This window comes from Actinorectispora metalli, assembly GCF_056323685.1.
Map to the genome: position 1 here is coordinate 1542273 of NZ_JBREYE010000001.1, position 113606 is coordinate 1655878.

110 protein-coding genes, 1 tRNA gene, 2 pseudogenes and 2 riboswitches (1 of these 115 only partly in view) are annotated in these 113606 nt (G+C 68.7%); of the genes and pseudogenes, 51 read left to right on the top strand and 62 right to left on the bottom strand.

Annotation, left to right across the window (positions count from 1 at the left end; translation table 11 throughout):
• Positions 1-39 precede the first annotated feature (39 nt).
• Positions 40-273 (top strand): antitoxin, encoded by a 234-nt coding sequence (locus ACU6XJ_RS07040; protein ID WP_476307837.1) that lies wholly within the window; start codon positions 40-42, stop codon positions 271-273.
• A gap of 52 nt (positions 274-325) precedes the next feature.
• Here the strand turns inward: ACU6XJ_RS07040 and ACU6XJ_RS07045 are convergent, their stop codons facing one another.
• Entirely contained in the window at positions 326-826 is a 501-nt protein-coding gene (locus ACU6XJ_RS07045; protein ID WP_476307840.1) for a MogA/MoaB family molybdenum cofactor biosynthesis protein, read from the bottom strand.
• A gap of 131 nt (positions 827-957) precedes the next feature.
• Between ACU6XJ_RS07045 and ACU6XJ_RS07050 the strand changes: the two genes are divergently transcribed.
• Together ACU6XJ_RS07050 and ACU6XJ_RS07055 are read left to right on the top strand one after the other, a co-directional pair.
• Positions 958-1176 carry a hypervirulence associated TUDOR domain-containing protein gene (locus ACU6XJ_RS07050; RefSeq protein ID WP_476307843.1) on the top strand — a complete coding sequence of 73 codons (219 nt, stop codon included), beginning with the start codon at positions 958-960 and terminating at the stop codon, positions 1174-1176.
• Positions 1173-1499, top strand: a complete 327-nt coding sequence (locus ACU6XJ_RS07055) for a DUF3140 domain-containing protein (RefSeq protein WP_476307846.1) — start codon at positions 1173-1175, stop codon at positions 1497-1499. Before ACU6XJ_RS07050 ends, ACU6XJ_RS07055 begins: the two co-directional genes overlap by 4 nt.
• Before the next feature lie 569 nt (positions 1500-2068).
• On the opposite strand, the gene ACU6XJ_RS07060 is transcribed toward ACU6XJ_RS07055, so the two are convergent.
• The 12 genes from ACU6XJ_RS07060 to mrf form a co-directional block, all read right to left on the bottom strand.
• Complete coding sequence (locus ACU6XJ_RS07060; RefSeq protein WP_476307849.1) at positions 2069-3091, bottom strand: sensor histidine kinase; 1023 nt, start codon at positions 3089-3091, stop codon at positions 2069-2071.
• On the bottom strand, positions 3088-3780 hold the full coding sequence (locus ACU6XJ_RS07065) for a response regulator transcription factor (RefSeq protein WP_476307851.1): 693 nt from the start codon (positions 3778-3780) through the stop codon (positions 3088-3090). The genes ACU6XJ_RS07060 and ACU6XJ_RS07065 overlap by 4 nt, the downstream gene beginning before the upstream one ends.
• Before the next feature lie 452 nt (positions 3781-4232).
• Positions 4233-5612 (bottom strand): S1C family serine protease, encoded by a 1380-nt coding sequence (locus ACU6XJ_RS07070; protein WP_476307853.1) that lies wholly within the window; start codon positions 5610-5612, stop codon positions 4233-4235.
• Between the two features lie 66 nt (positions 5613-5678).
• Positions 5679-6767, bottom strand: a complete 1089-nt coding sequence (galT, locus tag ACU6XJ_RS07075) for a galactose-1-phosphate uridylyltransferase (protein ID WP_476307855.1) — start codon at positions 6765-6767, stop codon at positions 5679-5681.
• A 14-nt stretch (positions 6768-6781) separates the two neighbouring features.
• Complete coding sequence (locus ACU6XJ_RS07080; RefSeq protein WP_476307856.1) at positions 6782-8185, bottom strand: HAMP domain-containing sensor histidine kinase; 1404 nt, start codon at positions 8183-8185, stop codon at positions 6782-6784.
• Complete coding sequence (locus tag ACU6XJ_RS07085; RefSeq protein WP_476307858.1) at positions 8186-8875, bottom strand: response regulator transcription factor; 690 nt, start codon at positions 8873-8875, stop codon at positions 8186-8188.
• Positions 8876-8944: 69 nt separating this feature from the next.
• Positions 8945-9550: a trimeric intracellular cation channel family protein gene (locus tag ACU6XJ_RS07090; protein ID WP_476307860.1), complete on the bottom strand. Its 606-nt coding sequence runs from the start codon at positions 9548-9550 to the stop codon at positions 8945-8947.
• Between the two features lie 86 nt (positions 9551-9636).
• On the bottom strand, positions 9637-10782 hold the full coding sequence (locus ACU6XJ_RS07095; RefSeq protein WP_476307861.1) for a GNAT family N-acetyltransferase: 1146 nt from the start codon (positions 10780-10782) through the stop codon (positions 9637-9639).
• 82 nt (positions 10783-10864) lie between these two features.
• Complete coding sequence (locus ACU6XJ_RS07100) at positions 10865-11731, bottom strand: 3-hydroxyacyl-CoA dehydrogenase family protein (protein ID WP_476307863.1); 867 nt, start codon at positions 11729-11731, stop codon at positions 10865-10867.
• 46 nt (positions 11732-11777) lie between these two features.
• Positions 11778-11945, bottom strand: a complete 168-nt coding sequence (gene rpmF / locus ACU6XJ_RS07105; RefSeq protein ID WP_476307865.1) for a 50S ribosomal protein L32 — start codon at positions 11943-11945, stop codon at positions 11778-11780.
• Positions 11945-12217, bottom strand: a complete 273-nt coding sequence (locus ACU6XJ_RS07110) for a type B 50S ribosomal protein L31 (protein WP_476307866.1) — start codon at positions 12215-12217, stop codon at positions 11945-11947. Before ACU6XJ_RS07110 ends, rpmF begins: the two co-directional genes overlap by 1 nt.
• Positions 12214-13437: a ribosome hibernation factor-recruiting GTPase MRF gene (gene mrf / locus ACU6XJ_RS07115; RefSeq protein ID WP_476307868.1), complete on the bottom strand. Its 1224-nt coding sequence runs from the start codon at positions 13435-13437 to the stop codon at positions 12214-12216. Before mrf ends, ACU6XJ_RS07110 begins: the two co-directional genes overlap by 4 nt.
• 101 nt (positions 13438-13538) lie before the next feature.
• Here mrf and rpmB point away from each other — a divergent pair, with 101 nt between their 5' ends.
• Genes rpmB through rpsR form a run of 4 tightly spaced genes read left to right on the top strand, consistent with a single transcriptional unit; the run spans position 13539 to position 14498 of the window.
• Positions 13539-13775: a 50S ribosomal protein L28 gene (gene rpmB / locus ACU6XJ_RS07120; RefSeq protein ID WP_476307870.1), complete on the top strand. Its 237-nt coding sequence runs from the start codon at positions 13539-13541 to the stop codon at positions 13773-13775.
• Complete coding sequence (rpmG, locus tag ACU6XJ_RS07125; RefSeq protein ID WP_476307873.1) at positions 13775-13939, top strand: 50S ribosomal protein L33; 165 nt, start codon at positions 13775-13777, stop codon at positions 13937-13939. The genes rpmB and rpmG overlap by 1 nt, the downstream gene beginning before the upstream one ends.
• Positions 13939-14244 (top strand): 30S ribosomal protein S14, encoded by a 306-nt coding sequence (gene rpsN, locus ACU6XJ_RS07130; RefSeq protein WP_476307874.1) that lies wholly within the window; start codon positions 13939-13941, stop codon positions 14242-14244. The genes rpmG and rpsN overlap by 1 nt, the downstream gene beginning before the upstream one ends.
• Positions 14245-14258: 14 nt before the next feature.
• Complete coding sequence (gene rpsR, locus ACU6XJ_RS07135) at positions 14259-14498, top strand: 30S ribosomal protein S18 (RefSeq protein WP_476307875.1); 240 nt, start codon at positions 14259-14261, stop codon at positions 14496-14498.
• Here the strand turns inward: rpsR and ACU6XJ_RS07140 are convergent.
• Complete coding sequence (locus tag ACU6XJ_RS07140; protein ID WP_476307877.1) at positions 14443-14856, bottom strand: hypothetical protein; 414 nt, start codon at positions 14854-14856, stop codon at positions 14443-14445. The genes rpsR and ACU6XJ_RS07140 overlap by 56 nt on opposite strands.
• Positions 14857-15024: 168 nt before the next feature.
• Here ACU6XJ_RS07140 and bluB point away from each other — a divergent pair, with 168 nt between their 5' ends.
• Together bluB and ACU6XJ_RS07150 are read left to right on the top strand one after the other, a co-directional pair.
• On the top strand, positions 15025-15726 hold the full coding sequence (gene bluB / locus ACU6XJ_RS07145; RefSeq protein ID WP_476307878.1) for a 5,6-dimethylbenzimidazole synthase: 702 nt from the start codon (positions 15025-15027) through the stop codon (positions 15724-15726).
• Between the two features lie 141 nt (positions 15727-15867).
• Positions 15868-17400: a diguanylate cyclase gene (locus ACU6XJ_RS07150; protein ID WP_476307880.1), complete on the top strand. Its 1533-nt coding sequence runs from the start codon at positions 15868-15870 to the stop codon at positions 17398-17400.
• A gap of 239 nt (positions 17401-17639) precedes the next feature.
• On the opposite strand, the gene ACU6XJ_RS07155 is transcribed toward ACU6XJ_RS07150, so the two are convergent.
• Complete coding sequence (locus tag ACU6XJ_RS07155) at positions 17640-17783, bottom strand: hypothetical protein (protein ID WP_476307882.1); 144 nt, start codon at positions 17781-17783, stop codon at positions 17640-17642.
• 321 nt (positions 17784-18104) lie between these two features.
• Here ACU6XJ_RS07155 and ACU6XJ_RS07160 point away from each other — a divergent pair, with 321 nt between their 5' ends.
• Entirely contained in the window at positions 18105-20921 is a 2817-nt protein-coding gene (locus ACU6XJ_RS07160; RefSeq protein ID WP_476307883.1) for an ATP-binding protein, read from the top strand.
• A gap of 74 nt (positions 20922-20995) precedes the next feature.
• Here the strand turns inward: ACU6XJ_RS07160 and ACU6XJ_RS07165 are convergent, their stop codons facing one another.
• A complete protein-coding gene (locus ACU6XJ_RS07165) occupies positions 20996-21610 on the bottom strand; it encodes a DUF6328 family protein (protein ID WP_476307885.1) in 615 nt (204 codons plus the stop codon).
• A gap of 266 nt (positions 21611-21876) precedes the next feature.
• On the opposite strand from ACU6XJ_RS07165, the gene ACU6XJ_RS07170 reads away from it, so the two are divergent.
• The 3 genes from ACU6XJ_RS07170 to ACU6XJ_RS07180 all read left to right on the top strand — a co-directional run bounded on the left by ACU6XJ_RS07170 (position 21877) and on the right by ACU6XJ_RS07180 (position 24767).
• Positions 21877-23133 (top strand): alpha/beta hydrolase, encoded by a 1257-nt coding sequence (locus ACU6XJ_RS07170; protein WP_476307886.1) that lies wholly within the window; start codon positions 21877-21879, stop codon positions 23131-23133.
• A gap of 99 nt (positions 23134-23232) precedes the next feature.
• Positions 23233-23649, top strand: coding sequence for an acyl-CoA thioesterase (locus tag ACU6XJ_RS07175; RefSeq protein ID WP_476307888.1), 417 nt, complete (start codon positions 23233-23235; stop codon positions 23647-23649).
• A complete protein-coding gene (locus ACU6XJ_RS07180) occupies positions 23646-24767 on the top strand; it encodes a zinc-binding dehydrogenase (protein ID WP_476307890.1) in 1122 nt (373 codons plus the stop codon). Before ACU6XJ_RS07175 ends, ACU6XJ_RS07180 begins: the two co-directional genes overlap by 4 nt.
• A gap of 84 nt (positions 24768-24851) precedes the next feature.
• Here the strand turns inward: ACU6XJ_RS07180 and ACU6XJ_RS07185 are convergent, their stop codons facing one another.
• From ACU6XJ_RS07185 to ACU6XJ_RS07215, 7 genes are all read right to left on the bottom strand, one after another.
• A complete protein-coding gene (locus tag ACU6XJ_RS07185) occupies positions 24852-25028 on the bottom strand; it encodes a hypothetical protein (RefSeq protein ID WP_476307891.1) in 177 nt (58 codons plus the stop codon).
• Positions 25025-26047: a non-homologous end joining protein Ku gene (gene ku / locus ACU6XJ_RS07190; protein WP_476307893.1), complete on the bottom strand. Its 1023-nt coding sequence runs from the start codon at positions 26045-26047 to the stop codon at positions 25025-25027. Before ku ends, ACU6XJ_RS07185 begins: the two co-directional genes overlap by 4 nt.
• Before the next feature lie 60 nt (positions 26048-26107).
• The gene (locus ACU6XJ_RS07195) at positions 26108-27034 is read right to left on the bottom strand and encodes a hypothetical protein (RefSeq protein WP_476307894.1); all 927 of its coding nucleotides are present in this window, start codon (positions 27032-27034) and stop codon (positions 26108-26110) included.
• Positions 27035-27187: 153 nt separating this feature from the next.
• Positions 27188-28195 (bottom strand): ribonucleotide-diphosphate reductase subunit beta, encoded by a 1008-nt coding sequence (locus ACU6XJ_RS07200; protein ID WP_476307896.1) that lies wholly within the window; start codon positions 28193-28195, stop codon positions 27188-27190.
• Complete coding sequence (locus tag ACU6XJ_RS07205; RefSeq protein WP_476307898.1) at positions 28192-30504, bottom strand: ribonucleoside-diphosphate reductase subunit alpha; 2313 nt, start codon at positions 30502-30504, stop codon at positions 28192-28194. The genes ACU6XJ_RS07200 and ACU6XJ_RS07205 overlap by 4 nt, the downstream gene beginning before the upstream one ends.
• 121 nt (positions 30505-30625) lie before the next feature.
• A riboswitch (cobalamin riboswitch) is annotated at positions 30626-30864 on the bottom strand.
• A gap of 67 nt (positions 30865-30931) precedes the next feature.
• Complete coding sequence (locus tag ACU6XJ_RS07210) at positions 30932-31717, bottom strand: SGNH/GDSL hydrolase family protein (protein ID WP_476307899.1); 786 nt, start codon at positions 31715-31717, stop codon at positions 30932-30934.
• 90 nt (positions 31718-31807) lie between these two features.
• Positions 31808-32446, bottom strand: coding sequence for an NAD-dependent epimerase/dehydratase family protein (locus ACU6XJ_RS07215; RefSeq protein ID WP_476307900.1), 639 nt, complete (start codon positions 32444-32446; stop codon positions 31808-31810).
• A gap of 171 nt (positions 32447-32617) precedes the next feature.
• Between ACU6XJ_RS07215 and ACU6XJ_RS07220 the strand changes: the two genes are divergently transcribed.
• Positions 32618-33379 (top strand): alkaline phosphatase D family protein, encoded by a 762-nt coding sequence (locus tag ACU6XJ_RS07220; protein ID WP_476307902.1) that lies wholly within the window; start codon positions 32618-32620, stop codon positions 33377-33379.
• A gap of 854 nt (positions 33380-34233) precedes the next feature.
• Here ACU6XJ_RS07220 and ACU6XJ_RS07225 read toward each other — a convergent pair.
• The 6 genes from ACU6XJ_RS07225 to ACU6XJ_RS07250 all read right to left on the bottom strand — a co-directional run bounded on the left by ACU6XJ_RS07225 (position 34234) and on the right by ACU6XJ_RS07250 (position 37790).
• Positions 34234-34686: an Imm1 family immunity protein gene (locus ACU6XJ_RS07225; RefSeq protein WP_476307903.1), complete on the bottom strand. Its 453-nt coding sequence runs from the start codon at positions 34684-34686 to the stop codon at positions 34234-34236.
• Complete coding sequence (locus ACU6XJ_RS07230) at positions 34683-35045, bottom strand: DddA-like double-stranded DNA deaminase toxin (RefSeq protein ID WP_476307904.1); 363 nt, start codon at positions 35043-35045, stop codon at positions 34683-34685. Before ACU6XJ_RS07230 ends, ACU6XJ_RS07225 begins: the two co-directional genes overlap by 4 nt.
• Positions 35046-35208: 163 nt before the next feature.
• Positions 35209-35475, bottom strand: coding sequence for a hypothetical protein (locus tag ACU6XJ_RS07235; RefSeq protein ID WP_476307906.1), 267 nt, complete (start codon positions 35473-35475; stop codon positions 35209-35211).
• A 158-nt stretch (positions 35476-35633) separates the two neighbouring features.
• On the bottom strand, positions 35634-36551 hold the full coding sequence (locus ACU6XJ_RS07240) for a hypothetical protein (protein WP_476307907.1): 918 nt from the start codon (positions 36549-36551) through the stop codon (positions 35634-35636).
• Positions 36552-36605: 54 nt separating this feature from the next.
• A complete protein-coding gene (locus ACU6XJ_RS07245; protein ID WP_476313835.1) occupies positions 36606-36977 on the bottom strand; it encodes an Imm1 family immunity protein in 372 nt (123 codons plus the stop codon).
• 324 nt (positions 36978-37301) lie between these two features.
• Positions 37302-37790 carry a hypothetical protein gene (locus ACU6XJ_RS07250; RefSeq protein ID WP_476307909.1) on the bottom strand — a complete coding sequence of 163 codons (489 nt, stop codon included), beginning with the start codon at positions 37788-37790 and terminating at the stop codon, positions 37302-37304.
• A 656-nt stretch (positions 37791-38446) separates the two neighbouring features.
• On the opposite strand from ACU6XJ_RS07250, the gene ACU6XJ_RS07255 reads away from it, so the two are divergent.
• Positions 38447-39718: a hypothetical protein gene (locus ACU6XJ_RS07255; RefSeq protein ID WP_476307911.1), complete on the top strand. Its 1272-nt coding sequence runs from the start codon at positions 38447-38449 to the stop codon at positions 39716-39718.
• Here the strand turns inward: ACU6XJ_RS07255 and ACU6XJ_RS07260 are convergent.
• Complete coding sequence (locus tag ACU6XJ_RS07260; RefSeq protein WP_476307912.1) at positions 39677-40588, bottom strand: phosphotransferase enzyme family protein; 912 nt, start codon at positions 40586-40588, stop codon at positions 39677-39679. The genes ACU6XJ_RS07255 and ACU6XJ_RS07260 overlap by 42 nt on opposite strands.
• Before the next feature lie 396 nt (positions 40589-40984).
• Between ACU6XJ_RS07260 and ACU6XJ_RS07265 the strand changes: the two genes are divergently transcribed.
• From ACU6XJ_RS07265 to ACU6XJ_RS07275, 3 genes are read left to right on the top strand one after another with little or no spacing between them, the layout of a single operon-like run.
• The gene (locus ACU6XJ_RS07265) at positions 40985-41212 is read left to right on the top strand and encodes a hypothetical protein (RefSeq protein ID WP_476307914.1); all 228 of its coding nucleotides are present in this window, start codon (positions 40985-40987) and stop codon (positions 41210-41212) included.
• Positions 41209-41979, top strand: coding sequence for an ABC transporter permease (locus tag ACU6XJ_RS07270; RefSeq protein WP_476307915.1), 771 nt, complete (start codon positions 41209-41211; stop codon positions 41977-41979). The genes ACU6XJ_RS07265 and ACU6XJ_RS07270 overlap by 4 nt, the downstream gene beginning before the upstream one ends.
• Positions 41976-44186, top strand: a complete 2211-nt coding sequence (locus ACU6XJ_RS07275) for a P-loop NTPase family protein (RefSeq protein ID WP_476307917.1) — start codon at positions 41976-41978, stop codon at positions 44184-44186. The genes ACU6XJ_RS07270 and ACU6XJ_RS07275 overlap by 4 nt, the downstream gene beginning before the upstream one ends.
• A 984-nt stretch (positions 44187-45170) precedes the next feature.
• On the opposite strand, the gene ACU6XJ_RS07280 is transcribed toward ACU6XJ_RS07275, so the two are convergent.
• A complete protein-coding gene (locus tag ACU6XJ_RS07280; protein ID WP_476307918.1) occupies positions 45171-46796 on the bottom strand; it encodes a recombinase family protein in 1626 nt (541 codons plus the stop codon).
• Positions 46797-46868: 72 nt separating this feature from the next.
• Between ACU6XJ_RS07280 and ACU6XJ_RS07285 the strand changes: the two are divergent.
• Positions 46869-47678 (top strand): annotated as a pseudogene (locus ACU6XJ_RS07285) (alkaline phosphatase D family protein); the annotation flags it as partial.
• Between the two features lie 55 nt (positions 47679-47733).
• On the opposite strand, the gene ACU6XJ_RS07290 reads toward ACU6XJ_RS07285, so the two are convergent.
• A complete protein-coding gene (locus ACU6XJ_RS07290) occupies positions 47734-49332 on the bottom strand; it encodes a S8 family serine peptidase (protein WP_476307920.1) in 1599 nt (532 codons plus the stop codon).
• A gap of 283 nt (positions 49333-49615) precedes the next feature.
• Here ACU6XJ_RS07290 and ACU6XJ_RS07295 point away from each other — a divergent pair, with 283 nt between their 5' ends.
• Complete coding sequence (locus ACU6XJ_RS07295; RefSeq protein WP_476307922.1) at positions 49616-52477, top strand: ATP-binding protein; 2862 nt, start codon at positions 49616-49618, stop codon at positions 52475-52477.
• A gap of 84 nt (positions 52478-52561) precedes the next feature.
• Here ACU6XJ_RS07295 and ACU6XJ_RS07300 read toward each other — a convergent pair whose 3' ends face one another.
• The 5 genes from ACU6XJ_RS07300 to ACU6XJ_RS07320 all read right to left on the bottom strand — a co-directional run bounded on the left by ACU6XJ_RS07300 (position 52562) and on the right by ACU6XJ_RS07320 (position 56984).
• Positions 52562-53338, bottom strand: coding sequence for an Fpg/Nei family DNA glycosylase (locus tag ACU6XJ_RS07300; protein ID WP_476307923.1), 777 nt, complete (start codon positions 53336-53338; stop codon positions 52562-52564).
• Between the two features lie 74 nt (positions 53339-53412).
• On the bottom strand, positions 53413-54540 hold the full coding sequence (locus tag ACU6XJ_RS07305) for a S1 family peptidase (protein ID WP_476307925.1): 1128 nt from the start codon (positions 54538-54540) through the stop codon (positions 53413-53415).
• Between the two features lie 226 nt (positions 54541-54766).
• A complete protein-coding gene (locus ACU6XJ_RS07310; RefSeq protein ID WP_476307926.1) occupies positions 54767-55204 on the bottom strand; it encodes an ester cyclase in 438 nt (145 codons plus the stop codon).
• 191 nt (positions 55205-55395) lie between these two features.
• A complete protein-coding gene (locus ACU6XJ_RS07315) occupies positions 55396-55980 on the bottom strand; it encodes a TIGR03086 family metal-binding protein (RefSeq protein WP_476307927.1) in 585 nt (194 codons plus the stop codon).
• 11 nt (positions 55981-55991) lie between these two features.
• Positions 55992-56984 carry a sigma-70 family RNA polymerase sigma factor gene (locus ACU6XJ_RS07320; RefSeq protein ID WP_476307929.1) on the bottom strand — a complete coding sequence of 331 codons (993 nt, stop codon included), beginning with the start codon at positions 56982-56984 and terminating at the stop codon, positions 55992-55994.
• A 405-nt stretch (positions 56985-57389) separates the two neighbouring features.
• Between ACU6XJ_RS07320 and ACU6XJ_RS07325 the strand changes: the two genes are divergently transcribed.
• The 9 genes from ACU6XJ_RS07325 to ACU6XJ_RS07365 all read left to right on the top strand — a co-directional run bounded on the left by ACU6XJ_RS07325 (position 57390) and on the right by ACU6XJ_RS07365 (position 66038).
• Entirely contained in the window at positions 57390-57824 is a 435-nt protein-coding gene (locus ACU6XJ_RS07325; protein WP_476307931.1) for a snapalysin family zinc-dependent metalloprotease, read from the top strand.
• A gap of 151 nt (positions 57825-57975) precedes the next feature.
• Positions 57976-58647 (top strand): TetR/AcrR family transcriptional regulator, encoded by a 672-nt coding sequence (locus ACU6XJ_RS07330; protein ID WP_476307933.1) that lies wholly within the window; start codon positions 57976-57978, stop codon positions 58645-58647.
• 107 nt (positions 58648-58754) lie between these two features.
• Complete coding sequence (locus ACU6XJ_RS07335) at positions 58755-59162, top strand: VOC family protein (protein WP_476307934.1); 408 nt, start codon at positions 58755-58757, stop codon at positions 59160-59162.
• Between the two features lie 32 nt (positions 59163-59194).
• Positions 59195-59277, top strand: a riboswitch (S-adenosyl-L-homocysteine riboswitch).
• A 14-nt stretch (positions 59278-59291) separates the two neighbouring features.
• Entirely contained in the window at positions 59292-62897 is a 3606-nt protein-coding gene (gene metH / locus ACU6XJ_RS07340; protein ID WP_476307935.1) for a methionine synthase, read from the top strand.
• Between the two features lie 54 nt (positions 62898-62951).
• Entirely contained in the window at positions 62952-63752 is an 801-nt protein-coding gene (locus ACU6XJ_RS07345) for a S1 family peptidase (protein ID WP_476307937.1), read from the top strand.
• A 137-nt stretch (positions 63753-63889) separates the two neighbouring features.
• Positions 63890-64045 (top strand): hypothetical protein, encoded by a 156-nt coding sequence (locus ACU6XJ_RS07350; RefSeq protein WP_476307939.1) that lies wholly within the window; start codon positions 63890-63892, stop codon positions 64043-64045.
• Positions 64046-64054: 9 nt separating this feature from the next.
• Positions 64055-64813 (top strand): DUF6338 family protein, encoded by a 759-nt coding sequence (locus ACU6XJ_RS07355; protein ID WP_476307940.1) that lies wholly within the window; start codon positions 64055-64057, stop codon positions 64811-64813.
• A gap of 8 nt (positions 64814-64821) precedes the next feature.
• Complete coding sequence (amrS, locus tag ACU6XJ_RS07360; RefSeq protein WP_476307942.1) at positions 64822-65829, top strand: AmmeMemoRadiSam system radical SAM enzyme; 1008 nt, start codon at positions 64822-64824, stop codon at positions 65827-65829.
• On the top strand, positions 65829-66038 hold the full coding sequence (locus ACU6XJ_RS07365; RefSeq protein WP_476307943.1) for a radical SAM-modified peptide, FtsH ternary system-associated: 210 nt from the start codon (positions 65829-65831) through the stop codon (positions 66036-66038). Before amrS ends, ACU6XJ_RS07365 begins: the two co-directional genes overlap by 1 nt.
• Here ACU6XJ_RS07365 and ACU6XJ_RS07370 read toward each other — a convergent pair whose 3' ends face one another.
• From ACU6XJ_RS07370 to ACU6XJ_RS07430, 13 genes are read right to left on the bottom strand one after another with little or no spacing between them, the layout of a single operon-like run.
• Positions 66039-69170, bottom strand: a complete 3132-nt coding sequence (locus ACU6XJ_RS07370; RefSeq protein WP_476307945.1) for a WD40 repeat domain-containing protein — start codon at positions 69168-69170, stop codon at positions 66039-66041. It lies immediately after the preceding gene.
• Positions 69167-70717 (bottom strand): hypothetical protein, encoded by a 1551-nt coding sequence (locus ACU6XJ_RS07375; protein WP_476307946.1) that lies wholly within the window; start codon positions 70715-70717, stop codon positions 69167-69169. The genes ACU6XJ_RS07370 and ACU6XJ_RS07375 overlap by 4 nt, the downstream gene beginning before the upstream one ends.
• Complete coding sequence (locus ACU6XJ_RS07380) at positions 70717-71424, bottom strand: hypothetical protein (protein WP_476307948.1); 708 nt, start codon at positions 71422-71424, stop codon at positions 70717-70719. Before ACU6XJ_RS07380 ends, ACU6XJ_RS07375 begins: the two co-directional genes overlap by 1 nt.
• A complete protein-coding gene (locus ACU6XJ_RS07385; protein ID WP_476307950.1) occupies positions 71421-71690 on the bottom strand; it encodes a hypothetical protein in 270 nt (89 codons plus the stop codon). The genes ACU6XJ_RS07380 and ACU6XJ_RS07385 overlap by 4 nt, the downstream gene beginning before the upstream one ends.
• Before the next feature lies 1 nt (position 71691).
• On the bottom strand, positions 71692-72486 hold the full coding sequence (locus tag ACU6XJ_RS07390; protein ID WP_476307951.1) for a hypothetical protein: 795 nt from the start codon (positions 72484-72486) through the stop codon (positions 71692-71694).
• 10 nt (positions 72487-72496) lie between these two features.
• Positions 72497-73699, bottom strand: a complete 1203-nt coding sequence (locus tag ACU6XJ_RS07395) for an AAA family ATPase (RefSeq protein WP_476307952.1) — start codon at positions 73697-73699, stop codon at positions 72497-72499.
• Positions 73696-75528, bottom strand: a complete 1833-nt coding sequence (locus tag ACU6XJ_RS07400; protein WP_476307953.1) for an ATP-binding protein — start codon at positions 75526-75528, stop codon at positions 73696-73698. Before ACU6XJ_RS07400 ends, ACU6XJ_RS07395 begins: the two co-directional genes overlap by 4 nt.
• Entirely contained in the window at positions 75525-76292 is a 768-nt protein-coding gene (locus ACU6XJ_RS07405) for a hypothetical protein (RefSeq protein WP_476307954.1), read from the bottom strand. The genes ACU6XJ_RS07400 and ACU6XJ_RS07405 overlap by 4 nt, the downstream gene beginning before the upstream one ends.
• Entirely contained in the window at positions 76279-77355 is a 1077-nt protein-coding gene (locus tag ACU6XJ_RS07410) for a JAB N-terminal domain-containing protein (RefSeq protein WP_476307955.1), read from the bottom strand. Before ACU6XJ_RS07410 ends, ACU6XJ_RS07405 begins: the two co-directional genes overlap by 14 nt.
• The gene (locus ACU6XJ_RS07415) at positions 77342-78817 is read right to left on the bottom strand and encodes an effector-associated domain EAD1-containing protein (protein WP_476307956.1); all 1476 of its coding nucleotides are present in this window, start codon (positions 78815-78817) and stop codon (positions 77342-77344) included. Before ACU6XJ_RS07415 ends, ACU6XJ_RS07410 begins: the two co-directional genes overlap by 14 nt.
• Complete coding sequence (locus ACU6XJ_RS07420) at positions 78814-79833, bottom strand: ThiF family adenylyltransferase (RefSeq protein ID WP_476307958.1); 1020 nt, start codon at positions 79831-79833, stop codon at positions 78814-78816. Before ACU6XJ_RS07420 ends, ACU6XJ_RS07415 begins: the two co-directional genes overlap by 4 nt.
• Entirely contained in the window at positions 79830-80450 is a 621-nt protein-coding gene (locus ACU6XJ_RS07425) for a hypothetical protein (RefSeq protein WP_476307960.1), read from the bottom strand. Before ACU6XJ_RS07425 ends, ACU6XJ_RS07420 begins: the two co-directional genes overlap by 4 nt.
• On the bottom strand, positions 80447-81301 hold the full coding sequence (locus tag ACU6XJ_RS07430; protein WP_476307962.1) for a CHAT domain-containing protein: 855 nt from the start codon (positions 81299-81301) through the stop codon (positions 80447-80449). The genes ACU6XJ_RS07425 and ACU6XJ_RS07430 overlap by 4 nt, the downstream gene beginning before the upstream one ends.
• Positions 81302-81494: 193 nt before the next feature.
• Here ACU6XJ_RS07430 and ACU6XJ_RS07435 point away from each other — a divergent pair, with 193 nt between their 5' ends.
• The 7 genes from ACU6XJ_RS07435 (at position 81495) to ACU6XJ_RS07465 (ending at position 89071) form a co-directional block, all read left to right on the top strand.
• Positions 81495-82478: a protein kinase family protein gene (locus ACU6XJ_RS07435; protein WP_476307963.1), complete on the top strand. Its 984-nt coding sequence runs from the start codon at positions 81495-81497 to the stop codon at positions 82476-82478.
• Between the two features lie 4 nt (positions 82479-82482).
• Positions 82483-83565 (top strand): TRAFAC clade GTPase domain-containing protein, encoded by a 1083-nt coding sequence (locus ACU6XJ_RS07440; RefSeq protein WP_476307965.1) that lies wholly within the window; start codon positions 82483-82485, stop codon positions 83563-83565.
• A 1-nt stretch (position 83566) separates the two neighbouring features.
• On the top strand, positions 83567-85339 hold the full coding sequence (locus ACU6XJ_RS07445; RefSeq protein WP_476307967.1) for a hypothetical protein: 1773 nt from the start codon (positions 83567-83569) through the stop codon (positions 85337-85339).
• Between the two features lie 16 nt (positions 85340-85355).
• Positions 85356-86447 (top strand): hypothetical protein, encoded by a 1092-nt coding sequence (locus ACU6XJ_RS07450; RefSeq protein WP_476307969.1) that lies wholly within the window; start codon positions 85356-85358, stop codon positions 86445-86447.
• The gene (locus tag ACU6XJ_RS07455) at positions 86447-86971 is read left to right on the top strand and encodes a hypothetical protein (protein WP_476307971.1); all 525 of its coding nucleotides are present in this window, start codon (positions 86447-86449) and stop codon (positions 86969-86971) included. The genes ACU6XJ_RS07450 and ACU6XJ_RS07455 overlap by 1 nt, the downstream gene beginning before the upstream one ends.
• A gap of 149 nt (positions 86972-87120) precedes the next feature.
• Positions 87121-87193, top strand: a tRNA-Arg gene (locus ACU6XJ_RS07460).
• Between the two features lie 537 nt (positions 87194-87730).
• Positions 87731-89071, top strand: a complete 1341-nt coding sequence (locus tag ACU6XJ_RS07465; RefSeq protein ID WP_476313837.1) for an FAD-dependent oxidoreductase — start codon at positions 87731-87733, stop codon at positions 89069-89071.
• A gap of 403 nt (positions 89072-89474) precedes the next feature.
• Here ACU6XJ_RS07465 and ACU6XJ_RS07470 read toward each other — a convergent pair whose 3' ends face one another.
• Entirely contained in the window at positions 89475-90848 is a 1374-nt protein-coding gene (locus tag ACU6XJ_RS07470; RefSeq protein WP_476307973.1) for a lyase family protein, read from the bottom strand.
• Between the two features lie 363 nt (positions 90849-91211).
• Here ACU6XJ_RS07470 and ACU6XJ_RS07475 point away from each other — a divergent pair, with 363 nt between their 5' ends.
• Entirely contained in the window at positions 91212-91748 is a 537-nt protein-coding gene (locus ACU6XJ_RS07475) for a DUF4232 domain-containing protein (protein ID WP_476307974.1), read from the top strand.
• Positions 91749-91804: 56 nt separating this feature from the next.
• Here the strand turns inward: ACU6XJ_RS07475 and ACU6XJ_RS07480 are convergent, their stop codons facing one another.
• The 7 genes and pseudogenes from ACU6XJ_RS07480 to ACU6XJ_RS07510 all read right to left on the bottom strand — a co-directional run bounded on the left by ACU6XJ_RS07480 (position 91805) and on the right by ACU6XJ_RS07510 (position 97449).
• Positions 91805-92281 carry an SRPBCC family protein gene (locus ACU6XJ_RS07480; protein ID WP_476307976.1) on the bottom strand — a complete coding sequence of 159 codons (477 nt, stop codon included), beginning with the start codon at positions 92279-92281 and terminating at the stop codon, positions 91805-91807.
• 76 nt (positions 92282-92357) lie between these two features.
• Positions 92358-92978 carry a hypothetical protein gene (locus ACU6XJ_RS07485; RefSeq protein ID WP_476307978.1) on the bottom strand — a complete coding sequence of 207 codons (621 nt, stop codon included), beginning with the start codon at positions 92976-92978 and terminating at the stop codon, positions 92358-92360.
• Positions 92979-93392: 414 nt separating this feature from the next.
• Positions 93393-93812, bottom strand: coding sequence for a hypothetical protein (locus tag ACU6XJ_RS07490; protein ID WP_476314111.1), 420 nt, complete (start codon positions 93810-93812; stop codon positions 93393-93395).
• A gap of 148 nt (positions 93813-93960) precedes the next feature.
• A pseudogene (locus ACU6XJ_RS07495) lies at positions 93961-94296 on the bottom strand (hypothetical protein); the annotation flags it as partial.
• Between the two features lie 302 nt (positions 94297-94598).
• On the bottom strand, positions 94599-95126 hold the full coding sequence (locus ACU6XJ_RS07500; RefSeq protein WP_476307980.1) for a hypothetical protein: 528 nt from the start codon (positions 95124-95126) through the stop codon (positions 94599-94601).
• Positions 95127-95657: 531 nt separating this feature from the next.
• Complete coding sequence (locus ACU6XJ_RS07505; protein ID WP_476307982.1) at positions 95658-96407, bottom strand: hypothetical protein; 750 nt, start codon at positions 96405-96407, stop codon at positions 95658-95660.
• A gap of 109 nt (positions 96408-96516) precedes the next feature.
• Positions 96517-97449, bottom strand: a complete 933-nt coding sequence (locus tag ACU6XJ_RS07510) for a LysR substrate-binding domain-containing protein (protein ID WP_476307983.1) — start codon at positions 97447-97449, stop codon at positions 96517-96519.
• 148 nt (positions 97450-97597) lie between these two features.
• On the opposite strand from ACU6XJ_RS07510, the gene ACU6XJ_RS07515 reads away from it, so the two are divergent.
• From ACU6XJ_RS07515 to ACU6XJ_RS07525, 3 genes are all read left to right on the top strand, one after another.
• Positions 97598-98152, top strand: a complete 555-nt coding sequence (locus ACU6XJ_RS07515) for a peroxiredoxin (protein ID WP_476307985.1) — start codon at positions 97598-97600, stop codon at positions 98150-98152.
• Positions 98153-98165: 13 nt separating this feature from the next.
• The gene (gene ahpD / locus ACU6XJ_RS07520; protein ID WP_476307986.1) at positions 98166-98708 is read left to right on the top strand and encodes an alkylhydroperoxidase, AhpD family; all 543 of its coding nucleotides are present in this window, start codon (positions 98166-98168) and stop codon (positions 98706-98708) included.
• An 86-nt stretch (positions 98709-98794) separates the two neighbouring features.
• Entirely contained in the window at positions 98795-99709 is a 915-nt protein-coding gene (locus ACU6XJ_RS07525) for a hypothetical protein (protein ID WP_476307988.1), read from the top strand.
• A gap of 233 nt (positions 99710-99942) precedes the next feature.
• Here ACU6XJ_RS07525 and ACU6XJ_RS07530 read toward each other — a convergent pair whose 3' ends face one another.
• The 3 genes from ACU6XJ_RS07530 to ACU6XJ_RS07540 all read right to left on the bottom strand — a co-directional run bounded on the left by ACU6XJ_RS07530 (position 99943) and on the right by ACU6XJ_RS07540 (position 102872).
• A complete protein-coding gene (locus ACU6XJ_RS07530) occupies positions 99943-100212 on the bottom strand; it encodes a hypothetical protein (RefSeq protein WP_476307990.1) in 270 nt (89 codons plus the stop codon).
• Entirely contained in the window at positions 100212-101009 is a 798-nt protein-coding gene (locus ACU6XJ_RS07535; protein WP_476307992.1) for a hypothetical protein, read from the bottom strand. The genes ACU6XJ_RS07530 and ACU6XJ_RS07535 overlap by 1 nt, the downstream gene beginning before the upstream one ends.
• A gap of 111 nt (positions 101010-101120) precedes the next feature.
• Positions 101121-102872 (bottom strand): M14 family zinc carboxypeptidase, encoded by a 1752-nt coding sequence (locus ACU6XJ_RS07540; protein ID WP_476307994.1) that lies wholly within the window; start codon positions 102870-102872, stop codon positions 101121-101123.
• A 317-nt stretch (positions 102873-103189) separates the two neighbouring features.
• On the opposite strand from ACU6XJ_RS07540, the gene ACU6XJ_RS07545 reads away from it, so the two are divergent.
• The 5 genes from ACU6XJ_RS07545 to ACU6XJ_RS07565 all read left to right on the top strand — a co-directional run bounded on the left by ACU6XJ_RS07545 (position 103190) and on the right by ACU6XJ_RS07565 (position 107741).
• Entirely contained in the window at positions 103190-103450 is a 261-nt protein-coding gene (locus ACU6XJ_RS07545; RefSeq protein WP_476307996.1) for a hypothetical protein, read from the top strand.
• Between the two features lie 26 nt (positions 103451-103476).
• On the top strand, positions 103477-103728 hold the full coding sequence (locus ACU6XJ_RS07550) for a hypothetical protein (protein ID WP_476307997.1): 252 nt from the start codon (positions 103477-103479) through the stop codon (positions 103726-103728).
• A 168-nt stretch (positions 103729-103896) separates the two neighbouring features.
• The gene (locus ACU6XJ_RS07555) at positions 103897-106590 is read left to right on the top strand and encodes an FtsK/SpoIIIE domain-containing protein (RefSeq protein ID WP_476307999.1); all 2694 of its coding nucleotides are present in this window, start codon (positions 103897-103899) and stop codon (positions 106588-106590) included.
• Positions 106587-106958 carry a hypothetical protein gene (locus ACU6XJ_RS07560; protein WP_476308000.1) on the top strand — a complete coding sequence of 124 codons (372 nt, stop codon included), beginning with the start codon at positions 106587-106589 and terminating at the stop codon, positions 106956-106958. Before ACU6XJ_RS07555 ends, ACU6XJ_RS07560 begins: the two co-directional genes overlap by 4 nt.
• Before the next feature lie 93 nt (positions 106959-107051).
• Positions 107052-107741: a GNAT family N-acetyltransferase gene (locus ACU6XJ_RS07565; protein ID WP_476308002.1), complete on the top strand. Its 690-nt coding sequence runs from the start codon at positions 107052-107054 to the stop codon at positions 107739-107741.
• A 152-nt stretch (positions 107742-107893) separates the two neighbouring features.
• Here the strand turns inward: ACU6XJ_RS07565 and ACU6XJ_RS07570 are convergent, their stop codons facing one another.
• Positions 107894-109540, bottom strand: a complete 1647-nt coding sequence (locus tag ACU6XJ_RS07570) for an FAD-binding oxidoreductase (RefSeq protein WP_476308004.1) — start codon at positions 109538-109540, stop codon at positions 107894-107896.
• Between the two features lie 37 nt (positions 109541-109577).
• Here ACU6XJ_RS07570 and ACU6XJ_RS07575 point away from each other — a divergent pair, with 37 nt between their 5' ends.
• The 6 genes from ACU6XJ_RS07575 to ACU6XJ_RS07600 form a co-directional block, all read left to right on the top strand.
• On the top strand, positions 109578-110198 hold the full coding sequence (locus tag ACU6XJ_RS07575; RefSeq protein ID WP_476308006.1) for a TetR/AcrR family transcriptional regulator: 621 nt from the start codon (positions 109578-109580) through the stop codon (positions 110196-110198).
• Positions 110195-111781: a glycerol-3-phosphate dehydrogenase/oxidase gene (locus ACU6XJ_RS07580; protein ID WP_476308008.1), complete on the top strand. Its 1587-nt coding sequence runs from the start codon at positions 110195-110197 to the stop codon at positions 111779-111781. Before ACU6XJ_RS07575 ends, ACU6XJ_RS07580 begins: the two co-directional genes overlap by 4 nt.
• 126 nt (positions 111782-111907) lie before the next feature.
• The gene (locus ACU6XJ_RS07585; RefSeq protein ID WP_476308010.1) at positions 111908-112177 is read left to right on the top strand and encodes a helix-turn-helix transcriptional regulator; all 270 of its coding nucleotides are present in this window, start codon (positions 111908-111910) and stop codon (positions 112175-112177) included.
• Complete coding sequence (locus ACU6XJ_RS07590; protein WP_476308011.1) at positions 112174-112692, top strand: hypothetical protein; 519 nt, start codon at positions 112174-112176, stop codon at positions 112690-112692. Before ACU6XJ_RS07585 ends, ACU6XJ_RS07590 begins: the two co-directional genes overlap by 4 nt.
• Position 112693: 1 nt before the next feature.
• The gene (locus ACU6XJ_RS07595) at positions 112694-113593 is read left to right on the top strand and encodes an ABC transporter ATP-binding protein (protein WP_476308013.1); all 900 of its coding nucleotides are present in this window, start codon (positions 112694-112696) and stop codon (positions 113591-113593) included.
• Positions 113590-113606, top strand: partial view of an ABC transporter permease gene (locus tag ACU6XJ_RS07600; protein ID WP_476308015.1) — the 5' portion only. Its footprint extends 1132 nt past the window's final position; only the first 17 of its 1149 coding nucleotides appear in the window; its start codon is at positions 113590-113592; its stop codon lies off the right edge, out of view. The genes ACU6XJ_RS07595 and ACU6XJ_RS07600 overlap by 4 nt, the downstream gene beginning before the upstream one ends.

A 113606-nucleotide genomic window follows, 5' to 3' on the forward strand; every position in this document is an offset into this window, starting at 1 on the left:
CCAACCCCGTGAAATCGGCAGACGAGAGGCAGGCAGACGATGAGCAGCTTCTTGGACACGGCCAAGGGACTCGTTGACCAGGCCAAGAAGAGGGCAACGCCCCTTGCCGAAAAGGTGGCGCCGTTCGCCGAGAAGGCAGGCGACCTGGCGGCCAAGGGCATCGACGTGGCCGCGACCGGAGTCGACAAGGCCACCGGCGGCAAGTTCCACGACCGGATCGAGAGCGTGAGCTCGAAGGTGGAGGGCGTCCTCAGCTCGGACAAGAGGAAGTGACCTGAGGTTCAGCGACCGGAACTCTGCGGAGTGCCGGTCGCTGAACGCTGTCTCAGGCCTCTTCGAGGCCGGAAAGCTGCTCGATGATGTGCCCGACCAGCGGGCCAAGGGTGGCCATGCCGTCGCGCACCGCGGAGCGGGACGAGGACAGGTTCACCACCAGCGTGCTGCCCGAGACACCCGCGACCCCGCGGGAGATGCCCGCGTCCACCGCGCCCGCGGCGAGACCGGAGGCCCGCAGGGCCTCGGCGATGCCCGGCACGGGTCGATCCAGCACCCCGACGGTGGCGTCGGGCGTGCAGTCCCGCGGCGAGACGCCGGTGCCGCCGACCGTCACGACAAGGTCGACCCCGCCGATGACGGCGGTGTTGAGCGCGCTGCGGATCTCCACGATCTCGCCTGCGACGGCGACCGTGCCGTCCACGATGAAGCCTGCTTCCTCCAGCAACTCGGTCACCAGTGGACCGGTGCCGTCCTCATGTTCACCCTGCGCCACTCGGTCGTCGACGATGACCACCAGGGCGCGTCCGAGGCGCTGCGCGCTGCGTTCCATACCGATCACCGTAGCCAAAGACACCGACACTTGGCTTACCTGGCGGGCCCTGCTCAGCAAGTTTTCAGGCTGCGGCCCGTCGTGCGCCGTGCGGCCATCCGGGTGACCCTGGATCGCGGAGGTGAGCGAAAGTGTCCGATAAGGAGCTTCGCCGCGGCGACAAGGTGAGTTGGTCCAGTCACGGCCAGGATGTGCCGGGCAAGGTGGAGAAGAAGATCACGGAGGATACCGAGGATTCGGGGCGGACGGTGCGGGCCGATAAGGACAACCCGCAGTACCGGGTCCGCAGCGACAAGTCGGGCCGCACCGCCGTACACAAGCCGGAGTCGCTGCACCGGAGGGACTCGTGACCGACGAGGACCAGGTACGCCGCGACTTCGGAGAGGCCGTGAACCTGACCGCCCGCGAGTTGGCGGATTGGCTGGACACCGAGGAGTCGAAGTCCGTAGGCGACACCGACGGTGCTGCCGAGTCGACCGGCCACCGTTCCGGTCGCCGAATCGTGGAGATCCTCCACAAGAAGCGCGACGACCTCAGCGCCTCCGACTACGACCACATGCGCAAGGTCGTCGGCTACGTGCACCGACACCTCGCCCAACGGCCCGACGGCGACATCACCGCAACAAAGTGGCGCTACTCCCTCATGAACTGGGGCCACGACCCCAAAAAGTAACGCCCCCACCAAAATCCAACGCTCTGACCTGCACCAACATAGCCCCCGCCCGCCCGGGGGGCGACCCCTCGGTCAGCCTATCGACCATCCCGTCCGGCGAAAAACGGATTGGTCGTGCCTGTGGATAACCGCCGAGGGTGTGGATAACACGCTGGGAAAGTTGTGCGTGTGGCGTGCTGGTTTTGACAGTGGGTGGTAGAGGCGGGCCATGCCGAAAGGATGGTGGACCGTCCGGATGTGACCCGGACGCGGGGCGCGATCGCGCGGGCACGAGGGCACGAGGGCGCGATCGCGGGCATGAGGGCGCGAAGGCGCGAGAGCGAGGGCAGGAGGGTGCAAGTGCGCAAGAGCGCAGGGCGAGGCGAGGGGCGCGAAGGCGAGGGCCAGGGCGAGAGAGAGAGAGAAGGGCCTGCAGGCGCGCGGACGCCAGAGCGCGCTGGCACGAGGGCGCGAGAGCGAAGTACGCAAGGCGCACGGACAAGACGGCGTAAGGGTGCGATCGGGAGAGGCGCCGAGTTGGGTGGTACCGCAATCACGAGCTTGGGTTGCGCTGAGATGGGCGAGTGGGGTTAGTCCGCGGCTAGGGGGAGGCGGACTTCGAAGCGGCAGCCGGGGCCGTGGTTGGTGGCGGTGAGGCGGCCGCGGTGGGCTTCGACCAGGCCCTTGGCGATGGCCAGGCCGAGGCCTGCGCCTGCTGGTTGGGTGTCGGGGGCGGTGGGGGTGCGGGACGGGGTGCCGCGGTAGGCGACCTCGAAGACTCGGGGTAGGTCGTGGTCGGGGATGCCGCCGCAGGCGTCGTCGACGGCGAGCCAGGCTTCGGAGCCGTCGGTGCCCGCGTGGACGACAACGGCGCCGTCGGGCGGTGTGTGGCGGATGGCGTTGGAGAGCAGGTTGCGGACCACTCGGGCCAGTTCGGTGTCGCTGCCCAGCACCAGGGGCCAGTCGGTGGAGCGGGTGGACAGGTGGACGCCCTTCGTGCGGGCCACCGGGCCCTGGGCGGCGACGGCGTCGCTGACCAGTTCGCCCAGGGCCACCTCGTGGAGGTGGAGTTGGAGGGCGCCCGCGGTGATGCGGGACAGCTCGAAGAGGTCGTCGACCATGGCGGACAGGCGTTCGGTCTCGTGGCGGATGCGGGCCGCGTAGAGGCACACCTCGTCGGGGGTGGACACCACGCCGTCGGCCAAGGCCTCGGACATGGCGCGGATGCCTGCCAGCGGGGTGCGCAGGTCGTGGCTGATCCAGGCGACCAGCTCGCGGCGGGAGGCTTCGGCGGCGCGTTCGCGTTCTCGGGCGTCGCGTTCCCAGACGCTGCGGCGGCCGAGGGCTCTGCCCAGTAGTACCGCGATGGGCACGGTCACGGCCGCGACCACGCCGCTGACCAGTAGGACGGTGCGGAGCATGGGGCTGAACATGAAGCCGCTGATGCCGATCACCGCGACCTCGGTGGCCACCAGCGGGATGAGCACCACCACCGTCATCGCGGTGGTCAGTGACGATCGGCGCAAACGGTAGAGCAGGAGGGCGCCGACCAGGGCGATCGGGAGGGTGAAGCCGATCGCATAGGGGGCGATGTGGACCAGGTCGGTGATCACGCGGGGTCCCAGCGGTAGCCGACGCCCCAGACGGTGGCGATGCGGACGGGGCGGGCGGGCTGGTCCTCGATCTTCTCGCGCAGGCGTCGCACGTGGACGGTCACTGTGGACTGGTCGCCGAAGTCCCAGCCCCACACCTTGGTGAGGAGTTCCTCGCGGCCGAAGGCGACGCCGGGGTGGCGCATCAGGAAGGCCAGGAGGTCGAATTCGCGACTGGTGAGTGAGAGTTCCGCGCCGCGCAGCAGCGCTCGGCGGGCGGCGAGGTCGATGCGGAGTTCGCCGTCGGTGACCTCCATGCCCACCGGGTCGGCGGGGGCGGAACGGGAGCGACGGAGCACCGAGGAGACCCGCAGGGCCAATTCGCGGGGGCTGAAGGGCTTGGTCACGTAGTCGTCGGCGCCGTGCTCGAGGCCGGCTATGCGGTTTTGCTCCTCCCCCAACGCGGTGAGCATCACCACCGGGACCTCGCTGTACTGCCGCAGCCTGCGACACACCTCGAGGCCGTCGATGCCGGGCAGCATCAGGTCCAGCACCACGATGTCGGGCTGGTGCTCGCCGAACAGGCGCAGCGCCGTCTCGCCGTCACCGGCGACGCGCACTTGGTGGCCTGCCAGTTCCAGGTACCGCTGCACCACATCGCGCACCGTCAGGTCGTCGTCGACGACCAGCACCTCGCCTGGAGTGTCCACAGGGGAAACGGTAGCGGCGGGGGCGCGGTGGGGCCGGGTTCCGGGATGAATTGTCAGAGACCGGTAATTGTTCGCTGTGCGTACAGCTGTGATGGAGGGCGGCGCCAAGCGTGATCGAGTTATGGCTGGTCACAGCTATGGCAGCAGAAGTTCAAGATTTTTTTGACCGGCGGGCGTCATGAACGTGATCGCCGCGACTTCCCCGAGTAGACCAACTGGCAGGTGGGAGTTGCGCGGACTGGAGCTGAGTCATCGCCCGTTCGCTCGACTTTCAAGTGCGAGGTGGACTTCTCCGGGGTCCCTGCTCCCCTGAGAAGTCCACCTCGCGGGGTCTGGTGTGCCAGCGACCAGAGCACGCCGTCCCACATACAGTGGAACTCATTCCCGACTGGTGTGGGTCGCCGGTTGCTAACGATTCGGTCGTCGTTCCAGAACTCCGCGGTATTCGCCGGTCAGCGGCCGGTTCCCATGACCTCGCTGCCCAGTGTCGCCTCGACGGTGCGTTCGCTGCCGCCCGAGGAGACCAGCAGCTTCACCTTGTCGCCGGGCTTGTGTGAGCGGACCGCGGCGACCAGCGCGTCGAGGCCGTCGATACGGCGGTCGTCGATCTGCAGCACCACGTCGCCTGCCTTGAGGCCCGCCGCCTCCGCCGGTCCGCCTGCCACCGCGCCCGCGATCAACGCGCCGGTCGGGTCGCCGTCTTTCACCGTCACACCGAGGATCGCCTGGGTGGCTTGGCCGTTGTCCTGGAGCTCCTTGGCGATGCGGCGGGCCTGGTCCATCGGGATGGCGAAGCCGAGGCCGACGGAACCGGCTTGGGATTCGCCGCCGCCGCGGGGGCTGTAGATCGCGGAGTTGATGCCGACCACCTGGCCGCGCATGTTCATCAGCGGGCCGCCGGAGTTGCCGGGGTTGATCGCGGCGTCGGTCTGGATGGCGTCCAGCACGGTGGTTTCGGAGCCCTCGTCGCCGCCCGCGCGGACGGGGCGGTTCAGGGCGCTGACGATGCCGCTGGTGACGGTGCCCGCCAACCGGAACGGTGAACCGATGGCCACCACCTGCTCGCCGACGGCCAGCTCGGCGGAGTTGCCGAGCTCGGCGGACTTGAGGTCGCGGACGCCGTTGGCTTTCACCACCGCCAGGTCGGATTGCGGGGCGCGGCCGACGATCTGCACGGGCGCCCTGGTGCCGTCGCGGAAGACCGCGACGATCTCGCCGCCCTGCGCCGCGGCCTCGATCACGTGGTTGTTGGTGAGGATCAGGCCGTCGGCGCTGATGATCACGCCTGAGCCCGCGCCCGCCGACTGGCGGCCCGCCACCTGGAGTTGGACGACGCTGGGCAGCACCTTCTGCGCCACCTCCTGCACCGATCCGGGCGGTGCGTCGGCGGCGGTCTTGGCGGGCGGCACCGTGTCCAGGGCGTTGGGGCCGCCGACGCTGGTGGTCGCGGACTGGCCTGCGACGTAGCCCGCGATGCCGCCGCCGACACCGCCGCCGAGCAGCGCCAGCACCGCTACACCGGCGACCAGGCCCGCGCGGAGGCCGGGCCTTGGCGCGGTGGTCGGGGTCGGGGAACCGTAGCCGCCGGGCTGCTGCCAGGCCTGGCTGCCGTAGGCGGGGGTGTACCCGCCGGGGTATTGGTTGGGCGGCGGGGGCTGCCAGGGGTTGCCGCGGTAGGGGTTGGTCGCATCCTCGGATGACGCGGCGGGCTGCGCGTCCAAGGGCCCCGTCGCTGCCGACGGCTGGCCCGTGGCAGGGGTCTGCGGGGAGTGATCCTGCGGCGCACCGGTCGCCGGCTGCTCGCCGGGCGTGGACGGGGTCTTGTCGGTCATGGCCCTACTCTGCGATCTGGAGCTGAGAACAGGCTGAACTCCGAATGTGCATTCGCCATGAGCTGTTCACAGTTGCCGCAGCCGCTCGGCGACCTGTTCCGGCGTCACATCGCCGATCCACACACCCATACCGGATTCCGTGCCTGCGAGGTACTTGAGTTTGTCCACCGTACGCAGAATGGAGAAGACCTGCAGGTGAAGCCAGGAAAGATCACGTCCGGTTGATACCGGGGCCTGGTGCCAGGCGGCGATATAGGGCAGCGGACGGTCGTACATCCGGTCGAACCTGCGCAGCAGGTCGAGGTAGAGCACCGCGAAGTCGTCGCGCTCCTCGTCGCTCAGCGCGGGGATGTCGGGCACCTTGCGGTGCGGCACCAGCAGCACCTCGACCGGCCAGCGGGCCGCGGGTGGCACCAGGGCGGTCCAGTGCGCGCTGGTGGCGACCACCCGCTGGTCGGCTTTGTGCTCGGCTTCCAGCAGGTCGCCCATCAGGTCGCTGCCGTGTGCTTCGCGGTACTCGGCGGCGCGGGCCAGCATCTTCTCGGTGCGCGGGGTGAGGAACGGGAACGCGTAGATCTGACCGTGCGGGTGGTGCAGGGTGACCCCGATTTCCTCGCCGCGGTTCTCGAAGCAGTACACCTGCTCCACTCCCGGTTCGGCGCCGAGCCGCAGGGTGCGGTCTGCCCAGGCCTCCACGACGGTGCGGACCCGGCGCGGGCTGAGGGTGCCGAACGCCGCGTCGTGGTCCTTGGTGAAGCACACGACCTCACAGCGACCCAGCGCGGGCCGCACCGGGACCATCGGTAGTCCATCCACTGTGGACTCCTCGACGGGAGCGCCCGCGGTGAAGGACGGGAAGCGGTTCTCGAACACCGCGACGTGGTAATCGGGCGCCGGGATCTCGGTGGGGCTGCCCGGCTTGCTGGGGCACAGCGGGCACTCGTTCGCGGGCGGCTTGTAGGTCCTGGTCTGGCGGAACGCCACCATCGGCACCCACTCGCCGGTGAACGGGTCGCGACGCAGTTCGGCGGGCGCGGGGCGCGGGTCCAACGGCCGGGGGTCGACGGCCTCGCGGGACGGCGCGGTCTCGTCATCGTCGAAGTACACGATCTCGCGGCCGTCGGCCAGCCGTGCGGAGGTGCGGCGAACGGTCATTGCCTACCCTCGGGTCAGCCCGGCCGCCCGGGCAGCCGGAGTGTGAGCAGCGCACCGCCTTCAGGTGCGCGACCAGCGTAAGCAATGCCCCCGTGGCGCTCGGCGACCTGTCGCACGATCGCCAGGCCGAGCCCCGATCCGGGCAGTGTTCTGGCCTCGGTCGACCGGTAGAACCGCTCGAACACATGGGGCAGGTCGGCGTCGGCGATGCCGGGTCCGGCGTCGGCGACCTGCAACTCGATGTGGCCGTCGCCGGTGGCGGCCATGGTGAGGCGGACCGTGCCGTTTGGCGGGCTCCACTTGGCGGCGTTGTCCAGCAGGTTCAGCACTGCGCGTTCCAGAGCGTTGGAATCGCCGAGCAGCGACCACGGTTCCAGGCGGACGTCGAACTCGATGCCGGTGGCGCGGCGGCGGGCGCGGTCCAGGGACCGCTCCACCACCTCGACCATCTCCACCGGCTCGTGGATGACCTGGGGGGCGTCCTCGCGGGCCAGTTCCACCAGGTCTCCGACCAGAGTGGACAGTTCGGAGATTTGCGCGCGCACGTCGTCGTAGATCTCTTGCTCGTCCTGTTTGGACAGCGTGGGGGCGCCGGGCTGGCCGGAGGCGACGAGCAGGTCCAGGTTGGTGCGCAGCGAGGTCAGCGGGGTGCGCAGTTCGTGGCCCGCGTCGGCGACGAGCCTGCGCTGGCGTTCCATGGACTCGGTCAGCGCGGCGAGCATGGTGTTGAAGCTCTCGGTGAGCCTGGCCAACTCGTCGTCGCCGGACACCGGGATCGGCCTCAGGTCACCGGTTCTGGCGACGCGTTCGGTGGCGGCGGTGAGCCGCTGCACCGGTCTGAGGCCTCCGCTGGCCACCGCCGTTCCCGCTGCGGCGGCGAGCACGATGCCCGCACCGCCCACGACGATGAGCACCACGCTCAACTTGGCCAGGGTGGCCTTGGTCGGTCCGAGCGGCTCGGCGACCACCAGTGCGAGGTCGTGGCCGTAGGGGACGGCGATCACCCGAAAGTCCTTCACGGTGCGCAGCGTGTGCGATTTGTCCCCGGCCGCGACGGCCTTCTCCTCGTCGCCCATCGGCGGCGGCTCGTCCCCGCCGTAGGTGTTGCGGCCGTCGGCGCGCATCAGCGCGATCCGTACGTCCGCGGCCGTCAGCAGCGCCGCGGGCAGGCGGTTGAAGTCGTCGACCTTGAACACCGGGCCTTGCACCGCCTGGTTTGCCCGGCGCGTGAGGTTTTCGTCGACCTCGTCGTACAGGCTGGTGCGCACGGTGATGAACGCGCCGAGCGAGACGAGCGCGACGGCGCCGCCGACGCAGAACGCGGCGAGCAGCGTGACCCTGGCCCGGAGGGAGAAACGCTGGGTCAGGTTTTCCTGGTGGCGTTCGGCCACCTCGTCGTGGAACGGACTGATGCGCACCTACGAGCCCTCACGAAGTACGTAGCCCACGCCGCGGACGGTGTGGATCAGTCGGGTCTCACCCTCGCCTTCGGTTTTGCGGCGGAGGTAGCCGATGTAGACCTCCAGCGCGTTGCCCGAGGTGGGGAAGTCGTAGCCCCAGACCTCCTCGAGAATGCGGCTGCGGGTGAGCACCTGCTTGGGGTGTGTGATCAGCAACTCGAGCAGCGCGAACTCGGTTCTGGTGAGGCTGATCAGCCTGCCGTTGCGGTGGACCTCGCGGGTGCCGGGGTCCAGTTCGAGGTCGGAGTAGCGCAGTGGTTCGGGGGCGGAGGGGTCGTCGGCGCCGTTGCTGGAGCGACGCAGCAGTGCGCGCAGCCGGGCCAGCAGTTCCTCCAGGGCGAACGGCTTGGGCAGGTAGTCGTCGGCGCCCGCGTCCAGCCCGGCGACCCGGTCGGATACCGCCTCGCGGGCGGTCAGCACGAGAATCGGCAGGTCATCGCCGGTGCTGCGCAGCCTGCGGCACACCTCGAGGCCGTCGAGGCGAGGCATCATCACATCCAGCACCATCGCGTCCGGTCGGCTGCCCGCGACGGCGTCCAAGGCCTGCAGGCCGTCCCCGGCCAGTTCCACCTGGTAGCCGTTGAACTGGAGGGAACGACGCAGTGACTCCCGGACCGCCCGGTCGTCGTCGACGACGAGAATGCGCATGTCCGTCAGTCTTACTCGCTCTCCTGAGAAGCGCCTGAGAAGCCGCCGTGGTGTTTCGCCTGGTAGGGGTCAGACGCCGCGGGCGATCGGTGCGTTCCACCGCCGCCACATGGACAGCAGTCGGAGACCGCACACCACGGCGGCCCCGGCAACGGCGACCGGGCCCGCGGGCAGGTCCAGCCGGTCCCCCACCGCCACCAGCACGGCGCCTGCCAGTGCCGCGAGGGCGTATATCTCCTTGCGGAGCACCACCGGGATCTGGCGCAGCAGGACGTCGCGCACCGCGCCGCCGCCGATGCCGGTGGTCATCCCGATCAGGCACGCCGTGTACGCGGGCACGCCGGCGTGCAGCGCGGTGGTGGTGCCCGCTGTGACGAACAGGCCGAGGCCGATGGCGTCGGCGACCAGCACCGATCGGCGCAGCTTGGACAGCTGGGGGTGGAAGTAGAACGCCGCCAGCCCGACGCCGGCGGGCACCAACAGGTACCGCCAGTCCCGCAGGGTGGCGGGCGGCGAGACGTCCAGCAGCAGGTCGCGGAGGATGCCGCCGCCCAGCGCGGTGGTCATGCCCAGCACGACGACGCCGAAGACGTCCAACCGCGCCCGCACGGCGGCCAGCGCCCCGGAGGCGGCGAAGGCCGCGGTGCCGATCATCTCCACGACAAGCAACAACACGCCGCACAGCCTAAGCGCCTACCGCCACCCGTTCGGCGGAACGAGTGCGGCGCGGGATCGGACCCGCGCCGCACTCGGTCGGCACATCAGAAGAAGTCGGCCATTCGTGGACGGGTGGCGGCGGCGGTGAGGGCGTCGAGCAGAGCGTCGGTCGAGGTGTCGCCCGTGATCAGGCCCGCCCGGCGGAGCGCGGTGACGCTCGCGGCGCCCGAGAACCAGGGGCCAAGGGCGCGGGCGTGGATGCGGACCGCGCCAGTGCCGCCGGGTTCGGTGCGCACGGTGCCGTCGGCGATGACCAGCCGGTGGTTGCCCGCGTGCCAAGGGGCCTGCTCGTCGACGACCTCCACGTCGACGGCCGTGTCCCGGAGTTCGGCCGCGGCGGGCCAGCCGCGGGCGGCGACGGCGGCGGGCAGGTCGATGACGCGGAGGAACCAGGGTTCGCTCTCCAGGGTGCCGTTGAGCGCGAGGTCGCCGAGCAGGCCGAGCGCGCCCTCGTCGGTGATGCGCAGCCGGACCGTGGTCAGCACGGTGTCCCAGGAGGCGATCTGCCGGAACATGGCGGCGGCCAGGTCGGGGTTGTCGGCGACGAGGTCGTAGACGGTCAGCTTGTTCTCGTCGTGGTCGACATCGGCCAGCAGGTAGCCGCCGCTGCCGATCAACGCGAGATTGGAGTCCAGTATCTGGTTCAGGTCGAACTGCGGGGTGCACCGGTCCAGGAAACCGTTCACGCCCGCGGCCAGGTCCAGGTAGTTCTTCTGCACCTCCGCGAGGTCGGCCTCGCGCACGCGGCGCAGCGGGGCCGAGGCGCGCACCCGCTCGAAGTGGCCCATCGGCGCCTCCAGCCACTCCAGAAGTCCGCCGCGCTCCCAACCCCAGCGGCGGTACAGGCCGGGTACCGAGGGGTAGAGGGTGCTGATCGGGAAGCCCAGTTCGTGCAGGCTGGGGATGATCGTGCCGAGCAGGCCGTCCCCGACGCCGCGGCCGCGGGCGTGCGCGGCGACGCTGACCGCGGCGATGCCGCCCATGGGCACCGCGCGGCCGCCGAAGAACTGCCGGTAGGGGCGAATCCTGGCGAAGCCGATCAGGTCGCCGTCCTCCTCGGCGACCAGCCCGGTCCAACTGGTGTCGCCGCCCCAGGTGGAGTCGTAGTCGGTGGAGCCGCCGAAGGTCAGTGCGCGCAGCCGCCAGGCGACCGGACCGTCTTCCTCGCGATAACGCCGGATGTGCAGCATGGGGCCGACCCTACGAAGTCCCGCCGCCTTCGGCAGTCCATTTATTGGCACCGCACGTCGGCGGTTCTCCGGCAGGCGCGATCTATGACGCCGCGCCGCCCTCGGGGCTCCAATCGAAGAAGCCCTGCCCGGTTTTGCGGCCCAGTTCGCCGCGTTCGACCTTGTCGCGCAGCAGCTTCGGCGGCTCGAAGCGGGGGCCCAGTTCGCGGGCGAGGTGCTCGGCGATGGCCAGCCGCACGTCCAGGCCGACCAGGTCGGTGAGCCGTAACGGGCCCATCGGCCAGCGGTAGCCCAGCCGCATACCGGTGTCGATGTCCTCGGGCGAGGCCACGTTCTCCTCGACCATCCGGATCGCCTCGAGGCCGACCGCGACGCCCAGTCGGGAGGTGGCGAACCCGGGGGCGTCGCGGACCTCGATCACCGTCTTGCCCAGCGCCGCCGACCATTCTCGGACCCGGTCCACGGTGTTCCTGGCGACACCGTCGTGGTGCACAAGCTCGACGAGTTCCTGGACGGGCACGGGGTTGAAGAAGTGCATGCCGAGCACCCGCTCACCGGGCAGTCCGTCGGCGATCGCCGTGATGGACAGCGAGGAGGTGTTGGACGCCAGCACCGCCCGGGCGCAGGCCCGCGCGGCGGTGGTCAACACGCCTCGCTTGAGCTCGGTGTTCTCCGGCACCGACTCGATCACCAGATCCGCACCCGGTGGCAGCGACGCGACGTCGTCCACAGTGGACAACCGGGCCAGCAGTTCCTCGGGAGAGCCGTCCAGTTTGCCCTTAGCGGCCGCCTTGGCCAGCGAGGCCGCCACCGCGTCGCGGGCGGCGGCGGCCCGGTCGGCGGAGACCTCGGCCAGTGTCACCCTGCTCCCGGCGGCCAGCAGCACGTGGACGATGCCCGCGCCCATCGTGCCGCCGCCGATCACGCCAACAGTCGTGGGCACGCCCATGTGACACTCCAGTCCGTCGGAACGCCCGAACCGTAACATCGCCCGGCTACTCGAGGGTGAGTTCGCCTCGCTGGTAGGCCTTCAGGAGACGGCGCGGAACGAGGTGCTCGCGGCCCGCGATGGTGATGGGGACCAGTTCGGGCGGGGTGGCCTTCCACTGGGCGCGGCGGGCACGGGTGTTGGCGCGGGAGAGCTTGCGCTTGGGGACGGCCATTACTTCCCGCCCTTTCGGTCGCCGCGGGCCAGGTCGCCGTAGCGGCGGCGGAACTTCTCCACCCGGCCCGCGGTGTCCATCACGCGGGCCGCGCCGGTCCAGAACGGGTGCGAGTCGGAGGTGACGTCCACCAGGATCAGCGGGTAGGTGTTGCCGTCGCTGTACTCGATCGTCTTGTCCGAGGTCGCGGTCGAGCGGGTGAGGAAGGTCTTGCCCGTCGAGGAGTCCTGGATGACGACCGGGTGGTAATCGGGGTGGATACCGGGTTTCACTGCTCTTCCTTTCGGTTGCCGATGGACGCCTCCGCCGATGACGGGTCGGGCGAGTCCTCGCAGGGGTCGGTGTGCCAGGAGCCAAAGGGGTCGCCGTAGGCCCGCCAGGCCTGTTCGCCTTCGGCCAGTTCCTCGTCGGTGAGCAGCGCACGGCGCAGCGCGTCGGTGATCTCCGCCGGGTCGGCGAGATGGGCGACCACCACGAGTTCCTGGTCGCGGTCGCCGTAATAGAGGTCCCAGCGCAGCGAGGCCATCGCGCGGCGTTCCGGCTCGACGCCCTCCCAGGCCTCGGGTTCCAGGGCGGCCAGCCACGATCCGGCGTGGCCGACCCGCAGGCCTCCGCCCGCGGACTCCAGCCACAGCGCGGTGTCGGGCTGGGCGGCGACCCACACCCGGCCGCGGGTCCGCACCACGCCGTCGAGCAGCACGTCCAGCGACTCGTGCAGGCGCTGCGGGTGGAACGGCCTGCGCTCGCTGAACAACACGACCGACACCCCGGCCTCCGCGGTCAGCGGCGGCTGACCACGCAGCAACGGGCCGTGCGGGTCGTCGATCTCCCCGCGCCGGGACACCGGTGGCACCGCTGCCAGCAGTTCGCCGGGGGTGGTCTCGGCCAGCCACCTGCGGGGCACTCCCGGCGCGACGCGGTCCAGCACGGCCTCGGTGCGCACCGCGTTCCACGCGTCGGTCCGGCCCGCGAGCACCAGCAGGTCGGCGAACTCGGCTTGGGCCACCGCGACCTGCGCGACGGTGCGCTCGTCATCGGCGCTCGCGGTCAGGTCGCGCTCCGCCAGCGGCTCGTCGCCGGTGGCGTCGGCCAGCCAGGCACCGAGGTCCAACGCGGTGATCACGGCCTCGATCGACACCTGCTCGATCAGGGGCGCGTCGTCCACGACCACGTGCCGGAGCGCCCAGCACACCGCCTCGGGCTCCAGCGCCGGGTCGAGGTGCAGCACGATGCGGCTCACCTCGCCCGCCAGGCCGCGCACCAGCGGGAGCAGGTCCTCGCGCAGCGTGCAGGACACGCAGCCGTGGGCCAGTCTCAGCGCGACGGTGTCGTCGTGCCCGTTGAGACGGAGCCTGCGGCGGACCATGCCGTGGGCGATGCGCCGCAGATCGTGGTGGATCACGGCGACGTCGGGACCGGCGAACCGGTCGGCGATCACCTCGGCAGCCTCCGCGGCGATACCGGCGACCATCACCAGGGGCGTGCGCTGCATCCGCGAACCTCTTCAATCGAGAACGATTTCCATAACCATCTAGCCGCACGCTACCCTACGGCACGGCCAAGTGAAAATGGATGTCGTTTACAGGAGGTGTCGTGTCCGCGAAATGCCAGGTGACGGGCCGAGAGCCGGGGTACGGCAAGCGGGTCTCGCACTCGCATGCCCGCACCAACCGGCGGTGGCTGCCCAATATCCAGTCCCGGCGCTACTGGCTGGCCGGTGAGGGGCGCTGGGTGACGCTTCGGGTGTCCGCCAAGGGGATCAAGACGATCGACAAGCGGGGCATCGAGTCGGTGGTGGCCGAACTGCGCCGCCGGGGAGTGCGGGTCTGATGGCGCGCAACGAGATCCGGCCGATCATCAAGCTGCGTTCGACGGCGGGCACCGGTTACACCTACGTGACCCGCAAGAACCGCCGTAATGATCCGGACCGCCTGACGATTCGCAAGTACGACCCCGTGGTGCGCAGGCACGTCGACTTCCGGGAGGAGCGCTGATGGCCAAGAAGTCCAAGATCGCCCGTAACGAGCAGCGGCGGGCCATCGTGCTCCGCCACGCGGAGCGCCGCGCCGAGCTCAAGGAGACGATCCGCTCGCCGCGGTCCACGCCGGAGCAGAAGGCGGACGCGCAGGCGGCGTTGCAGCGGATGCCGCGCGATGCCAGCGCGACGCGGCTGCGCAACCGGGACTCGGTGGACGGCAGGCCGCGCGGGTTCCTGCGGGCCTTCGGGCTGTCCAGGGTCCGGCTGCGGGAGATGGCGCACCGCGGGGAACTGCCTGGCGTGTCGAAGTCCAGTTGGTGAGGAGGCGGGAGCACATGCGCAAACCCGAGCGCGGGAATCCTCGGCGCAAGCCCAATCTGCTGGTGCGCGAGGGCATCACGGAGGTGGATTGGAAGGACGCCAACCTGCTGCGCAAGTTCATCTCCGACCGCGGCAAGATCCGCTCCCGCCGGGTGACCGGCCTGACCCCACAGCAGCAGCGCCAGGTCGCCACCGCGATCAAGAACGCGAGGGAGATGGCACTGCTGCCCTATCCGAGTCCCAGTCAGCGGTGACCTGGCGGGGCAGGTTCAGCGCCACGTCGGTGGTAGCCACCCGCCTGCCCCACCAGCCCGCCAGCCTGCCCAGCACCGCGGCGGCGGCCAGCACCGCCGCCGCGATCAGGGCGGGACGGTCGAACCGGATCTCCCCCGCGGCGGAGAGGACGAACCCGGCGTAGAGGCCCCAGTGCTGGGCGGCGCCGAGCAGCCCGCCGGGCAGGGTGGTCACCGTCGCCATCGCGGCGGCCGTGATCACCAGCACGCCGAGCGTCAGCGTGGGGAAGAGCACGGCGCTGGCGACGGTCGAGGCCACCGCCGCCGCGAAGCCGACGGCGCTGCCCGCCAAGGTATCCAGCGGTGAGCGCGGTTTCACCGGTCCAGTGCAGTTCAGCGGGGGTGTGGAGGCGTGCTCCATTAGCGCCCTTTTGACGGGCGGAACCTCCCTCTTGACGAAACGTTGACCACTCAACGAAGGTGCGTGCGTGAGTTCCGGAACTGGCGGTCGGCGGGCTCGCGCCCGGCGGTGAGGCAGGATGCATGAGTGAGGTCTCCCAGCTCGGAAAACGACACGGACAACAGCACGGAGAAGTCGGCGCCCGCGGCGGACACCACCGCCTTCTACGACGTTCTGCATCGGCGACGTGACGTCCGTGCCGAGTTCACCGGGCGGCAACTGCCGGACGAGGTCCTGCGCAGGGTGCTGGCCGCCGCGCATGCCGCGCCGAGCGTCGGGCTCTCCCAGCCATGGGACTTCCTGCTTGTCCGGGAAGAGTCGACCCGGCGGGCCTTTCGTGAGCACGTCCAGGCAGAGCGCGCGACGTTCGCCGCACAGCTGGACGGCGAGCGGGCGGCGACCTTCGCCAGGATCAAGGTCGAGGGAGTGCTGGAGTCGGGCCTCGGCATCGTCGTCACCTATGACCCGAGCCGGGGTGCGCCCTCGGTTCTCGGCAGGCACGCCATCGCCGACGCCGGTCTCTACTCCGTCTGCCTCGCCATTCAAAATCTGTGGTTGGCGGCTACCGCGGAAGGACTTGGTGTCGGCTGGGTCAGCTTCTACCGGGAGGATTTCCTGCGCCGACTGCTCGGGATTCCGGCCGGAGTACGTCCGGTGGCGTGGCTGTGCGTCGGAGAAGTCCGGGAATTGGCCGCCACGCCCGATTTGGAGCGCCATGGATGGCGTCGACGGCTACCACTTGATGACGTTGTGCACCATGAACAGTACGGCCGGCGTCCCGCCCGGTAACGTGTCACCCGGATGTGTGGCTCTGGTCAAACCTGGGATGTTCCGGGCGGCGAGTGCCCCGCATCCGTCACACCGGCCCGAAAACCCGACCACAGAGTGCCTTGCCGGTGCGGCCGATCGCATGAGGATATCGAGGACGTAGTGGACCATGATCCTCCGCTGAAGGGTTACGTCCCTCGTCGGGACCACGAGGTCGCCGAGCTGCTGGACTCCGGCCGTCTGCTGGAGGCCAACTCGCTGTTCGACGAGGTCGTGAAACAACCCACGCATGGCGGTGGCGAACCGTGGCGACGGGCCGCCGTGCTGCTGCACCGCGCCATCGCCGCGTGGCGGCTTGGTCGCACTCCGATGGCGCTCGAGCTCGCGGCCGAGGGCTGGACCGAGCTGGACTCCGAGCAGCTCGAGGGCACCGCGGCGGCGCACACCGTCGGGCTGCTGGGCTACCTGCTGGAATGCATCGGCCGCCAGACCGCGGCACTGGACATGGCCCGCACCTCCGTGGCGCTGGCCCGCGAAGCGCGGCACCGCGAGACGCTCGCGCACTGCCTGCAACGCTTGGGCGGCATCCTGGTCTTCAAGGCGCTGGACGACCCGCCGGACGTCGCCAAGGACACCTTCGCCGAGGCTCGGACGATCCTGGAGGAAGGCCTGACCCTGGTGCACTCCGGTTATGTGCACCGCTCGCTGCTGGTGGCCAACGCGCGGGCGCTGGTCGGCGTCGGCGAGCTGGAACCCGCCGAGCGGACCGCGCTGCTGGCGCGGGAGTCGGTGACCGGCGCGGCCGACCACTGGGTGTTGGGCACCAGCGACTGGGTGCTGGCGACTGTGCGCCAGGCACAGGGCAATCTCACCGAGGCACGTACGCTGGCCAGTCGGGCTGTCGCCGCCGCGGAGAAGATCAACGACACCGCGCTGCTGCTGCGGTTCTCCAACGACCTGGCCGCCATCTGCCGCGAACTGGGTGACGCCGTCGGCGAGGCCGAGGCGCTGCGGCGCACGGTGGCCGCGGGCCAGACCGTGGTCGAGATGCTGCAGGAGGGGCTCGGCCAAGCCCTGGCGCAGCGCAGGCGCGCCGCCCACGCCCAGCAGCAGGCCGCGTTGGCGCAGGCCGCCGCGACCCGCGATCCGCTGACCGGGTTGGTAAACCGGCTGGGCATGGAGTACGCCGCGCCGCGGATGCTGGAGCGCACCGCCTCCCGGGGCAAGATCCCGTGGCTGGTGCTGGTCGACGTGGACTGGTTCAAGGACGTCAACGACGAGGCCGGGCACGCCGCGGGCGATGCGGCGCTGCGCGAGGTCGCGGCGCTGCTCAAGCGCGAGTGCCGGGTCGGCGACCTGGTCGCCAGGTGGGCAGGCGATGAGTTCATCGTGCTGCTCGGGGACAGCCCCGACCCGGTGGACGGCGGCCCCGATCGCGGTCACGAGACCGGCCAGGTGGTGGCCGAGCGCATCCGCGCCGCGGTGGCCAGCCACAACTGGAACTCCGTGCTCGGCAAGACCCGCCGTCCCACGGTCAGCATCGGCGTCGCCGGTGGTCCGGCGCGGCTGGACGAGCTGTTCGCGGCCGCGGACATCGCGCTCTACCGGGCGAAGCGGCACGGCCGCAACCGGGTCGAGGTGCAGTCCAGCACCGGCGACTTCGAGTCGCCGGAACAGCCGACGCTCAGTCACTGAGCCCGAGGCAGGACCGGTGCGTCCTGGGCCACCGGCCTGCCGGCAGTCCTCCCACAGTGTTTCCCACAGGCGGCGGGCGCCGCTCCCGAAACGGCCGTCGGAGAGCCTCACCGGTCTCGCTCTCCGACCGCGGATATTCCGACTCGACATCGACATGCTCTCGTCGCAGATTCATCGAAAAGAGTCGACGCATCGAAAAGCGCGGCAGGCCCGGAGGCTCGCCGCGCTTTCGGATCTGCTCAGTCGTGGAATTGCGCCTGCACGCTGTCGTGGAACTGGTCGGGCTCGACGCCATCGTGGAACTGGTCCGGTCCACCGAGAACGACGGCGGCGGCCGCGGTGAGAACGAATGCGAGCGTGGTGATGATTCGGCGAATGCGCATCAAAAACTCCCAGGGATTACCTGTGGCCTTGAGGTGAGTACGACAGACTTGCCAAGGTCCGCGCCGGTTGACGCGGGAGTTTGGTGCCCAAACCTGAACCTGACAGGTCGCCGAGAATTCGCCGAAAACGCATCGTTAATGGAAAGCCAACAGTAAAGAGAGTTTAGCGATTCCGGTGACAACCGAGCTGTATTCACATTGTCCGGAGCGGGACTGATCAGGGCGAACGCTGAGCGCAGCCTTACCTAGGCTCTTCTACCAGGCAGTTTCCCTTGCGAACCATCATTGTTTCCCATCAATTCAACCTCTATTCTCTTATTTGTGGTGCGGCCTGAGCGGTGGGACCAGCCGGTCGGCCGGGGGCGTGAGCTTTCCCGGCTGGCGGGCTGGGCGCGCGAACTCGCCGCGGGCCGCGGGCGGTCGGTGCTGATCGAGGGCGAACCGGGCGTCGGGAAGTCCACGCTGCTCAGGGCCGCGCAGCGGGAGGCGGTCGTCCTCGGCCACCAGGTCTTCAGCGGCTGCGGCGACGAACTGGGGCAGGCCCTCCCGCTGGTGCCGCTGCTGGATGCCCTGCGGGTCAACGAGATCACCGCCGATCCGCACCGGATGGCGATCCGCAGGCTGCTGCGTGCCGAGGCCGAGGCTCCCACCGGCGGTTTCGACCCCTCGACGGCCGCGGCCGAGCGGCTGGTCGCGCTGGTGCACGACACCTGCGCGGCGGGGCCCGCGGTGATCCTGATCGACGACCTCCAGTGGGCGGACCCGCTGACCCTGTCGGTGTGGAGCAGGCTCTCGCGCGCCACGCCCCGGCTGCCGCTGCTGTTGATCGGAGCGCTGCGGCCCGTGCCCAGCAGGCAGGAACTGCTCGCCCTGCGACAGCTTGTCGGCGCCAAACGTCTGCTTCAGCTGGGTGAACTCGGCGAGGCCGATACCGACGAACTCCTCGCCCGGCTGTGCGGCGCGACACCGGGGCCGAAGCTGCGCGGGATGGCCAGGGGCGCCACCGGAAATCCGCTCTACCTCACCGAACTCGTCGCCGGGCTGCTGCGCGCCGAGCGCATATCGGTTTCCGACTCCGGCACGGCCGAGGTAAGCGGGGAGAACGCGCCGCAATCGCTTTCGGAGGCTATCGGGTTCCGGCTCGCATTCCTGTCCCCATCGGTTCTGGAAGTCGTCCAGGCCGCCGCGTTGCTCGGGGTGGACTTCTCGGTTTCGGATTTGGCGGTGACGCTGAACCGAAATGTGTCGGAGTTGGTAACCCCATTGGCCGAAGCGCGGTCTGCGGGAGTAATCGAATCCCTCGGAAACGAGCTTGCGTTCCGCCATCCGCTCATTCGTACGGCGCTGTATGACCACCTGCCGGTCGGGGTGCGGGCGGCCTGGCACCTCGACGCGGCCAAGGCATTGGCGGCCGCGTCGGCGCCGGTGAGCCATGTGGCGCGGCAGTTGCTCGCGGCGCTGACCGCCCGGCCCGACTCCCAGGACCGCTGGCTGCCAGCCTGGCTGAGCGAATCGGCGCCCGCGCTGATGAGCCAGGCGCCACAGGCCGCGGTGGACCTGCTGCGGCATGTCACCGGCAACGCCACACCCGGCGGCGAGCACCACGCCAGGCTTTCCTGTCACCTGGCCGAATCGCTGTTCCGCATCGGCAACGCCGCGGCGGCGGCAGGCGTCGCACAGCGCGCCTTGGCGGTGGTCGGGCAGCCGGACCTGGTGAGCAACCTGCACTGGACGCTGGCGCAGGCGCGAGCCGCGACCGGCGACACCGAGGCGTCGCTGGCCACCCTGCGGGAGGCGATCACCGAGACCGAGCCGGGGACGCGGCACCGGGCCCGCATCCTGGTGCTCACCGCCAGGGCGCACCGCAACCTCGGTGAGCTCGACACCGCCGCACGCGTGGCGGAAACGGCGCTGGCCGAGGCGACGCATGCGGCCGACCGGTGGGCCTCGGCCTGGGCACTGCACGTGCTGATCGTCGCGGCGGGCTCGCGCGGCGACCTGGCCACCGCGCTGCCGCTGTTCGAACAGGCGCTCGCCGTGGCCCGCGGCACGCCCGAGCTGTTGGACCTGCGGCTGCTGCTGCAGGTCAACCAGGCCGTGGCGCTGGGCGATGTCGACCGGTACCCGGAGGCGCTGGCCGCGGCGGCCGGGGTGCGGGAACTGGCCGACGGCTGCGGCAACATGGTCCGGCTCGCGCAGGCGCAGTGTGTGTTGGGCGAGTTGCTGTTCGACACCGGCCGCTGGGACGAGGCGCTGGTGGAGGTCGCGGCGCTGACCGATGAGCTGAAAGACCCCGGCGTGGTCTGCGGCGACCGCGGCCGGGCCGCGCTGATCCTGCTGCACCGCGGCCGGCGGGAGGCCGCCCGTGCCGAACTGCTTGCCGCCGAAAACTGTTCGGAACGCATCGGCGCCCGCGTGGTCGGCGCGCTGACCTGGGCCCGCAGCCTGCTCGCCGAGCAGCAGGGCGACGGCGCCGCGGCGCTGGGCGTGTTGGCCTCCTGCCTGTCCGGCGATGCCGAGGAACTGGAGGAGATGGAAGACCTGCTCCCGGACGCCGTTCGGCTGGCCGTGACCCTGGGCAAGCCACGCATCGCGGCGCGGATGACGGCGAAGGCGGCCGCGCTGGCCGCCGACAGCCAGGTGCCGCACCGCAGGGCGGCGCTGGCCCACTGCGATGGCCTGATCTCCGGTGACGCCGCGACGCTGCTGCGCGCCGCGGAGGGCTATGCCGCCGCGGGACGGCCGCTGCCGCGGGCGAAGGCGCTGGAGGCGGCGGCGGTGCGGTTGGCCGACGGGGGTGAGAAGACGGCGGCGCGGTCCGCGTTCACCCGTGCCTTCGAGGTCTACGGGACGCTGGGTGCGCACTGGGACACCGACCGGCTGAGCGCGTTGTTCCGCGGCTACGGCATCCGCCGAGGGCCGCATGCCAAGCACCGGCGCGCGGAAAGCGGCTGGGCGGCGCTGACGCCGACCGAGCAGAAGGTGGCCGCGCTGGTCGCCGAGGGGCTGTCCAACCCGCAGATCGCGGCGCGGCTGTTCCTCTCGCCGCGCACCGTGGGCACCCACGTCTCGCACATCCTGGCCAAGCTGGGGGTGCGCTCCCGCATCGAGATCGCCCGCCTGTCCGCCTCCGGCTGACCAGCGCCGGGACGCGCCTGCCCGCGCGCCCCGACTCGGGTATGCGCCTCCCGCGTCGTGACCGCATACCCGGCTCAGCGGTGACGCAGCCTGCTCCAGATCGGCATGACGTACCACCACAGCCCGAACCAGCCCAGGGTGCCGCCGGTGATCCACAGCGCCAACTCGCGGCCGAGCACCACGTCCAGGATGAGCAGCAGCGAGGACGCCAGCGACAGCATCAGCAGGGCCAGCCCGCACAGGGCGAAGACGCTGGTGGCGCGCACCAGCTGGTACTTCAGCCTGCGGCGGAAGACGATGCGGTGGAACGACGCGGGTGCGATCAGCAGCGCGGTGGACGCCGCGCCCAGGATCAGGCTGATCACGTAGATCCGCAGCTGGAACTCGTTGATCGCGTCGAACCTCGGGGTGAAGGCCAGCGTGAGCAGGAAGGCCAGCAGCAGCTGCACGCCGGTCTGCGCGACCCTGATCTCCTGCAGCAGCTCGCCGTAGTTGCGGTCCAGCCGCTGGCTGGGGCTCTCGCCCCGCTGCACCCGGTTCCACCAGTCGTTCTCGGTCACGCCCGCCGCGCAGCCCGCGTGGTCGCCGCAGTGGGCGTGGCCTGCGCGCACCGGCTCCACCGGCACGCCGTCATGCACCCGGAATGCCCGCCGGGGCCGCGGCGTGTGGGTGGTCGGTTCGATCGTCATGGCCTGCTCCCGCGGGTCGTTCACCGTTCGTTGTCTGTTGCTATGTCAACGATCGACCGATGGGCGTGGCGAGACATCCGTCGACTGACCGATGTTGGAAGGACAACTCGCATTCACCGTCAGGACACTTGATGGCCGGCTTGCCGTATCCCGACCGAGACCTCGTCCTCGAGAGCTAGGCGTCTCGGTCCCGCGCCGGAGGTGACGATCCGATGCGCTGGGGAGTCTTGGTGTCGGTTTCACCGATACCGACAAGGGGGATCGACATGTCCCGCAGCACCTCCACGCTGGTCGCGGCCTGGGGTCTGGCCGCGTGCACGGCGCTCGGCGCCGTCGCACCGGCCACGGCCCACGAGGTGGCCGTCCGGCCCGAACTGCCCGCACCCACCGGCCCGCACCAGGTCGGCAGGGTCGACCTGCACCTGGTGGACCGTTCCCACCCGGACCAGTGGGTGCCGAGCACGCCCTACCGCGAGCTCATGGTCAGCGTGCACTACCCGGCCAGGGACGCCGAGCGTTTCCCGGCCGCTCCGTACTACTCGCCGGGTGAGGCCCGCGAGTTCGGCGAGGAGATCTTGAGCAAGAAGGTGCTCAAGGTGCCGCCGGGCTCGGTGGACTGGGCAGGCATGCGCGCCTCGGCCCGACTCGGCGCGCCGGTGGACCGCCGCGGCGGTCCGCGGCCGGTGATCCTGAACCTGCCGCTGCACTACCACCCGCGTGGCCTCAACACCGTGCTGGTCGAGCAGCTGGCCAGCCAGGGCTATGTGGTGGTCACGGTCGACCACACCCACGAGTCCAGCGCGGTGGAGTTCCCCGGCGGGCGGGTGGAGAAGGTCAAACCGCACGTCGAACCGCCGACCAGGCCGGACGGCAGCTGGGATGAGGAGAAGCTGCTCGTCCTGCTGCGCGAGACGATCAAGGTCCGCACCGCCGACGCCCGATTCGTGTTGGACCAGCTCACCGCGTTGAACGCGGGCTCCAACCCGGACGCCTCGCACCGTCCGGTGCCTGCCGGCCTGCGGGGGGCGCTGGACCTGCGCAGGGTCGCGGCCTTCGGCATGAACATGGGCAGCACCGCGGCCATCCAACTGGCCTACGAGGATCCGCGGGTCCGGGCGGTCGCCTCGCTGGCCGACGGGATGGACGCCGATCGTCCGCAGGCACCGGTCATCTCCACCGGGTTGGCCAAGCCGCTGCTGCACCTCGCGGTCGACGCGGTGCCCAACAACCACGTGAACAACCCCGGCTGGGCGGCGTTCTGGCGGAAGCTGTCCGGCTGGAAGCTGGATCTGCAACTCAAGGACTCGGGCATGGCCTACAACGACGCGGTCGGGCTGGTGCACTCGGTGCAGCGGGCGGGTCTGGAGACGCCCGACATCCCGAAGGTGGCGGACCCGAGGCGGTCGTTCGAGGTGCAGCGGGTCTACCTGACCGCGTTCTTCGACCTGCACCTGCGGCACCGCGACCGGGGGCTGCTGGACGGCGAGTCGCCGAAGTACCCCGAGATGAGCTTTATTCGCTGAGCCTCCAGGTACCACGGGGTGGGCGTTTGGGCCACGGGGCTGGCCTAAACGCCCACGGCGTTCCAGGATGATCCTGCTACCGACGAGTAGGAGGACGGTGTGGGCTCCGAGTACCCGTACTGGCAGGACGTGCCGACGAGGTGGAAGGACAACGACATCTACGGGCATGTCAACAACGCCGTGCACTACTCGGTGATGGACACCGTGATCAACACCTGGCTGATCGAGCAGGGCGGCCTCGACCTGCACGGCGATGGCCCGATCGGGCTCTGCGTCGAGTCGCACTGCGTGTACAAGGGCTCGCTGTCCTTCCCCGAGGCCTTCGCGGTGGGGTTGCGGGTCGGCAAGCTCGGCAACTCCAGCGTCCGCTACGAGACCGGGCTGTACCGGGCCGACCGGTCCACCCTGCTCGCCGAGGGCTGGTTCGTGCATGTCTTCGTGGACCGCGTCGGCCGCAAGCCGCGGCCGATCGAGGAGCCCATGCGCAGCGCGCTGGCGAAGTTGGTGATCGCATGAGGGTCAAGGCGGCGGTGCTGACCCGGATCGGGGCTCCGGAGCCGTACGAGCGGAGCCTGCCGCTGGAGGTCACCGAACTGCGACTGGACGGGCCCGGCCGCAACGAACTGCTGGTGCGCATCCGCGCCGCGGGCCTGTGCCACTCGGACCTGTCGGTGATCAACGGCTCCCGGCCGCGGCCGGTGCCGATGGTGCTCGGGCACGAGGCGGCAGGCGAGGTAGTGGAGACCGGGCCGGGCGTGGAGTTCAACCCCGGCGACCATGTGGTGATGTCCTTCGTGCCTGCCTGCGGCACCTGCCGGATGTGCCTGGCCGGGCGGCCCGCGCTGTGCGGACCGGGTGCGGTCGCCAACCGGGAAGGCACGCTGCTCAGTGGGGCGCGGCGCTGGTCGGCGCCGGACGGCGGCAGGCCGCACCACCACCTCGGGGTCTCCGCCTTCGCCGAGTACGCGGTGGTGTCGGCGCAGTCGGTGGTGCGGGTGAACCCCGGACTGCCGTACTCGATCGCGGCGTTGTTCGGCTGCGCGGTGCTGACCGGCGCGGGCGCGGCCTTCCACAGCGCGGAGATCAGCCCCGGCGAGCAGGTCGCGGTGTTCGGGCTTGGCGGGGTCGGCCTCGCGGCGCTGCTGGCCGCCAAGGCCGCGGGCGCCGCCACTCTGATCGCGGTGGACCTGGTCGAGTCCAAGCGTGAGCTCGCCCGGCGGCTGGGCGCAACGCACACCGTCGCGGGCGGGCCGGACGCGGTGGCGGAGGTACGCGAGCTCACCGATGGCGGCGCGGACAAGGTCATCGACACCACCGGCAGCGAACTCGTCCTGGCGCAGGCGTATTCGGCTACCCGCATCGGCGGCACCACCGTGACGGTCGGCCTGCCCCATCCCGACCGGCAGCTGGTGCTGCCCGCGCTCAGCCTGGTCGCCGAGGAGCGCACGTTGAAGGGCAGCTACCTGGGCTCCAGCGTGCCCCGCCGGGACATTCCCCGCTTCATCGAGCTGTACCGCGCGGGCCTGCTGCCGGTGAACGAGCTGGTCTCCGACCATTTGCGGCTGGACGACATCAACGCGGGCTTCGACCGGCTCCATTCGGGCGCCGCGATCCGCCAGATCATCGAGCTCTGACGGTCAGCGTCCTGAGAGAGCGCATCGGGTAAGGCCGCCCGGACCCGTTGCTCGTCGGGTCCGGGCGTCGGTAGCCGCGGTGGGTCAGCAGCCGCAGCCGTGGGAGATCTCGGCGCACGAGATCACCAGGGCGTGGCGGGCCGAGCCAAGGTCGAAGCAGTTGGGCTCGGTGCACTCGACGAAGCCGTTGGGGTGGAGCACCAAGGCGCCGTGGCAGTGGTCGAGATCGGTGGTGCAGTGCAGGCAGACCTTCGTGATCATGAAGCCTTCCTGGTTCGCGATCGCGTCGACCGGGCGAACCCGGACGAACCCTTGGCGATCGCCTTTTCCAGCTCGGCTCGGGTCATTTTCGACCGGCCCTTGATGTCCAGTTCGCGAGCCATCTCGTCAAGTTCGGCCTTGCTGAGCTTGCCGAGATCCTGCCGGGTGCGCTGGTTCGGGCGACCATTTCCGTCTGCCTTAGTAGCACTCTTCGGCTCGCTCTTCGTGGACCCCCCGCTTCCTCCGCGTGTCTGTTCGACGCTGCGGCGCAAGGCTTCCAGCAGGTCAACGACCTCGGTCGGCTCCGGCGGGGCCTCCTCGGCGACGATCGCCCTGCCTTCCTTCTTGTCCTCGATGAGCTTTTCCACCCGTTCGGTGTACGTGTCGCGGAACTCCTCGGGCTGCCATGGCCCCGCCATCGACTCGATCAGGCCCGTCGCCATGTCCAGTTCCTTGGGCTTGGGCTTGTTCGCCGATGGCACGATGTCCAGGTCGGCCGGGTCGCGGATCTCGTCGGCGAAGAACATCGTCTCCAGCGCCAGCACGTCCTTGTCGGCGCGCAGCGCGGTCAGGTACTGCTTGCCGCGCATGACGAAGGTGGCGATGCCCGCCCGGTTGCTCTTCTCCAGCGCGTCCCGCAGCAGGGCGTAGGCGCGCTCGTACTCGGGCTTGGTGGCACCCAGGTAGTAGGTCTTCTGGAAGTAGACGGGGTCCACCTCGTCGAGGTCGACGAAGGTCTCGATGTCGATGGTCTTGGACCGGCCGGGCGCGATCTCGTCGAGTTCCTTGGGCTCGACGATCACGTACTCGCCGCCGCCGATGTCGTGGCCCTTGACGATGTCGCCGAATTCCACCTCCTTGCCGGTGCGCTCGTTGACGCGCTTGTACCGGATGCGGTCGGAGGTGTCCCGCTGGAACTGGTTGAAGTGGATGGTGTGGTCCTCGGTCGCGCTGTACAGCCCGACCGGGATGTTCACCAGCCCGAAGTTGATCGAACCGGTCCAGATCGCTCGTGCCACTTCCGCCACCTCCAGCGTTTCTCGCCTACCCCAGATACAGACACCGACCGGCGGCAGAACTCATCGCCCCGCCAGGTCCTTGAGCCTTCTTTCCGCGTCTTCCACCCGCTGCCGAGCCTGCCGTGCCTTCCGGTCGGCCGCCTGCTGAGATCGTCGCGCGGTGCGCTGCACCCGCTCGGCCTCGGCTTTCTCCTCTTCGGCGGCGTCCAGTTCCTCGCGGATCTCCTCGATGCGCCCGGTCAACTCGGTGACGCGGCGGTCGAGGTCGTTGAGTTCGGCGGTGGCGTCCCAGCGCTCGCGTTCGGCGTCCTTGGCCTCCCGGCGCAGGGCGTCCAGTTCGCGGCGGCCCCGGTCCAGTCGCTCCTGCCGACGCCGTTCCGCGGCCTCCGCCTCGGCGTCCTTGTCGTCCTTGGCGGCCTTGCCGTCCTTATCCGGCTTTCGCCCGCGCAGCGATCGGTTCGGTCGCTTCGCGGGTTCCTCGCGTTGCTCCGGCATGGCGCCGGGCGCGAGCCAGCCGAAGCCCTCGTCCGCGCTGTTCATCGCGGTGATCAGCCTGCCGGAGGCCAGGGCCTCGGCGGCGTCGGGGTCGCTCAGGGCGGTGCTGAAGGTCTCCTCCAGCTCACGGGTGACCGACTCGCCGACCTTGGTGCCCGCGTTGCGGCCCAGTGCCTTGGCCTGCCGGACCAGCCCTTGGATCAGCTCGTGCCGCTGCTGGGAGAGCGTGCGCAGGCTGTCACCCGCCAGCGCGGTGTGGGCATCCCGCAGTGCCTCGCCCAGTTCGGCCAGCGAGCGCACCTCCGCCGGGTACTCGCGGCTGAGCAGGTTGGCCAGCCAGGCCGCGGTCGAGGGCCTGCGCAGCTTCCTGACCTGCTCGGCGAGCTTCGGGTCGCCGTTCTTCGCTGCTTGCTTGGCCAGGTCGTTGCGGACCGCGATGAAGTCATCGCGGGACAGCGAGTACAGCTCTTCCGCCACCGAATCGAGGTCCACATATAGCAATATGCCCGCTCCGAAGCGCTACCGCACTCGTCTCTTGAGGCGCACAGGCCATCGTGACCAGCCCCGACCGGAGTAACGCCCCCGGGAGCCGTGACCGCGCGGTTCCGTGGCGAAGGGAACCGCGCGGCCACGAGCCCTTGGCGCCTAGAACTCCTCGTCGAGGGCCACCGAGCCGGTGACGCCGACCTGGTAGGCGGAGACGCGGCGTTCGAAGAAGTTCGTGAGCTCCTGGACGTCTTGGAGCTCCATGAAGGCGAACGGGTTGTGCGCACCGTAAGCGGGCGGCATCCCCAGACGGCGCAGCCGTTGGTCCGCTACGTAGCGCAGGTAGTCGTGCATATCGGTGGAGTTCATGCCGGGCAGCCCGTCGCCGCAGACGTCGGTGGCGAACTGGAGCTCCGCGGCCACCGCCTCGTCCAGCATGCGGGTGACCTCAGCGGTGAGCTGGTCGTCGAACAGCTCCGGTTCCTCGACGCGGACGGTGTCGACCACGCTGAACGCGAAGTTCATGTGCATGGACTCGTCGCGAAACACCCAGTTCGTGCCGGTGGCCAGGCCTTGCAGCAGGCCGCGCGAGCGCAGCCAGTACACGTAGGCGAAGGCGCCGTAAAAGAACAGCCCCTCGATGCAGGCGGCGAAGCAGATCAGGTTGAGCAGGAACGCCCGCCGGTCGGCCTTGGTGCGCAGTTCGGCCACGTTGTCGATGGAGTCGATCCAGCGGAAGCAGAACTCGCCCTTGTGCCGGATCGAAGGGATGTGCTCGATCGCGGCGAAGGCCTGCACGCGCTCCTCGTGGTCGGGCAGATAGGTGTCCAGCAGCGTCAGATAGAACTGGACGTGCACGGCCTCCTCGAACAGCTGGCGCGAGAGGTATAGCCGCGCCTCGGGGGCGTTGATGTGCTTGTACAGGTTGAGCACCAGGTTGTTCGCCACGATCGAGTCGCCGGTGGCGAAGAACGCCACCAGCCGCTTGACCAGGTGGTGCTCATTGGGGGTGAGCTTGGCCAGATCGGCGACGTCGGAGGCCAGGTCCACCTCCTCCACCGTCCAGGTGTTGCGGATGGCGTTGCGGTACTGCTCGTAGAAGTCCGGGTACCGCATCGGCCGCAGGGTCAGGTCCATGCCGGGGTCGAGCAGCATCGTGTTGGTCACTGGCAGGCCTCGCAGATCTCGGGATTCTCAAGGGAGCAGGCGACGGCGGCCGTATCGGCAGGCTCGGCGGTCACGGTGGTGAGCGCGATCCGGGTGGCCGGGCGGGAACGCAGGTAGTAGGTGGTCTTCAGACCGGCCCGCCAGGCGTAGGCGTACATCGAGGAGAGCTTGCCGATGGTCGGCGCGGCCATGAACAGGTTCAGCGACTGGCTCTGGTCGATGAACGGCATCCGCGCCGCGGCCAGGTCGATGAGCGACTTCTGCGGCAGCTCCCATGCGGTGCGGAACAGCCGCCGGGTGTCCTCCGGCAGGAACGCCAGCGCCTGCACGGAACCGTCGGCCTGCTTCAGCGCATCCCGGGTAGCGCGGTTCCAGCGGCCCTGCCGCTTCAGTTCGGCGACCAGCCAGGGGTTGATCTGGAGGAACTCCCCGGACAGCGTTTCGCGTTTGAACGCGTTGGACACCACCGGCTCGACGCATTCCGAGCAGCCCGCGATGGAGGCGATGGTGGCGGTGGGCGCGATGGCGATCAGCAGCGAGTTGCGCAGCCCGTGCGCGGCGACCCGCTCCCGCAGCGCCGTCCAGCGGTCGGGCTGGGTGATCGACGCGCCCGCGAAGTGGTCGACGTGCAGGGTGCCGCGGGCGGCCCTGGTGTCGGCGTAGTTCGGGTGGGCACCCAGGGTTTCCGCCAGCTCGCAGGAGGTCTCGTAGGCGGCGAGCGCGATCTCCTCGGCGATGCGGGTGGACAGCGTCAGCGCCTCCGGCGAGTCGAACGGCAGCCGCAGCGCGAACAGGACATCCGCCAGCCCCATCACGCCAAGGCCCACCGGACGCCACTGCCGGTTGCTGCCCGACGCGGCCTGCGTCGGGTAGTAGGAGAGGTCGATCGTGCGGTCCAGGAACGTCACCGCGGTGCGCACGGTGTCGGACAGCCGCGCGAAGTCCACGCCGTCGGCGGTCAGGTGCGCGGCGAGGTTGACCGAGCCGAGGTTGCACACGGCGGTGGCCTCGTCGCTGGTCACCTCCAGGATCTCGGTGCACAGGTTGGACAGGTGCACCACGTTGCCGGGCAACGCGGTCTGGTTGCACGCGCGGTTGGACGCGTCCTTGAAGGTCATCCAGCCGTTCCCGGTCTGCGCCAGCGTCTTCATCATGCGGCCGTACAGGCTGCGCGCGGGCACCTGGCGGACGGCGATATCGCGGCCCTCGGCTGCGCGGTAGGCGCGGTCGAACTCCTCGCCCCACAGGTCCACCAGCTCGGGGGTGTCCTTGGGGTCGAACAGCGACCACTGGCCGTCGGCTTCGACGCGGCGCATGAACTCGTCGCAGACCCACATCGCGAGGTTCAGGTTGTGGGTGCGGCGGGCCTCGTCGCCGGTGTTGTCCCGAAGCTCGAGGAACTCCTCGACATCGGCGTGCCAGGGCTCGAGGTAGACGCAGGCCGCGCCCTTGCGGCGGCCGCCCTGGTTCACCGCGGCCACCGAGGAGTCCAACGTGCGCAGCCACGGCACGATGCCGTTGGAGCGGCCGTTGGTGCCGCGGATCAGCGAACCGCGGGAGCGCACCCGGCTCCAGGAGATGCCGATGCCGCCCGCGTACTTGGACAGCCGGGCCACCTCCCCGTAGCGCTGGTAGATCGCCTCCAGTTCGTCGCGCGGCGAGTCCAGCAGGAAGCAGGAGGACAGCTGGGGGCGCCGGGTCCCGGCGTTGAACAGCGTCGGTGAGCTGGGCAGATAAGCCAGCCTGCTGAGCAGGTCGTACAACCGGGCCGCCTCCGCGACCGTCTCGGACAGGCCTGCCGCGACCCGCAGCAGGAAGTGCTGCGGGGCCTCCAGCACCTGCCGGGTCTCCGGGTGACGCAGCAGGTACCGGTCGTAGACGGTGCGCAGCCCGAAGTACTCGAAGCGGTCGTCGGCCTCGACGCGGACCAGGTCGCACAGCGCGGCGGCGTTGTCGGCGACGAAACGGGCGGTGTGGTCGGCGATGAGGCCCTCGGCGTGCGCGGCGGCGACCGAGGACGGGAAGTCCACCGCGCCGCCGTCGGCGGCCTCCTGGCGGATCAGGCCCGCCAGCAGCCGGGCGGCGAGTTTGGAGTACTGCGGGTCCTCGCCGATCAGGTCGGCCGCGGCGCGCACCGCGAGCTCGGTCGACTCGCGGCGGCCGGTGTGCGGGGTGCGGCCCCTGCGGACCGCGTCGACCACCCGGTCGACGTCCACATCGGACAGATCGGCGGCGTGCGCGGCGATGTCGCCGGTGAGCACGTCGAGATCGGAAACCCCGGGTGCCGCGATGGCATCCGTGACGGTCACTGCTCTCTCCTCGCGAGCTAGACGAAAGCCCGGGGCGCGAGGAGCACAACGGCTGATGAGGGCGCGACAAAACCCCAGCCGTCGCGGGTTTTCCCTCGAAACCCAGGACACGCGCACGCACCTCGCGTGCGCACCGTCGGCAGGTCTTCGGACTCGCGGGCACGTGCCGGTCGGCCGACCGGCACTTCCTACTGACCGTCGCTTCCCGTGTCGCTCACACAGTGCTTCGTTGACGGCGGTCGTTCCCGCTCACCGCTGCGGGGCAGTCCCGGTTTCGCACCGGGTTCCCTGTTGGAGAGCTGTCGCTCCTTGCCTCGCCCGGTCTGGCTGACCGGGCGAACCAACGGCAAGGGTGATCATACATATAGTGGCGCCAGAAAATCTGACCACTACCTGTTGGGTGTGTCGCGCTCCAAACGGCTCGTGATCAGCCAGTCACGCCTTGCAGACTGGGCAGGTAGCCGTGCCGCTGTCCGGCCGCGTTGGGGTGGTAGGACTCGTTGCGGTTGGTGAGGCTGAGGGTGTTGATCCAGGCGGGCGAGCCGCAGACGCCGTGGTGGTCGAACACCCAGCGGGTGTCCACGAACCGCACGCCGCTCGCGGCGGCCTGCTCCTGCATGACGGCGGCGAGCGTGTCGGCGCCGCGGTTGAGCATGGCTCGTTTGGCCGCGCTCAGCGTGGCGGCGCAGCCGTTGGATGGCGTGAACAGCCTCGGGTAGCCCAGCACCACCACATGGGCGTTCGGGGCCCGGCCCTTGACCTCGGCGAAGAGCCGGTTCAGGTTGCCGCGCAACGGACCGCGGGCATTCGCCTCGCCTTGGGCGACCGCCTGCTCGCAGGCGGCCTCGCTCTGTAGGTGGCAGGTGGTCAGCACGTCGACGAAGCCGATGTCGTTGCCGCCCGCGGTCATCGTGACCAGGTCGGTGCCGCCGTTGAGCGCACCGAGTTGGCCCGCGACGACCTCGCCGGTGGTGGCGCCGGAACAGGCGGCGAAGGAGAACGAGCCCACCTGGTGCATGTCCTTCCACAGCACGGGATACGCCTTGGGGCTGCGGGCGCAGCCTCCTCCGCTGTACGGGCCGCCGGTGCCGACGCCGGAGGAGTAGGAGTCGCCAAGTGCCACGTAGTCGATCGGGGCCTTGGCCGCGGCGGCGGGAGTGACGGCTGCCGCGAGTGTGATCAGGACGGCGACGAGTAGTCGATGAGCGCGCACGGAAGCCTCCGGGAAAGGCGGGAATTCGGGCGGAACGCCCTTAAAGGGCTACCATGTTGATCATGCCTCGGCCGCGCCAAGCACCCGATTTCATCCGGTGGGGGACCACCCGGTGAGTTTCTTGTACAACGCGTTGGACACCGGCTCGCCGTCGTCCACCACGTTGTAGATCCCGCTCGGCACGGTCAATGCCGCCACGAGTGCCTGCCCGACGGCGTCGATGTGCAGACAGGACACCAGATCCGTCCGCGCGGTGTTCGTTCCCGACCCGTACAGCAGGCCGAAACGCAGCACGACACCGTTGCGGCCGTCACTGGCGAAACGCTCGGTCTCGGCCTCAGCGGCCAGCGCGGAACGCAGGTGGTCGGCGACGGCGCGGACCGGGGTGCGCTCGTCGGCGGGCTCGCCGGGCGGGTAGATGAAGACGATGCTCGGCTGCACGTAGGTCAGCACGCCGTTGTCCAGCGCCGCGTCCACCAGCAGCCGGGACGCCTTGGTCCGCAGGCGATCGTTCTCCGCCCAGGCGCTGGGCAGACCGCGGCGCTCCGCGGGCGGAATCCGGGTCGCGAGGTGGTAGATCACGTCGATGCCGCGGGTCGCTTCGTGCAGCGCGGCCTCATCGAACAGATCCAACTCGTCGCGGCTGGGCGCAAGCACCTCGTGTGAGCCCAGCAGCGGAACCAGCGCCCGGCCCAGCACTCCTGAGCCGCCCGTGATCAGAATCCGCATCGGTCCAATCCCCCCATGACCCGACTGTCCGCCTCCTTCAAGTCGTGCGCACGCGAATCTGTTCCCCATGGAAAGGTTTTCACGTTCACCCTTCGTCCGTGTCGTGCTCATGTGCAGGCCACGATCGGCGGGTTGGGTGGGTCGACTGCCCACCACCACTGGGAGGACCCCATGTCGTTGAACCGTCGAGACCTGCTGCGCGCCGCCGCTGCCGCCGGTGGACTCGGCCTGGCCTGGCCGCTGAGCAGCACGCTCTCCCCCGCCCAGGCCCGGGCCGCCGCCGAGGCGCTCGGCGCGTCCTGGGATGCCGCGCCGTTCACCCTCGGCGTCGGCTCCGGCGACCCGCTGGCCGACAGCGTCGTGCTCTGGAGCAGGCTGGCCCCGGAACCGCTGGCCGACACCCAGAAGCTCGCCGACACCGTCGAGGTCGAGTGGACCGTGGCCACCGACCGCGACCTGCGGCGCCGCGTCCGGTGCGGCAAGGTCGCCGCCACCGCGGCGGGCGGGCACAGCATCCGAGTCGCCGTCGACGGGCTCGAACCGGGCCGGGCCTACTTCTACGGTTTCACCGCGCTGGGCAAGCGCAGCCGCACCGGCCGCACCCGCACCGCGCCCGTGGGCAAGGTGGACTCGGTCCGCTTCGCCTCCGCCAACTGCCAGGCCTTCCACGACGGCTTCTACGCCGCCCACAAGGGGATCGCCGCGGAGAACCTTGACTTCGTGGTGCACCTCGGTGACTACATCTACGAGCACGGCAAGGTCGGCGGCGACCACGTCCGCGACCACGAGAGCGGTGAGATCCTCACCCTCGCCGACTACCGGCGCCGCCACGCGCTGTACAAGGGCGACCCGTCGCTGCGTGCCGCGCACGCCGCGCACCCGTGGTTCGTGACCTGGGACGACCACCACGTGTATCAACTAACAACAGCATAGCACGTCTTCCAGCACCGGCCCGGCCGCTGAACGGGGGTTAGCGGACGCGCGTATTCGCTGGTGGGAGGGTTACAGTGGGGCATGAACGAGTCGGAGACCTCCCGTAATCCGGGCGATGGCCGTTCGCCCCTGGAGTGCTTCAAGGCGGGGGGCGGTGTGCTCGACTCCCTGAGTCCGTTGTCGCGGGCCATCCTTGAGGATGCCGAACTGAGTTGGCGTGAACGCCATGACCCCGTTTTCGCTGGTGGCGAGTTCGAACGTTGGCCGATTAAGACTCCGCCGCATTCTTGGGGCTGATCAGTCCGGTGCGGCAGCAGTCAGAGCGGATCACGAAAATCCAGGCCGCACCCGAGACGGCGGATTGAGGTATCTCTGCCCCGGATACGGCCTGGTCTTCTACACGCTGGCCTTCGGGTGCGTACACAGGAAAACCGACGCCAGCAGCTTTTGATCAACTCAAACTAGGAAGACTCCGAATCGGAGTCCTGCCTATTGGCCGATACTCTGAACTAGTTCACCGGTTAGTTCTTCTACGAAGCGATGGAAGTTTCGTATTGCGTCGGCGAGTTCTTCTAGCTTCATCAGGGGGGCACCAATTTCGGAGTCCATCCGGTCCTCGAATCGCGTGCCTTCCAACAGTGCATTGATGGCGTGGTTTCCGTCATCGAATTCCCTTCGAATGGCCTCAAGGGGGGCCACCGAAAAATATTGCTGAGCCAGTCCCATAATTTGACCGGCAGTATTTTCGACGTGTTGCCTCAAACTATCCAATGACGCTGCTGCTTCCTTCCGAGATTCAACTCATCAGTCGAGCCCTCAGAGTACCGAGGTGGCAACGACAATGCCGAGCGCCATCAAAACCCTCCAGTCGGGTGCGTGGTGCGCACGTTAGCCGCCTGACCCTTCAGGATTGTTTCCTGTTCCCTGGAGTCGTACGGCTCCCATTGGACCAAATCAGAACGACCACCATCGGCGATGAACTTTTCTACGACAGAAATCACCGTGTCAATTGGATGCTCTGTCCCGACCGGAAAGACTCTATCGGTCCATTCTCCCACTTCATAGGTCACAGGCTCCGTGTTCTGCCCTCCCGTCGCGATATACGACGTATGGAGCGCAGTCCAAGTAAGGGTTCCCACGCAGGGGCCCAATCCGACGGAGAGAGAAGGTCCATTTATGCCCCATACTTCGTCCTGCACGCTTCCGTCAGGCCGTTCTAAGACCCATCGGACACGAGGCGCATCGGGGTTGGAACAATAGTCACGGATCTCCCTTAGAAGCTCTTGCCCTTGCTCGAGAACATTCACCGTGGGTTCTTCCCCTCGTACGTAGCTATAAACGTTTTCTTGCCGTCTTCGTCGGTGCCGTAGACATGCAGTCTATACCCGCGTGGCAGGAAGCCCTGCAAGTACTGGTGGCAACCAGGAGCTTTCTCCAAGTCTTTGCGGTAACCGCATGGAGTCCGATTGATGATCAACTCTGTTTCGGTGCTTCCAGACTCAATCATCCAGGCTGCGGTTTCAAACTCCACGTGGCTATATAACTCGGCATCCCAAAATTCTTTCGGAGCATTTATTTCATGACCTCGCTTGGTTACTTTGACAGACCAGTCCTCCATGCCAGGCTTGAACTCAAAAACTTTCGACTGATCTTTCTGTCGGGCCAAACCCCTTACGGGGAGCCCACTTTTCGGCGGGGAATATCTCTCCATCAGGTGCGCACCCCAAGTCGCTGCTGCTGGGTAATTGTCTCCATTAGGGGACCGAACTGATTTGGGTCGCTCTCGGGCTTGTCCTGTTTGTCTTGTGCCCTGAGGATGAGACGACAGGTTAGAATCCTCCTTGAAATCGGGCCATCAGCCCGTCAATGGCTTGACTCGTCTGCTGAACCGCCTGCTGGGCGTTATTCAGATTCGCGATGACGGCCTCGCAAGGTCCGGAGACGGCAGCGAAAGCATCTGTGTTGCCAAGCGCGTTCTGCATCAACGAAAACAACTCGTCAGCAGATCGTGTTACCTCCTGAATGGCTCCATCGAGCTCGCCGCTCTGCTGCGATCCCTGTGCCAACAATGCCAAGGTTTCTTCATGCGTCGCCATGGGTTCCCTTCCTGGTTTTCCTTGCGAGTCTGCCGAGGGGGTCTGACAGTTCCGGGCCTGCGAGGGCAAGCCCGGAAGATGTTCACTCGAATGTCCTAGCCTAAGTGGCAACCCGATGAGTGGCTTTATCGCCGATAGGAATGTTCATATTCCGGATTTCAGTCAGCCGGATCAGAGTTGGGCTCTTTGGTCAGGTGCTCCATTATTTCCTCGGCGATGGCCCGGATACCTTGATTGAACTTGCGAATCTCGTTATTCATGCTGTAGATGGCAGAGGTTGCGTAGACCGTGAGCATCTGAGCCCTTTCTCCATACCGTGTATCAGCCATTAGATCCGAGATAATCTCCGCGCCTTCTTCATAGTCGGTCTGTAGTGCTTCAAGCGGTTCGAGCGAGAAATACTCCCTTATGACAGATTCCAGCTTCGCTGAGATACTGGCGTTGGCGTCATATAGCGCAGGCAAAGACCTATTCCGATCGGTCGGCACATTTGAACTTGGGGCGTAGGATCGAGCTACCGGGGGACTTGCGCCACCTGGATCATCCTTTCGTTCACGCACTACTTCGCCAACGATGTCGTACAGCAAATCGAATGATGGAAGTTCGCGCATGTTTGGCAGAGCTTCGGCAACCCATTCAACTTGTCGTCCATTCGCTATGATGCTCGGAGGAGCAGCAACAAAATGTCCAGAACCTGCGTACACGGCGCCACCGGTATCCCGCCTGACCCGCCACATTTCGATTACATGGTTTGGATCCTTTTGTGCAATAAAGACCCAGCGTTTGCAAATCGCGGTCCGAATGATCGGGAGGTCATCGTGGTTGCATGTTCCGGTGTCATGCGCAGGTACGGAATCGTAAGTCTTGACATAACGCGAACGAACCTCTTCGCCGATATGTTCCGGAACGGATATCGTCGCCATGCCGTCGAGAATCCTCAACGCCATGTAATCTTCATCAGGCCTGAAGAGGGACCAGCCGCATTGTTGTTCGTAGAACTGAGCAGCGGCGTTCAAAGCCTCACGGTATTCTACTTGTTTCGCGCTGCTGGCGACGTTTTCCGCCGGTATCGCCATTGATGCCACCTACTTCTGAGGATGGATGAGTGAGTAGGACTTTGCCGGATTTTCCTAGTAAGGGTCGTACGGACGCCACTCGATCAGCGTTGGACGTTTCCAGGTCCCTAGCCACTGGTGAAGGGCTGTGCGAGCTTGGGAAATTGGGATCGCGGCGGTACGTGGGAAAAATTGCCGGCTTGCGCCGCTAAAGATCAGATTGGAATGTGAAGGGCAGCCTGAAGAATTGAACGACATGGCAGCGGGCATATTTGAATCGTCGTGATCAAGATAGAAGAGAGCGGCGCAACCCGCATCAGGTTTGACACTGATACGCATTCGGTGATTTGGGAATGGGCCATCCTTGCTAGTATAGAATTCGACATTGCCGACAGACATCTCTGACTCATAGTCCACGTGATCGGTTGTGAGGATGTCTTCAATCATCCGCAGGACGTCCTTCTCGCCGTAAGCGGCGCGGGCGACACATGTAGTGAGAGATGCAGTGACAATCACGCCTTAAACCAGCCAATCACTCAAACTTATCAGTAGAACAATTTATGTTTTCGGTGTGACGTTGATGCCGGCCAGCATTGGCAACACGATCCACCCATGCTCGGCGTTCGTACCGCCGCGAAAGCTCCATGGCTGTCACTGTCATGAGTTGAACGAATAGGATAACGACGATCGTCCAAATTCCGCAGATGCACAACGCCGGCGCGTGATCGAACTGTCGATACATTGCTGCACAGCTCCGTCCGGCAGAACTCGTTAATCCACTTCTGCCATTTCGCTGAGGTAATCGGACGCGATCCCAAATTTTGGGAATTTCGGCGCATGCAACGATGGCGGTCTGACCCACTCCACTTGTCCGAATTTTAGGGTCGTCGGTGGTAGTACGACGGAATCGCCGGCAGAGCAGTACACCCGACGCGGTAGGCGACGGATAGTCGGAATCACCTTTTCCACATCAACCCTGACCAGGAAAAGCCATCGCTGGGAGTCAGAATCAATTGGGACTTGAATGATCGGCGCATCATGACCGTTGACTTCAAGTAGATGCCGAAGGTTCTCGCCCAGAGGTGCCCGAGGAAGAGACAACGCCGCCATATTGGGTGGCAGGTCCAGCCGCAGATAATTGGGGGCCGTCCATGTCACGCGCCAGCCGAGAAGCTCTTCATAAGCCCTGACTGCGTGGCTGATACCCGCGTGGTGTGCTGCCGCATTCCGAGGACATGTGTCGACATGAAGGCTTGCCATCGCCTTACCACCTGCTTGTGAGGGTTCGCCGATGCGCTGCGAACGGGGTCCGGTTTGGAGGGCAGCTCCAGGCCCCGGCTCGGTCGGGGGTCGTGCCAGAGACCCGGAGCGCCCGATATCGACGCTGTCATCGGCGGTGAGCAGGGTCTATGTAAAAGGCGGCATACCTTATTCCTGCCTGGAATAACCGCAGGTCACAGGCGGTACCTTCGGCCTGGCGCCCGCTTGGTGGTATAGCCGAGCGAGTGAATGTACGCTGGTCAGCACGGGTATGGAGGGGATCAGGCGCCAACTTGACCAGCAGCAGGAACTCAGCGGCGAACAGTGCGCGGCATCCGCACCAGCGGGCGGCAGGCAGCAGAGCGAACCCGCCCGTGGTTCGACGCTGCGAAGGCTGCGGCGCGGTGCTCGCGGCCGATAACACCTCACCGCGTTGTGGAACCTGCCACAAGGACGCGTATCTCGAAAAGCCATGTGTGCACCCACGTCATTTCTTCGAGACAGATGAATTCTTCGCCGCCTTCGACAGTCGCCACATAGGTCGCGTGTTCCACGCCTATCGAACCCATAAGTACCACCTAAACACACTCGGTAAGCCGCTCCCGCAGGAAACGCTAGCTCGCTGGCTTGGACTCCAACAGTCCACAGTAAGCAAGTTGGAGAACGGCAGATCAGACGAAAAGAACACGGACGTTCTCGAACATTATGCGAGGATACTTCATCTGCCGGTGGATCTCCTGTGGATACGCGAAGAAGGATATTTGCGGCTCGATGGGGTTGAACAGGCGGCGCTTAATGGTGCTGTAAGCGCGGATTACCCCGTGGAGCTTGAGCATAGTGTCACGGCTATTCGCGCGCTCACTCAGCTTCAGCAGGGAAAAAATCCCCCTTCACTAGAGGTGGTACCGGAGGCATGGAGTTCAATCCTAGTTCGATGGTTTGTATCTGCTGATACCGAGCGAGAGTTGCAGCCCGCGGAGCCTCGTAAAGTCACGGAATTCGACGTGGAAGCTCTGCGGGATGCTACGGCAATGTTTGCGAACTTTGACTATAAGTTCGGAGGCGGGCGCCCAAAGCTTTTGGTTACCAAATACCTCGAAACCGAGGTCGCACCGCTGTTGCCTCACGTGACGCCATCCACGAAAGTAGGCAGAGAATATCTGTGCGCAGCTGCGGCAATGACTCGCCTAGCGGGGTGGACTGCGTACGATACTGGCGCGCACGGACTAGCCCAACGTTATCTAACGCAGGCTTTCCGGCTAGCCAAAGCAGCAGGGGACAAAGCTCTTTGTGGTCGGATTTTGGCTGGCATGTCCCATCAGGCCAACTTTCTCGGCCACTACGTCCAAGCTGCTGATCTCGCGCGGGCAGCACATCAAGGTGCACGGAAACATGCCACACCTACGGCGATGGCGTTGTTTCACGCAATGGAAGCGCGTGCACTGGCTTCGCAAGGAAGGGAAGCGGATACGACCAAAGCCCTGCTAGAAGCGGAATCGTGGCTGAGTCAAAGCCGACCCGAAAATGACCCTGCCTGGATTAGCTACTTCGATAAAGCAGAACTGCATGCGGAGTTTGCGCATTGCTTCCGAGATCTAGGTAAACCTTCATTTGCCGAGAAGCATGCCGCAGCGTCAATCCAGGAGTCTGCTAATCTGTATGTGCGTAGCTTGTCGTTTTGTCGGACTGTGTTGGCAACATCGCATCTACAGTCGAATGACATCGATCAGGCACTTATCGTAGCTCGGGACGTTGTTGAGACTGCCGCTGTACTCAAATCGTCTCGCACTGTCTCGTATCTGACTGATTTTTGCCGAAGGTTGGAGCAATATTCCGGCCACGCCCAGGTCAGGGAATTCCGTGAATACATCGCGCTACAACTTCCGTCAGTTGGCGTGCCATTGGCGGGTCCGCTGATCGTCCCTTAAGTCTCTGATCCGCTTGTGTATCTCAGCATCCACCTTCGGATTCTGTCCGATCTGCTGGGCAATCCACGTGGTCATATTTAGCTCTCGCGCGGCTCTCAAGGTGTCGAAGCCTGACCACTCAATTGGATCAAATCCGTACGCCGAAACAAATTCCCGATAGTCGTCCTCCGTGATCCAATTTAGAGCCTTGTAGCGAACGGCCTCAACAACTACATCCCACTCCCGAGGGCCATAACAGAAATCCTCGAAATCGATCAGCTTGATCTCTCCGCCTGCGACCCGTAGGAGATTGTTAGTATGAGCATCACCATGTACGGGTCCGGGCGGAAGCTCGAATTCTACTTTGGTGAATCGTTCCTCAAGTTCTTTGGACCTATTCCGAAGAAACGCCACGTCGTCATCGGGTATGAGGCCATCCGGGAAAGCAGCGATACGAGAGAAGACTTTAGGCATGGGCTTAAAGCGCGGTAGGGAAAATTTCTCAGGTGCAGGAAGATCATGTAGCTTGCGCAACATCAGCCCAAGATCTGCCGACGTAACCGGCTTGTCGTCCTTATCGAGCAATTCCCAGAATGTGACAGGCACATTATCGACGACTAGCGGCCTCTCGAATCCGCGAGCGAGTCTCACAGCCGGGAAATCGTGCGATTCGAGCCAATTCGCGACATTCGCTTCCTTGTGTGCCGCCTCAACCGAACGTCCGATTCGAACCATTATGCCGTTGGCGGGTAGCTGATAAAGCGCATTCTCACCCAGTCTCGCCAGGGTCGCAGTGGGGCAGTTCAACCCGACAATGCGGCAAACTTGCTCCAGAATTTCGCGAGTGGTGTCCGCCGTGAACTGCATCTTGCGGCTGGGCTCCAAGCTCATGCGCTCCTTATCTGCGTGCCCTTCCCTTCTCCGAGCCAACGCTACGGCGAAGGTCCGTGCCTGTCCACGCCTCAGTGTGGCACCTGGAGACAGGTCACGTCAGATGGAGCGAAGAACCGCCCCGGAGAAGCTCGGTCGCAGGCCGCCCGGCCACGCATGCACCTAGAGCTCTCCTGGGAGAATCCGATCGATTGATCGTTATTCCGGACAGGAATAATCGCGGGATTGTTATGTCCGCGACGGAATATTGATCTTCGGGTCGAAAGTTCTTCAGTATGCCTAACGCTTTCTGACCTGCGGTTATTCCACCGTGGAATGCAGCATTCCCAGGCATTCATGGTTGTCGGCGCCGATTCGCGGCGTACTAGTCCCATGAATACAAACGAGCAGGGCCGGATGGCCTGGAACGCAATGGGTATCGAGAAGTGGGAGCGGTTGCAGGCGCGACTGTTCCGGTTGGCTGAGTTGGGTGAAGCCCTCGAAGAGGTCGCCAATGGCCCTATGACGACGTGGCTGTATCGGGAGATCGAGACGGAAGCCACGCGGGTTGCTGAGGTGGCCGGGGGCTACATCGATGAGTGTGAGCGGCGGGACCGCTGCCCGAAGGGTGGTGGTGGCCGATGAGCACCCGCGTGTATCCCCTGCCCCTAGAGCAGCTTGTTCCTGCCGTTCGGCAGTTGGCGGTGGAGCTGGGTGAGATCCCCTCGCGCAACACGGTGATGACCCGGTTCCGGGTGGGTGCGCCGAAGGCATCGGCCGCACTCGCGGAACTGGCACCGAACGCGGCCGGCTCCCGCAGTGGGGAGCCGGCGGGAAGCCCGGAAGGCGACTCGCCGGAGGCCGAAACCGCCTCGGTGCAGGCGTCCTGCAGGACGGTCGGCGACCGTTCCGCGGAGCAGGTGTTTTCCCAGGTGGTTGGGGTCGGACACCCGGTTTCGGCGGGTGGGCGGAGGCCGGTTGCGTCGTGGCCGTTGTGGTTGTTGGCGCTGCCCGCGTTCAGCGCGGTGTGGTCCGGTTGGGTCGGGCTTGGGGAACTCACCGGGTTCGGTGTGGTCCACCCGCTGCCGGGAATCGTGGACGGTTTCCGGCTCAACACCGCGATCACGCTTCCGATCGGGTTGGAGGCCTACGCGGTCTATGCGTTGCGGGTGTGGCTGTCGGGTGCGGCGCTGACCCGGCAGGCTCGCCGGTTCGCGGCGTTCTCGGCGCTGGGCTCGCTGGTCCTCGGCGGGCTGGGACAGGTGGCCTACCACCAGATGAAGGCCGCCGGCGTGCTGGTGGCGCCCTGGCTGGTGACCACCATCGTGTCCTGCATCCCGGTCGCCGTCTTGGGCTGCGCTGCCGCCCTTCACCACCTGATCAGCACCGATGGTCAGGAGGTGGCCCGATGACCACGAAGACAACGACGGGAAGGCATCGCGCCACCACCAAGCAGGCGGAAACCGAAGAGCGGCCGGGCCGGCGTGTCCGGCTGGCGGCCTGGTGGCAAGCGCTCCTGCTCACGGTCGATGAGTTGGCGGCCTGGTGGGCGTTGTGGCTGGGTCGGAGTGTGCTGGTGGCACGGGTGGCCAACGGCATGAAGTCCGCCTGTACGGCATCGGTCCGCACGGCCCGCGCGGTGCTGGGCTGGCGCGGCTGGGCACGCCTCGCCGGCGTAGTGGTGTGCGTGCTGCGGGCGGTTGGTCGTTGGTGTGCCCCGTATGTGCGGGACGCGGGCGGTTGGGTGCGGTACAGCCTGCCGCCGCTGGCCGGTCGGCTGCTGCGGCGCGCGTTGCGCCGGTTCGTCCGCTGGGCGCCACGCGCGTTCGCGAGGCTGCTCGTGTACGTGCTGGTGGGTTGCGGGTGGCTGCTGCTGCGGTTGTGGCGGTACCTGCTGGCCTACCCCGAATACTCCGGGCTGGTGCGGGAGGCCGACGAGTTGGCCCTTTACCGGCGGGCCAAAGGGTTGCGGGAAGCGTGGAAGAAGACCGCCGGTCGCCGTTTGCTGCTGCTGGTGGCCGTGGTGCTGGCCGGATGGTGGGGTGTCGGTTGGCTGGTCGCCCACTACGGGTGGCGCGCAGAGTACGGGTTGATCCTCGGCGGGGTCGTGGTGCTGGCGTTGGTGGGCCGCGCGGTGCGGCCCACCCCGCCGGGCGATGCCGAACCAGAAGCGGAGGAAGAGGCGGAGGACGCGCCTTTTCCGATCGCCGACGCGCACACCCGCACCGAGGCGGCGGAGTGCGTCACGCGGGCGCTGCAGGCGGAAGGGATCGAGTTGCGTTCGGCCGGCGAGGCCGCACGTCAGCCATGGGGTTGGGAAGTCCCGATCATCCTTCGCACCGGCACCCCGGCCGGCGTGATCAGCCGCGCTGAGGCGCTGGAAACCACGCTCGATCTGCCCTCCGGCGGGTTGCTGCCCACACCGGATAGGTCACGGCGGGCGCGGGTGGTGCTGCGCCTGGTCCAACGTGACCCGTTCCAAGACATGGGCCAGGCCCCGTATCTGCAACCCGGCTCGGTGTCCATTCGGGACGAACTGATCATCGGTCGACGCATGGACGGCACCGACTTGTCCTTGTGCCTGCTGGGTGTTCACGGCGTGGTCATCGGGACACCGGGGTCCGGCAAGTCGGTCACGCTGCGGACGCTGGCGGACCGGGTGGCCGCGTGTCGGGATGCGGTGGTGTGGGATCTGGACCCCGCCGGTAATGGTCTGGACCTTTTGGGAGAGTCGGTCGGGCGGCGGGAGCGCAGCCCGCGCGGCATCGAAACCGCGCTGGCGGATGCGGTGGCGTTGGCGTCGGCGCGGCCGGGGATGTTGTATCCGCTGGGCATGGGCGAGGCGTGGCAGCCCAGCGAGGACCGTCCCGCGGTCGTGATCTTCATCGATGAGTACACCCGCCTCACACCAACGGCGAAGGCGCTCGCGGTGGAATTGCTCCGCATCGGCCGCAAATCGCGGGTCACCGTGATCCTGGCGTCCGCCGAAGCAACGGTGGACACCTTGGGTGACGCGATCGCCGACACCACGGCGCTAAAGATCATGCACGCGTCACGGCATGCCGATGTGCGGTTGGTGTTCGGGCCGAACATGATCGCCGAAGGATGGCGACCGGACCGGCTTCACCCCGCAACCGGAGAATCACCGGAGGACGCGGGCTGCGCCTACGTCAACGCCGCTGCCTCCCGCGAACCGATCGTGTCGAAGGTCTATCCCCTCGATGGAGCGGAAGCCTACGAACGCGGCTCCCAGCGAGCCATGCACGGCGTGCCTCGCATCGATACGGAGTCATGGGAGCGGGCGCGGCAACGACGCCGCGAAGAGCCTCTCAACGCCCCCGGCAAGCATCGGACGACAGAGCCGGACATCGATCACCTGGTGATCGCTGACGTGCTCGACGCGTTCGGCACCGACACCCGTTTGTGGACAGAGGAACTGCTCAACCGGTTGGCGACCGTCAACGACAAATACACGGGGTGGAGTGCTGATGATCTGGCGGGCGCGTTGCGTCCGTTGGGGGTCGGGCCGGGACAGATCAAACAGGGTGGGAGCAACCGGCGCGGCTACGACCGGAAGATCATCGACGCCGCCGTGCGCACCTGGCGGGAGCGATCATGACCCCCGCTACTCCGCCGCTACCCGGTAGCGGGCAGGTAGCGGCGGCCAGATCCCACAAAACCGGCCTTGACCAGCACGGTAGCGGGGTAGCACCCTCCAACGGCAAGACACCCGTCAGCGGGGCCGCCACGCCTACAGGCACCGGGAAGGCACCCGCCGCCGCGACAGGCCGCTACCCGCTACCAGCGCCCACCAACCGCGCCAGGTGCAGCCCCTCCCCCACCCTGCGGGGGAGGAGCCACACAAGATCGGGAAAAAATAGTTGGGCGCCTGTCGACGGTCCGATAGACGTTCCTGCCGGGCTACCGATTGAGCTACCTGTTAGAGCGGAAGCCCCCACGGTCGGCATCGCCGCTGCTCAACCGCTACTAAAGGGCTACCGATGCTTCGCCCGACTAGCCCCCCAAATGGAAGAAACCCAAGGGGGGAGACGTCCGGCGGAAGAAACCCGCCGCCGGCATGTCCAAAACGGAGGCCATTTCCGGAGTTCAGGGGTGCAGCACTTTCCACCCCCCGGAAAGGAGGCCACCACGCAGTGACCCCCCAACCACACAAGATCACCGACAACAGAACAGGAAACGGAAGTGTTGATCATGACCGGGATTCTCAGCAGCAGCCGACCGACACCAACAACGGTGACGCTGCACCGAAGACCAACCGGTCACGAAAACGGTCACGACCCACCCGCAGACCAGCGGCCACCACAGCAGCACCGACCACCGAAGGAGGTGAACACCGCGACCGTTCGGACTTCTCGGCGACTCTCACAAAGGGACCGGACGGCGCCCTGTGGGTGAGCGTCGACGGGGCGGACATCCACGAAGTGACCGCCAGGATCAATGCGGTGTGCGAAGTACTGATACCGGCGCAACCACCCGGTAGGGACCCGTAACGGCCCCTGATCGCTCTGCCGCCCGCACAACAAGGGAACCCCCTCCGCCAGGTTGGCGGAGGGGGTTTCCCTGTGTGTGGGGTGACCGTGGTCTAGTTCTCGCCGCGCTCTGACTTCTCAGGTTGTGGCCAATCAAGTAGATCCGTGATTTCCACCATGTCGCCGGTATCGCCCGCCCGGTCGTACCATTCGGCGACTTCCGGCATTGCTTCCCGCCAATCGTCCGGCAGACGCCAACGAGCCGACCACCTGCCATCTGTCCGCTTCTGCACCGCGAACGCGAATCCCAATTCGAGCCACCGCAAACGCCTGTCTTCCGCTGACATTCCCGCAAGCTCTTGCTGCCAAGTGCGGTCGGTCGGAACCCACTGCACCCCTCCGGGGTCGGCTGGAAGTGCACGCAATGTATCGATGTCGGCCAGGATCTTTTCCCCGTCCTTCATGATCCGCTGCCTGTCTGCCGGCGACTTTACCCGCGCCACGCCGGACATCAGTTTACCGTATTCCCGCTCCAACTTGGCGATTTCATTCGCATGACTGGTAGGCGGCAGAACAATACGCTCCCGAACCGGGACCATTGCGAAGATCTTATAGAACGCCTCTAGTGCCATCGGTTCTATTTCCTCCGCCCGCATCCCAAGACCATGCCGACGCGACGGGCAGCGCCAGTATCGGTATTCGTACTCGACTGCGGTTCCATCTTTACGGGTCCGCTTTTGGTAGGCGATACGGTGCCACAAGGGTTCAAGACATTCGGCGCATACCAGTACACCGGAGAACTCGTAAGGCTGATTGCTGCCCCTGGACTTCCGTCGCGCTTTTTCGTCCAGCCGGGCCACTATTTCCGCTTGCTCGGCTGGCTCGAAGATTCCGAACTCGACAAGATCCGGATTTTCCAGCAACCGGCGGAGCGGCGTGCCCTTCCATTCGTACCCTTTGAGTTCGACCGTTGCGGGGTCTTCCCCGCGTCGTTCCGCAGCCAGTTGCAATTGCCTGTCCCGTGGTGTCACAACTTTGTTTGCCGTCAACCATTCGCACATCTGGGCAAGGCCCTTCCCTTCCCGCGCCAACTTGGAAAGGGCATGAAGGATCTTGACCGCATACGGGTCAAGTCCGAGAATCCATCCGCCGCCGGGCAACTGTACCGGCATAGTGCCGTAAATGTGGCCTTCCCCCGCCCAGCGACCCGCTTCTTTGAGCGCCGCTTTCGAATCGCGGAAACGCTCTTTCATCCGTTCGCGTTCGATGCGGGCAAACGCGGCAATCAGCGTGATCATGAACTCGGACATCGAATTGCTGGAATCGATACCTTCCGCAATACAGATCAGCCGCTTACCTCGCGCCCTCAGCCATTCCAGCAAGGTAAGCGCGTCCATCACATTGCGCACCAACCGGTCCAGCTTGGAAACAACTAGCGTCTTCCACGGCTGCGGCGGCGCATCGGACAACCACACCCTAAGCCCGTCTCTCTTATAAGGCTCCAGATCCCCGGAAACGTGCAAATCCTCCACGGTCGCGACAACCGGCAGGTCATAGGCATTCGTCCATCGGTGCGTCTCCCGCGCCTGCACCTCGCTTGACATGCTTTCATCCGAGTAGTGCGATTGCCGGACGTAGCAGAGTGCGGCGTCGTCGTCTGACGTGAACGGGACGACCACGGCCCGGTCGCTTGTTTGCTTCTTGAACCGGTGGCGTTTCCGGGGTGTCGGTGCGCTCATGATCCGCCATCCTCGCTGGTAGGAGCCCTAGCTAGTGTAGTTGGCTGACACACTTCGTGGGACCACGAGGTCGTCAACGACTACAGCGGCACCACCGCATCGCAGAGCTTCGTCAAGCGCCGTGCCGCCGCCTACCAGGCGTGGTTCGAGCACATGCCGGTGCGGGCCGCCGACCCGGCGGCGCCGCGGGTGCACGGGCAGCGGATGTGGGGCGACCTGCTGGAGCTGACCATCCTGGACCTGCGGCAGTTCCGCTCGGCGCAGAACCTGCCCAACGGCACCATCCTCGGAGCTCAGCAGAAGTCGTGGCTGAAGGAGCGGGTCTCCGGCGCGGGCGACGCCTGGCACTGCTGGGTCAACTCGATCATGCTCAGCCAGCTCGCGAAGACCGGCGGCGGCTACTACTTCACCGACCAGTGGGACGGCTTCATCGCCGAGCGCAAGGAGGTGCTCACCCACGTGCACGACGCGGGCATGAAAGACCTGGTAGTGATCACCGGCGACTGGCACTCGGCGTTCGTGGACGACATCCGCCCCGACTTCGACGACGTCACCTCACCGGTGATCGGCACCGAGTTCACCGCGCACTCGGTCACCTCGGGTGCCTACTCGGCGGAGTGGAACAAGGCCAACGGCCCGGTGATGGGCAAGGCCAACCCGCACCTGAAGTACTTCGAGGGCAACCGCTACGGCTACGACGTCTACGAGGTGACCCCGCGGCGCTGGAGCACCCACATGCGCGTCATCGGCGACCGCCGCGACGCGAACTCCCCGGTCACGACGCTGACCACCTTCCACGTCGACCGCGGCAAGGCGGGCTCCTACGAGGACCCCGCCACGATCGGCTCCCCCGCCCAGTACCGCCGCCAGTCCCGGACTTAGTGTCCCAAGTCCGGAGGGAGGGCCGCTCGGGCGGGCCTCCCTCCGGGTGGAGTTCTCAGAGCTTGAGGCTCCAGCTGTCGACGGTGCCGGTGTCGAAGCGGTGGGTGTCGCGGACCTGGAGCTTCCAGGTGCCGTTGCGGCTCTCGCCGGAGGCGTTCACCGAGAAGGTCTGGTGGACGCCCGCGGTGCTGCTCTCGCCGCCTGCCTTCTTGAGGTTGGTCACGGCGCCGCTGGGGGCGATCAGGTCGATGACCAGGTCACCGGTGTAGGGGTGGTTGATGTTGACCTCCACGCCCAGCGCGGAGGGGGCCTTGCCGTCGCAGCTGGTGACGTCGATCGTGCTGGTCACGGCGTCGCCTGCGTCCGGGATGGCCAGGTCGTCGGAGTTGGACTTGGTGCCGCAGGCGCCCGGGTCCGGGTCGGGGCTGCCGCCACCGGTGAAGTTCAGCGTGTAGAGCAGCTTGTTCGGCGAGCCCGAGCCGGGGTTCTTCACCGCGCCGTCGGTGGCGTTGTCCACCAGCGCCTTGACGACGTCGGCGGGCGAGGCGGTCTTGTTGCCCTGGAGGTAGAGCGCGGCGGCGCCTGCCACGTGCGGGCTGGCCATCGACGTGCCGGTCATGTTGGTGCTGCCGTTGTCGCTGCTGTGACTGGCCGAGGTGATGTTGGTACCCGGCGCGAAGATGTCCAGGCAGCGGCCGTAGTTGGAGCCGCCGTTGCGGTTGTCGTTGTTCTGCGTGTTGCCGACGGTGATGACTTCGGGGATGTCCGCTGGGCCGGTGTTGCAGGCGTCGGCGCCCGCGTTGCCCGCCGCTGCGACGAAGGCCACGCCGGACTTGTACAGGCCTGCCAGGGCCTCGTCACCGATGTCCTTGGTGTCGAAGGTCCAGCTGGCGTTGACCACGGCGGGCTTGACCGCGTTCTTGGTCACCCACTCCACGGCCTGCACGCCGTCGGAGTCCGGGGCGCTGCCGTTGCAGCCGAGCATCTTGACGCCCACCAGCTTGGCCTTCTTGGCCACGCCGTACAGCTTGCCGCCGATGGTGCCGGACACGTGGGTGCCGTGGCCGTTGCAGTCGTTGGCGTCGGGGTCCTCGTCGACGAAGTCGTAGCCGGACTTGGCGCGGCCCTCGAACTCGCTGTGCGTGTAGCGGATGCCGGTGTCGGTCACGTAGACCGTCACGTCCGCCGCGGTGGTCTTGTACTCGTAGTTCTTGTTCAGCGGCAGTGCCTTCTGGTCGACCCGGTCGATGCCCCAGGTCGCGTTGGGCTGCACGTCGGCCGCCCGCGCGGTGCCGTCCTGGAACACCCGCTTGACCGCCGGGTCCGCCGCCAGCCTGCGGGCCTGCTGCTCGGAGAGGCCCTTGACGTGGAAGCCGTGCATCGAGGCGGTGAAGACGCTCTTGAGGTCGCCGCCGTAGTTCTTGGCCAGCGATGCCGAGGTGGCCTCGATGGCGGCCGCCGTCGAGGTGGTGCGGGCCGACTCGGCCAGCGACACGATGAAGCTGCCGCCCTCGGCGGGGCTGCTCGCGCGGACGAACTCGGCCTCCGCCGGGGCGGCGACGGCCGTGCCACCACCCGCCGCGAGCGCGGCGACGGCTGTGACGGCAATGAGGCCCAGCAGGGACATGCGGCCCGACGGCCGGATGCGGTTCATCAGTGTTCCTCCGGGATTTCTTCGACGGCCACAGGGGAAGCAGCCGAGCGATCTCGCAAGGGATGGAACTGCTGTGCGGAGTGCAGGCGGCACTGTTGGACAGGGAAAACAGGGCAACAACGCCACTGCGCCACCATCGCCGCGAGCGGGAGCGCGGAACAATCCGGGTTTTGACAGGTAGGGGTACGCGTCTTTATCACCTTGGCTCAGCCGCGCCAGTGACCTTAAGCTGCTTAAGGCCTATGTGGTCACCGCCACAGAGGTCTCGACGAGGGAGCAGGTAATGGCGCAGAACCCTGCCGGCGTCGGTTCGACGCTGCTGCGCACCACTTCTCCTGTGTTGGTCGGTCGTGAGACCGAGCTGCACACGCTCCTCGACCTGATGTCGCGGCCGAGGACAGTGGTGTTGATCGAAGGCGAGGCCGGGATCGGCAAATCCCGCCTGGTCAGAGAATTGCTGGCACACCCCGCTTTGGCGGGCGAACTGGTTCTTATCGGACATTGCCAGCCGCTGCGAGAACCGTTTCCCTACGGCGCGGTGCTGGAGGCGCTGCGGAGTATCGGCGACCGCCTTTCCGCGCCGCTGAGCCCGCTGGTCGGGGTGCTCCGCCCGCTGCTGCCCGAGATCGCCGACCGGCTGCCGCGGCAGCCCGCCCCGCTGGGTGATGAGTCCGCCGAACGGCACCTGATGTTCCGTGCCGTGCGCGAACTGCTGGCCGCGGTCGGACCGGCGATCCTGGTCATCGAGGACCTGCACTGGGCCGACGACGGCTCTCGGCAGCTACTGCGGTTCCTGCTCACCGACCCGCCGGAGACGCTGGCCACGGTGCTCACCTACCGGCGCGAGGACACCCCGCGCGGTATGCCGCTGGGCAGCGCGTACCGGCCGCCGCCTTCCTCCGGCGCGGTGCTGACGCTGAACCCGCTGGATCCCGAGGGTGTGCGCAGGATGGCGGGCGCCATCATGGGCGGCGCCCCGGTGTCCATGCCGTTCGCGGTGAAGCTGCATGAGCGCACCGCGGGCATTCCGTTCGTGGTGGAGGAGGCGCTGCGCTCGCTGCGCGACCCGGTGGGCGCGATCAGCGCGGACGGCGTGCTGGCCCGGCGGCTGCTGGATGAGATCGAGGCCCCGGTGCTGCTGCGCGAGGCGATGGCGGAGCGGCTGGCCGGGCTACCGGAACAGGCCCGCGACATCACCCACGCCGCGGCGGTGCTGGGCGTGCCGTCCACCGCGCACCGGCTCAACGAGGTGGCCGGGCACGACGGCGACGTGCTGGAGATGCTGATCCACGCGCTGCGGGCGGGCGTGCTGCGGGAGCTCGGCGACGACCGGTACGGCTTCCGGCACACGCTGGCCCTGCAGGCGGTGTACGACACGCTCAGCGGCCCCGAGCGGCAAAGGCTGCACCTGCGGGCGTTGGAGACGCTGCGCACCGAACGGCCGCAGCCGCTGGTCCAGCTTGCCGAGCACGCCCGCAAGGCGGGTCGCACCGAGGACTGGCTGCACTTCGGCGAACTGGCGGCCGCGTTCGCGCACGAGATCGGCGATTCGGCCACCGCGACGGGGATGCTGCTCAAGTTGTTGGACGAGCAGTTCCTGGAACCCGCGTTCGTGGACCGGCTGGCGGTCAAGCTGGCCGCCGTCGCCAGGACCGGGCTCGACCAGCACGACCCGGTGGAGACCTTGCAGCGGGTGCTGACCGACCACCGCCTCTCCCCCAAGGCGCGCGGCGAGGTGCGCCTCGGCCTGGGTTTCCTGCTGGTGCGGCAGGAGGACAGCCTGGTGCTGGGCCGCCGCAAGCTGGAGCAGGCCATCGAGGAACTGGCGGACTACCCGGACCTGGCGCTGCGCGGGATGGCGGTGCTGGGCCAGCCCTTCATGGGTGTGGTGCCGCTGCACGAGAACCTGGTGTGGCTGCGGCGGGTGGACGAGGCCATCGAGAGCTGCGAGGACCGCGAGCTCAAGGTCACCCTGATCGCGAACAACGCCGTGTCCTGGATGCACACCGGTGATCCGGTGGCCTGGCAGATGGTGCATCGGATTCCCGCCGAGCCCGCCAATCTGGAGGAGCGGCGGCAGCTTGCCCGCGCCAACTGCAACCTGGCCGACGCGTGCACCGTGCTCGGCCACTTCGAGCACGCCCGCAACTTCCTCAAGCGCGGTCGGGCGCTCGCCGAGGGCTGCGGCATCCCGTGGGTGCAGGCCACCGCGCTGTCCACCGAGGTGCGGCTGGACTACCTCACCGGCCGGTGGTCCGGGCTGGCCGACCGCGCCGCGCGGCTCACCGAGACCTACCGCGAGCTCCAGCCGGTGTTCACCGAGCTTTCGCTGGTGGAGGGTCTGCTGGCGATCGCGACGGGCGAATGGCACCAGGCCGCGGAACGCCTGTCGCACACCGGGATCACCGCGCCGTCGGAGTCCTTCCCCACGGTCAGCGTGGCGGCGTTCGGCGGCATGACCAGGCTGCTGCTGTCCCAGGGCGATGTGGCGGGCGCCTGTGCGCAGGCCGACCGGGGCATGGCGCTGGTGCGTCGCAAGGGCGTCTGGGCGTGGGCCGGGGAGCTGGCCCCGTTCGCGGTGTCGGCCTATCACGCCGCGGACCGCGACCGCGATGCCGAGCGGCTGGTGGAGGAGCTGACGGCGCAGGCGGACAACATGAACTCGCCGCTGACCAAGACGGCGCTGGTGACCTGCCAGGGCATGCTGCTGGCCCGGCGTGGCGAGCATGAGCGGGCGATCCAGCGGTTCGCCGCCGCGCGGGGTGACGGCTGGAGTTACTTCACCGGGCTGATGCTGGAACAGCAGGCCGATTCGGAGCTCGCGGTGGGTGACGGCGCCGGTATCGAGACGATGAACGCGGCCACCGAGGTCTTCGTCAACCTCGGTGCGACCCGCGACGCGGCCCGCTGTCAGCACAAGCTGCGGGATGCCGGCGCCGCGAAGCCGTCCCGCCGGGGCAGGCGCGGCTACGGCGACCAGCTGTCGCCGCGGGAGCAGGATGTGGCGCGGCTGCTGGCCAACGGCCACACCAACCGCGAGATCGCCAACGTGTTGTTCCTGTCGCCGAGGACGGTGGAGCAGCATGTGGCGAAGGTGCTGCGCAAGCTGGGCGTCGGCTCCCGCCAGGAGCTGGTCAACCGCTGACGCACCATTCGCCGGGGAGCCGCCACGCGACGGCCGTGTCGCGACTTCGGGCCGGGATTCGCGCTCCAAGCCCTGTTCAGGTGCTCAAGCCTGCTGGCAGTGCGGGCACCAGACGGTGGTGCGACCGCCGATCCTGGCCCGCTCCAGCGGCGTGCCGCAGCGCGGGCAGGCATCGTGCGGCGGGTCGCGGTGCCCGGTCAGCCAGCTCGGCCCGCCCGGCACGTGACCCGCCTTGCTGCCCGCCCGCAGCACGCTGCGCATGCGGCTGTGCAGCGTGGACACGTCGGTCAGCTCGCCGACCGGGGTGCGCGGGTGGAGGTGGGACCGCCAGAGGATCTCGTCCACCAGCAGGTTGCCGAGACCCGCGACGACCTCCTGGTCCATCAGCGTCGGCTTGAGCCCGCCGCGGCGGCCCGCCAGCCGCTCCGCAAGCTGCTTGCGGGTCAGCTCCAACGCGTCGGGACCGAGCCGGTCGGTGATCTCGCGCAGTTCGCCCTCGCTGTCGGCCAGCCGCAGGCCCTGGAGTTTGCGCAGGTCGCGGTAGCGCAGCTCGCCGCCGGTGAGGACGAACACCACCCGATCATGGCGGTGACGCGGTTCGTCGCCGGTCACCCAGGCCAGCGAGCCGGTCATGCCGAAGTGCAGGATCACCGTGGACTCGGTGCCGGTGACCGGCAGGAGCAGCCATTTGCCGTGCCTGCGCGGTGAGCCGAAGCGGTGACCGCGGAGCCTGGACCGCAGCGTCCGCGCGCCTGCCCCGCGCAGCACACCGGCGTCCAGCACCGCCACGTCGGTGATGTCGCGTCCGGTGGCCTTCTCGGCGGTCCGGCGGAAGCCCTCCACGTCCACAAGCTCCGGCATGGGAGGCGGGTACCCGGGACGGAGACCGGTGACGCCCCGCCGCAGACGGGACGCCACCGAACTCCCCCAGTTGCTCAGCCTCCGGTGACCAGCCGGAGACCGTAGACCTGAAGCGCCTCGTTGACCGGCTGGAAGTAGGTCGTACCGCCGCTGCGGCAGTTGCCGGAGCCGCCCGAGGTCATGCCCTGCGCCTGCTGGCCTGCCAGCAGCGAGCCGCCGGAGTCACCGGGTTCGGCGCAGACGTTGGTGCGGATCAGACCGGACACGGTGCCCTGCGGGTAGCTGACCGAGGCGTTGCGGGCCCGGATGGTGCCGCAGTGCCAGCCGGTGGTGGACCCGGAGCGGCATACCGAGGCGCCGACCGGGGCGTCGGTGGAACCGGCCACCGTCACGCGGGTGCCGTTGTAGCGGTTGACCGCGCCGCGCAGGGTGTTGCCCGCGCCGACGGCCACCCAGCCGTAGTCGTTGCCGGGGAAGCTGGAGCCGCGGAAGGTGCCGTTGGGCTGCCTGGTGGTGGCGCCGGTCCGTCCGCAGTGCCCGGCGGTGACGAAGCCGCCCTGCACCGAGAAGCCGATCGAGCAGCGGGTGCCGCTGCCGATGTAGTAGGCGTTGCCGCCGACCACGTCGATCAGCGGGCGGGGCTGCTCGGTGCTGGGCTGCACCTCGACCATGGCGGCGTCCACGCCGCTGCGCGAGGCGAAGTCCCGAACGGCCTGTTCGGAGCCCGCGTGGGTCAGCAGGACGACGCGGTTGGCGGTGACATCGGCGTACCAGCCGGGCAGGCCCGCGGGGGCCGCGGCCCGGTGGGCCTCCAGCTTGGCCACGGCCGCGTCCAGTGCCTTGGCGGAGTGCCGGACCAGCCTGGCGGTGGCACCGGCGGCGCGGACCGCGTCCGCGCGGTCGGCGCTGGTGACGCCGACGACCAGGGTGGCCGCCTCGGCGTCGTAGTAGGCGCCGCCGAAGCTCTCGCCCAGTGCGCCGCGCAGGTTCTGCTCGGCGGTGGCGGCCTTGGCCTCGGCGGCCACCCGCCGCAGCGCCTGGTCGGCGGTCAGACCGAGGTCGCGCTGCATGGCCGTGAGCATCTCGGGCGCCGCGAGCAGCGCGTTTCCGTCGGCGGATGCCGAGGTAGCAGGGGAGGTGAACGCCAGGGAGGTGGCGAGGGCGAGCAGCGCCGCACCCACCGTACGAAGGATGTTGTGCATGATGCGATATCCCTCTCAGCCGCAGGGGAGGCCGAGGGCGAGGGTGCCGACGGCCAGCTGTGTCCGGCACCCGGTGCTGCCACACCACATGCCTGTCCGATCCGCTCACGCAAGACGAGCGAACCGGATCGATTTCGACGTTAAGGACGCCGCGGCCGGGAACAAAGCACCCATCTGAGTGGTGGGAGGCGTAAAATTTGCTGCTACTTCAATGACTTAGATGTGTTCAGCCGGTCATCAGCTGTGCCATCAGGTGCTCGCCTTCGGAGATCACCCAGTACTCGGCGAACTTGTCCCCCGCCATCCGCAGCATGTCGTGGCCATGGAATTCCACCGGCGTGCCGCGGGGCGCGGTGGCACCGGGGATGGTGTGCTCGCCGCCGTTGTAGCGGCCGCGGCCGACCCAGCGGGCCGCCACCAGCTCACCGGCGCAGATCGGGCCGACCTCGACGGTGAACTTCAGGCCCGCGAAGGGCAGCCGCCCCTGCCGCACCACCCCGGCCAGCTCGTTGGGGCCGCGTACCAGCCAGGGTCGCCCCGGCCAGCTTCCGACGAAGTCGGGGGTCACCAGCTCACCGGCGACCGCCTCCAGCCGGTCCAGCGAGCCGCCCCACAGTTCGTCCAGCCACCGCAGGTACAGGCCCGCCGCCGTGGAATTCACCATTTTTCCTCCGCCGGGTGCGTAGTTCGATCAAGTGTTGCCTTATCTTGCAATCGATGCATACCGGCCGTTCGGCCCATTTTCGTTGTTATACAGTTGCGAGTCATAGGTTGAGTATTCACCTCAGGACACAAAAACTCGCGGCGAATTGCTACCCCAGGCGCATTGTTCCGTACGGGACCATTTCCGCATTCTCAGCGGACACGGCCCGTAAAGGCGAGCAGCTGGTCGGCGGGCTTCGCGGTGCGCGGCAGGGGCACCCTGGCGGCGAACCGGGCGGGCCGGTCGGCCTCGGTCACGAGCAGCGGCAGCAGTGGCAGCAGCTCTTCGGCGAGTGCCCGGGGAACCGGGCGGTCCCGCCCGCAGGCCATCGCCACGTCCCAGCCGTGCACCGCGACCTCGACGGCCCCGATGGCGGCCACGATTCCGCCGGTCAGGGAGAGGCCTGCGATCGGGATCGGGTCATTGGTCTCCGCCGCCGACCACGCCCCGAGCAGCCTGCCCGCCCGCTGCCTGACCAACGCGACCGGATCACGCGCGGGCAGATCGTCGGGGGGCATCTCCAGTTCCACCCGACCGAGATCGATCGCCTCGTGCATGGCGATCAGCGAGTCGTTCAGGTGCCCGAGCAGCGCCCGGAGGTCCCATTGGGAACAGGGTGTCGGACAGGGAAGCGCCGCGGGCGTGACAAGGTGCAGGCTGCCCAGCGTGTAGGTGATCGCACGCTCCAGCAGCCCGACTCCACCCAGCAGTGGCGCCGCGGCGCATTCCTCTGTCATGACCTGCCATTTCAGTCGGCGACCAGCGCGGGTGGGGTTTCCGGGAGCCCGAATGTGGCGAACAGGCTGGTGTCGCAGAACGCGGCGACGTGGCCGACGCCGTTCTCGGTGAGGGTGAGCACCTGCAGTTGGAATGGGCGGAACACGCCGTCGGCGGCGTCCCGCAGGTAGGTGGCGAACGCGGGCTGCCCATTGGCCATGGTGGGGACAAGGCGCAGGTCGCCGGGACCCGCAGGGCACTGGGTGTCGATGAGCGCGCCGATGTCCTCGGGTCCGGAGTACCAACCGGGGAACGGCGGCATCTCCCAGACGGCGTCGGCGGTGAACATCCGCACGATCGCGTCGATGTTCTTCTCCTCGAACGCCTTGACGTAGCGGGCCAGCAGTTCGCGCTGCTCCGGGGAGGTGGGCTCGACGACCTTGTCCTCGGCGGGCGAGACCTGCTCGAGTTGGGCCCTGGCCCGCTGGAGGATGCTGTTCACCGCGGCGATCGAGGCGTCCACCGCCTCGGCGACCTCGGCGGCCTTCCACTTCAGCACGTCCCGCAGGATCAACACGGCGCGCTGCCGCGGCGGCAGGTGCTGGAGCGTGGCGATCAGCGCCAGCCGCAGGCTCTCCCGGCCCGCGACGATGGCCGCCGGATCGGAGCGCCCGTCGTCGACCATGGAGTCGGCGATGGGCTCCAGCCACGGCACCTCACCCTGTTCGACGACCGTCTCCGTGGGATCGGCGCTCGGCGCGCCGAGTCCGGCGGGCATGGGCCGCCGGTTGCGGCTCTCCAGCGCGGTCAGACAGGCGGTGGTGGCGATGCGGTACATCCAGGTGCGCACCGACGAGCGCCCCTCGAAGTTGTCGTAGGCGCGCCAGGCGCGCAGGTAGGTTTCCTGGACCAGGTCCTCGGCGTCGTGCACGGAGCCGAGCATGCGGTAGCAGTGTGCGAGCAGTTCTCGCCGCAACGGATCGGCCTGACGCAGAAAGTCCTGGTCAACCGCGGTGTCCGTCATGGCACCGGTCCTTCCCCTCAGCGTGGCGGCCACCGACTTGACGTGGCCGCCACCAGTACAGACCACCCCACCGACGAAAACTCATCGCCGAGACGCGAATCTTCTTCCTTGTCCGTTCCGTGACCTACGGTGCGTGACCGCTCGAAACCAGGGCGTATAACTGGGAACCTATGGCAAGGCCAAATATGCTTACTTGTTGATGGTTCAAGAACACCGGCCTAGACTCCGCTTTGACGTCGCGACGGTCTATCACGTTTTTTCCCTGCGTTTTTCACCCTGCCTCGCAAGGAGACGCTCGTGATTGGTCGGTCACTTTCACGATTGATTTTCGGCGTGTGTGCCTCGGTACTCGCGCTGACCGCAACACACAGTGTGGCCGCGGCTCGGCCCGCGGAACAGACCGCTATGGCGCAAAGGACGATTTACTACAGCGCCAGCGGATACAGCGCGGAAGCCGATCAGGCCGCGCGGATCTGGAACGACCGCGTACCCAACATCAGAATGGTGCGCGGCGGCTCGGCGACCATCCGCATTTCGGCCACCACCGGTGGCGGCTCCCGTGCCTATACCTGCGGGCTCGGCTGCGCCACCATCTACATCGATCACAACGACGTTCGAGCAGGCAACTACGCTCTGCGGATCGTCGCCCACGAGATCGGGCACGGACTCGGGCTGCCGGACAATTACAACGGTGTCTGCTCGCAGCTGATGTCCGGCGGCAGCGCGGGAACGTCCTGCCGCAACCCCAATCCCGACTCCCGGGAATCGGCTCGGGTGAACCAGCTGTTCGCGGGCGGGTTCACCGCATCTCCCGTCGAGAACCGGGTGTACGCGGGCTGACGAGATGATCGGTCGGGTGGTCCGCCGTTTCCTGCCGCGGCGGACCACCCGCCGGTCGTGTCGACAACGGCCGGACACGGATTGTCAGCGGGTGAGCAACAGCAGGCGAGGAACACCGCAGACCAGCGGTCCTGCCCGGTAACCTGGCCCGGTGAGTGCCACCGGATCACCGCGGGTCGCCCGGCTGCCCAGTGGGCGACACGGGCTCAGCCGCGAGGACGTGGAGGCCTCTCAGCTCGAGCGCATCACCACCTGCGTGCTCGAGGCGGTGGCGGAGAAGGGCTATCCGGCGACCACTATCGGCGACATCGTGGACCGGGCCGGGGTGTCTCGCCGCACCTTCTACGAGCATTTCGCGAGCAAGGAAGCATGCTTTGTGGCCGCGTTCGACGACGCGGTGGGCAGAGTCGGCACCGAGATGGCGGCCGTGCTCCAGAACCTGCCCAAGGACGACTGGCGGGAACGCATCCGGCTGTCCTGGCGCGCATTCCTCGAAGCCTCGGCACAGCATCCGGCGGCGACCTGGTCGCTGTATATCGAGACGTTTTCCGCCGGGCCCGCGTTGATCGCCAGGACCACCGCGATCAACGCCGGTTTCGCCGAGCAGTTCCGGAAACTCCACCGGCTGGCCCGGCGCCAGGACCCGTCCGTCCGCGAACTCCCGGCAGCGGCCTTCGACCTCTACATCGGCGGCACCGCGGAACGCATCCGGGACTGCCTGCACACTCGGGGCGCGGCCGCGCTGCCGGAACTGGAAACCCTGTTCACCGACATGCTCCGCATCCTTTTCGGCGATCAGTGGCAGCCGCCCACAGAGGCATAGCTCCGCCTCTTGCGAGGCCCGCCGACGGCGTGATCTCATCGTGAACAGCATCGCGTGCCGGTGGCGGACAGCGTCAGGCATGGAGGTGTGGGTTCGAAAGGTCTTCAGTGACCATCGCTTTCAATCACACGATCGTCGCCGCACGCGACAAAACACAGTCGGCGGACTTCTTCACCGAAATCTTCGGTCTTCCCCCGGCGCAGCCCAGTGGATTCTTCCTGAGCGTCAAACTCGATGGGCAAGCCGAACTGGAATTCGCCGAGCCACCCGCCGATATCGAGTTCTCGCCGCAGCATTACGCGTTCCTGGTGTCGGAGGAGGATTTCGACGGCATCTACGCGCGTATCAAGGCCCGGGGCATCGAGCACTGGGCCGACCCGCGGGGCCAGGTGGCCGGTGAGTACAACACCAACCACGGCGGCCGGGGCGTCTACTTCGCCGACCCGTCCGGCCACTACCTGGAGGCGCTCACCAAGCCGTACGGATCGGATATGTCGGGCGGAGCAGTCTCCTAGCCCGATCTTGGCGTAGCCGGTAAACTCGGGTGCAGGCCGAGAGGCGCTGCAACGGGCGTGACGCCCGCCACGCTCGGCCTGCACCGACCAGCAGACACAAGGGCGCCTCCCATCTCGGGAGGTGCTTGGGTGGATTCGACAGCGGGTCTGCGTGATCTTCTGGACCGGCGCGTCGCAGTGCTCGACGGCGCGTGGGGCACGATGCTCCAGGGCGCCTCGCTCACCCCGGAGGACTACCGGGGCAGCCTGCTGCCGAACCACTCACGCGACGTCACCGGCGACCCCGACCTGCTGAACCTGACCCGCCCGGACGTCATCCTGGACGTGCACCGGCAGTACCTGGCCGCGGGCGCGGACATCACCACCACCAACACCTTCACCGCGACCAGCATCGGCCAGTCCGACTACGGCCTGGAGAAGCTGGTCCGGGAGATGAACGTGGAGGGCGCCCGGCTGGCCCGGCAGGCCGCCGAGGAGTTCGACGGCCGCTTCGTGGCCGGTTCGATCGGCCCGCTCAACGTCACCCTGTCGCTGTCGCCGCGGGTGGAGGACCCGGCCTACCGCGCGGTGTCGTTCGACCAGGTCTTCGACTCCTACGCCGAGCAGATCGCCGGGCTCGCCGAGGGCGGCGTCGACCTGCTGCTGGTCGAGACGATCTTCGACACGCTCAACGCCAAGGCCGCCATCGCCGCGGCCCGCGAGGTCGCCCCGCAGCTACCGCTGTGGATCTCGGTGACCATCGTGGACCTGAGCGGCCGCACGCTGTCCGGCCAGACCGTCGAGGCGTTCTGGAACTCCATCGAGCACGCCAACCCGATGGTGGTCGGGGTGAACTGCTCGCTCGGCGCGCAGGAGATGCGCCCGCACGTGGCCGAACTGTCCGAGATCGCGGGCACCTACACGGCCAGCCACCCCAACGCCGGGCTGCCCAACGCCTTCGGCGGTTACGACCAGACGCCCGAGGAGACCGCGGGTCTGCTGCGGGAGTTCACCGAATCCGGCATGGTCAACATCGTCGGCGGCTGCTGCGGCACCACGCCCGCGCATATCGCCAAGATCGCCGAGGCGGTGGCGGGCATGGCGCCGCGCCCGGTGCCCCACCGCGAGCCGAAGACCCGGTTCAGCGGGCTGGAGCCGTTCGCGATTGGCGCGGACACCGGCTTCGTGATGATCGGCGAGCGCACCAACGTGACCGGTTCGGCCAAGTTCCGCAAGCTGATCGAGGCCGACAACCACCAAGCGGCGGTGGACGTCGCGCTGGAGCAGGTCCGGGGTGGGGCGAACCTGCTGGACGTGAACATGGACGCCGACCTGCTCGACAGCGAGGAGGCGATGACCACGTTCCTGAACCTGATCGCCACCGAACCCGAGGTGGCGCGCATCCCGATCATGATCGACAGCTCCCGGTGGAGCGTGCTCGAGGCCGGGCTGAAGTGCGTGCAGGGCAAGGGCGTCGTCAACTCCATCAGTCTCAAAGAGGGTGAGGAGCCGTTCCTGCGGCAGGCCAGCCACATCCGCGCGCACGGCGCGGGCGTGGTCGTGATGGCCTTCGACGAGCAGGGCCAGGCGGAGACCGCGCAGCGCAAGGTGGACATCTGCGCCCGCGCCTACGACCTGCTGACCCAGCAGGTCGGGTTCCCGCCAGAGGACATCGTGTTCGACCCGAACGTGCTCGCGGTGGCCACCGGCATCGCCGAGCACAACGGCTACGCCAAGGCCTTCATCGAGGCACTGCCGCTGATCAAGCAGCGCTGCCCGGGGGCGAAGACCAGCGGCGGCATCTCGAACCTGTCCTTCTCCTTCCGCGGCAACAACGTCGTGCGGGAGGCCATGCACTCCTCGTTCCTGCTGCACGCGGTGCGCGCGGGCCTGGACATGGGCATCGTCAACGCCGGTCAGCTCGCGGTGTACGAGGACATCCCCCAGGACCTGCTGGAGCTGGTGGAGGATGTGCTCTTCGACCGGCGGCCGGACGCCACCGACCGGCTGGTGTCGCACGCGGAGACCGTGAGCGGCAAGGGCACCCGCCGCGTCATCGATCTGTCCTGGCGGGACGCCCCGGTGGAGAAGCGCCTGTCGCACGCCCTGCTGCACGGCGTCGTTGACTTCATCGAGGAGGACACCGAGGAAGCCCGGCAGCAGCTGGCCCGGCCGCTTGACGTGATCGAGGGTCCGCTGATGGACGGCATGAAGATCGTCGGCGACCTGTTCGGTGCGGGCAAGATGTTCCTCCCGCAGGTGGTCAAGAGCGCCCGCGTGATGAAGCGCGCGGTCGCCTACCTGGAGCCATACCTGGAAGCCGACAAGGCCGGCCGCCCCGAGGCCGCCCGCGGCCAGGGCAAGGTCGTGCTGGCCACGGTGAAGGGCGATGTGCACGACATCGGCAAGAACATCGTCGGTGTGGTGCTGGGCTGCAACAACTACGAGGTGGTCGACCTCGGCGTGATGGTGCCCGCGGCGAAGATTCTGGACACCGCGGTCGCCGAGAACGCCGACGCCGTCGGCCTCTCCGGCCTGATCACGCCGTCACTGGACGAGATGGTCTCGGTCGCGGCGGAGATGCAGCGCCGCGGCATGACGCTGCCGCTGCTGATCGGCGGCGCCACCACCTCCCGCCAGCACACCGCGGTCCGCATCGGTCCCGCCTACGAAGGCACCTGCGTCCACGTGCTGGACGCTTCTCGGGTGGTGGGCGTCGTCTCCGACCTGCTGGACCCCACCCGCGCCGCGGCGCTGGCCACCGCGAACAGCGCCGATCAGGAGCGGCTGCGTGAGCAGTACGCCAACCGGGAGCGCCGCCCGCTGCTGGATCTGGCGCGGTCGCGGGAGAACCGCGAGAAGGTGTCCTTCGACGAGCTGCCGGTGCCCGCGTTCACCGGGGTGCGCAAGGTGGAACCGGCGCTGACCACCCTGCGCGAGCTGATCGACTGGCAGTTCTTCTTCCTCGCCTGGGAGCTGAAGGGCAAGTACCCGGCGATCCTGGACCAGCCGCAGGCCCGCGAGCTTTTCGACGAGGCGAACACGTTGCTGGACCAGCTCATCGCGGCGGGCTCGCTGCGGGCGCAGGGTGCGTACGGCTTCTGGCCCGCGCACGGCGAGGGCGATGACATCGTGCTCGAGGACGGGCCGCGGTTCCCGATGCTGCGGCAGCAGACGTCGAAGCACGCGGGCCGCCCGAACCGCTGCCTTGCCGACTACCTGGCGCCCGCGGGTGACCACCTCGGCGGTTTCGCGGTGACCATCCACGGCGCCGAGACCCTGGCCAAGGGTTACGAGGCCGAACAGGACGACTACCGGTCGATCATGGTCAAAGCGCTGGCCGACCGGCTGGCCGAGGCTTTCGCCGAGTACGTCCACCTTCAGGCGCGGCGGGACTGGTACGAGCCGGACGCCACGCCGTCGCTGGAGGACCTGCACGCCGAGCGGTTCCGCGGCATCCGCCCCGCGTTCGGCTATCCGGCCAGCCCGGACCACAGCCAGAAGCAGGAGCTGTTCGACCTGCTGGACGCCCCGAGCCTGGGCATGGCGCTGACCGAGTCGTTCGCCATGACCCCGGCGGCCAGCGTCAGCGGCCTCATGCTGGCGCACCCCGCCGCCCGGTACTTCACCGTCGGCCGCATCGGCAAGGACCAGGCCGAGGACTACGCCGTACGCCGCGGCGTCGATCTGTCCGAGGTCGAGCACTGGCTTCGCCCGAACCTGGCCTACGAGCCCGAGGTAGCCGTTTCAGGGTGATCCCCGGGGATTCCCCGGACGCCCGCGCTCCCGCCGTGGTCGAGGGTGGTGATCATGAGGATTTCCGTGATCACCACCGTGCTGGCGTTGTTGGCGGTCGCCACCCCGGCCTCGGCGATGTCGGGCGGGCTGGCGGTGCACGACCCCGCCGAGGCTCCCTGGGTCGCGACACTGGCCGTGAAGGGTGACCGACCGCTGCTCCAGCGCGCGGGCTGCGGCGGCGCGTTGATCGCGCCCGACCGTGTGCTGACCGCGGCGCACTGCGTCGACGGCACCGACCCCGCCCAGCAGGAAGTGCACGTCAACGCGAGAGTCCTGTCCGAGCAGCCGGGCGAGGTGCGTGGAATTCGCAGCATGTCGATCCTGCCCGGCTACGCCCTGCTGCCCTCGCCGCTGGACCCCACCAAACCCGAACTGTCCAGCGCCAAGAACGATCTCGCCCTGATTTTGCTGGACCGCCCGGTGCGAACCATCCGACCGGTGCCCATCGCGTTCCACCGTCCGCGCCCCGGCACCCCCGTCGCGCTGTACGCGCACGGCACCACGGGCATCCCCGGCCAAGGGCTGTGGCGCAACGACATCCTGCACCGCGGCGACCTCACCGCCCTTGACGCCGCGGCCTGCACGGCGGCGACTCCCGCCACGGTCGACACCCCGTCGGTCACCTGCGCTCAAGGGGAGGCGGAAGGCTGCTTCCTGGACAGCGGCAGTCCCGTGGTGCGGCGGGTCGCAGGCAGGGCCGTGCTGGTCGGGCTGTTCAGCTTCGGTGGTGAGACGGCGGGCAAGAAGTGCGGACAGCCCTCTCCCGCCTACCTCACCGATGTCACCGCGTTCCGCGCCTGGAGCTACCGGTAGGACGTAACAATCGGACTCGGCTGGACCGGACGGTCAGGGCCGGGGCTGGCGGCTGGGTGGCCGCTGCCCTTAGCGTGGTGTCGGGAAGTGATGGGCCGACCGCGGACCGCGGTCGCCTTTCGAGTGGGGGAGAACTCGTGACACGTTCATGGTGGTCATCCGATGACTCGGCCCCGGAGCGTTCCGACACCGAAAACCGGGAGACCGTCATCCAGAAAGGCAGCACCGTCGAACCGGTGTCCGAGCCGCCGGGGCAACCGGCGCAGCCGCCGAAGAAGTCCAGGGAGAAGTAGCCGACCGCGATGGTTCCCTCGACCGTCGGCGCGGGCATCGCCTTCATCGTGCTGGTGTCCCCCGGCATCGCCTTCGAGCTGCTGCACCAGAGTTCCCGGCCGCGCCGCGCGGAGACCGTGTTCGTGGAGATCAGCCGGGTGCTGTTGGCAGGGCTGCTGTTCTCCAGCGCGTCGCTGTGCCTGCTGGCGCTGGTGCAGGCGGTCAACCCATCCTCGATCATCCGGATCGGCGAGCTGATCAGAGCCGATGCCGCGGGCCTCGCCGAGCTGCTGAGCCTGCTGGGCGTCAGCATCGCGGCCCAACTCGTCCTCTCGCTGCTGCTGGCGGTCATCGCCAACGACCTGCTGACACGACTGGCCACCCGGAGCGTTGTCGACACCAGCACCTGGCACACCCTGTTCAGCACGCTGCCCGACAACGGCATCCGGCCGTTCCTGAGCGTGCAGCTTCGCGACGGGACGACCTACACCGGCTACCAGGCCGAATACTCCACCGAACGCGACCCCGGCAAACGGGATCTGACCCTGAAGCCGCCGATCACGGTGCGCGAACCGGAAGAGACCGAGGGCACTGAACTGCCCGCGTCCTGGCAGCGCTTCTGGATCAACGCGGCAGAGGTGGAGACCATCGCCGTCAGCTACGTGGGAACCGCGATACCGCGGCAGGTGAGCCGAGCGGGCCGGGTCGCGGGCGCCTTGCGGCGCAACAGGTGGCAGTGCGCGGCTGTCGGCGTCCTGGTCGTCACGGCGGCCCTGATGGTCCGGTAGGGAGAGGCATGCGCTGGCAGCCCGCACTGCTCTACCGCGCCGAGAAGGATCGGCTGCGGTGCACGCTCTGCCCCTACCGCTGCTCGCTGCGCGACGGTGACGTGGGCGTCTGCCAGGTGCGGCGCCGCAGTGGGGACCGGATGGAGACGGCAACCTTCGCGACCTCGGTCACCCACCTCCAGCCGATCGAGCGCAAACCGCTGTACCACTACCGTCCCGGCGGGCAGGCCCTCACGCTGGCCGCCCCCGGCTGCACGTTCCGCTGCGACTACTGCGTCAACTACCGCATCTCCCAGTACGGGCGCGACGAGGGCGCCGCCTGGCAGGCCGAACCCGTGGTACCGGCGGACATCGCCGCCGCGGCAGCCGAGCAGTCCGCCGCCATCGCCCTGTCCTACACCGAGCCCTCGCTGGCCATGGAGCTCACGCTCGCCCTCGCCGAACACGGCGCGCCGCGCGGTGTGGACGTGGTGTGGAAGAGCAACGGCTTCCTCACCCCGGAGGCCACCGACCTGGTGGCGCCGAAGCTCGCGGCGGTCAACATCGACCTCAAGGGCGTGGACGACGACGCGCACCGCAGGGTCACCGGAGCGTCCGCGGCACCGGTGCTGGCGGCGATCCGGCGGCTGCGCGCACACGGCGTCTGGGTGGAGATCAGCACCCCGCTGATCCCCGGGCTCAGCGCCGAGGACGACTCGCTCAAGGCGATCGCGGCGGCCATCGCCGAGATCGACCCCGGCATGCCGTGGCACCTGCTGCGGTTCACGCCGACGTTCCGGATGCGCGAGGAGGCACCCACCACACCGGAGGCGCTGGCGAACGCCCGCCGGATCGGCGTGGCGGCCGGGCTCCGCCACGTCTACGTCGAACGGGCGCTCGGCCCCGCCGGGCGCGCCACCCACTGCCCAGGCTGTGCCGTCGAGGTGATCATCAGGGGCATCTGGTCGCTCGACGAGAACCGGCTGCGCGGAAACGCCTGCCCGGACTGCGGATACGAGCTGGAAGGACGATGGTGATGGCCGACTACGAGTTCGTCGAGGATCTGCCCGACCTGATTCACGCCGAGGACTACAGCGAGCACCCCGCGGGCAACCTCGTCCGCCTGCGGATCACCAGCAGCGAGGAGGGCGTGGAGATCCTGGGCGACGCGCTGCGCCCTGAACTGCTGGAGCGGCTGCTCGAAACGCTGGACCCGGAGGTCATCGAACAAATGCTCTGCGGCTGATCACTGGCCGCTGATCAGGCCGAGGACAACCTCTGACACCGCCTCCGCGCTCGGGGTGGCGGCGAGGTGGAACGTGCCGGGGCTGCCCGTGGGCACCGCCATGCCCGGGTACTGCACCCGGACCACCAGCAGGTCCGGGATCGACGGCGGGGCCAGGAACGGGTGCGTCACCAGCACCGTCCGGGGCCTGCCCGCCACCGGATCGGACAGCTGCGGCAGGTTCGCCGCGGCCAGCCGCATGGCCCGCCGGACATCCGGCGGCCGGGTCGAGCCGGTCACCCACATCCGCGCCAGGTCCGCTGGGTGCCGCACGGGCAGCGGATCGCCGTCCTCGGACAGCGGGATCACCGCGCAGCTGTGGCCGCGGTCCAGTGCCGTCATGACCAGCAGGTGGACCACACAGCGGGCCGTGATGCCCGGTTGCCCGTGCAGCGCGGGGGTGTCGTCCAACAGCACCACCGTGGCGCGCGGCGCTGCGGGCGGGCTGCCGCGTCTGGTGCGGTACAGCAACTCGCCCCGCAGATAGCGGGCGGCGAGCAGTTCCGGCACCGCCAGCTGGGTGGGCACCAACGAGTTCACCCTGCCATGCCGGGCGAGGCCCGCGTTGCCGCCGCCCGCACCGGTGCCCTCGGCCCGGCCCGCCCGCAGCATCGGCACCCGCATGCTGAGCATCCGCCGCTGGTCCGCGCCCAACACCCACAGATCGCGCCGCAGCTCACGCAACCGGAGCGGCAGGGTGGGGTCGGCGGCGACCGAATCGGCGCCCAGCAACGTCAGCAGCGTCAGAGTGCCGCCGTCCACCTCGTTCAGCACGCCCAGCACTTCTCCGTAGGACGGCTCGGGCCGGTCGGCGTCGGTCGCGGCCGCCGCGAGCGATTCGCGCAGCGCCGCGGCGAGCCGATCCGGGTCGGCGTCCGCGGGCGCCTGGTGATCCTCCGATGTGGACAGCCCCGCGGCGAGGAACGTCGCGATCCCGATGGCGGCGGTGATCGGCCAGCGCAGGGACCTCAGCTCCACCAGCCCGCGATGGGACTCCAGCGTGCGCAGCGCGGCGGGCGGGCGGCCGGTCAGCAGGCCGAGCAGGTCGGCCAGCACGGCCAGCGGCACCGCGAGCCCTGCCCTGGCCGCCGACACCCCCAGCCCGACGATGGTGTCGACGCCGAAGGGCAGCTCGTGGCCGGTCCTGGCGGTTCCGGTGCCCACCGGGTGCAGGTCCCAGCACGCCACCAGTCCGCTCTGGTAGGTGACGGCCACCGAGTCACCCGCGGGTGACCAGCTCACCGTCCACACCGGCCCGTTGCCGGTTCTTGGCGGCGGCAGCGACCGGATGCGCTGCCCGGTGACCGCGTCCCACAGGTCGACGCTGCCCTGCTCGGCGCCGGGCATGGCGAGCGCGGTGGAGTCCGGCGACCAGGCCAGCGCGGGCGCCCAGCCGGGGCCGACGCTCGGCGCCAGCTCATGTCGCGGCCGCCAGGTCTCGGTGTCCCAGACGAGCACCGGATGCCGACCGCCCTCCGGTGCGGCGGCCAGCGCCGCGCCATCGGGTGACCAGGCCAGCCGCCCGAACACCGGGTGGTTGGCGCCCGCGGGCTCCGGTCCGGCGACGCGCCGCCAGTTCTCGGTCTCCCACACCACGATCCGCGGTCCGCCCGCCGCGGCGAACCTGCCGCCGTCCGGCGACCACGCCAGCCGCCCGACGCCTTCCCGCGCGGCCAACCGGACGGGGTCGGCGGTGAGCGAGCGGTAGACGTGGACGTGTTCGGGCCTGCCGCCGGGTTCGGGCACCGCGAGCACGCCGTCGGCGGCGGGCGACCACACCGGCGCCTGCCCGCCGGGAATCCGCCCGGCGGGCTCGCCGGAGTCGGTGTCGAACAGGTGCACCCCACCCTCGGCCCCGGCGTCGAGGTGGAAAGCGGCGGCCACCCAGCGCGCGGACACCGCGATGTCGACCACGCCGCCCGGCAGGGCAGGCAGGTCGCTTTCCCAGCGCACCCCGCCGCCGAAGTCCGCCGGGGCGATCCTGGCCAGCCTGCCGGATTCCAGCTGCACCACCTGGCTTTCGCCGTCGGGAGCCCAGCCGAAGCCCGGCGCCCAACGGCGCGGTCCGGCGGGCACGACCAGCCGAGGCCGGACCGAGGGCATCGCCCGCCCGTCGACGTCCCGGCCGCGACCCAGGGTGCGGCCCGCCCTGGCCGCCCAGCGGCGCACGGCGAGGTCGGCCGTGACGCTCGCGGTGGGCAGTTCGGTGTCGGGCAGCGCCAGCACGGCCACGTTGTCGGCATCGACCCGCGCCGCGACCGCTCCCCCGTGCCCGACGTGCAGAGCCTGCGAGGACACCAGATCAGCGGGGATGCGACCCGTGGGCACCAGTTGGCGGTCCACCACGTCGATGCCGTCGGGGAAACCGACGAGCAGGTGCGACCCTTCGCGGGTGAACTGCACCGAGTTCGGGCGGGTGCCGGGATGTGCGGGCAGCACCGCGAGTTCGCTGGAGTTGGGCCGCGGGTAGACCAGCAGCACATGCCGCACGCCGAGCACCGCGATCAGCTTGCCGTCGCGGGACCAGGCCAGGCGCCGGGTCCCGACCTCCTTGGTGCCGATGGTGCCTCTCATGACGGCGTTGTCGGCGTTCCAGAACTGCAGCGACCGGGGCTGCGCCACACAGAGATCGTGCGTGTCGGGCTGCCAGGCCAGCGCAGCCACCCGCTGGCCCGCGACCTGTTCGCTGATCCCCCCGGTGTCCCGGTCGAGCAGCAACAGCAAGCCGCCCGCCGTGCCACAGCACAGGAACCGCCCGTCGGTGGTGATCGCCATCGCGGTGATGTCCTCGCGGACCGCCAGCGCGTCGGGCAGGCCGACGGCGGCGCCGGTGTCGGGGTCGATCGCCGTGAGGCGCCTGCCTGCGAGCACCAGCAGCCGGTCGCCCGCCGGTGTCCAGCACAGGTCGACCGGCTCGGCCGCACCGGTGGACAGGGCTATCGCGAAGACCAGCGCGCCGCTGGTCTCGTGCATGGCGAGCCGGTCGCCGGTGACCACGGCCACCAGCGTGCCGTCCGGGGACACGCTCACCGACCGGCAGCCGGGCACCCTGATCCTGCCCAACTCCTCGGCGGTCCAGGCCACCTCACTCACCGGCGCTCCGCGGCCTGTTCGGCGGCCCGCTGGTACAGCCTGGCCGCTCGCTGGAACTCCCCTGCCTGCTCAAGACTGCGCGCGGCCTTGGGGAAATCGCCAAGCTGCTCCAGCCGAACCGCCTCCCGAAGCTGGTGGTCGCGGTCGGCGGGCTCACGCTCGGGCGCTCCCGTCGCCTCGTGCCGCACGGCCCGGGTCACGGCCGGATCGACCACTTCGGACAGTTCGGCCAGCGTGTCCCGCGCGGTGGCCGACAGCCCGGCCGTCACCTCGGGCACCTTCCCCAGCCACAGCGCCCAGGCGGGCACCAGGTTCTCGATGGAGAAGCGGCAGGCCCGCCGGTCGGTCACCGCGACCACCGTGCCCGCAGTGAGCCCGAGGCGGTCCACCAGCGCCGCGGCAGGCGGTTTCGGACGGAAAGTGCGTCCACTGTGGAGGTATAAGCCGAGGCGCTCGTACCTGGCCAGCGGGATGCCGAAGGGGATCTCCCTGGACAGCCCGCCCGGCTCGAGCACCAGGTGCATCCCGGGGCCGAGCAACACGTACAGGTCCTCGACGTCCGGGCCGTAGGCGAGGAAGGACCGCAGCAGGCCGAGGTCCTCATCTCCGACCAGCACCGCGTCGACGCGGTGCGCGGACCGGGGGTCGGGGACCATGGCGACCTCGATGCCCAGCACCGGCGGCAGCGCGACGGGCTCGCCGCCGTCGACCAACGCCAACCCGGCGGGCAGTGCCACGGCGGGCGTGACCTCCTCGGTCCTGGTCTCCAACTGCCACACGCCGAAGCCGTCGCAACCGAGCAGCCAACGCTCCCCGGCGGGCACGTCGGCGGCGAGATCGGCGTCGCCGATGGGCAGCCGGGCCCGCAGATCCACCAGCAGCCGCGGCTCATCGCAGCGGCACACCACGGTGTCCGGCAGGGCGGCCATGGCCGCGAGCCGCCTGGCCGACAGCGGGGTCTCCCCCGTGCCCAGGCGCACCGCGATGGCGGGCCGGGGCTTGCCGGTCCCACCCACCGGCCGCAACTCCACCTGGCTGACGGTGACCGGCAACCGTTCGTCGGCGCACTGGCCGATCAGCAGTCTGGCCAACGGTCCGTTGGTGATCACCATCGCCTGGGTGGGCGCCGAGACGATCGGCGAGGACGCGACGGCACCGGCCAGTTCCACCGTCCGGACCGCGGGCCAGCGCTCCATGTCTCCAGGGGCGGCGCGCACCAGTCCGCCGGTGGCCAACGCGAGGTCGGTGATCGCGATATCGGAGCCAAGCCCGAGTTCGGGCGGCAGCCACACCCCGCCTCCAGGGTCGCGGCGGCAGGCCGTCGGCATTCGCCATGCCGCGCCGCCGAGCGCGCCGAGGAAGGTCAGGGCATCGCCGTCCCGGCCGAACCACAGTGCATCGGCCGCCCGCCTGGGTTCCCGCTGGGGTACGCGCTCGGGGGGTGGTGGCGCGGCGGGGACGGGGTCGATCCGCTCGACGCCGAAGGCCGGTCCCCGCGGGAAAGGCGGCGGTGGCATCGGCTGGCGTCGCTTCTTCCTGCCGAACATCAGGACACCACCTTGGTGATCTTGTCCTGGGCGGGGTCGCGCTCCTGCCGGTCGGCCACCACGGTCGGTTCCCTGGTGGGCAGCCCGCTGGTGCCGCCGAGGGTTCGCTGCGCCCAGTCCCGCCACTGGTCCAGTGCGCCCCGGTCGCCGCAGCGGTACCAGGCCGCGAGCAGCCGAGCGGCGAGATCGTGCCGTTGGACCAGGTCCGCGGCCCGCACCCCCCAGTCGACGGCGTTCCTGCGCTCGGCGGCCCGGATCGCGGACAGCGTCCGTTCCAGCGCGTCCAGCGCGGACACCAGCGCCGCGGGTCCCCTGCCGTCCAGGGCGTCGGCGAGTCCGGCCGCGATCTCGTATCGGGCCTCGCGGCCGTCGCGCCTGCCGACCTCGAGCAGCCAGCGAGCGCGCGGGAACCGGTGCGTCGTGGTCAGCAGCACCCAGGCGGCCGACAGTTCGTCGCCTGCCTGCTCGTAGCAGCCCGCGGCCAATTCGCCCTGTCCCAGGCTGAGGTAGCAGCGGACGGCGGCGGCGGGGTCGGTGGCCGCGGTGTGGCAGCGGGCCGCCTCGGCGAGTTCACCCGCACGCTCGTACAGCCGGGCGGCGGGCCCGAAGTTGTCCGTCCGCTCCCAGCAGCGGGCGGCCTCGACGAGCAGGCCCGCCTGCTCGTAGCAGATCGCGGCCCGCTCCAGCAGTGGGATGCGGCCCTTCACTGCGTGCTCTCGCCCTCCTGCCTGGTCCGCGTCTGCCCAAGCTCCTCGGCCGGTTCGGCGATCCGGTAGTGCGGCTGGTCAGCCGCGGGCTGGGTGCGGACCTCCTCGATCAGCGGCCGCGGCTCCAGCACCGCGCCGACCTCGTAGGCGATCCGATCATGCTCGGCCTCGTGGTCGGCCCCCTGCCGCGCGCTGAGGTCGTCGACCCGGAACTCCTCGACCTCGCCGGTGTTGCTGTTGACCCGGAAGATCACCCGCACTCGCACCTCAGGCCTCCATCTCGAACTGGATCTCGACCACGCCGTCGGTGTCGGTCACCGTGATGTTCTGCGCGCCGTGCCTGCGGGCGTAGTCCAACAGCACCTGTCTGGCGCCGACGGCGGCCGTGCGCATCACCACCCGCAGGGTCTCCCGGTGGATCTCGTCGACCCGCATCGCCGCCTCCCGGTTGAGGCGCTCGGACTCCGACTCGCTGGCCTCGGCAAGCCGCCGCCGGGCATCCTCCTCGGCGGCCCGCTGCACGTCCTCGGCGTTGCCCGCGAGTTCGTCGTCGGCGGCAGCCCGCGCCTGCTGGGCGAGGAACTCCGACCGTTCCATCGCCCGCCGCTCGGCCTCCGCCTCGGCCTGGCTCCGGCCGATGCGTTCGGCGGCTGCCCTGGTGTTGCCGCCATAGCCGTCGCCGTAGTACATGCGCTCGACCTCGGCCTCGACGGTCTCGCTCACCTGGCCGGTGACCACCCGTTCGCCGCGGCCCTCCACGGCGAGGTCGGAGCTGACCTGGACGACGATCTCCAGCTCACCGGTGTCGGGGTCGTAGGTGCCGTGCCCGCCGGGCACCGCGCAGCGGTAGCGCCCCTCGACGTAGTCCCATTCGGGATCGGCCCCGACGGCATCCTCGAAGCCCCTCAGCATCCCCGGCGAGAGCATGTCGGCGAGTTGCTGGTTGAGCCTGGCCTCACCGACCGCCGTCCCGGTGGCCTCCGCGGTGCGGACGATCTCCGCCCGCCACTCCTCGGAGATGGTCCTGGTGGCCCGCAGGCGGATGCGGCGGGGATTGCACATACTCGTCTCCTCATCCGGCTTCGGCCAGCCGCTGGGTGATGTCGTTGATGAGCTGCCGCACCGCGGCGATGCTCGTCGTGTCGTGCGGGTGCTCGGTGCGCAGTTCGGACTCGATGACGTTGAGGTCGCGCAGCGCCGCGGTGATGGCCAGCAGGTTGGTCGGCCCGGACCGCTCGTCGAGCTCCCGCGCACGCTGCCGAGCACGCGCCACCAGCACCGCCGCGCTGGCACTCGGCGCGAGCGGACGCCCGCCGTCCTGCGCCACGAAGTCGCCGACCACGGCCCGCACCTGCGCGGCGTCGGCGGGTTCGGTCCAGATGTGGCTCAGCGGCCAGAAGTCGCGCGGCCGGGCCACCCCGTCCTCGCGGAGCAGGGCCGCGCCCGCGATCAGCTTGAGGCCGCGCACGATCCTGCGGTCGGAGAGGGTGACCCCCTGTGCGACCAGGTCGGCGATCAGCTCCCGGTACTGCTGCCGGACCTGCGCGAGGTCCACGTGCGGAAGCTGTTTGAACAACTCGAAGAGCGCCTCCAGCGTGACCCTGCTCTGCGCCCTGGCATCCCCCATGTCCGTTTCCGACCTGGCCAGGTCCACCCGCTCGAACCGGGCGCGCCTGATCTGTTCCCGCTCCTGCTTCCAGCCCCGGTCGAGCAGTTCGGTCAGCCGGGTGCCTGCCACCGGGGCGACCTCCAGCCGTAGCAGGAACCGGTCGCTGAACGCCCGCAGCGCGGGGTCCTCCGGCGATTCGATGGAGGCACCGAAGACGCTGGTCAGCGGCAGCCGGACCCGGTTGGCGCCGTTGTGGAAGTACCGCTCGTTGAGCAGCGCGAGCAGCGTGTTGAGGATGGCGCTGCTGCCGTGGAAGACCTCGTCCAGGAACACCACGTCGGCGTCGGGCAGCATGTTCTCGGTGAGAATGTGGTAGCTGCCCTTCTGGAACTGCTCGAAGTCCAGCGGCCCGAAGATCTCCGACGGCTCGGTGAACCGGGTGAGCAGGTAGCTGAAGTGGCGGGCCGAGATCATCCTGGCGAACTTGGTGATCAGCTCGGTTTTGCCGGTGCCCGGCGGGCCGAGCAGCAGCACGTGCTCCCGGCACAACGCGGCCAGCACCACCACATGCGCGGCCTCGCTGCGGTCCACGAACTGGTTCTCCAGCTCCCGGATGACCGAGTGCAGCCGCCGAATGGTGTCGATGTTGCTCTGCGGCAACGTCATGCGCGCCCCCGCGTGCTCATTTCCTTGTTCTTGCGGGCCAGGTAGGCGGCCCCCGCGAGCTCGCCGAGCTCCTCGGGGCCGATCTTGCGGTTCTCGAAGCGCTTGCCGACGTAGGCGTCGCGGAACAGCGAGCGAATCTCATCGCCGTTCCAGCCCTCGGTCGACTTGACGATTTCCTCCAGCAGCCCGTCGATGTCGATGCCGTAGCGGCGCGCGTGCACCCGGATGATGCCGCGCCGGGCGTCGTCGTCTGGCAGGCTGATGAGGAACTCGCGGAACCGGCTGGGCCGCAGCAGAGCCGGGTCGATCAGCTTGAGCTGGTTGGTGGTGCCGACCACCAGCATCTGCACGTCCGGGCGGAAACCGTCCATCTCGGTCAGGATCTGAGCGACCATCGCGTTGGCCGCCCGGCTGCCGCCGTCGTCGCCGCCGGAACGTTTCTGGGCGATCGCGTCGAACTCGTCGAAGACGATCACCGAAGGCGCGTTGCGCCGCGCCTCGGCGAACAACTCGCGGACCCGCCGCTCGCTGTCACCGACCCATTTGCTGGTCACCTCGGGTCCGGACACGATCTGGATGGTGGCCCCGAAGTTGTGCGCGATGGCCTTGGCGAACAGCGTCTTGCCGGTGCCCGGCGGGCCGTGGAAGAGGAATCCCGGCGAGGTCAGCTCGCCCCGCAGGTGCTTGTCCTCGTCCCCAAGGTGCAGGCTGGCCTCCTTCAGCGCGAGTGCCCGCCGCACCTCCTCCTTGACGTCGTCGTAGCCGCCGATGTCGTCCCAGCTGACGTTGGACACCTCGAACCCCGCGGACTGCTGGGCCTTGAAGGTCCGGATCGCGGCCTGTAGATCCTCCACGGTGGCCGGGCCGGGTGCGCACTCCTGGTAGGCGTAGCGCAGCGCCTGCCGCAGCCGAACCGGGTTCAGACCCGCCAGGTACTTGTGCGCGTCGCTTTCGTCCAGGCCTTTGAACAGGTCGGCCTCCGCCCGGGTGATCAACGCCCGCTGGGTGGGCAGCGGCTCGTTGGTCGCCGGGTCGATCACGGTGCGCGGCACGCCCTCGATCGAGATCCGGGTGCTGAACCGCGCGGCCAGCACCTCGGGCAGCGGCATGGACGGGTCGGCGAAGGCCAGCACCGGGTGCTCGGCGTTGCCGTAGAGCAACGCCACCAGTTCGCGGGCCTCATTGGACATCGCGGAGTCCTGACCGCCGCCCAGCAGATCGAGGTCGGGGACGACCAGCACCTCGCCGTGCTTGAGCTGGCGCACCAACTCGCGGAGTTGGTTCAGCAGCCGCTGACGCAGCGTCGCGGGCGGCACCGGGCTGAGGTCGGCCATCGCGCCCTCGTCGGCCGGATCGGCCGTCACCTCCAGCACCCGCGGCGTCTTGCCCGCCTGCAACACCACGTGCTCGGTCAGGTGCGGCACGACGATCTTGTCGCAGACCAGCACCACCGACAGGTCCGCCCGCAGCAGCGAGGCGGCGTGCCGGACGTCGGCGTGCAGGGCGAGCCTGCTGGCCTGCTGCTCGGTCAGCTCGCGCGGGTACTCGTCCACGACCGGCGGGGGCGGCGGGGCGGCCGGGGCCGTCGAGCCGCCGGTCGCTCCCGGCAGGAACATCGGCCTGCTGAGGTCGACCTCGTCGCGGCTCAGGAAGTCCAGGCCGAACTCGGTGAACGGCAGGTCCAGCCAATCGGGCGGCAGCGGGCTGGTGAGCAGGAACGCGCCGCCGCGCAGCGCGTCGCCGAGGGTGGTGTCCGAGTTCAGCCCGTACAGGGCGTCGCGGTCGGCGTCGGACAGGCTGACCACCTGGACGCGCATGCTGCCGGTCATGCCGTCGCCTCCAGGTGGGCGACCCGCCGGTACAGGCGGACCCCGTTTAGGTAGTCCGTGAGCCGCGTCCGCTCGCGAAGCGCCTGTGGGCTCGCCCGCTCGATGTCGGCGAGCGCCTGCCACCAACTCGCGGTGGGCCGCACGTCGGCGGGGCTGCCACCAAGCGCCAGTTCCACCCGGCAGTCCCTGGCCCGGTCGCGGTACCAGTCGCCGTGCCGGTGCAGCGCGGTCTCGTAGACGTCGAGCACGAAGTCGCGACGCGGAATGCGGAACCGGGAGAGCAGTTCGCCGCGCCAGGCCCACTGCCGGTCCGACACCGGCGGGGCGGTCAGCCGCCGGATCGCCAGCGCCCGTCCGTCGGGATGTTCCAACAGCTGTTCCAGCAGGGCCTCCCCGGGCATGGTCGCGACACCGTCGGCCGGTTCGTCGCACAGCACGGTCAGCGGGGACCGGCTCTGCAGCGCGGCAACCAGTTCGGGGTCGGTGATCCCGGTCCGACAGGCCTTGGTGACAAGCCCGAAGTTGACGATGACGTCGTAGGGGTGACGTGGTTTGGGCGCCAGCAGGGCCAGCTTGCGGGCGGTCGCCGCACCGGCACGACCGCCGATCGCGGCGGCGAGGACCACGCAACCCAGCCCGGGCGCCCGGTCCTGGCCCAGCGGCGGCGCAGAGAGCAGCAGGCGGGCCGTGGTGACCGCGGCCAGCCTGCCGACGGCGGCCCGCAGTGCCTGCGGCGGGTCCGCCAACTGCTCAACGCCGCTCATGTCGCCTTCCGGCGCGCTTGTCGGTGGACTCGCCATTGACCACTCGAGTACCTGTAAAGCGGTATCCACCGCGCTCATCCGGACTCCATTGAGCGCACACCCTCATCTCGTCGCCCACCCGGCCGTAGAACCGGAGCAACCGCTCGTCACTGGTCACGTTGATCAGCCCGGCCACCTGCCACGGCCTGCGGAAGGTGCCGAAGTGCAGGTCGAGGTCCACAGCGGACAGCCCCATCGACCGGGTCGCCGGAAACGGGTGGGTGTGGTACCAGCCGACCAGTTCCTCACCGGCCTCCCGTTCCGCGATCAGCCGGTTGACGGCGCTGAAGGAGTCCCCGGTGAAGGTGAAGTGCGCCGCGCTCGCCCCGGTTCGTTCGGCCGGGGTGACGTGGGTGAGCTCGACCAGGTACCGGGAGCGGGGGTTGCCGGTGCGGCGCACCTTGCCGAGCAGGAACCCGCCCTCCTCGATCCGCACCGACAGCGGCAGGTCGTAGAGGAACAGCTCGTGCAGTTCCTGGGACACCATGACGTTGGTCGCGGTGAGCCGGTCCTCCCGCAGGCCGAGCGAGCCCGAATCGACCTCGGCGACCTCCGGTTCGTCGATCCGGTCCACGGAGAACGGCAGCCGCCGCTCCTGGTCCAGGTTGACGTCCACGGTGCCCTCGATCGTCGGCACCGGCCGGACGTTCGCCCGCCGGTCCAGCACGGGGTGGCTGATCCGGAAGGACCAGTTCTCCTCGGCCGGGTCCAGCCGCAGCGCCAGTTCCTGCAGCCGCGGCCCGAACAGCTCCCGGATCCGGTGCTTGCCGCGGTAGACGATGTTCTCGCCGTCCACCGCGAGCACCTCCAGCTCGCCGTGCGTGGACAGCAGGTTGACCATGTTCGGCTTGCCGTCCACCGCCCCCGCGTCGTCGACCGACTGGAACAGCAGCACCAGCCGCACGTCGTCGGCGTCGTCGCCGAGTTCGGCCGCCAGCCGGTGCTTGAGCAGCGGCTCGACGGACAGTCGCCCGTAGTAGTGCCCTGGCGAACCCTTGTAGAGCACGATCTCAGCGATCGTCATCGCTGTCCTCCCACTCCGCGATGAACAACGGCAGCGGTTTCTCGTCGCTGGTGCTGAGCATGAGATCCGATGACTCGTCCATCCGGTTGCCGCCGATGGAGACGATCGCGTCCTGACCGCGCTCGGAGCGGGCCCACCGCGCGGCGTCGCCGTCGACGTAACCGCCGGTGTAGCTGTGCTCGGTGAACTCGCGGGCCTCGTAGTTGCGGTACCGCGCCATGTTGACCAGCATCTGGCACAGCTCGCCGAGGTCCAGGTCCGGTCGGTAGGCGTCGCTCAGCGCGCCGAGGCACACGCCCGCGGCTCCCGGCCTGCCCTGGGTCGGCGCGATATTCGGGTGGAACACGGCGCTGAGCCAGTGCACCCGCGGTGGGACACGGGGGAATTCCGACGGGAACTGGAGCCGGACCTCGTGCCGGTTGATCGGCACCGGCTGGAGTTCGGCGGCCCGGAAGTCCTTGGGCGGCGCGAAACCGGGCACCTCGAGTTCGAGGATGTAGTTGAAGGGCAGGTCCGGCGGTTCGGCGACCTTGATGCGGAACTCGGGGTTGGCCTCGGCGAAGCGGGTGATTTGCAGGCGCGCGGTCTCCAGTCCCTCCTGGAACCAGTGCGTCATGCCCGCGGTGGCCTGTGGTGAGACCCGCAGCGAGTCACCCTCGCGGAAGTCCGATTCGTGCAGCGTCTGGTCGGGGTTGTTGAGCCTGCGGGCCTCGCCCTCGTCGTCGATGAGGTCGACGACCGTCCGGATGAGACGGCCGCGTCCGTCGCGCACGGCCTCGTCCGCGTACTGCCCGAGCACGGCGAACGGGATGTCGCGCACCGGGGTCGTCGCGGGCACGTTGGTCAGCCGGTAGGCGGCGCCGTCCGGTCCGTACACGACGATGTCGGAGTACAGGTAAGGCCGGAAGTCGTAGCAGGCATAGGTGATCCGCGCGTGCTCGCCGAGGTTGGCCGCCTCGGCCTCGAGTTGTTCGACGATCTCGGCGGCCCGGCCGCCGGGGTGGTTGATCCGCACCGCGGTCTGCGACCGGCTGGTGTAGAGCAGTTCGGCGTCCTCGTCGGCCACCCGCTGCACGATGCGCAGGAACTCGGCGTGCTGGTCGCTGTCGATCAACAGCAACGCGTGGTACTCGCCCTCGCTTTCCAGCCGGGGATCGGCCTCCGGTTCGGCCGCGGCCTCGGGGTCCTGCACGGTCTTCTCGCGCAGGGCCTGCAACTCGGCGTTGCCGGGGTACCGGGCGGCGATGCGCTCGACGGTGCGGGTGATGCCCTCGTGCAGCACGCCGTCCTCGAGCAGTTCGACCACCTCGGACCAGAAGTCCCTCGGCCGGTTGAAGGCCGGGATGTGCTCGGCGGGGAAGCCGAGGTCGTTGAGGAAGGCCCGAGCCTCCGAGCCGGTGCGGATCAAGCCCAGTCCGCCGAGTAGTACGTCTCGCATTTCCCTGGGCAGTTCGTCTCTCACGGCCGTCCTTTCGTACCGGTACTGGCCGCTGCCAGCTCGACGTATCGGGGTCCCCCGGTGGCGCCGGGGCGAAGAGCCGGAACCAGTTCGCGTTCGGCCACTCCGAGATCACGCAACGTCCGATCGGGATCGGCGTCGCGAAGCTGAAGGGTGGGGTAGCCGTCACCGCCCGCGAAGTCCGCCCAGGACATCGGCAGCTCGTCATCGTCGAAGCTCGCGCACAGCTCGGCAGCGGTCGAGTCGACGGTGAGGTCCACCGGTCGCACCAGGTCGTCGGCGATCCGCTCGTGCAGCGGGCAGTCCTGCGCCTTGGGCGGCGTCATTCGGTAGGAGGTGCCGTCGCTGACCTCCATGCGCAGGATGCCCTCCGGCACCCGCAGCCCGAAGGCGGAGCGCACCGCCGTGCTCGCCAGCCACGAGCCGACCAGCGCCGAGACCGGCGCGGACGCTCCCGCGGGTTCGGCCCGCACGGTGTCGCCGCAGCTCCACGGATCGTCCTGCACGGCGCGTTCCCGGTCGGTCATGCCGCAGCCGAAACACCGCCCGCCGGGCGGGAAGACGCGGAGTTCGCCGCCCCAGGGATGGGTGCCGCCGTCGATCACGCCCGCGCCGACCAGGTTGCAGCGCACCGCCAACGCGATCCGCGCCGTCTGGCTGTCCAGGCAGCTGAGCACGGCGGTGGCGTCGCGCAGTTCGGCCAGCCCCACCCCGGAGGTCAGTTCCGCGACCCTCGGCTCGACCAGGGTGTCCGGCGCGAGTTCGGCCAGCACCGCCGCGGCCACCGTCGCCTTCGGCTCGCCGACGTGCCGGGCGGTGAACAAGGCGCCCCGGCTCAGGTTCGATTCGCTCACCACGTCGGGGTCGCACAGCAGCAGCCTGCCGACGCCCGCCTGGGCCAGCAGGCGGGCGGTCTCGGTGCCGACCGCGCCCACTCCGATCACGATCATCGTGGCCGTGCGCAGAGCCGCCTGGTCCCAGCCGGGGATCAGGCGATGCCGGTCGTGGCGGCCGGTCACTGCGGCCTCAGCTTCACAAAGCTCATCGGGCAGTGGTGGGGTTCCTTGCCGAGCAACCAGTTCGTCAGGCAGTCCAGCCCGCGGAAGGGGTCGTGGTGCACGGGCAGCTTGCAGCGCGGGTTGTCGATATCGCAGGGACACAGCACGACCGCCTCCAGCGGACGCAGCGAGTGCCCGCAGCAGGCGCAGCGGCGGCGCAGCGGCATCTTGGCGACCATCTTGTCGCCGGGCTCCAGCCGCCTGCCGATCGTCTTGAGCGGGTTCAGGTTGTCGGCGGCCTGGTAGAACAGCTGCGCCTTCTCCTGGTCGACCACCGACTCGGCGTCAACCTGGCCGCTGCACGGCAGTTCGACGCTGTGATGCCGGACCCGCTGCTTGTCGTCCGCCAGCAGTTCCACGAAAACCGCGTCGCCCACCCGGAAGGTGTGGCGGCAGACCGAGCAGACCTTGTCCCGGCCCGCGACCCAGGGCGAGTTGACGGTGGTGGTCGCCGGTCCGTCCAGCCGGTTGGTGGGGTCCTGACCTCGCTGCCTGCCGCGCCAGAACAGGCGGACCGCCTCCGGTTCTTCAAGCTGCTCGCCCTCCGCCGACTCCGCGGGCATGGGGACCTCCGTCATGGCACCTCCCGTGACGCCGTCAGCATCCGGATGACATTGGGATCGCAGCCGTGAAGGGCCAATTCGGCTCTGCCGATGATGTAGGCCTGCGTGAAATCGTGCCCCATCCCGATCGCCCGGTAGAAGGCCGTTGCGAATGTGACGGCGCAGTCGTTGCTCAACGGCCCAGTCGCGCCGATCACCACCTCGACCGAGGCCAGCAGCACATCGGCATAAGCGCCGTTGTAGCAGGAGTTCAACAGCACGCAGCGGATTCCGCCGACCGCGGCGAACGCCTCGCCCAGGCTCGCCGACGACACCGGCTTGCCCCGGCCCCGGTCGTCCTCGAAGACAAGCTCGCCGCCTGCCGTGCCGTGTCCGGAGAAGTGCACGATCTCCGGGCGGGCCTTCAGCAACGCGTCCATGATGTCGTTGGTCCGAGTCGCGGTCCTGGTGGTCACCCGCAGGCCGGGATACTGGTCGGCGACCCGGTCGATCTCGCGTTGTTCGACGTCGAGCCGAACCACCGTGCTGTCACTGGGCGCGGCCTGCAGACACAGGATTCGGTGGACCCCCCGGGGCGCGGGTCCGGTCGGGGCGAGCAGGTCGCGTAGAGCCGCGTTGGCCTTGAAGACGCCCTGCGCCGCGATGATCAACTCGGTGAGGGTGAAGTCGAACTTGCCGTCCGCGACGTCCGAGCAGACCTCACTCCACACCTCCACCGGTGTCCGGCCGTCGGTAAAGGGCAGCTGGGCCGCATCGGCGCCCAACTGCCGCAGCAGGGTGTGAATGGCGGGCGTGGTCCGAAAAAGCCTGCCCAGTAATGAAAAAGAATTCGCATTTCGTAGGTCGTCATACGTCAGTTCACGCAATGGCTGGCCCCCATCCCCCTTGTGTCAGCCAGTACCAGAAACTCCCACCCCGGCGACCATGGAAGCGATCGCGGCGCCGGTAAGCAAGGTATCGGCACTGGGCCATTTCAGTGAATCGCAACACTCAGTTGTCGTGTTGTTACCGTTAGCGTTTGTACTAGTGTCGATCTCACGGGGGACAGGTATCGACATCATGACGGAACGACTACAGCTTGTGCTGGTCGATCAGCCGACTGCGGGACAACAGTCCTACGACATCGAGTTTGCCGGCCCGCAGCGCGCCACGTCGCTGATGCGCTGCCGCTGGGGGCGGAACGGGCTCAACCAACCGGTGGTGGCCAAGCTCGCCCACGGCGGGCAGCCCGCGATGGAACTGCTGTTCCGCGAGGAGCGGATCGGCCGGATCATGCATGACCGGCTGGCCACCGGCTATCCGACCCAGCTGGCCAAGCTGATCGGTCACAACTGGACCACCACCCCGCAGCTTCTGGTCACCACCCACAACGGCGAGGAGCTGTCCGCGCTGGCCGACCGCCTCCCACTGAGCAGGGAGCTGCTGGCGCCGGTGCTGCGCGATCTGCTGGGGGCGCTGAGCTGGCTCGGCCAACTCAGGGTGGTGCACGGCAGGATCGGCCTGTCGACCCTGCGCTGGGACGGCACCGTGCTGACGCTGTCCGACTTCGAACACGCGGTGCTCGACGGCGAGCCCCGGCCCCGGTGCGCCTGCTGCCCTCGGCAGGAAGGCCTTGCCTCCCACCGCGATGACGTGCTCGACGCGGGCCTGGTGATCTACCGGCTCTACACCGGCGACGAGGTCACCCGCGAGGAGGCCCAACAGCAGCTTCCGCTACAGGACGCCGTGCTCGCCAGGCTGCTCGCCGACGTGTTCGTAATCCGGCCGGATGCCCGCCCCGACGCCCGCGAACTGCTGCGGCGCCTTCGGATGCCCGATCCGACCCGGACGATGTTCCCGGCGCACTGGGACAACCAGGAACGCCGCGCCAGGGAGAGCTTCGCCCAGATCCGCCGCAACCAGCGGGACTTCCGCGCCCACCGGTCCCCGTCCACGCCGCCGGGCGTGCTGACGGTGGTCCAGGTCAGCCCGGCCGTCATCGTCTCGGTGCTGTTCGGCGTCCTGATCGTGTTCGCGGCGATGGCCGCTCTTGTGTGGGGATAGCGGAGTGGCGAAGCAGTTTTTTCAATTCGAGCGGGTGGAATGCCCGATCTGCCTGCGCACGCTGAACTGGCGCCAGGCCAGGGTGGTCACCCTCGACCAGTCGAACCAGGCGGTCCCCTTCACGCGCAGGCCCGGAGAGACCGAGGCCTCCCGTCTGCACCGGCTCACCGGCGCCTACCGGGTGTGCCCCGGTGAGGGCACCGATCACTACCTGCCCTACGACTACGGGGACTACGACGAGCGGATCGTCATCGGTCTGATCGGTGGCAGCTCATCCGGCAAGACGCATCTGCTGGCCGCGATCATCGGGCAGCTGATGCGCCGCCTGACCAGGCTCCGCCAGCTTGGCCTTCAGATCGACCCGCTGGATCTGCCGCTGCACCAACGCTATCTGCGCACGTTCGTCGATCCGTTCATCGGCGGCCGCGAGATGCTGCCGCAGACCCAGGTCGCGGACGTCGAGTTCGCCGACGCCCTGCGGGTGACCAACCAGCACACCGGCCGCCGCTACGCGGTCACCTTCTTCGACGTGGCGGGCGAGATGCTGGCCAGCGCCGACCCCAAGACCACATTCGTCGGCGCCATCAACGCACTGATGTTCGTGCTCGACCCGGAATCGGTCGGCGGCCTGACCAAGACGCAGTCCACTTCCGCCGGGGACGCCGCGTTCGATGTGGTGTTCAACAGGCTCAACAAGATTCGCAATCCAGCGGACGAACCGCTGCTCTCCATTCCCGCCGCCGTCGTGGTGGCCAAGTCGGACCTGCTCAGGTTTCGCTCACCGCTGGTCAGCAAATGGCTGTCGGCCCGCAGCGAGGAGGAGGAATACGACCTGTCCACTGTGGAGCAGGAAAGCGAGGACGCCTATGCCTTCCTCGCCGCTCGGGGTGCTCAGCGCTGGCTGGTGCCCTTCGAGCGCTGCGCGCAGTCGACCCTGCATTTCGCCAGCGCCACCAACGTGCCATCCAAGGACGGCAAGTTCCCGGCCCGCGGCTTCGAGCAACGCCGCGTCCTCAAGCCCTTCCTTACCCTGTTGGCAATGAAGGGGGTCATCGCGTGGAACGCACTGCGGCCGGTGGAGGCATGACATGAGGACGGCGACCGAAACCTCGACGGTGCACCAGATCATCTACCGGTGGTCCGGACGCCCCCTGGTCGGCCCCAAGGGCGTCGGCCCGGTGGCCGCCTCACTGTCCACATCGGACCTGGAGGTCTGGCACACTCGCCTCAACGACAAGGTGTGGGCGCCGCGCAAGGACACCGCCGAGGTCGAAGCGGCCCGGCCGGGACTGGCGTACCTGATCTTCGACGGAACCGCAGTGATCGTGCACAAGGTCTCCGCCGCCGACCCGCAGGGCCGCGACTCGACCCTCGCGCACGTGTTGATCAGCCCGCACCTGACCGCGACGACGGCGCTGGGGCTGTTCGACTGGCCCGGCTGGGTGCGCGAACCCGAGGATGCCGACCGACTGGTGGCCGCCGCCGAGGCACTTGAACCCGCCAGCTTGGGCGCCCTGCACAACGCGGCCCACGGCTCGGCGGGGCAGCCCGGCGGGCTGGACCGCCTCCGTGAGTTGGCCAGGCAGCAACCGCCGCAGGCACTGGCCATGCTGTTGTCGCGGCTGATGGCCTCGCCCGCCGAACGGTTCACGGTGTTCGGCCCCGCGGAGCCCGCGGCCCTGCTGTGCGGCCTGCTCGACCTGGTCGGCAACGCGGGCGACGCACCCCTGACGTTCGCGACCCGCGAATCGGCCGACTCCGGCGCCGACCACGCCAAGATCGCGTTCCTGGCCGGTGGCGAGGCGTTCTCGCTGCGCGGCTCCAACCGGCTGCGGATCAACCTGGCCGCCACCGACTCGCCGCCCACCCGGTTCGCCGCGGGCATGGCCGAGCTGTACCAGCGGTGCGGGGAGAGCGCGGTGCGACCGCTGCGCCGCAGTCCGGCACCGACGACGGTCCCGGAGTTCGAGGACTGGGCGGAGCGCTGCCAACTGGCCCCCGGTGTGCTGGCCTGCGCGGCGGACCTGCTCTGCCGCATCGGCACCGCGGACCTGACCGCCGAGGAAGCCGCCTTCCTCCGCAAGAAAAAGGCCGACGCCCGGCTGGCGCGGCTGGTGAGCAGGCTCAGCCCGTCCGAACTACAGGCGGTGGTCAACGCTTGGAACGACCGGATCGCCGAGTGGAGCCACTACCCCAACATGATGGCGCTGGTCGACCAGACCTACCGAGCGCACCAGCTGACCACCGCGCGCACCGGCACCTCCGCACCGCGCCACCAGACCGGGATGTCCTCGGGCGCCAAGGCCAGAGACCTGGGGGACACGGTCCTCCGCAGCGACCGGCCGATGGACCTCGCACGCGTGTTGCAGCTGATCGAACTGGCACGGCAAGAGCAGATCACGCCGGAACACCAGGTACGGCTGGTGTTCGAGGCCACCGAGAAGGTGCCGCTTGCCGACCTGCTGGAGTGGATCCACCAGCAGGCGAGCAGCATGCCCGAAGCCACCGAGGTGATACTGCGCGCGCTGGGTCCGCGCGATCGCCGGAGGTCGAAACAGCAACTGTCCGACGCGCGAGCGCTGTTCCGCCACCACTACGGCATGGCGGCCGCCGTACACCGGTTGCGCCCCGAGCCCGCTGACCAGATCGAGCTCTTCGGAATCCTCGTCGACGCCGTGCTCGGTCCCGAACCCGATCACAAGCATCTGTGGGATCTGCTCACCAAGGTGGAAATGCGCCCCGCACCCGCGCTGCTCTACGCGCTGCACCGCAGGGTCGACAGCTCCCGCGCGAGCAAGACCCTGGCCGACTCGATCACCAAGGCGTACTTCGATGCCTACGGACTGAACCGTCCGCGATGACCACGCAGGAGCGCAAGTGACCACCCTGAGCGAGATCGGCGGCAGGCTGCACGCGCTGGCCCGCACCGTTGGCCCGGGTTCCTCGGCCGAGACGCTGCGGATCCTGGGCGACGAGCTGACCGAGGGCGGCGGCAGGCTGGCCGGTGTCGACCTGATCAGCGCCTACCCTCCTGAGGTGCTGGTACCCGACGGCCCGCACAGCGAGTACCAGCGGGCCGCCTTCGGCTTGGAGATCCTGCGTGACGTGCTGGTGTTCCTGCCGGTGGCGATCACCTGGTGGCAGCTGCGGTCCGCGCTGACCGCGTTCGAGAGCGCGCCCGAGGGCACGTCCTTCCTGCTGGGCTGGCAACAGGGTTTCGGCGGGCAGACCTCATCGCTGAGCACCGCGGCGCTGTGGGTCGCCCTGATCGTGATCTGCATCGTGCTGGCCAACCTGGCCATGCACGCCTGCCTCACCCTCGACGAGCGCAACCGCTCCCCCGAGCGACGACGACAGGAACTGGCCCGCGACCTGGTGCTGGCGACCGCCCTGCTGAGCAGGCAGGAACACACCCAGATCGACCGCCTCCCGCTGCGTGAGCTCAGCAAGGTCGGCAGCCGGATCACCGTGGCCAACAAGGAACTCGTCGACGCGCTGGGCGCCGCCCACACCGGGATCAGCAACGCGGTCGCCACCGGCCCCGGCAGCGCACTGGGCACCGCCCTGTCCACGTGGACCTCGGCCGCCGAGGAACTCCGCAAGGCAGGCGAGGCGCTCAAATCCCCCGCCGACACCATGGTGGAATTGAAGCGACTGCACGACGCCGTGGTCGAGGACGGCCGACGCCTGCGCGGCGGGATGGAACAGCTGGTCACCAACCTCGCCGACAACACCAGGGCGATGACGGCCGAAAGCCACACCCATTCGGCCGTCGCCACCGAGGTCCGCCGCTCCATCGAAGAACTCGGCTTCGCCCTGGAAGGCTTCACCAGACACACCGAATCCCTCAGCGAACTGGTCCTCCAACTCCGCAACGTGCTCGACAAACAGGACCTCGGCTATCGCGAGTGGGAGCCCGCGCACAGCCCGCTCGGCAACGCGGGCAGGCCGCTGGGCGAGGGGCACTGATGCGCTCCACCCGCGACCGGATGCGGATGTCGATGCTGGCGGGCTGGCTGTTCGCGGACCTGTTCCTTGTCCTGCTGCTGGTCGCCTTCTCAGCCCTGCCCACCAGACAGAGCGCCACCCCGTCCCCCTCCCCCACGACCACCACCACGTCGTCACCCACCACGACCACCACCCCGCCGCTGCCGCCCTCGCTCAACCAGGAGCCGGTCGTCGTGCAACTGCCCGGCATCGATGTGGCCGCGCTGGAACGTGGCGGTCCGGATGGCCCGGAAGCAGCCAGGATGGTGGACCAGCTGACCGCCGAACTGGCCGCTCGAGGCCTGGGCGCCCGTCGGGTGGGTTTCGTCCTGGCGTTCGCTCCCGGCCCCCGAAGCTCCGTGCCGATCGCCCAGGCCAGGGCGAAACTGGCGATCGACATCGCCAGGGCCAAGATCCCCAACTTCAGCGGCGCCGCCGACCCGAAGGAGGGCTACTGGGGCGGCGAATCCAGCCCGCTGGAATTCTCGATCTTCCTGTTCGTCTGACCTTCGACAACCCCGAACCCGGCGCTGTCGTCCACGGAGCCACCTGCACCGGTCAACCCGTACCGCGATCATGAATCCCACTACAGCCGCGAGCTGTCGGATCTACCCGGGTGGCTCCACCAGCTCGTCAGGCAGTACCCTGGATCTGCGCCTTCGTAGCTCAGGGGATAGAGCACCGCTCTCCTAAAGCGGGTGTCGCAGGTTCGAATCCTGCCGAGGGCACTACACAGACGGCTCCACCCCGGAGTGCGGAACGCTCCGGGTCAGCGGAGCAGGTCGAGCTGGATGTGGTCCAGGTTGAATTCTGTTTGCTGTTCTCCGGCATCCGGACCACGAGCTCATGCCGCCCCGCGCCGAGCACGCGTTCCTCCAGCGGCTGGAGTTCGAACGCGTTGTGGCTGGTCGTGTTGGCGATCGGTGCGCCTGTGCCCGCCTGTCCGTCCCACGAATTCTCCGGGGCCGCACGCCGCTGGCCGCAGTGGCTGGTGATCATGAGGGCGCGGGATGATCCATCGCCACCAGGCTCAGGGCCGCAAGGACGGCACCGGCCACAGCTGACTTCGTGATCATGCTCCCTGCCTCACCGGAGTGGTAGCCGACGGGTATCCCTTGGAGCCTGTGCCGCAGAAAGATCGATCCGGGTTCGTGGCGTGGCGTTGACCACGCGAGGCCGTCAAGTTAGGGCTGCCTTACCTAAGCTTCGCCTTGTTGGTGCGAGGCGAGGAGGAGTCGATGGGCAGGCCGCTGCGGGTGGCGATCGTGGGAACCGGGCCCGCGGGGGTGTATGCCGCGGACAGCCTGGTCAAATCGGAGCAGGCGGTGTCGATCGACCTGTTCGACCGGCTGCCCGCGCCCTACGGACTGGTGCGGTACGGGGTCGCGCCGGACCACCCGCGGATCAAGGGCATCGTCACCGCGCTGGAGAAGGTGCTGGATCGCAACGAGATCCGCTTCTTCGGCAACGTCAACTACGGCATCGACCTCAAACTGGACGATCTTCGGCAGTTCTACGACGCCGTCGTCTTCGCCACCGGCGCGGACTCCGATCGCGAGCTGGACATCCCCGGGATCGGGCTGCCGGGCAGCCACGGCGCCGCGGACTTCGTGTCCTGGTACGACGGGCATCCTGACGTGCCGCGCGAGTGGCCGCTGGACGCCGAGAACGTCGCGGTGATCGGCGCCGGGAACGTCGCGCTGGACGTGGCCCGAATCCTGGCCAAGACCGCTGATGAGCTGCTGTGCACCGAGATCCCGGCCAACGTCTACGAGAGCCTGCGGCGCAGCAGGGTCACCGATGTGCACGTCTTCGGTCGCCGCGGGCCCGCGCAGGCCAAGTTCACGCCGCTGGAGCTTCGGGAGCTTGACCACTCACCGAACGTCGAGGTGATCGTGCATCCCGAGGACATCGAGTTCGACGATGGCAGCCTGCGGGCGATCAACGACAGCAACCAGACCAAGATGATCGTGAAGACGCTCCAGGAGTGGGCGATTCGCGAGCCGGGCAGCAGGCAGCGCAGACTGCACCTGCACTTCCTGCACTCGCCGGTCGAGGTGCTCGGCACCGATCGCGTGCGGGGACTGCGCACGGAGCGCACCGAACTCACCGGCGACGGCAGCGTGCGCGGCACCGGGACCTTCCACGACTGGCCGGTGCAGGCCGTGTACCGCGCGGTCGGGTACCTCAGCTCGCACCTCGCCGAACTGCCCTTTGACCACCGCGCGGGCACCGTGCCGCATGAGGCGGGCCGGGTGATCGACCTGGACGGGCAACAGCTCACCGGGGTCTACGTGACCGGTTGGATCAAGCGCGGGCCGGTCGGGCTCATCGGGCACACCAAGGGCGACGCCCTGGAGACCGTTGGCTGCCTGCTGGCCGACGCGCCGCTGCTGCCCAAGCCCACGCGGCCGGACCCGGCGGCGGTGCCGGAGTACCTGGCGGCCAAGAGCATTCCGTTCACCACCAAGTCGGGGTGGAAGCTGCTCGACGCGCATGAGATCGAGCTGGGCGGGCCGCACGGTCGGGAGCGGATCAAGGTGGTGGACCGCGGGGAGATGACCGGTATCTGTCACGCGTCCCGTTCCGCGGACTGCACCGTCTGACCGGATCGGGGCATCCCGCGGTGGGCTCTTCGGCGGCATCCGGACCGCCATCGCTTACGCCGAGTGAGTGCACGCCGGGTGCCTGTTGGACCGTCCGGCCTCCGGGTGCCTGCTTTCGCACCTCTCCGGGGGTCGACGGGGGCGTGCCGGATGCATACAGTTTTGTGCGGGATTACGCCGTTTCCCAACAGAATTGCCCGCCAAACGGACGCTTCGACTCTGCGAATTGGTCCAGATCGGTGAACGAGGACGCAGACTCTGTTAAGAAACTTTCCTACTCGTTACTCTTTGCGAGCTGTACGCGGTTGTGTTCCTGCGGCACGCGCACCGCAGGACCGCCACCGTTCGCGAGGGTGGCCTCCACTCGTTGGGGGCCTCCCTCGCAACACAGGCTCTCGCCGGATCACGGCTGGTGTTCGGCCAGCGCCCGGTCGACCAACGCGGTGGCCGATCCGAAGTAGCTCGCGGGGTCCAGCGCCCCGGCCACCTCGTCGGCGTTGAAGTACTCCCCCACCCTCGGGTCCGCCATCAGCACCTCGCCCAGCGTGATTCCCCGCTCGCCCGCCTGCCTGCAGGCCCTGGAGACGAGTTCGTGCGCGGTGGTCCAGCCCAATCGATTCGCCAGCACGGCGACCACCTGATCGGCCATCAGCAGACCGTTGGTCGCCTCCATCCGCGCGCGCAGCCTCACGGCGTCCACCCGCAGCCCGTCCAGTAGCTCGTGCAGGGCCGCGGCCGAACCGCCGACCAGTCGGAACAGCTCGCTCAGCGTCTGGCGCTCGGTATGCCAGCCGTCCACCTCATCTTGGTGCTCGGCCAGCATGTCGGTCAGCAACGCGCCCACCAGGCCCGGCACCGGCCGAGCGCAGGCCAGCGCGGCCAGCGCCCCCACCGGGTTGACGCGGTCGTGGATCGGCGCCACCGGCATGCCCTGGGCGCGGCCGGAGTACGGCCCGATCTCCGCGACACCCGCCCTGGCCAGGCCGACCACCTCCTTGGCGATCTTGCCCAGAGCGCCCGCCGCGATGCCCAGCGCACTGCCCAACTCGGCGATGCGGTCCCGGTTGCCGTGCCACGGCAGCGCGGTGGTGGCCAGGTCCAGCCGCTCGGCCAGTGCCGTGGCGACCGCGTAGCCATCCGTGTTCAACGAGGAGAGCACGCCCGCGGCACCGCCCATCTGCACGGCGAGCCGGTCGCGCCGGATGGTCTCCAGCCGCGCGATGCTCTCGTCCACCGCGGACAGCCAGCCCGCGGCCTTGGCACCGAAGGTGAGCTGCATGCGCGGCAGCACCGGCACCGCGCCGATGGCGGGCGTGCTGCGGTGGGATTCGGCAAGCTTGCGGCAGGCGATGGCCACGCCGCGCAGGTCGCCAAGCACGGTGTCCAGCACCCGGTTGGCAACCAGCATCGTCGCGGTGTCCAGCACATCCTGGCTGCTGGCGCCGACCTGCACATGGCAGCCGTAGTCGTGCGGCAGCAACGCGCAAATGGCGGTGACCAGGTCGGGCACCGGATCGCCGTTGATGGAGTGGGTGGGTCGCTCGCCGAGTGCGACGCCGAGCCGGTCGAGATGGCAGGCCGCGGCGATGGCCTCGGCCGCCGCTTCCGGGACGAACCCGAGTCCGGCGCCGACGGCGGCCAACGCGGCCTGCACGTCCAGGATGGCCTGCAACCACGCTTCATCGCCGACCTGCGCCGCCACCGAGTCACTGCCGAGTATCCGGCCGAATAGGCCTTCCGGCGGAGACCAGGATGAGGTCGCTAGCTCGGAATGCATCTTGTAGTCCCCCAAACGCCGCGCGCAGACCAGGCGCGTCCGGAAGCCATGTTGTTTCCTTCCCCTGGCATAACAACGCTGCGGAACCGTATGACCACCGAACGCACAACAGCCATGCTCCCTTTTCGGTGAGCGGAAACCGACGCACATCGTCACGCGGATGGCCCTGGTCATGTCCCACATCGACAAAGGGTCCAGACCCGATACGCGGTTCAGGCGGGCGGGAATTGGGCCGTCCGCAGGCATGCCAGTACCGAACATCGGCGCCGTGGAGACAACCTCCACCCGGGCGAATGCGTCTGCTGGAGAGGCAGACAAGCCGACAAAGACGTTCTGCGACGCAGAACCGGGGAGGTGGCTCAAGTGTTGTTTGCCAAAGGATCGAACAAGCGTGTGTTCGCCGGTGTCATGATCGCATCGGCCCTGGCCGCGACGGCGGTCTTGCCCGCCGCGGCGGCTCCGTCTGGGGAGGACGGCGCCCTGGCCCGGTGTCACACCAATGACCTCCGGGCGGTGGTTCAGGAGGACGGCGCGGCCGCGGGCAACCGCTATGGCCGGGTATTCCTGACCAACCTCGGGATTTCGACGTGCACGATCTACGGCTTCGGCGGAATGCAGCTTGTGGATTCACGCGGCGGCCAGGTTCCGACGAACCTGCAGCGCAATCTCGATCCCGCGCCCGCGAAGGTCACCCTGAAGCCCGATCAGACCGCGGCGAAAAAGATCCATTGGGTGGTCGTGAACTCCGAAGGCGACTCGAACGACTGGCCCTGTCAGCCCGAGGCGGATCAGGTTTTGATCACGCCGCCGGATGAGACGACATCGCTTACCGTGGCCTGGCCTTACGGTCCGGTCTGCGCCGTCGGCCGTATCGACGGCAGCGCCTATTTCAAGGCCTGAGCGATGAGCGAGCGGAAGTCCGCGGGCGCGCGCCTGTCCGCGGACTTCCTCCTCGCCTAGCGCGCCTGGGCGTATTCGGCCTCGGCGACTTCCTTGAGCCGAGCCAGCGTCTTGGCGATGTTGTCCTCGTTGTGGGTGGCCCGGTCCGACACACCGGTGACCTTTCCGATGAACCACCGCAGCCACAGCGGACGGGAGTCCACCGAACTCTCGGTGACCCGGCAGCCGCCGTCGACGGCGTCGATGTCGTAGCGCCACGTCGCGGTGACCATGCCCAGCGCGCCGACCTGGAAGGCGAAGGCCCGCCCCGGCGTCGCCTCGGTGACGGTGGACACCGTTGTCCAGCGGAACTTGCCCGCGCGGTTGGCGCCCGTGAACCGGGCACCCACCGCGGGTCCGGAAGCCTCCCCGGTCCAGTGCGCCGTGTAGCACTCCTGGGTGAACCGGTGTTGGTTGGGGACGTCGCTGATCAGTTCGTACACAAACTCGGCGGGCGCACCGATCTCCGTGCTGCCGCTCGCGTCCAGCTTCATTCGCACTCCTGTCGCTTCCTGCCGGGGAAACTAGCCGAGGCCGGTCGGCTTCGGCTCGGAATGAGCTCAATCCGGCTCAGCGAGTGGGTCGCGTCACGGGGCGGGTGCGGGAGGCAGCCATCAGCACGACACCGCCGCCGAGCAGGCCGGTGCCCAGCATCGCGGCGGTCAGCGGGTCGAGGCCGGTCTCGGCAAGCTCGGTCACCGACGGCGCGGCCTGGGCGACGGGCGGCGCGGCCACCGGTGGCTTGGCGGACGGAGCGTCCTGGCGCGGTGGCTGCTGAGGCTGCCCGCCCTGGGGCGGGGCGAGGCCGGGCTTGCACGCGGTGTGCGCGGGGTTGCCCTTGCCGATGCCGTTGTTGCCGTCGCACTCGTAGCCGTTGTTGCGGTCCGAGCCGCCGGGCAGCTGGCCCTTCGGGTTCTTGTTGTCCGCCTTGCCGACCGAACCCGCCGCGGGCTTGCCCACCGCGGCGCCGCCGCCGTTGCCGTTGGCCGACGGCGAGCCGTCACGCGTGGAGTCGTAGGGGCCGTGCACGTTGGCGCCGTGGCCGCTGAAGTCGGCCTTCGACGGCGGCTGCGGCTGGGAGAGGTCGCCGCGGTCCGGGCGGTCCGCCAACGCGGGGCCCGCGATCAGCAGCGACAGGGCGGCGGCGCCTGCCAGACCGGCACCTGCACGACGGGCGATATGGCGGGACATTGCGGGCCTCCAGGCGGCATGGGGTCGAGGTGCTGCCACCGGAATCCGATCGGTCCGCGCGGAGCGAGCAGATTCCACCATGCGCAGCAATCGGATCGATCAATCCAAGGTCACGAATCAACGGTCGTTTCGGTGACCGACTCGGCAGGTCCGGCGCGGCCCGCGTGGATGCGTCGGCTTTCTTCTCCGTTCGGCTGTGCACCCCGTCGGGTCTGTCGACGTGAACGAGCGCGTGAACGAGCGAGGGGAGCCTGCCTGGAACGGCCGACTCCCCTCGCTTGTGGAACTTCGCGAGTTCTCCGAGTTATGCCCGGCAGCCTGCGCGAAGTGGTTCTCGTCAGTCCCCGCGGCGCCTGGACACTCGGGCGAGGGCGGTGCCCGTCCCGAGTAGGAAGGTGCCGAGGAGCGCTGTGATCAGCGGGTCCGCTCCACTGTTGGCGAGTCCGCCGCCGCCGCTTGCACGGACGGGACCCCTGCCACCAATGCCACCGATGCCGCCGTGCGCCCCGCCGACCGCGGTGGGCGGCCTAGTGGGAACAGGCTTGCCCGGTTCCCCTGGGCCACCAGGTGATCCCGGACCTCCGGGACTACCAGGACCCCCGGGGCCACCGGGACCACCGGGACCACCGGGCTCGCCAGGGCCACCGGGACCGCCAGGGCCACCGGGACCGCCAGGCCCGCCGGGGCCACCAGGTCCGACAGGACCACCAGGCCCAACCGGTCCACCAGGCCCAACCGGTCCACCAGGCCCAACCGGTCCACCAGGCCCAACCGGTCCGCCGGGACCACCCGGATTGCCCGGTCCTCCCGGGCCGCCGGGGCCGTTGCACTCACAAGGGCAGTGGCAGGGCTTCGGTGGGTGGTGCCCGCCGGGTGTGCAGCCGTGCGACCAGGACATGCCCGCATTGGCACCGCCCCACTGCCCGGCGCCCGCATTCGCGGTGCCGTGACTGTCCGCGCCCGCGTTCGCGTCACCGCAGTTGCCGACGCCCGCGTTGGCGTCGCCGACATTTCCACCGCCCGCGTTGGCCCAACCGGGATTGGGGCGATCCGGACCACCGCCACCTCCCCCGGCTCCACCGCGCGACGGCACCGCGAAACCGGCGGCGGAGTGTTCTTCCACGAATCGGATCGAGGCATCACCATCATCCCGATCGGGAGACCAGCTGATCCCATTCTGTTCGAGCGCGTGCTGCGCCTGCCGGGTGGTGTCGCGTGGCGAATCGTCCTCGGCATTGGCGATTCCGCCGACCAGCAATGCGAAGGCCGCGGCACCGAGCAGGCCGAGGCCACCGCGTAGACAGGTTGCTTTCGACATCGAACCTCCACCGGCCCTTTCGGGCGATCGGGTGTACCCGGCTCGAAGCTAACGGCGCATTCGGGTAACGGCAGTGCGAAAACCAATGTTCGGCGAAGTCCACCCAAGTTCGCGAGGACACCGGGTGAAAGCGCTCACGCAAAGCTGATATTTACCACTGGCGGGACGCGTGTGGAATTCAACCGGGCGATAATTCGACACCAAAGCCTGAACATCACGCGGCACTACTGGTCGCCCATTTGGGTAAAAAAGAGCCGCCCCCGACACGGCGCTCGGGAACGGCTCCTGGAACTGGGTCGAAGTCAGCTTTCGGTTTGGGCGCCTTCCGCGCCTTGGTCCTTCGCCACCCGACGGCGCCGGTTGCCCAGCACCATCGCGCCACCGCCGCCGAGCAGCGCGGCGCCGAGCACGGCCGCGGTCAACGGGTCGACGCCGGTCTCGGCCAGCGTCTCGGAGAAGGCGGGCAGTACCGCGTTGCGGGTCGGCTCCTCCTGCTTGCCCACCGGAGGCTGTTCCGGCTGCTTGGGGACGTCCTCGGTGCAGTCATCACCCGCATCGGCGTTGCCGAAGCCCGCTTGGGCCTGCCCCGCGTTATCCACGCCCGCGTTGGCCTCGCCCACGTTCTGCACGCCGCCGTTGGCGATGCCGCAGTTGCTCACCCCGCCGTTGGCGTTGCCGATGTTGGCTACGCCGCCGTTGGCGTTCCCCTCGTTGTCCAGACCCGCGTTCACCGAGCCGACGTTGCCGATACCGACGTTGGCATCGCCCGTGTTGCCCGCGCCCGCATTGGCGAGCCCGGCATTCTCACCGCCCGCATTGGCACTTTGCACGTCTACACCACCAGTGCTCTGGTTGGGGTCACGATTGGGATCGGCAGCATGCTGCGCGGGTTCCGGAGAATTCTCCGGTGTGGGGGCAGGCGCGTTCTGTTCGGCCGCAGGCTGATCCGCATTCGGGGCGCTCTGCACGGGCCCGCGGATTTCGGTGTTGTACGTCGTGGCCGGGGCAGAGGCGGAGTTGTCACCCGCGGGCTGGGCGGATTCCGCTGCCGAACTTTCCCTGACGTCATCGCCGGGAGCACCGTCATCGGCCAGGGCCGCGCCCCCGACAATGAAGGTAATTGCCGCGGCACTCAACGCCCCCGCGGTGCCGCGAACATAAATCGACTTGGCCATCGATGCCCAACCCGCCCAATCAAGTGATCAACGGAGAAATAACAAGGCGGGAGGTTAGCGCCCATTGTCCTTAGCGCGAAATTCGGGTTCCGTTCACCCATGAACGTGAGTCTGATTCACTCGACGCGAGCACCGAGCCGCCCTGGCCGACCAGTTCGGCATCGGCGGCCAGGACGGGAAGACGGATCACGACTCGTCGCGACTCACTCGGCGACGAGCGGCCAGCAACACCACACCGTTGCCGACGAGTGCGGCACCGGTGAGCGCGGCGAGCATCGGGTCCACGCCGGTGTTGGCCAGCGTCTCCGGTGCGACGGCCGCGGCGACCTTGGCCGGTGGGCCCACGGACTGCTGAACCGCAGGCTTGACGGGCGGCTGCTCGGGGACGTCGCCCTTCGGCAGCGCCTTGTCCGGGCACGGAGGCTTGGGCTTGGGCTTCGGGCACCTGTCGTTGACCGGGTTCACGCCCGCGTTCGCGTTGCCCGCGTTGCCGATCCCGGCGTTGGCGTTGCCGATGTTGCCGATGCCCGCGTTGGCGTTGCCGCAGTTGTTCACCCCCGCGTTCGCGTTGCCCACGTTGCCGACCCCGGCGTTGGCATTGCCGTGGTTCTCCACACCCGCATTGGCGTTCCCCTTGTTACCGGAACCCGCGTTCGCATTTCCGGTATTCCCCGAACCAGCGTTCGCCAGCCCGGAATTGTTACTGCCCGCATTGAGATCGGGCAGGCCGGACCCACCCGATGGAGTGGAGTCCGATTTGGTTGACGACCCAGTGGAACCGGAACCGCCGTAGGCCTTGTCCATCATCGACATGATGCCGTCGGCGAGATCCCCATCAGACCCCTCCTGCGCCGCAGCCATGCCTGCCACCAGCGGGAACAGTGCCGCCGTCATGACGGCGACCACCCCGGCGCGCAACGTTGTCCTTTTTCTCATCGGTATTGACCCCACAATCGGGAGAGCGTTGTCCGAGTAACTCGGGCGACGCTAACAGCGGATCAATACGCTCCGACCTGCCGAGACCTTTTCGGAACTGTTTACGCAATTAATTCGTAGCCCGAACCGGAAGTTTCCTGGCGAGCACGGCACGCCGCAGTTCGGCCGCGATTGCCTCGAATTCCGCGTCCCGACCGGCGCTATCGCGATGGACGAGGCCGATCCGCCGGGCAGGCGAGGGCGTCGTGAACGGCACCGTCACCAAACCGAAGCGCTTGGTCTCGACGGCCACCGCCGTCGCGGGCAGCAGCGTCACGCCCATGCCCGCCGCGACGAGTTGCACGAGCGTGGTGAGACTGGCCGCCTTGGTGGCGGCGGGTGCGCCGTTGCCTGCCTCCCGGCACAGCTCCAGCGCCTGGTCGCGCAGGCAGTGACCCTCCTCGAGCAGCAGGATGTCCAGCGGCCGCAGCCGGGCGAGGTCGATCTGCCGTTCCTTCGCCAGCCCGTGCCCCTTCGGCACGACCAACAGGAAGTCCTCGTCGTAGAGCGGCTGCTCGACGAGCTTGCCGCCGACGGGCAGCGCCAGCAGCGCCACATCCAACCGGCCGGTGGACAGCCCGTCGGTGAGGTCGGCGGTGCGCTCCTCGTGCACCTCGTAGGTGAGCTCGGGAAACGCCTTGCGCAACACCGCCAGCGCCAGCGGCAGCAGATAGGGCGCGACGGTGGGGATCACGCCGACCCGCAGCGTGCCGCAGAACGGCTTCGCCGCGGCCTGGGATTCCAACAGCAAAGCGTCCACGGCGTCGATCACGGCGCGGGCATGGGGCACCAGCCGCTCGCCCGCGGTGGTGAGCATCACCCGCCGTGTGGTGCGTTCCACAAGGCGGGTGCCGAGGGTTTCCTCCAGTGCGGCGATAGCACTGGAGAGCGTGGGCTGACTCACGCCGAGCGCTCCTGCGGCCTGGCTGAAGTGCAAGAACTCGGCGATCGCCAGGTACGAGCGGAGCTGGCTGAGAGTCGGCCCACCCTGATTGATATTCACGATCTATCAGTCTATTTGATGATCATTATTTCACCGATGAGTCGGCTCTCTTGAAAAATTGAAACCGAATGCTTCCCGCCCCCGCACCCAGGGGCGGCACCGCATCGCTGCGGTCGCCCAAGCCCAACCAACGCTCAAGGAGTTAGGCGTGCTCTCGGTAGGTCAGCAGTTTCCCGAGTACTCACTGACCGCATGTGTCTCGCTGGAGGCCGACAAGGCGTTCCAGACCATCGACCACAAGTCCCACCAGGGCAAGTGGCGGGTGGTGTTCTTCTGGCCGAAGGACTTCACCTTCATCTGCCCCACGGAGATCGCCACCTTCGGCAAGCTGAACGAGGACTTCGCCGACCGCGACGCGCAGGTGCTCGGCGTCTCCGTCGACTCGGAGTTCGTCCACCTCGCCTGGCGCAAGAACCACGCCGACCTGCGGGACCTGCCCTTCCCGATGCTGTCGGACATCAAGCGGGAACTGGCCGCGGCGGCGGGCGTGCTGGGTGAGGACGGTGTCGCGCAGCGCGCCACCTTCATCGTCGACCCCGACAACGAGATCCAGTTCGCGATGGTCACCGCGGGTTCCGTCGGCCGCAACGTGCAGGAGGTCCTGCGGGTGCTGGACGCCCTGCAAACCGACGAGCTGTGCCCGTGCAACTGGAACAAGGGCGAGGAGACGCTCGACGTCGCCAAGCTGCTTGTCGACGCCTGATCGGGGAGCTCTCATGTCGCTGGATGCCATCAAGCAGGCGCTGCCCGGCTACGCACGGGACACCAAGCTCAACATCGGCTCGGTGATCGGCACCTCCACGCTGCCCACCCAGCAGCTGTGGGGCACCGTGCTCGCGGTCGCGGTGGCCAGCCGCAACCAGCGGCTTCTCGTCGAGGTGGACAAGGCGGCCCGCGAGCAGCTGTCCGAGGACGCGGTCACGGCGGCCAAGGCGGCCGCCTCGATCATGGCCATGAACAACATCTACTACCGGGCCAAGCACCTCATCGGTGACGCCGAATACGCCAACCTGCCCGCGCGGTTGCGCATGCAGGTCATCGGCAACCCCGGGGTGGACAAGGTGGACTTCGAGCTGTGGTGCCTCGCGGTCAGCGCGATCACCGGCTGCGGGGTGTGCCTGGAGTCGCACAACAAGGCCCTGCTGGACGCCGGACTGCCGAGGGAGAGCGTGCACGAGGCGCTGCGCATCGCCTCCGTCGTGCACGCGGCCGCGGTCACGTTGGACGCAGAGCAGGCACTCGTTCCAACAAGCGGGTAATTGCAAGTCCACGATGTAGTGAAGAGGGGCTGGTCCGGGCATAAGCTGGGCCGGCCCCTCTGCTCATCGGTAACAATGTGGCGGCGATGGACGAGAAGCTGGATTTGTTGATCACCGTGGTGGTCAACGCCGAGAACGAGAAGCAGGCCACCGACGCCTGCCGCCCGCTGCTGGACCGCGTCGGCGGTGCGGTCGCCGATATCGGCGACCTGCTCGACGAGGAGCCAGGCTGCTGGTCGGTGACCATCAGGCAGCGCGGCAGGCTCGTGCCCGACGCCGACCTCCAGGTGCCGGTGGACGAGGACCGGGAGACGGCGGTGCTGGGCGCCGCGGTGCGGTCCCTGCTGCGCGAACTCGACCCCGAGCTGCCCACCCGGATCAGCTGCGAACCGCCCACCGCATGGTCCGTGCTCGATGACCCCGAGGCACTCGGCCGCGTCGTTCCTGGTGGCGAGCGGCTGATCGTGGAAGCCTGGCTTGGCGAATCCCCGCTGTCGGCCGCCTCGGAGAGTTCCGAGGGGTCGACTGATGAAGAGGATTACGCCGTGACAGACCTGTCGACCGGCGACTACGACGCCGACGACGATTTGGCGGAGTACGCCGATGAGGATCTCCCCGAACGCCTCCGCCTGTGGGTGGAACTGGTGCCCGACTCCCGGGCAGGCGCGATCTGGCAGGCCAGGGCAATCTCCAGCCGCATCGTCCGCGGAGCGGTGATCACCGACTTCGTCGAACTGGACGACGTCGTCGGCGTCGGCATGGACCTCGGCGAGATCACCGGCTCCCCCGCGGTGGCGGTGATGACCGCGGTCTCGGCCCTGGGCCGCCCCGGCTGGTCCCCGCTGCACTACAACGGCGACATCGCAGTCACCCGCTGGGTTTGCGACCCCCGCCCGACCGGCGGCATCGTGGCACTGGAGTTCGCCGCGGGCGCCCTCCCGGTCCCCAACCCGGCACCCCCCGCGGACTCCCAGTCACATTTCGAACTCGTCCAGTCCTGACGAGGCCGTTTCGGGCGCAACCGACCCTGAGTGGCGACCGACCTTCGACGTCGGTCGCCACTCACGTGTCCTGCCAAATCGGCGCCGACTCGCGGGCTTGACCAGCCATAACGCCCAACCTGCCGGTGCAGGCGGCTAGGCTCGATCGGGGGGTGTCCAGCCCCGCCCTTTGGTTGGAGTCCAACCGTTCGGGTTGGCCCTTAGCCACCTGAAGACGCCGGGCCTCGTGGGCGTCAGTCGATCCCGCGCCAAGTGGCGTCCGTGAGCTGGTAGGCCTCGCCCGCGATGCCGTGCAGCACGGGTTCGCCCGGTCGCGGAATGCTCGGAACCGGGCGCAGCACACCTGTCGCCTCGACTTCACGGCCCGCCAGTTCGCCCCACTCGGCGAGGCCGGGGATGTACACGGGTGGTCGGCCACCCGCGATCAGCACCGCGCCCGCGTGGGCGTTGGCGGCTTGACCACGAAGGGTCACCTGCTGATCAACCAGTCGACTGAGTTCCATCACCACACCTTGGCGAAGGCGACCGTGTACACCTGCTCGTCGAAATCCCGCAGCGGCCGGGAGTAGAACCGCAGCGTGCTCTGGTAGACCAGCATGCCCGGCTCGGCGTGGTTGGCGTGCCACCAGTTGCCGGTGGCCTCGTCCAGCCAGCCGTAGTCGAAGTTGACGAAGCCCGGACGTGCCGCGTAGCGGTAGGTGCTCATGTCCACCTGCCCGGTCTTGGGATCGGGCCGGTACATCGCGGCGGCCTGCTCATCGGTCCAGTTCGGGTCCTGCTTGGCGTAGAACCGCTTGGAGAACACCGCCGCGGTCAGCTCGGCCGGGTCCATGCCCGCGGGCAGCGCCTTGAGCACGTTCTTCAGCTTGGACAGCACCGGGTTGCGGCGTACCTGTTCGGCGTACTCCGCCCGGCTCGGCCGGGCGGCGATGATCTTGTTCAGCTCGGCCTGCACCTCCTTGGCCGTGGCCAGGTTGCCGAAGGACAGGCCGAGCGGCGGGTTGCCCGCGTCGGGGCGCTCCAGGTTGACCACGGTGACACCGATGCAGCCGCGGGCCAGGTCGGCCCGCTCCCGCTCGGTCATGGGTCTGCCCCGGTATCTCTCCCAGGCCGCGATGTAGTCCGCGGTCTTCCAGGACAACGTGCTGACACCGGGCTCGAGCGGCGGTGCCACCGGCTGCCGCTCGACCGCCGCGGCGACACTTGTCGCCGGGGCGGCCGACGCGGGAGCGACCATCACCGCGGGCAGGCCGAAACCGACCGTCACCGCGACCAGCGCGCGAATCAACCACCTATGCACGTGAGCCTCGCATCCGTAGAAAATTGATCCAAAAATGGATCAGACGCAAGGAATACGCTCGATCACCGGTTGAGACGCGAAATATTCTTGTGACGAAGGTCCCTGTGAGGGTCAGCGGAGCCAGCCGGCGGTCGCCGGGCCCCAGTTGCCGTCGGCGTCTTTGGCCCGGACGTAGACCAGGCGGTAGGGCCGGTTCGGGCCCGCGGTGGAGAACACACCGCCGATCTCGACCGTGCTGCCGTCGCCGCGCACCTCCAGCGGCTGCGGTTTGCCGCCCGCCCACGGCGGCGTGTCCAGGTACACCTCGGCCTCGGTCACCTGCTGCGCGGCAGGCCTGCCGACACCGTTGTTGCCGTAGGCGTTGTCGTCGGCGTTGGCGGCCACCGAGGCCCACGGGCCGAGGCCGCCCTGCACGGTGGAGATCGTGACCGTTGGGCCTTGGCCGGTGGCGTAGGGCTGGCGGGCCGACTTCGCCGCGTAGCGCAGCGCCGGGCTGTTCAAACGCCAGAAGTTGTCCTGGCACGAGTAGGTGGGTAAGAAGCCCGAGCAGTCGCCCTGACCCGCGCCGATCTCATAGGTGAACGAGGCGATGCCGAGTCGGTCGTAGGTGAAGTCGTCGGTGCCGCCGGAGGCGTTGTAGAGCACCTCGCCCGCCTGACCGGTGGTGTAGCCGTTGTAGTGGCTCATCCGGAACGCCAGCGAACGCAGGCCCGCCTCGTTGGGCGCCTTGACCGACCGGTCGTACTGCCAGGGCAGCAGCACCAGGTCACCGTAGGTGTGCAGGCTGATCATCGCGCCGGTGGTGGTCCGCGGCGCCGGGTCGGTCTCGCCGGGACCACGCTGGTCGCGGAAGATCCGCTCGAACAGGCCCGCCAGGTCGGCGACCTCCGGCTCGGACGCGGCCTTCGGGCCGAGGTAGACCAGCGCGCACGGGTCCTTGGAGGTGCCCAGTCCGCCCCAGTGCGAGTCCCAGTTGCGGTTGAGGTCGATGCCCTCCTGGGAGCGGAAGCCGGTGCCGCAGTCCTTCGGCGAGTTGGTGTCGTTGAGGTTCTTGCGCTGCCAGGCCCGACTGGTGTCGGAGATATCGCCGGTGGCGAGGCCCTGCTGCACCTCGTCGATGCCGTCGGGATTCACCTGTGGCACAACCCAAATCTCGTTGTCGGACAGCAGCGCCGCGATCTCCGGGTCATTCCGATATCCGTCCACAAGAGACACAACAAATCGCCACGACATCTCGCTCGTGGACAGCTCCCTGGCATGGATCTGGGACATCAGCAGGAAGCGCGGTTTCGCCGAATTCGGTTCCAGTCGGCAACCCTGCGATGCATTCGCACTTATACAGAGAGCTTCCAACCGGTGACCCTTGGTGGGATCCTGCTTTCGCCGCCACGAGTCGCCGTAGGAGATTCTCGTAGCCAACTCGGGATACGCGGTCACCACATCACCGACGAACTCGTGAAATGCCGCCGTCGTGCGGTATCCGCCATAGAACGTCGGATAGTTCTTGTTCGGCAGCCGCGCCAGCCGCGGATACTCCGCATTCGCCGCCGCGGTGGCCGCGGGCACCGGCCGCGATCTGGTCACGGACAGTCCGCGCGCGGCCAGTTCGGCCCGCGTCGCACCGGTGCCCAGCACCACCACCTCGGCGCCGGTGCGGTCGACCACGTCGTAGCCGGTCTCGGCGAGGTAGCCTGCCAGCACCGCAGGCCCCTGTGCGGAAGCGTCGAGGTACAGCAACTCGGGTTGCGGTGCGGCGGGCGGCGCCGAACTCGCCACCCCTGATCCGATCGAGGCCACCAGTGCCACCGCTGCCACGGACGCGACCAGCGCGGGCAGGCGGTGCAGACGCCGGAGTCGGCTCATCCCCAGTTCCTTCCTTCGTTATCCCGGTGCGTGAATTCTCTTCATGGATGTGTGCCCCTTCACAAGGCTCCAGAAGTCGGCATTCGAGTACCGGCGATACGCCAAACCAGGGCTTGCATACCGAGCGCAAAGGCGGCGGCCACGGCACATCGCCTCTGCTGATCTCTGCTGGTCCAAACGGGTAGCGTCGCGATAACACCCGTTTGACCGCACTCCGGTTGCACGGCGTAGGCCGCGACCCACTATCTTCTCTATGTAGTGCGTCCGTCCCCCCTGGCGGTCGCCCACCACTCAGCGTCACGAGGTTGTCGGAAAAAATGGCTAGCGTTGAAGATGTTCGTCACGGAATTGATTCCGCCAAAGACGAAGCAAAGAAGAGCATGGACCAGTTGATGGCGGCCAAGGAGAGCCTGCAGGGCGCCGTCAACACGCTTGGGGCCGCCATTCAGGGCAGCAGCCAGCAGGAAGTGACGGATGTCCAGGCGGCGTTCCAGAAGGTAGCCGACGACATCGAAGGTCTCGTCGGCGAGATCCAGAACGGGATCAGCGCCACCGAGAGCTACTCCGGCCGCCTGTAATCCCTGCGCGCAAGATCGAGAGCAACGTGTCGTCAATAGCCGAGCTGCGCGCCGCGCTGGCGGAGGTCAACTCAAGCGTTTCCGAGGCGGCGGAGTTCGTCAGATCGGCAAATACTGCGCTCTCCGACGCAATCAAGGCGGCGGCCACCGCCAATCCCAATCATCCTGAATTGGTGGTGCCGCCGCAGTTCATTCACGCTGAACAGGAAATGCAGCGGATACTCGATTTGCTCGCACACGGCATGGGTTTACTGGAGGACTTTTCGGCGTCCCTCTAAGGGCCTGCGGAGATCACGCTGCGGGCCCGCGACGCCATGGTAAAATGATCTTCTTATTTCGGCGCGATCTTTACGGGATTGCCGAGGACGAGCTTGAGCAGACAAAGCGGGCGACGCAGCCGCATTGACACCACCTTCCAGGATTTCCGGCGCGCGGCAGCGTCCGTCATGGGTGCCGCGGCCAACGAACGGGAGGCGGCGGCAGCCGAACACGCCCGTCTGCAGTTCGCCGCCGAGGTCATGCGGCGCGGCATCGCCGAGGCAGGCACCGATCCGGAGTTGGCGGGCAAGCTCGTCGTGCCGATGTTCGCCCAGGTCATGCGTGAGGCGGAAGCCCAGCGCGAGCTCATCTTCGCCAAATGGACCGCCCACGGACCTGCCGAGTTGACCGAGCTTGTCGACTCCGCGTCCCCCGGTTCGGCGGGCGCGGTCGGCGACGGCTGGCTCGGTGCACCCGGCACCGCGGGCGGCACCGGCACGCTGCCCGAACTGTGGCGAATCGGCACCGCGACCGTGCGGGCCGCCCCGGTCGCCGAGGAGTTCCCGGCCGCCGTCCCGCTGCTGGACGGCGCCCACCTGTTCCTGACCTCCACCCAGGGCGGCCGCACCAGCGCGGAATCGCTGGTGGAGACGCTGCTGCTGCGGGTGCTCGGCTATTTCCGGCCCGGCTTGGTGCACATCGGCGTGTGGGACACCAGCCAGCTCACCGGCTCGCTGCCCGGGCTGTACCCGCTGACCAGGGCGGGTCTGCTCACCGCGCACGACCCGGCCCGGCTGGACGGGATGCTCGACGAGCTTGGCGACCACATCAAGCGCATCCACACCAGCGTGCTGGTGGACGGGCATCCCTCACTGGCCAGCGTGACCGCGGCGGCCGGGCGTCGAACCGAACCGTGGCGGATCGCGGTGCTGTTCGGCAACGGGGCCCCGCTGGGCGGTGAGCAGCAGCAGAAGCTGGAGCGCGTCGCGCGCAACGGGTTGGCCTGCGGCGTGCAGCTGATCCTGTTGGACGTGCCGATTTCCGTTGGCAGTTCGCTGGAGTCGGTGCACGTCTTCGGCGAGCACCACGCGAGCACCAGCATGGCGCCGGGCGCGCTGGTCACGCTGGACCCGCCGCTGACGCGCAGCAAGGTCACCGCGGCCTGCAACGCCATCGCGGCCGAGTTCCTCACCCACCGCAGCAAGGTCCGCACCTTCGGCGACCTGCTGCCGCGACAGCTCTGGGAGCACGCCTCGCACGGCGGGCTGAACACGCCCATCGGTTTCGCCGACGGGGAGCCGGTCGAACTGACGCTGGGGGACTCCTCACCGCACGCGTTGATCGGCGGGCCGAGCGGCTCGGGCAAGACCAACTTCCTCTACGCGATGATCGGCGGGCTCACCGCGCGCTACTCCCCCGACGAGCTGGAGCTCTACCTGCTCGACTTCAAGGAGGGCGTGTCGTTCGCGCAGTTCACCCCCGGCCGCAAGGACCCGACGTGGCTGCCGCATGCCCGGCTGGTCGGCGTGAACGTCAACGCCGACCGCGAGTTCGGTCTCGCGCTGCTGCGGTTCCTCGCCGAGGAGATGCGCCGCCGCGCGGACGCCGCCAAGGAACACGAGGTCACCAAGCTGGAGGAGTTGCGGGCCGAGGACCCCGGCGGCCGCTGGCCGCGCATCGTCGCGGTGATCGACGAGTTCCAGTACCTGTTCGCCGAGCGGGACGCGGTCACCGCCAAGGCCGTGCAACTGCTGGAGGACGTGGCCCGGCGCGGCCGGTCCCAGGGCATCCACCTGGTGCTGGCCAGCCAGGACGTCTCCGGCATCGAGGCGTTCTGGGGCAAGCCCGCGATCTTCGAGCAGTTCACCGTGCGGATCGCGCTGCCCAAGGCGCGGCGGGTGCTGGCCGACGCCAACCCGGCGGCGCTGGAGATCCCGCGCTGGCACGGGGTGATCAACCACGACTCCGGGGTGCGCCACGGCAACCGCGTCGCCCGGATTCCGGATTCCACCGGCAAGGGTACCTTCGAGGTGTTGCAGCAGGAGTTGTTCTCCCGCATCGACGCCCGGGTGTCGGCGCCTGCCCTGTTCGACGGCAGCCACGTGCCCGCGCTGTCCGCGGTGGAGGACTATCGGCGCCTGGAGCCGATCGACGGTAGGGCACCGACGGTGCTGCTGGGCCAGGTCATCGATGTGGCGGGCAGCGCGGCGAAGGTGCGGCTGGCGCACACCCCGGGCCGCAACGTCGCGGTGATCAGCTCCATGGCCGGGGACGCGATGAGCGTGCTCGGTTCGGCCGCGTTGTCGCTGGCCGCGCAGTACCGGCCGGGTGAGGCCCGGTTCACCTTCGCCTGCCTGGTCGAGGACGCGCTGGAACCGGCCCGACGGCTGGCCGCTGCGATGGCGGGGCACGAGGTCGCCTTCGTGGACCTGGACGGTATCCGGGGGCTGGTGACCGAACTGGCGGCCGGGATCGCGGGCAGGCTCTCCGGTGGCGAGGACGGCAGGCAGCCGCATTTCCTGGTGCTGTTCGCCGCGGACGCCGCGCAGACGCTGCTCGAGGTCAAGGACCCGCAGACCAGGGTGGCGGGCATCGAGTCGTTGCGGCAGGTGCTGAAGAACGGCCCCGAACTGGGCACCCACGTGATCGGCTGGTGGCGAAGCGCGGCCAGGCTGAAGGCGACGCTGGGCCTTGGCCCGCCGGATGAGATCGGCGCCTGGGTGGCCTTCGACGTGCAGGGCCAGGAGTTGAACACGTTCGCCGCGGGCCAGATCATCCACTGGTCGCCGCGGCCGCGGCGCGGGCTGTTCTTCGACCGGTTCGAGCACGCCAAACCGGAGGTCGTGATCCCCTTCGACGTGCGCATCGGAGAGCAGCCGTGATCGACCCGAACTCCGCGAGCGCGCGGTACAAGGAGATCGCGGGCCGCGCCGCCGAGGCCGTCCGTGAACTGGACAAGCACACCGAGCGGCTGGCGGCGCAGCTTGTCGAGCAGGTGGCGCAGGCCGAGGCGATGGTGTGGGCGGCGACGGAGAACGAGGCCGAGGTGCGGACCGCGGTGGAGCACCGTTGGGCGTCGGTGATCGAGGCGCTGTGGTCGGAGCGCTGGTTGGAGGTCGGCGCGATGCCCGGCCCGGACCTGTCGGTCACCGATCACGGCAGCGATTACTACAAGCGCGAGCTTCAGCGGACCTTCTACGAACTCCACCTCGCGCTGCAGAAGCAAAGCTGGTTGCGTCGCAGGCGTTGAACCCGGCTGCGCGAATCCATCCGGTCGGGTGATGATCGGGGGGTGCGTGAGTTGACGACGGCGGACGAAGTCCGATCCCTTCAGGATGAGCCCGTGTTGTGGTGGGGCGCGCAGGCCCTGACCGCGACCCATCACCGCCGGGGCAGCGCGTGGACCTTGGGTGATGCGGTGGCGGTGTTCGCGCCGCGGCTGCTGCGGCATGACCGGCTGATCCTGGCCGGTGACCCCGCCGACGCGCGGACGTTGCTGGTCAAGGCGCTGCCGCGGTGCCCGGTCCCGCCGCGGTTGCTGATGATGACCGAACTCGCCGACAAGCTCGCCGACGAACTGCCGGGCCGGAACCGGTTCGACTTCGGCTGGATGGACTACGCGGGGGACGGCACCGCCGGGGCCGCCGAGCGAGATGGCGTGCGGTGGCTTCGCGCGGACGAGAGCGATGCGGTGGACGCCCTGTTGGCGAGGGCGAATCCGGGGTCGTGGGTCCGCCCAGGCGAGACGCCGAACACGAGGTGGGCCGGTGCCATCGTCGGCGGCGAGTTGGTGGGCGTGGGCGCCGACGTGTGGTCCACCGACGGCCTGGGATACATCGGCGGGGTCGGCACCAGCCCGGAGCACCGGGGGCGCGGCATCGCGTACCGGGTCTGTGCCTTCCTGCGGGATGAGCTGGCCGCCCGCCGCGGCCGGGTCGCGTTGATGGTCGACCGACCCGACCACCCGGCGACCCGGCTCTACGGACGGCTCGGGTTCGCCTACCGCGGCATCACGGCATTCGCGGCGGGGTAGACGGGGTTGCCGATCTCGGGCGGTCGCGTGGTTCGCCCTCGAGCCCGCGATATCGCGACCAGCCTGTCGAAGTCGCTACGCCACCGATCTCGGCGACAACGACTCAGGGAGTGGTGACCAGCTTCCGAGACCAAGGAGCGCCGTCCGGGCGGCTACGGCTCGAGCGTGGCGATCAGTTTGCCGGGGTTGAGGATGCCGGTGGGGTCGAGTGTCCGCTTCACCGCCGCCAACACCTCGCCGCCGGAGGTGCCGATCTCGTGGTGCAGCCAAGGCAGATGGTCGGTGCCGACGGCGTGGTGGTGGCTGATGGTGCCCAGCCCCGCGATGGCCTCGCCCGCGGCCTGCTTGGCGCGGTGCCACTGGCCGATCGGGTCGTCGGTGTCCCGGGGGACGAGCACCGTGAAGTACAGCGAAGCACCGGTCTCGTAGGCATGCGAGATGTGGCACATCACCACCGGACGAGCCTCCGCTGTGGACAGTGCGTCCACCAGCGCGGCCCGGACCGCGGTGCGCAGGGCGTCCAGGCCGGACCAGTGCGTCGCGGTCTCCAGGGTCTCCACGCAGATCCCGATGTCCAGCAGGGCATCCCGCTGACGCGGTCCGGCGAAACGGCCGTGCCGCCACGCCTCGCCGAGCGCGCGACCCAGCCGCACCGGGCGGAACGCGTGCAGCGCCCGCAGCGTGGCCGCGCGGCGGTGCCGAAGCTCCCGCTTCGAGCCCGCTTCCCAGCCCAGCACCAGCAGGCACGGCTCGGCGACCCGCCGGGCGCGCAGGTAGCCACGAAGCACCGCGGTCGCGGTGCCGCCACGCAGTGAGAGCGCCACCTCCGTCTCGTCCACATCGGACAGCCGGGTGATATCGGCGAGCACCCTCGCCTGGGCCAAGCCGTGGACCGCCGCGGCGCCCCGCTCCCAGCCATCCAGCACAAAGCCCTCGTAGCGGCGGGCGGCGGGCTCTGGCCGCACCCGCAGGGTGAGTTCGGTGAGCACCCCGAAGGCGCCTTCGCTGCCGATCACAAGCTGTCGAAGGTCGGGCCCCGCGGCCGAGGCGGGCGCGACACCCAGCCGCCACTCCCCCCGCGGGGTGGCCAGCCGCAGTCCCTCGACCATGCTCTCGAAGCGGCCGTAGCCCGCGGAGGCCTGGCCCGCCGAGCGGGTGGCGGCGAAACCGCCGATGGTCGCCCGTTCGAAGGACTGCGGCACGTGCCCCAGCGTCAGGCCGTGCGCGGCCAGCAAGCGTTCGGCGTCGGGGCCGCGGACACCCGCCTGGAGCACCGCCAGCCGCGACACCGGGTCCACCGACACCAGGCGGTCCAGCCTGGCCAGGTCCAGCGCGATCACGGCGGGCTTGCCGCCCCGCAGCGCGGTCACGCCGCCGACCACGGAGGTGCCGCCGCCGAAGGGCACCACCGCGATGTCATGCTCGGCGCAGACCCGCAGCACGGCGGTGACCTGCTCGGGGTGGGCGGGCAGCAGGACGGCATCGGGCACGGCCAGCTCCGCGCTGCCCCTGCGGCGCATGAGGTCCACATAGGAAAGGCCACCGGCCCTGCCGAGGCGGTCCTCGGCGTCGCGCAGCAGTCCTGCCTCGCCGACGATCTTCACCAGCGCGGCCGCGACAAGTTCGGGCAGCGCGGACTCGGGCACTTCCAACAGCGAGGTCGGGGCCGCGGGGGTGCTCACCCGGCCGAGACCGGTGCGAGTGCGCAGCCAGCGCAGAGCGTGGGCGGGTAGCTGCGCCTCCGCACCGCCCGCATCGGTCCAACTGCTGCGCACCGTGTGGTCAATCCTGTCAGACACCGCTACAGTGTGACACATGACGTCGCAACGTCACAGTATGAGTGCGGCCACGAGATCACCCGTACGGGTGGATGAGGACGCGTTGATCTCGGCCGCCCGCCAGTGCGTGCTGGAGGTCGGGGTCCGCCGTACCACGCTCACGGATGTGGCCAAACGGGCCGGGGTCAGCCGGATGACGGTCTACCGGCGGTTCCCTGACGCTCAGGCGTTGATGGTCACGCTGGTGACAGAGGAGTGCACGATGCTGCTCCAGGCCGCCATGACGCAGGCGGTCCACGCGCCGACGACTAGGTCACAGCTGGTCACGGGAATCTCGGCGGCGCTGCGGCTGTTCGCGGACAACCCGCTGCTGCAGCGGATCATCGCGCTCGACCCCGAACTCCTGCTGCCCTACGTCACCGAGCGGTTGGGCCAGGTGCAGCGCATCGCCGAGGCGCACCTCCACGAAAGGGTGCGGGCGGGCCACTCGGACGGATCAATCCGGACGGGTGATCCGGCGGTTCAGAGCCGAGCCCTGTTGATCGCCGCACAGTCGGCCGTGCTCTCATTGCGTGCGGCCACCGGTGACCTCGATCGTGATGCGCTGTTGACAGAACTTCACACGATGTTGGATGCCGCGCTACGACCACTCGACTCCTCCGGCGGTGATGAGCAATGAGGCCGACTCCCCTGCCAGCGGGATCGCTCCGCGCCACCTCGCTGAACGCGGCGCGCCGGACCGCGGACCTGGACGCGCTGCGCTCCGGCGAGGTGGTCGACGTGCTGGTGATCGGCGGCGGCGTGACCGGCGCCGGGGTCGCGCTGGACGCCGCCTCCCGCGGGCTGTCGGTGGCGCTGCTGGAGGCCAACGACCTCGCCTTCGGCACCTCGCGGTGGTCAAGCAAGCTGGTGCACGGCGGCCTGCGCTACCTGGCCTCCGGCGAGTTGGGCCTGGCCAGGGAGAGCGCGGTGGAGCGCGGCATCCTGATGACCCGCACCGCTCCGCACCTGACCAGGACGCTGCCGCTGCTGATCCCGCTGTACGAGAACACCTCGGCGTTCAACGCGGGCCTGCTCGGCACCGGACTGAAGGTGGGCAACCTGCTGCGCCGCGGCAGCCGGACCCCGCAGTCGGTGCTGCCCGCGCCGCGCCGGATCTCCGCCGTGGAGTCGCTCGCGCTCGCACCCGGGCTGCGTCCCGCCGGGCTGCGCGGCGGCCTGCTGCACTTCGACGGACAGCTCATCGACGACGCCCGCCTGGTTGTCGCGCTGGCCAGGACCGCGGCCGCTTTCGGCGCGCGGATCGTCACCAGAGCGCAGGTCACCACGGCCGTCGGCGACGGCGTCGACGTGGAGGACACCCTGACCGGGCATCGCTTCTCGGTGTTCGCCAAGGCCGTGGTCAACGCCGCGGGCGTGTGGGCAGGGCAGCTGGTGTCCGAGGCGAGGCTGACACCGTCGCGGGGCTCGCACCTGGTGCTGGACGCCTCCAGCGCGGGGCTGTCCACGACCGGCCTGAGCGTGCCGATCCCCGGCAGCAACAACCGCTTCGCGCTGCTGCTGCCGCAGCTGGACGGGCGGCTGCTGGTCGGCCTGACCGATGAGCCCATCGAGGGCCCGGTGCCGCTGGTGCCGACCGTGCCGGAGTCCGATGTGGACTTCCTGCTGCAGATCGCCTCCACCGCGCTGCAGCGCCCGCTGACCAGGGACCAGGTGCTCGGACGGTTCGCCGGGCTGCGCCCGCTGCTGGATGTGCCCAACCGGGCGCAGAACTCGCGCAGCGCCGACCTCTCCCGCAGGCACGCCGTGATCACCTCGGCCGACGGCGTGATCACCGTGGTGGGCGGCAAACTCACCACCTACCGGCGGATGGCCCAGGACGCCGTGGACACCGCGGTGCGTCAGCGCAAGGTGGTCGCCGGCGAGTCCCGCACCGCCGAGGTGCCGCTGGTCGGTGCGGGCACGCCCAACCAACTCGCCGAGGTGGACGCGCCGAAACGCCTGCTCGCCCGGTACGGCACCGAGGCGAGCCGGGTGCTCTCCATCGGCGCGGGCGAGCCCGAGCTGAACCGCCCGCTGGCCGCAGGCGTGCCGGTGACCGGCGCCGAGGTGCTGTGGGCGATCCGCCACGAGGGTGCGCTGGACGTCGACGACGTGCTGGACCGCAGGTTGCGCCTTGACCTGGTGGCGGGCGAGCGCGCCGCCGCGCTGGAGGCCGTCAGCGAACTGCTCGCCAGGGAGAACGCCCGCACCGACGCCTGAGCAATCCGGGTTCAGCGCCCAAAACCGGAGAAAGCACCGGCGTAAGCCAGGTTTAGAGCGCTACACCAGAGCAGGTTACGTCATAGTTACTTGCCAGGTCGTTGGGTTTTTACAACAGTACGTTGTGTGAGCCCAGTCAAACGCGGCAAAGAGCTGCCGATCTTCAATCGGCTGGCCGTGCTGCGGGCCGAGCGCGGGCTGTCCAGGGCGGCGCTGGCGGCGGCGGTGGAGGTCAATCCCCAGACCATCGGGGCGCTGGAGCGCGGTGACCACTATCCGAGCCTGGACCTGGCCTTCCGCCTCTGCGCGGTGTTCGGCCTGCCGGTCGAGGCGGTGTTCAGCCGCGAGCCGTTCACACCGCTGTCCACACAGGTCTATGGAGAGGCGACGCAGTGAACCTCATCATCAGGACGGGGGACCAGCTGCGCGCGAGGGCCATCGCGCGGCGGGCCCGGATGGCCAGGATGCTGCCGTACCTGCGCACCCGGCGGCACCGGCGTTCGCTGGTGGCGCTGTGGGTGCTCACCGACATCGCGCTGGTCGTGCTGGCATTGCAGTGGGAGCACGAGACACCGCGTTTCCCGAACCTGTGGCTGATGCTCATGGTGCCGTGGTTCGCCTGCTGGTTCACGCTGCGGGTGCTGACCACCGCGACGGCCGAGGCGCTGGCCATGTCGCTGGACGAGCGCGAGCGGCAGATCCGGGACCGGCACGCCTTCTACGGCTATCAGGCCGCCACCGTCGCGAGCATGATCGCCGCGATGTACCTGCTGGTCATCAGCCAGAGCCCGTTCGCGGCGGAGCGCGGCGCGTTCCTGCTGGTGGCACTGCAAGTCTGCGCGATCACCGTGCCTACCGGGGTGCTCGCGTGGAACATGCCCGACGACGATCCGGAAGATCTGGGGGAGTGAGATGAGTACGCCGAGGCTGGAGATCGACGCGGTCTCCAAACGCTACGGGAAGACCGTGGCGCTGCGGGAAGTGACCTTCGAGGTGCGGGCGGGCGAACTGTTCGGGTTCGTCGGCAGCAACGGGGCGGGCAAGACCACCACCATGCGCATCGTGCTCGGGGTGCTGGCCGCCGACTCCGGGCAGGTGCGCTGGGACGGCCTGCCGATCACGCTGGACACCCGCAGGCGCTTCGGCTACATGCCCGAGGAACGCGGGCTGTACCCGAAGATGAAGGTCGGCGAGCAGCTGACCTACCTGGCCCGGCTGCACGGCCTGTCCGCCGCGGCCGCCCAGGAGGCGATGCTGCGCTGGACCGAGCGGCTGGGCGTCGCACCGCGACGCGGCGACGAGGTGCAGAAGCTGAGCCTGGGCAACCAGCAGCGCGTGCAGTTGGCTGCGGCGCTGGTGCACGATCCGGCGGTGCTGGTGCTGGACGAGCCGTTCTCCGGCCTGGACCCGCTGGCGGTCGAGGTGATGAGCGAGGTGCTGCGGGAGAAGGCGGCGGCCGGGGTGCCGGTCGTGTTCTCCAGCCACCAGCTCGACTTGGTGGAACGGCTCTGCGACCGGGTCGGCATCATCCGAAGCGGCGAGATGGTCGCGACCGGCACGGTGGACGAGTTGCGCAGCGGCAGCGATACCAGGCTGGTCATCGACGCCCCCGGCGCGCGGGAAGGCTGGTTGACCGGGCAGCGCGGCGTTCGCGTGCTGTCGGCGTCGGGCTCGCGCACCGTCGTCGAGTTGGGCGCGGACGCCGATGACCAGGCGGTGTTGGCCGCGGCGCTGGCCACCGGGCCGGTCCGTGAGTTCACCCGGCAGCGCCCGTCGCTGTCCGAGCTGTTCCGAGAGGCGGTGGCGGTATGAGCACCGTGTGGCT

Bases quoted from the DNA above. Each gene is read 5' to 3' on its own strand.
- ACU6XJ_RS07555 (WP_476307999.1), top strand. From the start codon at position 103,897: ATGGGTGCCGCGGCCAACGAACGGGAGGCGGCGGCAGCCGAACACGCC.
- ACU6XJ_RS07180 (WP_476307890.1), top strand. From the start codon at position 23,646: ATGAGGGTCAAGGCGGCGGTGCTGACCCGGATCGGGGCTCCGGAGCCG.
- ACU6XJ_RS07300 (WP_476307923.1), bottom strand. From the start codon at position 53,338: ATGCCGGAGCTTGTGGACGTGGAGGGCTTCCGCCGGACCGCCGAGAAG.
- rpmF (WP_476307865.1), bottom strand. From the start codon at position 11,945: ATGGCCGTCCCCAAGCGCAAGCTCTCCCGCGCCAACACCCGTGCCCGC.
- amrS (WP_476307942.1), top strand. From the start codon at position 64,822: ATGCGCTGGCAGCCCGCACTGCTCTACCGCGCCGAGAAGGATCGGCTG.
- ACU6XJ_RS07405 (WP_476307954.1), bottom strand. From the start codon at position 76,292: ATGAGCGGCGTTGAGCAGTTGGCGGACCCGCCGCAGGCACTGCGGGCC.
- ACU6XJ_RS07265 (WP_476307914.1), top strand. From the start codon at position 40,985: ATGGCCTGGAACGCAATGGGTATCGAGAAGTGGGAGCGGTTGCAGGCG.
- ACU6XJ_RS07545 (WP_476307996.1), top strand. From the start codon at position 103,190: ATGGCTAGCGTTGAAGATGTTCGTCACGGAATTGATTCCGCCAAAGAC.
- ACU6XJ_RS07270 (WP_476307915.1), top strand. From the start codon at position 41,209: ATGAGCACCCGCGTGTATCCCCTGCCCCTAGAGCAGCTTGTTCCTGCC.
- ACU6XJ_RS07595 (WP_476308013.1), top strand. From the start codon at position 112,694: ATGAGTACGCCGAGGCTGGAGATCGACGCGGTCTCCAAACGCTACGGG.
- ACU6XJ_RS07375 (WP_476307946.1), bottom strand. From the start codon at position 70,717: ATGTTCGGCAGGAAGAAGCGACGCCAGCCGATGCCACCGCCGCCTTTC.
- ACU6XJ_RS07435 (WP_476307963.1), top strand. From the start codon at position 81,495: ATGACGGAACGACTACAGCTTGTGCTGGTCGATCAGCCGACTGCGGGA.
- ACU6XJ_RS07505 (WP_476307982.1), bottom strand. From the start codon at position 96,407: ATGAGAAAAAGGACAACGTTGCGCGCCGGGGTGGTCGCCGTCATGACG.
- ACU6XJ_RS07040 (WP_476307837.1), top strand. From the start codon at position 40: ATGAGCAGCTTCTTGGACACGGCCAAGGGACTCGTTGACCAGGCCAAG.
- ACU6XJ_RS07390 (WP_476307951.1), bottom strand. From the start codon at position 72,486: ATGTGCAATCCCCGCCGCATCCGCCTGCGGGCCACCAGGACCATCTCC.
- ACU6XJ_RS07320 (WP_476307929.1), bottom strand. From the start codon at position 56,984: ATGACGGACACCGCGGTTGACCAGGACTTTCTGCGTCAGGCCGATCCG.
- ACU6XJ_RS07070 (WP_476307853.1), bottom strand. From the start codon at position 5,612: ATGACCGACAAGACCCCGTCCACGCCCGGCGAGCAGCCGGCGACCGGT.
- ACU6XJ_RS07220 (WP_476307902.1), top strand. From the start codon at position 32,618: ATGTCGTTGAACCGTCGAGACCTGCTGCGCGCCGCCGCTGCCGCCGGT.
- ACU6XJ_RS07095 (WP_476307861.1), bottom strand. From the start codon at position 10,782: ATGCTGCACATCCGGCGTTATCGCGAGGAAGACGGTCCGGTCGCCTGG.
- ACU6XJ_RS07215 (WP_476307900.1), bottom strand. From the start codon at position 32,446: ATGCGGATTCTGATCACGGGCGGCTCAGGAGTGCTGGGCCGGGCGCTG.
- rpsR (WP_476307875.1), top strand. From the start codon at position 14,259: ATGCGCAAACCCGAGCGCGGGAATCCTCGGCGCAAGCCCAATCTGCTG.
- ACU6XJ_RS07445 (WP_476307967.1), top strand. From the start codon at position 83,567: ATGAGGACGGCGACCGAAACCTCGACGGTGCACCAGATCATCTACCGG.
- ACU6XJ_RS07425 (WP_476307960.1), bottom strand. From the start codon at position 80,450: ATGACGGAGGTCCCCATGCCCGCGGAGTCGGCGGAGGGCGAGCAGCTT.
- ACU6XJ_RS07165 (WP_476307885.1), bottom strand. From the start codon at position 21,610: ATGACGATCGAACCGACCACCCACACGCCGCGGCCCCGGCGGGCATTC.
- ACU6XJ_RS07525 (WP_476307988.1), top strand. From the start codon at position 98,795: ATGGACGAGAAGCTGGATTTGTTGATCACCGTGGTGGTCAACGCCGAG.
- ACU6XJ_RS07085 (WP_476307858.1), bottom strand. From the start codon at position 8,875: ATGCGCATTCTCGTCGTCGACGACGACCGGGCGGTCCGGGAGTCACTG.
- ACU6XJ_RS07100 (WP_476307863.1), bottom strand. From the start codon at position 11,731: ATGGGCGTGCCCACGACTGTTGGCGTGATCGGCGGCGGCACGATGGGC.
- ACU6XJ_RS07400 (WP_476307953.1), bottom strand. From the start codon at position 75,528: ATGACCGGCAGCATGCGCGTCCAGGTGGTCAGCCTGTCCGACGCCGAC.
- ACU6XJ_RS07470 (WP_476307973.1), bottom strand. From the start codon at position 90,848: ATGCATTCCGAGCTAGCGACCTCATCCTGGTCTCCGCCGGAAGGCCTA.
- ACU6XJ_RS07275 (WP_476307917.1), top strand. From the start codon at position 41,976: ATGACCACGAAGACAACGACGGGAAGGCATCGCGCCACCACCAAGCAG.
- rpsN (WP_476307874.1), top strand. From the start codon at position 13,939: ATGGCCAAGAAGTCCAAGATCGCCCGTAACGAGCAGCGGCGGGCCATC.
- ACU6XJ_RS07455 (WP_476307971.1), top strand. From the start codon at position 86,447: ATGCGCTCCACCCGCGACCGGATGCGGATGTCGATGCTGGCGGGCTGG.
- ACU6XJ_RS07355 (WP_476307940.1), top strand. From the start codon at position 64,055: ATGGTTCCCTCGACCGTCGGCGCGGGCATCGCCTTCATCGTGCTGGTG.
- ACU6XJ_RS07185 (WP_476307891.1), bottom strand. From the start codon at position 25,028: ATGATCACGAAGGTCTGCCTGCACTGCACCACCGATCTCGACCACTGC.
- ACU6XJ_RS07395 (WP_476307952.1), bottom strand. From the start codon at position 73,699: ATGACGTTGCCGCAGAGCAACATCGACACCATTCGGCGGCTGCACTCG.
- ACU6XJ_RS07485 (WP_476307978.1), bottom strand. From the start codon at position 92,978: ATGTCCCGCCATATCGCCCGTCGTGCAGGTGCCGGTCTGGCAGGCGCC.
- rpmG (WP_476307873.1), top strand. From the start codon at position 13,775: ATGGCGCGCAACGAGATCCGGCCGATCATCAAGCTGCGTTCGACGGCG.
- ACU6XJ_RS07045 (WP_476307840.1), bottom strand. From the start codon at position 826: ATGGAACGCAGCGCGCAGCGCCTCGGACGCGCCCTGGTGGTCATCGTC.
- ACU6XJ_RS07155 (WP_476307882.1), bottom strand. From the start codon at position 17,783: ATGCGCATTCGCCGAATCATCACCACGCTCGCATTCGTTCTCACCGCG.
- ACU6XJ_RS07365 (WP_476307943.1), top strand. From the start codon at position 65,829: ATGGCCGACTACGAGTTCGTCGAGGATCTGCCCGACCTGATTCACGCC.
- ACU6XJ_RS07410 (WP_476307955.1), bottom strand. From the start codon at position 77,355: ATGACGATCGCTGAGATCGTGCTCTACAAGGGTTCGCCAGGGCACTAC.
- ACU6XJ_RS07345 (WP_476307937.1), top strand. From the start codon at position 62,952: ATGAGGATTTCCGTGATCACCACCGTGCTGGCGTTGTTGGCGGTCGCC.
- ACU6XJ_RS07290 (WP_476307920.1), bottom strand. From the start codon at position 49,332: ATGAACCGCATCCGGCCGTCGGGCCGCATGTCCCTGCTGGGCCTCATT.
- ACU6XJ_RS07530 (WP_476307990.1), bottom strand. From the start codon at position 100,212: ATGGAACTCAGTCGACTGGTTGATCAGCAGGTGACCCTTCGTGGTCAA.
- ACU6XJ_RS07315 (WP_476307927.1), bottom strand. From the start codon at position 55,980: ATGACAGAGGAATGCGCCGCGGCGCCACTGCTGGGTGGAGTCGGGCTG.
- ACU6XJ_RS07260 (WP_476307912.1), bottom strand. From the start codon at position 40,588: ATGAGCTTGGAGCCCAGCCGCAAGATGCAGTTCACGGCGGACACCACT.
- ACU6XJ_RS07540 (WP_476307994.1), bottom strand. From the start codon at position 102,872: ATGAGCCGACTCCGGCGTCTGCACCGCCTGCCCGCGCTGGTCGCGTCC.
- ACU6XJ_RS07310 (WP_476307926.1), bottom strand. From the start codon at position 55,204: ATGGTGAATTCCACGGCGGCGGGCCTGTACCTGCGGTGGCTGGACGAA.
- ACU6XJ_RS07240 (WP_476307907.1), bottom strand. From the start codon at position 36,551: ATGGCGATACCGGCGGAAAACGTCGCCAGCAGCGCGAAACAAGTAGAA.
- ACU6XJ_RS07170 (WP_476307886.1), top strand. From the start codon at position 21,877: ATGTCCCGCAGCACCTCCACGCTGGTCGCGGCCTGGGGTCTGGCCGCG.
- mrf (WP_476307868.1), bottom strand. From the start codon at position 13,437: ATGCAGCGCACGCCCCTGGTGATGGTCGCCGGTATCGCCGCGGAGGCT.
- ACU6XJ_RS07580 (WP_476308008.1), top strand. From the start codon at position 110,195: ATGAGGCCGACTCCCCTGCCAGCGGGATCGCTCCGCGCCACCTCGCTG.
- ACU6XJ_RS07295 (WP_476307922.1), top strand. From the start codon at position 49,616: ATGGCGCAGAACCCTGCCGGCGTCGGTTCGACGCTGCTGCGCACCACT.
- ACU6XJ_RS07245 (WP_476313835.1), bottom strand. From the start codon at position 36,977: ATGATTGAAGACATCCTCACAACCGATCACGTGGACTATGAGTCAGAG.
- galT (WP_476307855.1), bottom strand. From the start codon at position 6,767: ATGACCGTTCGCCGCACCTCCGCACGGCTGGCCGACGGCCGCGAGATC.
- ACU6XJ_RS07305 (WP_476307925.1), bottom strand. From the start codon at position 54,540: ATGCACAACATCCTTCGTACGGTGGGTGCGGCGCTGCTCGCCCTCGCC.
- ACU6XJ_RS07325 (WP_476307931.1), top strand. From the start codon at position 57,390: ATGGCGCAAAGGACGATTTACTACAGCGCCAGCGGATACAGCGCGGAA.
- ACU6XJ_RS07235 (WP_476307906.1), bottom strand. From the start codon at position 35,475: ATGGCGACGCATGAAGAAACCTTGGCATTGTTGGCACAGGGATCGCAG.
- ACU6XJ_RS07575 (WP_476308006.1), top strand. From the start codon at position 109,578: ATGAGTGCGGCCACGAGATCACCCGTACGGGTGGATGAGGACGCGTTG.
- ACU6XJ_RS07250 (WP_476307909.1), bottom strand. From the start codon at position 37,790: ATGGCAAGCCTTCATGTCGACACATGTCCTCGGAATGCGGCAGCACAC.
- ACU6XJ_RS07280 (WP_476307918.1), bottom strand. From the start codon at position 46,796: ATGAGCGCACCGACACCCCGGAAACGCCACCGGTTCAAGAAGCAAACA.
- ACU6XJ_RS07480 (WP_476307976.1), bottom strand. From the start codon at position 92,281: ATGAAGCTGGACGCGAGCGGCAGCACGGAGATCGGTGCGCCCGCCGAG.
- ahpD (WP_476307986.1), top strand. From the start codon at position 98,166: ATGTCGCTGGATGCCATCAAGCAGGCGCTGCCCGGCTACGCACGGGAC.